This window comes from uncultured Streptococcus sp. (assembly GCF_963536705.1).
Taxonomy (GTDB): domain Bacteria; phylum Bacillota; class Bacilli; order Lactobacillales; family Streptococcaceae; genus Streptococcus.
The window spans coordinates 1-81,480 of the sequence record NZ_CAUTAP010000013.1; the positions used below are offsets into that span (position 1 = coordinate 1).

The 81,480-nt window shown below is 45.3% G+C and carries 78 protein-coding genes and 1 pseudogene; 9 read left to right on the forward strand and 70 right to left on the reverse strand.

The window, feature by feature from the left end:
• Positions 1–67: 67 nt before the first annotated feature.
• The 5 genes from rpsI to rlmB all read right to left on the reverse strand — a co-directional run bounded on the left by rpsI (position 68) and on the right by rlmB (position 3,208).
• Entirely contained in the window at positions 68–460 is a 393-nt protein-coding gene (gene rpsI / locus RWX26_RS08045; protein WP_314580692.1) for a 30S ribosomal protein S9, read from the reverse strand.
• A 19-nt stretch (positions 461–479) separates the two neighbouring features.
• Entirely contained in the window at positions 480–926 is a 447-nt protein-coding gene (gene rplM, locus RWX26_RS08050) for a 50S ribosomal protein L13 (RefSeq protein WP_002893769.1), read from the reverse strand.
• A gap of 182 nt (positions 927–1,108) precedes the next feature.
• On the reverse strand, positions 1,109–1,972 hold the full coding sequence (locus tag RWX26_RS08055) for a DegV family protein (RefSeq protein ID WP_002911680.1): 864 nt from the start codon (positions 1,970–1,972) through the stop codon (positions 1,109–1,111).
• Entirely contained in the window at positions 1,962–2,483 is a 522-nt protein-coding gene (locus tag RWX26_RS08060) for an NYN domain-containing protein (RefSeq protein ID WP_002902298.1), read from the reverse strand. The genes RWX26_RS08055 and RWX26_RS08060 overlap by 11 nt, the downstream gene beginning before the upstream one ends.
• The gene (rlmB, locus tag RWX26_RS08065) at positions 2,480–3,208 is read right to left on the reverse strand and encodes a 23S rRNA (guanosine(2251)-2'-O)-methyltransferase RlmB (protein WP_002911678.1); all 729 of its coding nucleotides are present in this window, start codon (positions 3,206–3,208) and stop codon (positions 2,480–2,482) included. The genes RWX26_RS08060 and rlmB overlap by 4 nt, the downstream gene beginning before the upstream one ends.
• Positions 3,209–3,360: 152 nt before the next feature.
• On the opposite strand from rlmB, the gene RWX26_RS08070 reads away from it, so the two are divergent.
• Positions 3,361–4,317, forward strand: coding sequence for an aromatic acid exporter family protein (locus tag RWX26_RS08070; protein WP_002911677.1), 957 nt, complete (start codon positions 3,361–3,363; stop codon positions 4,315–4,317).
• Positions 4,318–4,474: 157 nt separating this feature from the next.
• Here RWX26_RS08070 and RWX26_RS08075 read toward each other — a convergent pair whose 3' ends face one another.
• The 8 genes from RWX26_RS08075 to pnp all read right to left on the reverse strand — a co-directional run bounded on the left by RWX26_RS08075 (position 4,475) and on the right by pnp (position 11,287).
• Positions 4,475–4,945: a DUF6287 domain-containing protein gene (locus tag RWX26_RS08075; protein WP_002911675.1), complete on the reverse strand. Its 471-nt coding sequence runs from the start codon at positions 4,943–4,945 to the stop codon at positions 4,475–4,477.
• Positions 4,946–5,073: 128 nt separating this feature from the next.
• Entirely contained in the window at positions 5,074–5,466 is a 393-nt protein-coding gene (locus RWX26_RS08080; RefSeq protein WP_002911674.1) for a Mini-ribonuclease 3, read from the reverse strand.
• Positions 5,459–6,802, reverse strand: coding sequence for a cysteine--tRNA ligase (cysS, locus tag RWX26_RS08085; RefSeq protein WP_314580700.1), 1,344 nt, complete (start codon positions 6,800–6,802; stop codon positions 5,459–5,461). The genes RWX26_RS08080 and cysS overlap by 8 nt, the downstream gene beginning before the upstream one ends.
• A gap of 17 nt (positions 6,803–6,819) precedes the next feature.
• Positions 6,820–7,341: a dihydrofolate reductase family protein gene (locus RWX26_RS08090; protein WP_314580702.1), complete on the reverse strand. Its 522-nt coding sequence runs from the start codon at positions 7,339–7,341 to the stop codon at positions 6,820–6,822.
• A gap of 8 nt (positions 7,342–7,349) precedes the next feature.
• Entirely contained in the window at positions 7,350–8,114 is a 765-nt protein-coding gene (locus tag RWX26_RS08095) for a nucleoside phosphorylase (RefSeq protein WP_111675292.1), read from the reverse strand.
• A gap of 13 nt (positions 8,115–8,127) precedes the next feature.
• Entirely contained in the window at positions 8,128–8,346 is a 219-nt protein-coding gene (locus RWX26_RS08100) for a YdeI/OmpD-associated family protein (protein WP_111675291.1), read from the reverse strand.
• Between the two features lie 30 nt (positions 8,347–8,376).
• Positions 8,377–8,994, reverse strand: coding sequence for a serine O-acetyltransferase (gene cysE / locus RWX26_RS08105; protein ID WP_002899011.1), 618 nt, complete (start codon positions 8,992–8,994; stop codon positions 8,377–8,379).
• Between the two features lie 91 nt (positions 8,995–9,085).
• Entirely contained in the window at positions 9,086–11,287 is a 2,202-nt protein-coding gene (gene pnp, locus RWX26_RS08110) for a polyribonucleotide nucleotidyltransferase (protein WP_314580706.1), read from the reverse strand.
• A gap of 479 nt (positions 11,288–11,766) precedes the next feature.
• On the opposite strand from pnp, the gene RWX26_RS08115 reads away from it, so the two are divergent.
• Both RWX26_RS08115 and pepF read left to right on the forward strand, forming a co-directional pair.
• The gene (locus tag RWX26_RS08115; protein ID WP_314580707.1) at positions 11,767–13,128 is read left to right on the forward strand and encodes an MFS transporter; all 1,362 of its coding nucleotides are present in this window, start codon (positions 11,767–11,769) and stop codon (positions 13,126–13,128) included.
• A gap of 115 nt (positions 13,129–13,243) precedes the next feature.
• Positions 13,244–15,040 carry an oligoendopeptidase F gene (gene pepF, locus RWX26_RS08120; RefSeq protein WP_314580709.1) on the forward strand — a complete coding sequence of 599 codons (1,797 nt, stop codon included), beginning with the start codon at positions 13,244–13,246 and terminating at the stop codon, positions 15,038–15,040.
• A 50-nt stretch (positions 15,041–15,090) separates the two neighbouring features.
• Here the strand turns inward: pepF and RWX26_RS08125 are convergent, their stop codons facing one another.
• From RWX26_RS08125 to RWX26_RS08140, 4 genes are all read right to left on the reverse strand, one after another.
• Positions 15,091–15,408 (reverse strand): hypothetical protein, encoded by a 318-nt coding sequence (locus RWX26_RS08125; RefSeq protein ID WP_002911665.1) that lies wholly within the window; start codon positions 15,406–15,408, stop codon positions 15,091–15,093.
• 250 nt (positions 15,409–15,658) lie between these two features.
• A complete protein-coding gene (gene trxA, locus RWX26_RS08130) occupies positions 15,659–15,973 on the reverse strand; it encodes a thioredoxin (RefSeq protein WP_002905382.1) in 315 nt (104 codons plus the stop codon).
• A gap of 18 nt (positions 15,974–15,991) precedes the next feature.
• Positions 15,992–16,213, reverse strand: a complete 222-nt coding sequence (locus RWX26_RS08135) for a DUF4649 family protein (RefSeq protein ID WP_002899027.1) — start codon at positions 16,211–16,213, stop codon at positions 15,992–15,994.
• 188 nt (positions 16,214–16,401) lie between these two features.
• Positions 16,402–16,815, reverse strand: coding sequence for a YjdF family protein (locus tag RWX26_RS08140; RefSeq protein ID WP_032913356.1), 414 nt, complete (start codon positions 16,813–16,815; stop codon positions 16,402–16,404).
• Between the two features lie 287 nt (positions 16,816–17,102).
• Between RWX26_RS08140 and RWX26_RS08145 the strand changes: the two genes are divergently transcribed.
• Positions 17,103–18,029, forward strand: a complete 927-nt coding sequence (locus tag RWX26_RS08145; protein ID WP_002911664.1) for a S9 family peptidase — start codon at positions 17,103–17,105, stop codon at positions 18,027–18,029.
• A gap of 501 nt (positions 18,030–18,530) precedes the next feature.
• Here RWX26_RS08145 and rpsO read toward each other — a convergent pair.
• The 3 genes from rpsO to RWX26_RS08160 form a co-directional block, all read right to left on the reverse strand.
• Positions 18,531–18,800 (reverse strand): 30S ribosomal protein S15, encoded by a 270-nt coding sequence (gene rpsO, locus RWX26_RS08150; RefSeq protein ID WP_004193424.1) that lies wholly within the window; start codon positions 18,798–18,800, stop codon positions 18,531–18,533.
• 166 nt (positions 18,801–18,966) lie between these two features.
• Positions 18,967–19,695, reverse strand: coding sequence for a pseudouridine synthase (locus tag RWX26_RS08155; RefSeq protein ID WP_314580717.1), 729 nt, complete (start codon positions 19,693–19,695; stop codon positions 18,967–18,969).
• A gap of 11 nt (positions 19,696–19,706) precedes the next feature.
• Positions 19,707–20,876 carry an MFS transporter gene (locus RWX26_RS08160; RefSeq protein ID WP_314580719.1) on the reverse strand — a complete coding sequence of 390 codons (1,170 nt, stop codon included), beginning with the start codon at positions 20,874–20,876 and terminating at the stop codon, positions 19,707–19,709.
• A 193-nt stretch (positions 20,877–21,069) separates the two neighbouring features.
• On the opposite strand from RWX26_RS08160, the gene def reads away from it, so the two are divergent.
• The gene (gene def / locus RWX26_RS08165; protein ID WP_314580721.1) at positions 21,070–21,702 is read left to right on the forward strand and encodes a peptide deformylase; all 633 of its coding nucleotides are present in this window, start codon (positions 21,070–21,072) and stop codon (positions 21,700–21,702) included.
• 61 nt (positions 21,703–21,763) lie between these two features.
• On the opposite strand, the gene RWX26_RS08170 is transcribed toward def, so the two are convergent.
• From RWX26_RS08170 to RWX26_RS08185, 4 genes are all read right to left on the reverse strand, one after another.
• The gene (locus tag RWX26_RS08170; RefSeq protein ID WP_002893807.1) at positions 21,764–21,994 is read right to left on the reverse strand and encodes a GlsB/YeaQ/YmgE family stress response membrane protein; all 231 of its coding nucleotides are present in this window, start codon (positions 21,992–21,994) and stop codon (positions 21,764–21,766) included.
• Positions 21,995–22,088: 94 nt separating this feature from the next.
• Positions 22,089–23,330 (reverse strand): aminopeptidase, encoded by a 1,242-nt coding sequence (locus RWX26_RS08175; protein ID WP_011837526.1) that lies wholly within the window; start codon positions 23,328–23,330, stop codon positions 22,089–22,091.
• A gap of 193 nt (positions 23,331–23,523) precedes the next feature.
• Positions 23,524–24,210, reverse strand: coding sequence for a class I SAM-dependent methyltransferase (locus tag RWX26_RS08180; RefSeq protein WP_314580724.1), 687 nt, complete (start codon positions 24,208–24,210; stop codon positions 23,524–23,526).
• An 11-nt stretch (positions 24,211–24,221) separates the two neighbouring features.
• Positions 24,222–28,610 carry a PolC-type DNA polymerase III gene (locus RWX26_RS08185; RefSeq protein WP_314580726.1) on the reverse strand — a complete coding sequence of 1,463 codons (4,389 nt, stop codon included), beginning with the start codon at positions 28,608–28,610 and terminating at the stop codon, positions 24,222–24,224.
• A gap of 166 nt (positions 28,611–28,776) precedes the next feature.
• Between RWX26_RS08185 and RWX26_RS08190 the strand changes: the two genes are divergently transcribed.
• Positions 28,777–29,319, forward strand: coding sequence for a DUF1307 domain-containing protein (locus RWX26_RS08190; RefSeq protein WP_111675268.1), 543 nt, complete (start codon positions 28,777–28,779; stop codon positions 29,317–29,319).
• A 55-nt stretch (positions 29,320–29,374) separates the two neighbouring features.
• On the opposite strand, the gene RWX26_RS08195 is transcribed toward RWX26_RS08190, so the two are convergent.
• The 8 genes from RWX26_RS08195 to ulaG all read right to left on the reverse strand — a co-directional run bounded on the left by RWX26_RS08195 (position 29,375) and on the right by ulaG (position 38,943).
• Positions 29,375–29,755 carry a PH domain-containing protein gene (locus RWX26_RS08195; RefSeq protein ID WP_111676906.1) on the reverse strand — a complete coding sequence of 127 codons (381 nt, stop codon included), beginning with the start codon at positions 29,753–29,755 and terminating at the stop codon, positions 29,375–29,377.
• A 90-nt stretch (positions 29,756–29,845) separates the two neighbouring features.
• Positions 29,846–31,696, reverse strand: coding sequence for a proline--tRNA ligase (locus tag RWX26_RS08200; protein WP_314580730.1), 1,851 nt, complete (start codon positions 31,694–31,696; stop codon positions 29,846–29,848).
• A 65-nt stretch (positions 31,697–31,761) separates the two neighbouring features.
• Positions 31,762–33,018: an RIP metalloprotease RseP gene (gene rseP, locus RWX26_RS08205; protein WP_002905401.1), complete on the reverse strand. Its 1,257-nt coding sequence runs from the start codon at positions 33,016–33,018 to the stop codon at positions 31,762–31,764.
• Positions 33,019–33,244: 226 nt separating this feature from the next.
• Entirely contained in the window at positions 33,245–34,048 is an 804-nt protein-coding gene (locus RWX26_RS08210) for a phosphatidate cytidylyltransferase (RefSeq protein WP_111675265.1), read from the reverse strand.
• 18 nt (positions 34,049–34,066) lie between these two features.
• On the reverse strand, positions 34,067–34,816 hold the full coding sequence (locus RWX26_RS08215; protein WP_002902229.1) for an isoprenyl transferase: 750 nt from the start codon (positions 34,814–34,816) through the stop codon (positions 34,067–34,069).
• 241 nt (positions 34,817–35,057) lie between these two features.
• Positions 35,058–35,393: a preprotein translocase subunit YajC gene (yajC, locus tag RWX26_RS08220; RefSeq protein ID WP_002911642.1), complete on the reverse strand. Its 336-nt coding sequence runs from the start codon at positions 35,391–35,393 to the stop codon at positions 35,058–35,060.
• Positions 35,394–35,570: 177 nt separating this feature from the next.
• Positions 35,571–37,547, reverse strand: coding sequence for a transketolase (gene tkt / locus RWX26_RS08225; RefSeq protein ID WP_314580738.1), 1,977 nt, complete (start codon positions 37,545–37,547; stop codon positions 35,571–35,573).
• A gap of 304 nt (positions 37,548–37,851) precedes the next feature.
• Positions 37,852–38,943: an L-ascorbate 6-phosphate lactonase gene (ulaG, locus tag RWX26_RS08230; protein ID WP_223323617.1), complete on the reverse strand. Its 1,092-nt coding sequence runs from the start codon at positions 38,941–38,943 to the stop codon at positions 37,852–37,854.
• A gap of 308 nt (positions 38,944–39,251) precedes the next feature.
• Between ulaG and tnpA the strand changes: the two genes are divergently transcribed.
• Positions 39,252–39,716, forward strand: coding sequence for an IS200/IS605 family transposase (gene tnpA, locus RWX26_RS08235; protein ID WP_125407605.1), 465 nt, complete (start codon positions 39,252–39,254; stop codon positions 39,714–39,716).
• 98 nt (positions 39,717–39,814) lie between these two features.
• On the opposite strand, the gene RWX26_RS08240 is transcribed toward tnpA, so the two are convergent.
• Positions 39,815–40,162 carry a CPBP family intramembrane glutamic endopeptidase gene (locus tag RWX26_RS08240; protein WP_223323794.1) on the reverse strand — a complete coding sequence of 116 codons (348 nt, stop codon included), beginning with the start codon at positions 40,160–40,162 and terminating at the stop codon, positions 39,815–39,817.
• A 480-nt stretch (positions 40,163–40,642) separates the two neighbouring features.
• Complete coding sequence (locus RWX26_RS08245; RefSeq protein WP_223323619.1) at positions 40,643–42,304, reverse strand: transcription antiterminator; 1,662 nt, start codon at positions 42,302–42,304, stop codon at positions 40,643–40,645.
• Positions 42,305–42,445: 141 nt separating this feature from the next.
• Here RWX26_RS08245 and RWX26_RS08250 point away from each other — a divergent pair, with 141 nt between their 5' ends.
• The gene (locus tag RWX26_RS08250) at positions 42,446–43,036 is read left to right on the forward strand and encodes a sugar O-acetyltransferase (RefSeq protein ID WP_268689105.1); all 591 of its coding nucleotides are present in this window, start codon (positions 42,446–42,448) and stop codon (positions 43,034–43,036) included.
• A gap of 28 nt (positions 43,037–43,064) precedes the next feature.
• Here RWX26_RS08250 and RWX26_RS08255 read toward each other — a convergent pair whose 3' ends face one another.
• The 26 genes from RWX26_RS08255 to RWX26_RS08380 all read right to left on the reverse strand — a co-directional run bounded on the left by RWX26_RS08255 (position 43,065) and on the right by RWX26_RS08380 (position 70,680).
• The gene (locus RWX26_RS08255) at positions 43,065–43,808 is read right to left on the reverse strand and encodes a sugar phosphate isomerase/epimerase (protein WP_004193500.1); all 744 of its coding nucleotides are present in this window, start codon (positions 43,806–43,808) and stop codon (positions 43,065–43,067) included.
• Positions 43,809–43,817: 9 nt separating this feature from the next.
• On the reverse strand, positions 43,818–45,341 hold the full coding sequence (locus tag RWX26_RS08260) for an FGGY-family carbohydrate kinase (protein WP_125407594.1): 1,524 nt from the start codon (positions 45,339–45,341) through the stop codon (positions 43,818–43,820).
• A 75-nt stretch (positions 45,342–45,416) separates the two neighbouring features.
• A complete protein-coding gene (locus RWX26_RS08265; protein WP_268689106.1) occupies positions 45,417–46,406 on the reverse strand; it encodes an amidohydrolase family protein in 990 nt (329 codons plus the stop codon).
• 33 nt (positions 46,407–46,439) lie between these two features.
• Positions 46,440–47,891: a PTS galactitol transporter subunit IIC gene (locus RWX26_RS08270; RefSeq protein ID WP_011837544.1), complete on the reverse strand. Its 1,452-nt coding sequence runs from the start codon at positions 47,889–47,891 to the stop codon at positions 46,440–46,442.
• Positions 47,892–47,914: 23 nt separating this feature from the next.
• A complete protein-coding gene (locus RWX26_RS08275) occupies positions 47,915–48,871 on the reverse strand; it encodes a 2-hydroxyacid dehydrogenase family protein (RefSeq protein ID WP_314580753.1) in 957 nt (318 codons plus the stop codon).
• On the reverse strand, positions 48,864–49,895 hold the full coding sequence (locus RWX26_RS08280; RefSeq protein ID WP_011837545.1) for a hypothetical protein: 1,032 nt from the start codon (positions 49,893–49,895) through the stop codon (positions 48,864–48,866). The genes RWX26_RS08275 and RWX26_RS08280 overlap by 8 nt, the downstream gene beginning before the upstream one ends.
• Before the next feature lie 245 nt (positions 49,896–50,140).
• Positions 50,141–51,124 carry a LacI family DNA-binding transcriptional regulator gene (locus RWX26_RS08285; RefSeq protein ID WP_004193510.1) on the reverse strand — a complete coding sequence of 328 codons (984 nt, stop codon included), beginning with the start codon at positions 51,122–51,124 and terminating at the stop codon, positions 50,141–50,143.
• 108 nt (positions 51,125–51,232) lie between these two features.
• On the reverse strand, positions 51,233–51,943 hold the full coding sequence (locus tag RWX26_RS08290) for an L-ribulose-5-phosphate 4-epimerase (RefSeq protein ID WP_004193512.1): 711 nt from the start codon (positions 51,941–51,943) through the stop codon (positions 51,233–51,235).
• Positions 51,943–52,806: an L-ribulose-5-phosphate 3-epimerase gene (locus RWX26_RS08295; protein ID WP_004193514.1), complete on the reverse strand. Its 864-nt coding sequence runs from the start codon at positions 52,804–52,806 to the stop codon at positions 51,943–51,945. The genes RWX26_RS08290 and RWX26_RS08295 overlap by 1 nt, the downstream gene beginning before the upstream one ends.
• Before the next feature lie 3 nt (positions 52,807–52,809).
• Positions 52,810–53,475: a 3-keto-L-gulonate-6-phosphate decarboxylase UlaD gene (locus tag RWX26_RS08300; protein WP_002927959.1), complete on the reverse strand. Its 666-nt coding sequence runs from the start codon at positions 53,473–53,475 to the stop codon at positions 52,810–52,812.
• Between the two features lie 53 nt (positions 53,476–53,528).
• On the reverse strand, positions 53,529–54,014 hold the full coding sequence (locus RWX26_RS08305; RefSeq protein ID WP_032907732.1) for a PTS sugar transporter subunit IIA: 486 nt from the start codon (positions 54,012–54,014) through the stop codon (positions 53,529–53,531).
• A gap of 149 nt (positions 54,015–54,163) precedes the next feature.
• On the reverse strand, positions 54,164–54,442 hold the full coding sequence (locus RWX26_RS08310; protein ID WP_002899074.1) for a PTS sugar transporter subunit IIB: 279 nt from the start codon (positions 54,440–54,442) through the stop codon (positions 54,164–54,166).
• 40 nt (positions 54,443–54,482) lie between these two features.
• Positions 54,483–55,940 (reverse strand): PTS ascorbate transporter subunit IIC, encoded by a 1,458-nt coding sequence (locus RWX26_RS08315; protein ID WP_268699421.1) that lies wholly within the window; start codon positions 55,938–55,940, stop codon positions 54,483–54,485.
• A gap of 349 nt (positions 55,941–56,289) precedes the next feature.
• A complete protein-coding gene (locus tag RWX26_RS08320; protein WP_002893837.1) occupies positions 56,290–56,547 on the reverse strand; it encodes a hypothetical protein in 258 nt (85 codons plus the stop codon).
• 287 nt (positions 56,548–56,834) lie between these two features.
• Positions 56,835–57,305 (reverse strand): CPBP family intramembrane glutamic endopeptidase, encoded by a 471-nt coding sequence (locus tag RWX26_RS08325; RefSeq protein WP_268689189.1) that lies wholly within the window; start codon positions 57,303–57,305, stop codon positions 56,835–56,837.
• A 583-nt stretch (positions 57,306–57,888) separates the two neighbouring features.
• On the reverse strand, positions 57,889–60,027 hold the full coding sequence (locus RWX26_RS08330; RefSeq protein WP_314580768.1) for an ATP-dependent Clp protease ATP-binding subunit: 2,139 nt from the start codon (positions 60,025–60,027) through the stop codon (positions 57,889–57,891).
• 478 nt (positions 60,028–60,505) lie between these two features.
• Entirely contained in the window at positions 60,506–61,657 is a 1,152-nt protein-coding gene (locus tag RWX26_RS08335) for an iron-containing alcohol dehydrogenase (protein ID WP_125340330.1), read from the reverse strand.
• A 185-nt stretch (positions 61,658–61,842) separates the two neighbouring features.
• On the reverse strand, positions 61,843–62,271 hold the full coding sequence (locus RWX26_RS08340; protein ID WP_314580770.1) for an RbsD/FucU domain-containing protein: 429 nt from the start codon (positions 62,269–62,271) through the stop codon (positions 61,843–61,845).
• The gene (locus RWX26_RS08345) at positions 62,272–63,756 is read right to left on the reverse strand and encodes a rhamnulokinase family protein (RefSeq protein ID WP_314580773.1); all 1,485 of its coding nucleotides are present in this window, start codon (positions 63,754–63,756) and stop codon (positions 62,272–62,274) included.
• Positions 63,757–63,798: 42 nt separating this feature from the next.
• On the reverse strand, positions 63,799–64,881 hold the full coding sequence (locus RWX26_RS08350; protein ID WP_314580776.1) for an ABC transporter substrate-binding protein: 1,083 nt from the start codon (positions 64,879–64,881) through the stop codon (positions 63,799–63,801).
• Positions 64,882–64,937: 56 nt separating this feature from the next.
• Entirely contained in the window at positions 64,938–65,897 is a 960-nt protein-coding gene (locus RWX26_RS08355) for an ABC transporter permease (protein WP_235787851.1), read from the reverse strand.
• Between the two features lie 48 nt (positions 65,898–65,945).
• Complete coding sequence (locus tag RWX26_RS08360; RefSeq protein ID WP_314580781.1) at positions 65,946–67,442, reverse strand: sugar ABC transporter ATP-binding protein; 1,497 nt, start codon at positions 67,440–67,442, stop codon at positions 65,946–65,948.
• A 1-nt stretch (position 67,443) separates the two neighbouring features.
• Positions 67,444–67,806 (reverse strand): PTS lactose/cellobiose transporter subunit IIA, encoded by a 363-nt coding sequence (locus RWX26_RS08365; RefSeq protein ID WP_314580784.1) that lies wholly within the window; start codon positions 67,804–67,806, stop codon positions 67,444–67,446.
• A 4-nt stretch (positions 67,807–67,810) separates the two neighbouring features.
• Complete coding sequence (locus RWX26_RS08370; protein WP_314580786.1) at positions 67,811–68,107, reverse strand: PTS sugar transporter subunit IIB; 297 nt, start codon at positions 68,105–68,107, stop codon at positions 67,811–67,813.
• Positions 68,108–68,172: 65 nt separating this feature from the next.
• On the reverse strand, positions 68,173–69,939 hold the full coding sequence (locus RWX26_RS08375; protein ID WP_314580789.1) for an L-fucose isomerase: 1,767 nt from the start codon (positions 69,937–69,939) through the stop codon (positions 68,173–68,175).
• Between the two features lie 21 nt (positions 69,940–69,960).
• The gene (locus tag RWX26_RS08380) at positions 69,961–70,680 is read right to left on the reverse strand and encodes a class II aldolase/adducin family protein (protein ID WP_032906171.1); all 720 of its coding nucleotides are present in this window, start codon (positions 70,678–70,680) and stop codon (positions 69,961–69,963) included.
• Positions 70,681–70,892: 212 nt separating this feature from the next.
• On the opposite strand from RWX26_RS08380, the gene RWX26_RS08385 reads away from it, so the two are divergent.
• Entirely contained in the window at positions 70,893–71,645 is a 753-nt protein-coding gene (locus RWX26_RS08385) for a DeoR/GlpR family DNA-binding transcription regulator (RefSeq protein WP_004185304.1), read from the forward strand.
• 133 nt (positions 71,646–71,778) lie between these two features.
• On the opposite strand, the gene RWX26_RS08390 is transcribed toward RWX26_RS08385, so the two are convergent.
• The 10 genes and pseudogenes from RWX26_RS08390 to RWX26_RS08435 form a co-directional block, all read right to left on the reverse strand.
• Positions 71,779–72,543, reverse strand: a complete 765-nt coding sequence (locus RWX26_RS08390) for an amino acid ABC transporter ATP-binding protein (RefSeq protein WP_314580793.1) — start codon at positions 72,541–72,543, stop codon at positions 71,779–71,781.
• 12 nt (positions 72,544–72,555) lie between these two features.
• Entirely contained in the window at positions 72,556–73,242 is a 687-nt protein-coding gene (locus RWX26_RS08395) for an amino acid ABC transporter permease (protein ID WP_314580796.1), read from the reverse strand.
• Between the two features lie 3 nt (positions 73,243–73,245).
• Positions 73,246–73,938 (reverse strand): amino acid ABC transporter permease, encoded by a 693-nt coding sequence (locus tag RWX26_RS08400; RefSeq protein ID WP_002916549.1) that lies wholly within the window; start codon positions 73,936–73,938, stop codon positions 73,246–73,248.
• Positions 73,939–74,145: 207 nt separating this feature from the next.
• Positions 74,146–75,030 carry a transporter substrate-binding domain-containing protein gene (locus tag RWX26_RS08405; protein WP_002907936.1) on the reverse strand — a complete coding sequence of 295 codons (885 nt, stop codon included), beginning with the start codon at positions 75,028–75,030 and terminating at the stop codon, positions 74,146–74,148.
• A gap of 15 nt (positions 75,031–75,045) precedes the next feature.
• Complete coding sequence (locus RWX26_RS08410; RefSeq protein ID WP_314580799.1) at positions 75,046–76,047, reverse strand: uroporphyrinogen decarboxylase family protein; 1,002 nt, start codon at positions 76,045–76,047, stop codon at positions 75,046–75,048.
• 87 nt (positions 76,048–76,134) lie between these two features.
• On the reverse strand, positions 76,135–76,335 hold the full coding sequence (locus RWX26_RS08415; protein ID WP_002907934.1) for a hypothetical protein: 201 nt from the start codon (positions 76,333–76,335) through the stop codon (positions 76,135–76,137).
• A gap of 55 nt (positions 76,336–76,390) precedes the next feature.
• Positions 76,391–77,437 (reverse strand): uroporphyrinogen decarboxylase family protein, encoded by a 1,047-nt coding sequence (locus tag RWX26_RS08420; protein WP_314580801.1) that lies wholly within the window; start codon positions 77,435–77,437, stop codon positions 76,391–76,393.
• Between the two features lie 212 nt (positions 77,438–77,649).
• The gene (locus RWX26_RS08425) at positions 77,650–78,699 is read right to left on the reverse strand and encodes an LLM class flavin-dependent oxidoreductase (protein ID WP_314580804.1); all 1,050 of its coding nucleotides are present in this window, start codon (positions 78,697–78,699) and stop codon (positions 77,650–77,652) included.
• Between the two features lie 213 nt (positions 78,700–78,912).
• Positions 78,913–80,724, reverse strand: coding sequence for a glutamine--fructose-6-phosphate transaminase (isomerizing) (gene glmS / locus RWX26_RS08430; RefSeq protein ID WP_314580805.1), 1,812 nt, complete (start codon positions 80,722–80,724; stop codon positions 78,913–78,915).
• 355 nt (positions 80,725–81,079) lie between these two features.
• Positions 81,080–81,480 (reverse strand): annotated as a pseudogene (locus RWX26_RS08435) (type I glyceraldehyde-3-phosphate dehydrogenase); the annotation flags it as partial.

An 81,480-nucleotide genomic window follows, 5' to 3' on the forward strand; every position in this document is an offset into this window, starting at 1 on the left:
TTGAAACAAAAAAGACATCCAAGAAATAATTCTTGAATGTCTGTAAACGTTGATATAATCGTATTGATTAACGTTTTGAGAATTGTGATGCTTTACGAGCTTTCTTAAGACCTGGTTTCTTACGTTCAACTTTACGTGAGTCACGTGTAAGAAGTCCTGCGCGTTTCAATGAATCGCGGAAGTCTGGGTCTACTTGAAGAAGGGCACGAGCGATACCGTGACGGATAGCTCCTGCTTGACCAGCGTAACCACCACCGATAACGTTTACAAGAACGTCGTATTGACCAACAGTTGAAGTAACTGCAAATGGTTGGTTGATGACAAGGCGAAGGTCAGCGTGTGGGATGTACTCTTCAACATCTTTTTTGTTTACAGTGATTTTACCAGTTCCTGGAACAAGGCGAACGCGTGCAACAGCGTTTTTACGACGTCCAGTACCTGCATATTGTGCTTGTGACATAGCTTATTTGTTCCTTTCCTTAGATAAGTCCTGAAATATCAAGAACTTCTGGTTGTTGTGCAGCGTGAGTGTGCTCAGCGCCTACAAATACTTTCAGCTTCATACCTTGAGCGCGGCCAAGAGTATTGTGCGGAAGCATACCTTTAACTGATTTTTCGATCAAACGAACAGCGTTCTTAGAGCGAAGCTCACCTGCTGAGATTTGTTTCAATCCACCTGGGTACATAGAGTGAGTGTAGTAGATCTTATCAGTCGCTTTTTTACCAGTCAATTTTACTTTTTCAGCGTTGATAACGATTACGAAGTCACCTGTATCAGTGTGTGGTGTAAAGGTTGGTTTGTTTTTTCCGCGAAGTACGCTTGCTACAACAGCAGAAAGGCGTCCAAGAGGGACATCAGTAGCGTCCACTACATACCATTTGCGTTCAACTTCACCTGGCTTAGCCATGTATGTTGTTTTGTTCATGATTTCTCCTATATGAATATCGTTTTTGTTTACAGGGCGGATGTTCCGGTCCGCGGGTTATTTGAAAGGTTCCGGGGCCTTACAAATGGGGTAAACAATACCGCCTACTATCATATCAAAAATAGTAGGCAAAAGCAATAGATTTGAAGCAATTATTTATGAAATAGCGATTTCATGTTTTCTTAGTCTTGAATGTCTTGGGCAATACTAAAGAGTCCCAAAGTTCCAGGACCAGTATGGGTAGAAATGACAGGTCCCAGAGGCATGAGGAGAACTTCCTCTACTTGGTCGCTTTCCAGCAGCTGGGCTTTTAGACTCTCAGCAACTTCTTTGGCACCTGCATAGGCAATAACCACCCGCGGGTCAGCAACTCCCTCCAGAGTCATGCGGACAACTTCAGCCTGTGCCTTCTTCTTGCCGCGAACCTTAGCGACCGAGTCCAGAGTCCCATCTCCCTTGACAGCGATAATCGGCTTGATATTGACCAAGCTCCCCATAAGCGCAGCAGTTTTGGAAATCCGACCACCCCGCATGAGATGATTGAGGTCATCAACCAGAAAATATGTCTTGACCTTAGGCACCAAGCTCTCAATCAAGTCTGCTGTCTGCTCCAAGGTCTGGCCTGCCGCTCTAGCTTCTGCCGCTTTCATGACTAAAAGTCCTTCCCCCATAGAAGCCGCCTTGGTATCAATGATGCGAATCAGTGCACCTGGAAAATCTTCCAAGACTATCTCCCGTGCCATGACAGCACTCTGATAAGTACCTGACAGGGCTGAAGCAAAGGCTACATAGAGAACTGGTGTCTCTTCCTTGGCATAGCTACGAAAAACATCTTCAAACTGGCCGACATTGATCTGACTGGTAGTCGGCTTACTGCCGGACTCCATCTTATCCAGAAGTTCTTGGCTGGTCAGCTTGCCTGCGCCAACTGTCTCATAAGTTTGGCCATCTAGCTGAATGGTCAGGCCTAGGACCTGAACATCATTTTCCTGGGTCCAGTTTTCTGGCAGGTCTGCTGTTGAATCGGTTAAAATTTTAAAGGTCATCTTTTTTCTCCATCATTTTTTGTAAATCACGCAAAGATTGGCTGTCCATCGGTCGCAAGGGCGGTCTTTGCAGGTTGATTTGTCCGCTCAGTTTATTGAGGTCTGATTTGGTAACAGCCACTCGCTTCTCTAGCTCTCTAGCGGAAACTCTCAAAGCTCCTTGGGCGAAGACAGTCCACTGCTCATTGAGATCGCTAGTCGCAACTGACACCTGATTTTTGGGTGTATTGAGCTCAGCTGCCAAGCGCTCGATATAGTCATCCGCCGTTTCCTCCTCTTCAGTGAAAACGACCGTCACATTAAACTCCTCGTAGGTCTGCCGAACTCCCGGCATATACTGGGCATCAAAGACGCAGATAACTTCCAGTCCTTCAAAACTGGCATAATTACTGAGCTTCTGAAGCAGAATCGTTCGTGCGGCATCTAGTTCTCCGCGGTTAAAGTAAGGACGAGTCTCCCGCCAAAAGGCCGTCATATTGTAACCGTCCACCAGTAAGATTTTTCTTTTCATAGGCGATTGCGAAATACTTCATACATGAGAATAGCCGCTGCGACACTGGCATTGAGGCTCTGAACATGCCCATTCATGGGAATGGAAATCATCTCGTCCACTTGCTTTTTAATATTGCTTGAGATCCCCTTAGCTTCGTTGCCGATGATGAGGGCCAGCTTGCCTGCTGTATTCCACTTATGAGAAGGCGTCCCCTGCATATCTGTACCGAAAATCCAGAAACCAGCTTCCTTGAGCTTGTCCAGAGTCTGGCTGAGATTAGTCACACGGGCAATAGGAATATGCTCAATGGCACCCGTTGAAGTCTTGGCCACGACTGGTGTCACACCGACTGCCCGGTGCTTGGGAATGATGACTCCCGCTACATTGGTCGCGTCAGCCGTCCGTAAGATAGAGCCCAGATTATGCGGGTCAGTCAGCCCATCCAAAATCAGCAAGAGCGGATTGTCTTCCTGCTCTGCTTTTTTCAACAGCACCTCGAAGTCAGTATAGGCGAACTCCGCCACCCGCAGGACAAAGCCCTGGTGAACAGCTCCATCAGTCATCTCCTGCAAGGTTTTCTTAGGCGTCCATGAGATAGAAACCTTCTTTTCTGCTGCTAAATCTTTGATTTTGTCGACCTTTTTACCACGCAGGTCGTCTTGAATGTAGAGTTTATTTCCAGTGTTAGCTGCGAGAGCCTCTGTCACCGCATGCACACCGTAGACAATATCGTTTTTTTCCATAGGACTAGTATAACACAAAGGCGAAAAAATGGCGGCAGGATTTACTCGGGCGAGACAGAATTCTGCTCTGATAAAAAGCAATCAGCAGCCCCTAAGATTCCCCGTCTGTCATGCTATAATAGAAAGAAGTCTAAAAAAGGAAACTCTTACTCATGTCTCTCCTCCAACGCACCATCAAGCTGGTACTAGCTACCTGTCTAGCTGCTTGGCTGGCTGACTTTTTAGGTCTGGCCTACTCAACTTCAGCTGGAATTATTGCTATCCTCAGCGTGACCGATACCCGCCGCAGCACTGCAAAGCTAGCTGGCAATCGCTTTTTATCTACCCTGCTGGCTCTGGCTATCGGAAGCCTGGCTTTTCACTTTCTAGGTTTTCATCTCGGAGCATTGGCCATCTATATCGTAGTCTATGTGCCTCTGGCCTTTCGCCTTGGCTGGGAAATCGGCATTACACCTAGTACCGTCCTCGTCACCCATCTGCTCTTAGAAAAATCCACCTCCTGGTCACTCCTTGGAAATGAACTAGCTCTATTTCTCATTGGAACTGGCTTTGCTCTCCTTGCCAATCTCTATATGCCCTCGCGCCAGCAAGAGATCGATAGCTACCATGGGCAAGTGGAGGAACAGCTGAAAAAGATTTTGCTGCGCTTTGAATATTTCTTAAAAGCTGGAGACGGCCGAAATGATGCAGCGCTGATCAAGGAGCTGGATAAGGTTCTGCAGCAGGCCTTGCAGCTGGTCTATCTGGATCACTCCAACCACCTCTTTCACCAGACCAACTACCATATCCACTATTTTGAAATGCGACAGGCCCAAAACCGCATCCTGCAAGACATGGCTAGCAATATCAACAACTGCCATCTAGCAGCCAGTGAAAGCTTGATTTTAGCCCGCCTCTTCTCTCAGACCGCTAAGCAACTGAGCCAAGAAAATCCCGCCCGAGACCTCTTGGACGAGATTGACAACTATTTGACCGTATTTCGCGAGCGGCCGCTCCCTAAGACCCGCCAGGAATTTGAAACCCGCGCCATGCTCCTGCAGCTCCTGCGAGACTTGGAAACCTTTATTAGAATTAAGGTAGAATTTTACGAAAATTATAAAGAAGACTAGCTGCCATGGAAAGCAGCTAGTCTTTTCAGTCTATTTTATAATAAAAGGAATTCGGATCTGTATTGGTTCCCAGTCCTTGACCAGCCCAAATCCGATCTCGATCATGATCTGATGCATCTTTATATGTTTCTCCTGCATTAGTGATAGTGTAGTCTTTTCATTTAGGTATAAAAGCTATTACATAACCACCTGCACCTTGCTTAGGGAGGACTCCAATACTAACAAAACCATACATATCTCTTGCACCATATTCGCTCAAATGTTGAGTTTCGCTCACCAAACCATTGGCATCAAACACCAATGTATTTCCAGTACCACTTTTCCAAGTTCCTACAATGCTAGAGTAGTCTCCATTTTTTATCTCTTCTTCATTCATGGAAGATTCAGAACTTTCTGCTGCTGGCTCACTTGTGTCTTCTGAACTGGACAGCTCTATGCTACTAGAAGAAGTTTCCTGAAGGCTGGCTTGCTCTGAATTCTGGCTACTGCTAGACGCCTTGGACGAAGTTGTGCTAGCACTATTGGTCTTTCCAGAAGAAGTCTCGATTTGTTTGTTATTTCTGTTGCTATACGCCCATAGCAGAAGTAAAACCAAGGCTATTACCGATATAACCAAATATTTTTTCACGATATTCTCCTTAACTAGTTTCTATTATTATAGCAAATACAGACACTAAAGAAAAGAGCTGCCGCAGCAACTCTGTTTTAGATATCTTCAATTTATCTAGCTTGTAAACGGAGCTAGAAAATCTTTCTTTATTTGCTTTCCTCCACCCGTTTGATACACCAGTCAATCAGTTCTTCCAGTCGCTCAATGGATTCGGTCATATGCAGGTAGCCCATGACAGCTTCAAAGCCGGTAGACATCCGATAGGTGACGATATCTGTATTCTTAGCCTTGGTGTGGCTGTTGGCATTGCGGCCGCGCTTGTAGATATCCTCTTCCTTATCCGTCAGAATCCCCTCTTCCAGCATGAGAGAGATGAGATTGGCCTGAGCCTTGGCAGAAACGTACTTGGTCGCTTCCCTGTGCAGCTGATTGGGCTTAGTGAGCCCCTGAAAAATCAGGTGACGCCGGATATACATGGAGTAGACAGCATCACCCTCAAAGGCGAGGGCAATGCCGTTAATCAGGTTGACATCAGTCACGGGTCCACCTCACTCCGTCCTTGGTATCTAAAAGCTTGATGCCCTGAGCGGCCAACTCATCCCGAATACGGTCTGCAGTCGCAAAGTCTCGATTACCCCGCGCCACTTGGCGTTCCTCAATCAAGCGCTCAATGTCCGCGTCCAAGACTTCTTCCACAAAGACGATACCAAAAACTTCTAAGAGCTCGGCAAAGGCTGCCTTAATATCAGCGGTGTAGTTGCCAGAGTTGATCCACTTGGCTAACTCGAAGACAACCGTGATACCATTGGCCGCATTGAAATCTTCGTCCATTGCAGCGGTGAACTTGTCTAGAAAGACCTGAAGCTGAGCAGAGTCTGCTTGACCAGTGAAAGGCTGCTCATAGGTATTCTTCAAATACTTAAGATTGGTCGCTGCATCATGAACTGCTTTTTCCGTGAAATTAATCGGCTTGCGGTAATGCTGGGTAGCAAAGAAGAAACGCAGCACCTGACCGTCAATGGTCTTGAGGGCATCGTGAACAGTGATAAAATTGCCTAGAGATTTGGACATCTTGACGTCATCAATGTTGACAAAGCCATTGTGCATCCAGTAGTTGGAAAAAGTCTGACCAGTCTTGGCCTCTGACTGGGCGATTTCATTGGTATGGTGAGGAAACTCTAGGTCTGCCCCACCACCGTGGATATCAATAGTATCACCCAAGATCTCCGTCGACATGACCGAACACTCGATGTGCCAGCCCGGACGACCTGCTCCCCAAGGACTTTCCCAGGAAATCTCGCCCGGCTTGGCCGCCTTCCAGAGAGCAAAGTCCACTGGATTTTCCTTACGAGCAGTCTCCTCATCTGTCCGACCAGAAGCACCTAACTCCAAGTCTGCCAAGGTTTTATTGGCTAATTTGGCATAATCACGAGACTTTTCGACGCGGAAGTAGACATCACCCTCTGACTCATAGGCGTAGCCCTTGTCCACCAAAGTCTGCACGAAGTCAATGATTGCCTCCATAAAGTCAATCACACGCGGATGCTGAGTAGCCGGCTTGACACCTAAGGCCGTCACATCCTCACGAAAAGCCGCGATATACTTGTCCGCCACTTCTTTTGGTGTGATGCCTTCTTCCTTGGCGCGATGGATAATCTTATCATCTACATCTGTAAAATTGGAAATATAATTGACCTCAAATCCCCGATACTCAAAATAGCGACGAACTGTGTCAAAAGCTACTGTTGAGCGGGCATTGCCGACATGGATATAGTTATAAACCGTCGGACCGCAGACATACATGCGAACCTTGCCCTCTTCAATGGGCACAAATTCACGTAGGCTGCGGGTCATGGTGTCGTAAATTTTAATCATGCGGTCCACTCCCTTCTCTATTTCTGACTTTTTCGGCTGAAAACCAGCTCTGCAAAAGGGCCAAATTGTCTGAAGCTATCCAGTTGGTAAAAGCGCTGCCCTTCCTCTTGGGTAAAGAGGGGAACCCCCTTTCCTAGGATAAGGGGTGCTATCTGAATAATGAGGTGGTCGAAAAGATCCGCATCCAAGAGCGGTCCTACCAAGGAATTACCACCAATCACAAAGACATTTTTGCCTTTGTCAATCTGGTGAACAAAGTCCACCACATCCCCAGCTACTGGCTGGTAATTGCTGACAGGCAGGTGCCTATCATGCGTAAAGACATAGTTTTCCGTAGCTTGATAAAAACTTTCTACATCTTGCAAATCTTGGATTTCCTCAAAAGTCCGCTTGCCCATGATGGTGATATCCATTTGCCTGTAAAAGTCATCATAGCCTGTATCCTCTACAGAACCAAGCTGATGCAGCCAGTCTATCCTGTGCTGGCTGTCTGCCAAGTAGCCATCCATGGTGATACAGCCGTAAAAATATACTGCCATTCTTGTAGTTACCTTTCTAGTTCCTTTGCTATTGTCAAAGCGATAGTGAAAAAAGTCATGGCATCAGCTGTCCGCTCTTCATGGCGGGCATCCCAGATTCGGTTATGATGATCCACATAGTCAGCTGTGTAGAAGAACTGATAGACCTTGGTCTTGCGAAATTGACTCCAAGCCATGATAGCCGAAGCTTCCATGTCCACCACTTGGGCACCGGCAGCCAAGCGACGCTTGACCTTATCAGGTGTTTCTCGATAAAAGGCATCAGTCGTCCAAGACTTGGTGCGGATATGCTCAATATCGTGCTTGTCAAAGATGGCTTCCAGCTCGATCAGCAGAGACTCGTCATAGGCGACTTCGTCACCCGGTGGGGCATAGTGATAGCTAGTCCCTTCATCTCGCAAAGCAGCAGCCGGCAAGATAATCTTATCCGCCTCAATTGAGCGATCCAAAACGCCACAGGAACCTAGAATGATGAAATTCTTGAAGCCTCTGGCCGCCAACTCCTCCAGCTGGCCGACTATCATGGGAGCCCCAATCGGAGCCAACATAACTGCTAGCTTGCTAGTTCCTTGGTCATAAATATACCATGGATGCTGTCCGTTGATGCTTTTCAAATAGCCTCCCGGATAGACTTCCTCTGACTCGACCAAACGTTTCAGAATTTCGCCATTAAAAGACAGGATGATGGTTTCGCATACCTCCCCCTTGTCAATAATCTGCCTATCTGTTGGCTCAATGACTGCTGCTACATCTTCAAATTCCTCTAATAGCATAAGTTCTCTTTCTTTAAGGCTTCAGCAAATACACCTTCATCTTTTCTATGCGGCGCAGTTTGGTCTCATCTTTTTTGGCTTCACCGATATAGCGAGCCCATTCACGCTGGTGGCTAGGCGGTAGTTTGGTAAAGGACTCCTTGGCAGGACCGTCCAAACCTTCTTTCAGTTCAAGGACTACCTGGTTCAAAATAGCATCTGATAAATCTGACATGTCGGTTCCTCCTGTCATATTTTGCTTCGATAGCTTTGCTAACCTTTTCTAAAGACTTGACGAATGGTGGCTAGCTTCACGGGCATGCTCTAGCTTGTCTAGATAGTATTCCCGTTTCTCCTCTACCTCATGAATGGTTGGCTCGTCTTTCTCACCATGAACACGGACAATCTTGGCTGGTACGCCAACCACTGTCACATCACTTGGAACATCTGCCACTACAACTGCACCGGCTCCAACCTTGGCTTTCTCGCCAATCTCAATTGGTCCGATGACTTGAGCATGAGCAGAGACCAAGGCACCTCGACGGACGGTCGGGTGGCGTTTGCCTGTATCCTTGCCCGTCCCGCCTAGGGTCACACCGTGGTAAAGCATGGCCCCCTTCTCCACAATGGCTGTCTCACCAATCACCAAACCACTACCATGGTCGATGAAGACACCTGACTCAATCTGAGCGCCGGGATGAATCTCAATCTGGGTCCAGAAACGCCAGAATTGACTGTGCATGCGCGCCAGCAGCTTGAAGCCGTGCCGCCACAAAAAATGCGAGAGGCGGTGGGCCGCCAAAGCTTTGATGCCTGGATAGGTTAGCAAGACTTCTAACGACGTTCGTGCTGCTGGGTCATTTTCCTTTACAATATCAATGGATTCCTTCCACCAACCCATGCTAGCCTCCTTCCTTCTCTAAACAAGGAGAGACGAGAACTAGGCTCGCCTCTGCCGATTTCTGATGAGGTCTACAGGGATAAGTGACCTCTTATTCTTCTGTTTTAGGGCTTTCTTGATGGTCTTTGTGACCTTTGTACTCCTTGTGCGGATGATGTCCCTTGTCATGGTGATGCTTTGGCTTATCAGACTTTGGTGGACGCGGCAGCAATACTTTCATGGAAGCATCTACTCGGCCTTTGGCATCAATCTTGATAACCTTGACATCCACTTCATCACCGATTTGTACGACATCTTCGACATTATTAGTCCGAGTCCAAGCCAGCTCTGAGATGTGAACGAGGGCATCCGTCTTGTCAAAGAGATTGACAAAGGCACCGAATTTCTCAATCCGAACAACCTTGGCATGGTAAACTTCGTCCACTTTTGCTTCGCGGACCAAGCCAGCAATGATTTCCTTAGCACGATTGATGGCGTCTTGGTCGCTAGAGTAGATGGATACATTTCCTTCTTCATCAATGTCAATCTTAACACCAGTCTCAGCGATGATCTTATCGATGGTTTCCCCGCCTTTACCGATGACAATTTTAATCTTGTCCACATCAATCTTGATGGTGTCGATTTTCGGAGCAGTTGGAGCCAACTCAGGACGCGGAGCCGGAATTGTCGCTTCAATCAAGTCCAGAATTTCAAAGCGGGCTTTCTTAGCCTGAGCCAGAGCTTCTGTCAGGATCTCCGCTGTAATTCCTTCAATCTTGATATCCATCTGCAGGGCGGTAATCCCTTCGCGAGTACCAGCTACCTTAAAGTCCATATCCCCAAAGTGGTCTTCCAAACCTTGAATGTCCGTCAGAACCGTGTAGTTGCTGCCATCTGAAATCAAGCCCATGGCAATTCCGGCAACCGGTGCCTTAATCGGCACACCACCGGCCATCAGAGCCAAAGTGCCCGCACAGATAGAGGCCTGTGAGGAAGAACCGTTTGACTCCAAGACTTCCGCTACCAGACGGATAGCGTAAGGAAACTCTTCCAAGCTAGGCAAGACTTGCTCCAGAGCACGCTCCCCAAGAGCACCATGTCCAATTTCACGACGGCCAGGAGCCCCATAACGGCCTGTCTCGCCGACAGAATATTGCGGAAAATTATAGTGGTGCATGAAGCGTTTCTTGTATTCCGGATCCAAGCCGTCCACGATTTGCGTTTCGCCCATTGGTGCCAGAGTCAGAACAGACAAGGCTTGGGTTTGCCCACGAGTAAAGAGACCAGAACCATGCACGCGCGGCAGGTAATCCACTTCCGCATCCAGCGGACGGATTTCATCAACCTTACGGCCGTCAGGACGGACCTTATCTTCGGTAATCAAACGACGCACTTCTGCATGCTCCATTTGCTCCAAGATTTCAGCCACATCACGCATGATACGGTCGAATTCTTCGTGGTCCGCGTATTTCTCTTCATAAACTGCTGTGACTTGGTCTTTGACAGCCTGAGTTGCGGCTTCACGCGCCAGCTTTTCTTCTACCTGAACAGCCTTTTGCAAGTCGCTGTTGTAGACTGCGACAATCTCTGCCTGCAACTCTTCATCAACATGCAGCAGTTCCACTTCCGCTTTTTCCTTGCCGACTGCTGCGACAATTTCTTCTTGGAAGGCAATTAATTCTTTGACCGCTTGGTGCCCTTTGAGAAGAGCTTCCAGCATGATATCTTCAGAAAGTTCCTTAGCTCCGGATTCTACCATGTTGATAGCCTCTTTGGTACCAGCCACTGTCAGTTCCAAAAGTGAAACTTCTTTTTGTTCCTTGCTAGGATTGATGATAAATTCACCGTCTACATAGCCGACTTGAACTCCTGCGATAGGGCCGTTAAAAGGAATATCTGAGATAGAAAGAGCCAGAGAGCTACCGAACATAGCAGCCATTTGAGGCGAAGCATCTTCGTCATAAGAAAGAACAGTATTGATAACCTGAACTTCATTGCGGAAACCTTCCGCAAACATAGGGCGAATCGGACGGTCAATCAAGCGGGCGGTCAAAGTCGCATCTGTTGACGGACGGCCTTCGCGCTTGTTAAAGCCACCAGGATATTTCCCAGCTGCATACATTTTTTCCTCATAGTTGACCTGCAATGGGAAAAAGTCCCCCGTAGCCATCTTTTTGGACATGGTTGCCGCGGTTAAAACGGTACTTTCTCCATATCGAACAACGGCGCTGCCATTTGCCTGCTTTGCAACCTGACCGGTTTCAACTACCAGCTCACGACCTGCAAAAACGGTTTTAAAAACTTGTTTTGTCATAAAGACTCCTTGCCGAGCATATGCTCAAATTTTTTCATACGCCTTGGCTACAAAGATCAAGATACTAAGACCGTTAAGCAACTCTAAGAAAAATAGGAAAGCAAACGACGGAGCGACTACTCCTAGATAGATTTATCTTTTTTTACAAAAAACCTAGGACGTGTTCAGTTAGCACTGTGACTTTAATATCATGGCCTTAGTAGCTTATTATATCCTCATCTTTGTATCAAGCACGTACAGACCTTATTTTACCACAATTTCAGGCAAAAGAAAAAGGCTGGAAATGGCTTTTTTCTATAAAAGTACTGAAAACCTATTTTTCTTTTCTATAGCTGATGATAGTTGGCTGTCAGAGTTCGTTTTTTCCCTTTCGATTCGTCAAATAGGATGGCGGTATAGCCACTATTCACTTTTCAAAGAGAACTTCTTGCTTTATAATAAATACAGTGACCCATTTCAAACATGTAAAGGAGACAATCGTGCCAGATCATCAAACAGTTGAAAAGAAAGATTTTTTCTCGCTCCTTGCGACAGCCTTAGTCAGCTTTGCAGGCATCTTATCTGAAACCAGTATGAATGTAACCTTCCCGCATCTAAGCAAGGTCTTTGGCTTAGGATTGGGAACGCTGCAATGGATTACGACAGGGTATTTATTAGCAGTGGCCATTACGATTACTTTAGGAGCGACCTTGGCCCACAATTGGAAAGAGCGAACCATCCTCTTTACTGCTTTGGCTAACTTTTGCTTGGGAACTCTGATTGCCATGTTGGCTCCAAGCTTTACCATCTTGATGGTAGGGAGAATCCTACAAGGAGGAGCTACTGGATTAGCCATTCCTTTGCTCTTTAACTTGATTGTTGAGCGTGTTCCTAAGCAAAAAATCGGAACCTACATGGGCTTATCTGGGATGGTGGTCAGCCTAGCACCAGCAATTGGGCCGACTTACGGTGGTTTTATGATTAGTCGTTTTGACTGGCATATGATTTATACCTTTATTCTTCCTGTCCCAATCATTTCCTTTATTCTTGGTTTTTTCTTTTTAAGAAATTCCGAACAGTCGAGGAAACGCGCCTTTGATCTTCTCTCATTTCTCCTCTTAGCAAGCTCACTCGTCTTTGCCATTGTAGCCATCTCCAGCTTAGAAGAAGGACATATCGATTGGCTCTATCTTATTCTCTGTCTACTACCACTAGCTTGCTTCATCTATCGGAGCTTAAAGATTGATCATCCATTCCTAGATATTCGGATTTTAAAGCAACCGACGGTCTTATTGGCTATTTTACCCTTCTTCATTTTTCAGTTTATCAACCTATCGGCTAATTTTCTGATTCCCAACTTCCTGGTCATAGAAAAAGACATTTCAACCGCTCAGGCAGGCTTTGCATTACTTCCAGGAACCATGCTTGGAGCCTTCCTCTCTCCTGTCTTTGGCAAACTCTATGATAGAAATGGTCCGAAACCAACCCTTTTTACAGGAAATTCACTTCTTTTCCTTGCTGTATTCTTGCTCCTTATCTTCACAAAAGAACTCACCTTAACAGCTGTTATTGCGATTTATATTTGCTTTACCTTGGGGAGAAACATGGCCTTCAATAACACACTAGCTCTAGCCACGACTCAAGTTGATAAAGGAAAGACTGCAGATACGACTGCGCTCTTTCAGCTGGCCCAGACCTTTGCGGGCGCAATAGGTACCGCAGTAACGGCTGTCATCGCCAATCAAGCTCCCAATATGACAAAAGGAACTCAAAACGTCTTCACCCTGCTATTAGGCCTGGTTATCTTCGTATTCTTGTCTTATCTACTGCTTTTTAAAAGGATTGCCGCAAAGAAACATTGACTTTTATCCTCGATCTGATAAACAGCTAAAAATTACTGACTTATCCTTCTCCCCCAAAGACATTTTGGGGGATTTTTTGCTATACTATTTCTATATACGACAAAAGGAGTAGACTATGGAACAAAAACATCGTTCTGAATTCCCGGAAAATGAACTCTGGGACCTAACAGCCCTTTACCAAGACCAAGAGGACTTCCTGCGAGCCATCGAAAAGGCCAGAGAGGACATCCAGAAATTCGTCCGTGATTATCAAGGCAAACTTAGCACTTTCGAAGATTTTGAACGGGCATTTGCTGAGTTAGAGCAGATTTATATCCAAATCAGCCACATCGGCAACTACGGTTTTATGCCACAGACCACTGACTATGGCGACGAGAGCTTTGCGCAGATTGCCCAAGCAGCCATGGAGTTTGAGACCGAGGCCAATGTCGCACTCAGCTTCTTTGACGACGCCCTGGTCGGTGCAGATGAAGCTGTCTTAGAAAGGCTAGGACAAGAACCCCATTTGACCTCAGCCATTCGCCAAGCGAAAATCAAAAAAGCCCACTATCTGGGAGCGGATGTCGAAAAAGCCTTGACCAACCTAGGTGAAGTCTTTTACAGTCCACAGGATATTTACACCAAGATGCGGGCTGGCGACTTTGCTATGGCTGACTTTGAAGTAGACGGCAAAGTTTACAAAAACAGCTTTGTCACCTATGAGAATTTCTATCAAAACCATGAAAATGCAGAAATCCGCGAAAAATCTTTCCGCTCTTTCTCAGAAGGGCTTCGTCAGCATCAAAACACTGCCGCAGCTGCTTATCTAGCTCAGGTCAAGTCTGAAAAATTGCTGGCTGACATGAAAGGCTATGACTCTGTCTTTGACTACTTACTAGCTGAGCAAGAAGTTGATCGCTCTATGTTTGACCGGCAGATTGACTTGATTATGAGCGAATTTGCCCCAGTAGCTCAAAAATACCTCAAGCATGTCGCCAAGGTAAACGGACTTGAAAAAATGACCTTTGCCGACTGGAAACTGGACTTGGACAGCGAGCTCAATCCCGAAGTCAGCATTGATGATGCCTATGACCTCGTCATGAAGTCAGTCGAGCCTCTCGGACAAGAGTATTGTCAAGAAGTTGCCCGCTATAAGGAAGAACGCTGGGTCGACTTTGCGGCCAATGCTGGAAAGGATTCTGGAGGCTATGCTGCTGATCCTTATCGGGTTCACCCTTATGTCCTCATGAGCTGGACTGGACGTATGAGTGATGTCTATACTCTGATTCACGAGATTGGCCACTCCGGTCAGTTTATCTTCTCTGACAATCACCAAAGCTATTTCAACGCTCACATGTCCACCTACTATGTCGAAGCACCGTCTACCTTTAATGAGCTCCTACTCAGTGATTATCTGGAACGCCAGTTTGATAACCCTCGCCAGAAACGCTTTGCCCTGGCTCACCGTTTGACGGATACTTACTTCCATAACTTCATTACTCACTTGCTGGAAGCTGCCTTCCAACGCAAGGTCTATACTTTGATTGAAGAAGGCGGAACCTTCGGTGCAAGCAAACTCAACGCTATCATGAAAGAAGTCTTTACGGACTTCTGGGGAGATGCCGTTGAAATTGACGACGATGCTACCTTAACTTGGATGCGCCAAGCCCACTACTACATGGGACTTTACAGCTACACTTACTCCGCAGGTCTGGTCATCTCTACTGCCGGTTACCTACACCTGAAAAATGACGAAAATGGTGCACGTGACTGGCTTGAGCTACTCAAATCTGGCGGCAGCAAGACTCCGCTTGAGTCAGCTATGATTATCGGAGCAGATATTTCCACAGACAAACCACTCCGCGACACCATCCAGTTCTTGTCAGACACAGTTGATCAGATTATTGCTTACAGCGAGGAGTTGGGGCAATAAAGAATAAACAAAATCAGCTTGAATTTCGTTCAAGCTGATTTTTAAATAGTTTAATAAAAATAAAGAGGCCCAAAAAAGCGGAGATAAAGTAAAATATAGGCACTAAAACAAGCGATAAATATAAGCCATCTTGTCCAGTACTGTGACTTAGTATAACTCTTCATTCGCAACAGCCCGATGAAAAACCAGATCAGACTCCAAAACACTAGGCCTAATATCTGAGGGGCGAAATACGAAATTAGAAGCAAAACAGGGATCAACAAAGCCAATACTAATAAGATTCTTTTTTGTGTTATCTGCTCTCTAGGAATCATCCAGCCTACAAAAAAACACAAAACCGCTGGAGCGATGAATGGTGTCAAAACCATGAAAGCAAAGAAAAAATTCGTTAATAATTGAATAATAACCTCTACCTCGTTCCCATTATGTTTTAAACAATGCGGCTCTATAGCGCGATCCCGTTGGAAAAAATTTACCTCTACTTATTATACCTTAAAATATGTATTTTCAAACAAAAATTTTAAATTGACTCATTATTGTTATAATCGAAATAAAAAAGACCGCTCCAAACAAGAACAGTCTCATTTTAAAACAGGCCAATATAACCGTAATCTTACCTTATCCCAACTCCGCCACAATGGCTTTAATCTGCTGGGCAGTATGAACACCCGCTAGCTGCTTGACGACTTGACCGTCTTTTTTAAAGAGCAAGGTCGGGATAGACATAATGCCAAAGTCGCGTGCTGTAGCTGGATTTTCATCCACATCCATCTTGACAATCTTGAGCTCCTCTTCGGAAACTTCCTCTGAGAGCCTGTCAAGGATTGGCCCCTGCATCCGACAAGGTCCGCACCAAGTGGCCCAAAAGTCAATGAGTACTAATCCATCTTTTGTTTCTTGCTCAAATGTTGCATCTGTAATTGCTTTTACCATTATTTTTCTCCTTTATTCTTAGTCAAACTTTGTCAAATCCTGCTTCATCAGGAAAAAGAAGACGTCGCCATAAGTACCCTGGTAGTTCAAATCATGACCTTTATAAGTCAGTTTTTTAACTGGGTAATAATCTGCCACTCCAATCAAGCAGGCCTGCTGGGACTGTTCAAACTCCTGATAAGACTCAAAGGTCATCTTGCGCTCCTGCTTGACAGCATCCAAATATGTGATTTCAATCATAACTTCTCCTTTTCAAAACTACTCTTGTAATTTTTATTTTATGATTACATTGTAATCTCTTTTGTTACATCTGTCAAATAAAACGACTTGGAGAAATCAATTCACTTTTTAAGCCACTCACTGATTGCCTGACAAACAAAAAAGCCTCCCACCGGAAGACCTTTCCATAGAAATAAGAAAAAACAGGTTCAATGCCCCTTGTGCTTTTCCAATCGTTTTTGCTGTTTGAGTTCGAATTTCCTTTGCTTAGCCAGTTCTTTCTGCTGCTTGCGCTTGACTTGAGCGATTTTCTTTTGCTCTTCAAATTGCAGCTTCAGCGCTTCCTGAGACTTTGAAGACCGTGAAGCCAGCTGCTCTTTTTTAGCCTGTCTCTGCAAGCGTTTAAGACTGACCGACTTAGTCTTCTCCTTCACCCTGATGCTAGGACTAAACTGCAACCGATGATAATAACGGTTTAGAAAATCCAACAATTCCTGCGTGCTAGGCTCTGCACCAAAGGTGACTCGGCAAACTCTATAAGATTGAGCATGTTCCTGCTCGAAAAGACCGTGCCAAAATCCCTCTTCAAAATAAACTGTCAGCGTCATTGAAATCTTATCCATGACAGCACCTCCTTTAAAAATCCCTAAGAATGGACAACCAAGGAGGAAGGTTACTGACAAAAAATCGATTTTTTGCGTCTGGACTACCAACCAGAACTGTGTTTTTATCTTAGTAGCTACAGTCTAGCAATATTTTCTAAAAAATTCAAGGCTATCTGAATCTCGCTTAGATAAATGAATTGGATTTTCTTGTATGAGATCCAGAAAAATCAAAAACAAGAAATCTCTCTTCTTGTAAAATACATTCATTTCCGCTATAATACTACAAATACTGAAAGGAGAGAACTATGAAGTATATTTGGGCTTTTTTAGCAGCCTTGAGCTTAGCTGGACTGGTTCTTTTCTTCTGGCACTCCCAAACCAAATCAAATCCTACTCCTCCTAAGCCAGAAACCACACAGACAGCTTCTAGCGAGAAAATGGACAATCAACCGACTCCGACAGAAGACATCGTGTCTGAAGAATACAGCGTTTCATACGATGACAAGCAGCTCTACGGAAAGATTACTGCTCCTTCTGACTACAAGAGTAAAAAATTGCCGACTATTGTTATCGCACATGGATTGAACAACACCCTTGAGCAATATGAAATGTACAGCCAGCTGTTGGCAAAGCAAGGTTATCTGGTTTACAGCTTGGATTTCTACGGCGGCAGCCGCCAATCGAAAAGCGGTGGACAGGATATGCTGAATATGTCAGTCAAGACCGAACTCACAGACTTGACTCAAGTCATGGAAAAGCTTCGTTCCGAGACCTTTGTAGATAAGAGCAGAATGAGCTTATTCGGTGCCAGCCAAGGCGGTGTCGTTGCCAGTCTCTATGCTGCTGCTTATCCGGACCGTGTGCACAAACTCCTGCTTATCTTTCCAGCTTTCGTTCTTTTCGATGATGCCAAAGAGACCTATCGTGAGCTAGGGAGTCCTGACTTCGACCAACTTCCTGATAGCCTGACACACCACAATACCACTCTGGGCAAGATTTATCTAATCGATGCCTTAGATATTGACATCCAAGCCGAACAGACCAAAATCACAGCTCCTACCCTCATTATCCACGGTACTGATGATGCAGTCGTGCCCTACCAGTATGCGGTCGAAGCGAGTCAGACCATTCCAAATGCAGAGTTGGTCACTGTAGAAGGCGGGGAGCATCGCATTGACGAAAGATTTGCTATCACTGCCGCTCCTGCGATCCAAAAATTCTTGAAAGAGTAAAGCTGCTAATCGAAAAAGTTCTTCTAAAATCATAGAAGACCTTTTTGTTTGGAGAAATTAGAAGAATTAGACTAGGAAATGATATTTGAAGAGCTTAAAATGAATTTAGGGGAAAGACGAATAATCGTACTCCAAAACCCTGAAAACTGATTTGAGATTAGGTTACAATCCTAGTGAAAAAGAAAAACTACTCTTTAGTGGAGTAGTTTCAACTTTGTGTATTCAATTGAACATGGCCTAAGCGAGTCAATAAAACAAAAAAAGCCCCCTGAAGTCAGAGAGCCATTTTGAGCTCGGGCTAAAATCCTAGCAAAAAAGATGAAACTCCTTGTGTTCATCGAACACGGTGTCGTTTCCTTATTTTCATACGGATTTTTGACGCCCTTAGCATCATGATTCTTGCTAGATAAAACGTTTATAAACTAGGCGACGAGGCGAAGATTGTACTAATGGTACATCGAGGCGAAGTCAACGAAGTATAGAAACGTTTTAGACGCAAGATTAGCGACGAAGTCCAAGAGAGTTGATCAACTCACGGTAACGGTTAACGTCGTTCTTACGAAGGTAAGCCAAGAGGTTACGACGGCGACCGATTTTCTTCATCAAACCACGGTAAGTAGCGTGGTCTTTTTTGTGTTGTTTGATGTGGTCGTTGAGGTGGTTGATTTCCCAAGTAAGGACAGCAACTTGTACCTCTACTGAACCAGTGTCACCTTCGTGACGTGCGTATTGTGCAATGATTTCATTTTTTTTCTCTTTTGAGATTGCCATGATAAGCTCCTTTTCTTTACGCTTCATCCGAGTGACAGGTTTGGCATGGCCTGCAACCAAGAAGAAGTTATTTGTCTTTACGACATACTTATTCTACCAAGAAGGACTACCTTTGTCAAATGATTCTGTTTCAACTCTTTTGTATGAGGAATTCAGGCTTTTTCATTTACAATTCAACCCCAAAGATTTCTAAAGAAAGTATTTCTGCCTCGGTCAGCCTCCGCCATTCTCCAGGAGCTAGTGCGGGATCCAACTGTAGGGGTCCCATCGTGAGGCGCTGAAGATTTGTAACTTCTTTTCCGCAGGCAGCTACCATGCGCTTGACCTGGTGGAACTTGCCTTCAGCTAGGGTAATTTCTACGAGAGAAGTCTCTTTTGCCTCGTCCAGCTCTAAAATCTTGAGATGAGCTGGCTGACAGGTGAAATCTTTCAGTTCTATTCCTGCAGCAAAGCGCTCTACATCTGCTTGGTTCATCAGGCCTGCCACTTGAGCTCGGTAGATTTTTTCTATGTGCTTTTTAGGTGACAGCATGGCATGGGCTAGCTTGCCATTATTGGTCAGAAGGAGCAGGCCGTGGGTATCAATATCCAAGCGACCGACAGGGAAGACTTCTTTCTGGCGGGCAGTCTCATCCAGCAAGTCCAGAACTGTCTGATGACGGTCATCTTCTGTCGCCGAAATGACTCCCTGCGGCTTGTTCAGAAGGTAGTAGACGAATTTCTCATAGGTCAGCCTTTGGCCAGAAACAATAATCTCATCTGCTGTCTCATCAATCTGAGTCTTAGGTGATTTCTCTGCTCTGCCATTGACCAAAACCAGCCCTTTCTTTAGGAGCTGCTTAACCTGGGCGCGGGAGCCCAGACCATTTTCTGCTAAAAATTTATCCAGACGCATGGTATAACCTCCTAGATTCTCGGAGCTAGTCCGCTCTTTTCTTTGCTAAATCTTAGAACAAAGAGCGAGGTCAGAATCATAGTCAGACCCAAAACGCTGAAGATAAAGGATGGAGCGTTAGAGAATCTCCCAATGAAACTGAGGACAAATGTAGTGGCCGTTGCTCCGATACTGCAGCCTAAAATCACGATAGAAGTGGCTTGATTGAGGAGGTGGGAGGAAATGCGCTCGGACAGGGTGTAAAAAATGGTCGTCAGACCGACACTATAGACAAAACCGGCGCTAATAGTAGCCATGCTGAGTGACAAAAGATCAGGTGAGAAGCCAATGATAATCTGAGTCAAACCAAAAATCAGACCGGAAAGGCTGAGCAGTTTGTCTCTAAAAACACGTGTCAAACTGGCAAAGCTGACCCCCGCTGCAATCCCAATCAACTGCATCAAAGAAAGTATCACACCTGCAGTCTGGGCCGTCCCCATGCCAGACTTCTCTACAATTCCCGGCACGCGTACATTGATAGCAATATAAGTCAGTACAATAACCCCCGCCACAAAGGCAAAAGCTAGACTTAACTGCCAATCATGACTGCTTAGCTTAGGAGTCAATTCAGACTGTTCTTGCTGCTTTTCAGAGACCTTGTCATAAGGGACAAAAAGCAGATAAAGCGCCAAAACCACCAGTCCAAAGGTGTAGACGAGAAAGGCAGCCTGCCAGCCGAGAGGAAGAAGCCGACTGACGCCAAAAGTCAAGAGGGCTGTCCCGACTACTTCTGCCGACCCCCTCAGTCCTAAAAGCCGAACGCGTTCCTGTCCCTCGTAGCGCTCGCTCACAATCGAAATAGCCTTGGCATTGAGCAGACCGATTCCCATCCCAAAGACAAGCCGAGAGGCAAACATAAGCCAGTAAGACTGATTAAGAAGAGGAAGAAGCCCGCAGAGCGAAAAGATTAGAAGCCCGCTCACAATCATCTGACGCTCTGTCAGGTATTTTTCAATGACTCTGTTAAACAGCAACATCAGCATAATCCCAGCCGAAGGCAAAGAAACCAGAAGTTCTACCCAACTTTCTGGAATCCCCTTATAAAAAGCAAACATAGCCGACTGGGCACTGGAAATCGAAAAAGCCGTAGTCAGAATCAAAGAAAGCGAGAGGATACTCACCTTTTCCATCAATTTTTTCATTCTATTTTCCTTTAAAATTCACACTACCTCTATCATACAGTTTTTTGGGTCAAGACGCAATTTCTTTGTCAGGAATATTATGGGTCGCTGTGGCTCCATTCAAAATCCGGCACCGCCAGACAGTCAAAACCGCTCCCGCCTTTATTTCTTACAGCTTTTATGTTATGATGAAGGATAGAAAAAGGAGAGAATCATGTCTGTGAGTGAAAAAACATCTGTTATTGAACGATTAACCAAACCAGCCCATTTAATTGATATGGAGGACATTATCCGCGAGGGCAATCCGACCCTGCGCGCTATCGCTGAGGAAATCAGCTTCCCTCTGTCAGACCAGGAAATCATTCTGGGCGAAAAAATGATGCAATTTCTCAAGAATTCCCAGGATCCAGTCATGGCAGAAAAAATGGGGCTGCGCGGTGGTGTTGGTCTAGCTGCTCCCCAGCTGGATATTTCCAAACGGCTCATCGCCGTTTTAGTTCCCAACCCTGACGACGAAGAGGGCAATCCACCTAAGGAAGCTTATAGCCTGCAAACACTGATGTACAATCCTAAGATTGTAGCCCACTCCGTTCAGGATGCAGCTTTAGCTGATGGTGAAGGCTGTCTGTCAGTTGATCGAGAAGTACCGGGCTACGTAGTTCGGCATGCGCGAGTGACCGTGGATTACTTTGATAAGGACGGTCAAAAGCATCGTATCAAGCTCAAGGGCTATAACGCCATTGTCGTTCAGCATGAAATCGACCATATCAACGGCATTATGTTCTATGACCGCATCAATGAAAAAGACCCATTTGCAGTCAAAGACGGCATGTTGGTGATTGAGTAAACAACTTGTATATCATTATCAAAAATACCTAGATAGTTTCTATCTAGGTATTTTTTCTATTCTAACTATCCCGTCTCCAGAAAATAGCCAAGAGGATAACTGCTCCTAGCACTGATGGAACAATAGCTGTATCAGCAAGCATTGGTCCCCAATGACCAAAAAGAAATTGACCTATCAAGGAACCAAACCAACCCAAGAGGATTTTTCCGATACAGCCCATGCGCTCCCCACGGCTGGTAATAGCCCCGGCGATAAGGCCGATAATAAAACCGACAAACATACTACCAATCATATATTCCCCTTCTTTCTATATTTCTAGCAAGGCTTCTAAAGAAGCAAGTGGAAGCTATCATTATGGAATGCGCCATTTAAGGCAACTCGAAATCTTAGATTGCCCAGTCTCCATTGCGGAAGATGGCTACGCGACTGCCGTCTTCGCGGATACCGTCAATATCCATCTGATCAGAGCCAATCATAAAGTCCACATGGACATCCGAGCGGTTGAGACCCGCTGCTTCCAGCTCTTCTTCAGAGAAATTCTCTCCACCGACCACACTAGTCGCATAGGCTGCACCGATAGCCAAGTGGTTAGAAGCATTTTCATCAAAGAGAGTATTGAAGAAAGTAATGCCTGACTGAGAAATCGGACTTGGATCTGGTACCAAGGCACACTCACCTAAAGCACGCGCACCAGCATTTTCAAAGACAAGATCTTTCATAACCTGGTCTCCCTTTTCAGCAGTAATATCCACAATCTGGCCATCCTTGAAGGTCACCTTGATGCCTTCGATGATGTTGCCATTGTAGCTGAGAGGCTTGGTGCTAGTCACATAACCTTCTGCCCGGCGAAAGTCCGGTGCTGTAAAGACCTCTTCTGTCGGCATGTTGGCAATGAAATACTCGCCCTGAGCATTTAGACTGCCAGCTGACTCCCAGTGATGGTTCTTGGGCAAGCCCAATGTCAAGTCAGTTCCAGGAGCTGTGTAGTGCAGAGCTGTGAATTGCTCCTCGTTTAAAACCTTAGCTTTTGAGCTGAGTTTTTCTTCATGCGCCTGCCAAGCGGCTACTGGATCATTCTCATAGACACGGCAGGTTTTGAAAATCTGATCCCAAAGCAAGTCTACCGCTTCCTCATCACTGGCTGCGTTTGGAAAGACCTTCTTAGCCCACTCTGTACCGGCTGCTGCAGCGACTGTCCAGCTGACTTTATTGGATTGGGTTGCAATCCGCATCGGCTTCATGGCTATCCCCATAGCCTTAGCAGAAGCCGATAATTTCTCGGCATCCACGCCATTTAAAGCTCCTGGGTCAGATGAACGAACGCCCAAGCGGCTGGCTTTCTTTTCGAGGAGATAGTTCATCTCAGCCACCTTATAGTCTGGAACATTGTCCAAGCGCTCCATCGGTGCATGGAGGAATTTCTCCCGCGTAGTCAAATCATCCGCCCACTGGACGATGACCTCGTGAGCACCCAGAGCATAGGCTTCCTTGACAATCAAGTGAGCCAGCTCACGCTGCTCCACATCAATATTGAGCGCCACCGTGTGACCCGGCTGCACATTAATACCATTGGCAACCAATAGTTTAGCGTATTTTTCTAAGTTTTCTTTAAAATTTGGCAGAACCATGCTGCTTCTCCTTTTCTTTTGTTATTTCTCTTTAAACAGGGACAGCAGGCTAACCGCTGCCACAGTGCCGCAAATCAAGGCAGTCATTTTCAAAATCGTATCTGGGTCAAGATCCAGCTAGTAATCAAACACCTTTTGCGCAGGCTTATCTTCGGCATTTATTCTAAGTTTCATGAGAGAGTCCTTTCCTTTGTTAACCATCTATTGGTTTATGATGCCAGATGACTTTCATATTCCAACCATCCTGAATTAATTTACAGCCTGGCAGCAACTTCCCATAAATCTCTTCATATCCTTTTTTAGAAAGGTAGCGATCTGTTGCTAAATGATTGAGCCAAGATTTGGAGGTGCTATGTTTGAAGATTCTTCTGGCATTTTTCAAGCCGAATCTTTTCCAGTGTCGAGGAAAATCTAAATAAGCGCCTACAACATAGGTCCAAGTTGAAGGAGTGGGCTTTTCTGATACATTGTCCATAACAAACAGGATGCCACCTGGCTTTAGTAATTTCTTACATTTTTCCAAAGCTTCAGGGATGTCCAAATGATGAAATGTCGTTCGACTGAAAATAAAATCAAATTGTTTCTCAAAAACAGCGGTTAAAAAATCATCCTGCAGTAATTCTACATTCTGTAAATCTTCTTTTTCTACTTTATCTTTTGCTATCTGCAGAAAATCTGCAGATAGATCTATTCCTGTCACATGTTGAAAATATGAAGACAGAAAAATGCAGGTATTCCCTCCGCCACAACCAATATCCAAAGCGGAAACTCTACTGTCAGGCAAATTATTCAGTAGATAATCAGGCTTGCCTTCCAAAAGAGTGGTTACCCAATCATATTCTAAAGCAACCGCATTAAATTGTTCCGTAATATTTTCCATGAACCTCCTTCTTAAAACAAATCATCAAACAAACTCAACTGGTTATCTTCAGGCATATTGCCCAGGATTCCCATGTCGTCCATTTTTTCAACTAGGGTGCTAGAGAGGCCGCCGCGTTTGCGGAGCTCTGTCTTAGAGAGGAATTCGCCTTGTTCGCGGGCTCTGACCACTTGGCGGGCAACGTTGTCACCCAGACCGTCCATAGCAGAGAATGGTGGGATAAGGGTATCCTCTTCGATGAGAAACTCAGTCGCATGGCTCTTATAGAGATCCAGCTTTCCGAATTTGAAGCCCCGCTCCAGCATTTCATTGACGATTTCCAGGGTCGTATAAAGGTCAATTTCTACATTGGAGGCTTCGTTGTTCTTACGCTTCTCAGCGATTTCGTTCATCCGGCGCTTGACGGCATCAAGACCACCACTCATGGTCTTGATATCAAAGGCCTTGGCTCGGATGGAGAAATAAGCACAGTAGTAATAAATCGGATGATGCACCTTGAAATAGGCCACCCGCAGGGCCATCATAACGTAGGCTGCCGCATGGGCCTTGGGGAACATGTACTTGATCTTTCCACAGGACTCGATGTACCACTCTGGCACATTGTTTTCCTTCATGGCTGCGATATAGCCATTGCGCTCTTCTTCAGAAATTTTCAGCCAAAGGCCCTTCCGCACGCGCTCCATAATCGTAAAGGCCATCTTAGGATCCAAGCCCTTGTGCATGAGGTAAACCATGATATCATCCCGACAGCCGATAACGGTGGACAGGTCAGCAATCCCTTGCTTGATCAAGTCTTGAGCATTGCCCAGCCAAACGTCCGTACCATGAGAGAGACCAGATAGCTGTAAGAGCTCGGCAAATGTCGTCGGATGGGTCTCATCAACCATACCCCGTACAAAATTGGTCCCAAACTCCGGAATTCCCAGCATACCAGTCGGCGTGCCGATCTGCTCCTGAGTCACACCCAGAATGTCCGTCCCAGAAAAGAGGGCCATGACACCAGGATCATCCATAGGAATATCAGTAGGATCAATGCCAGACAAGTCCTGAAGCTTCCGAATCATGGTCGGATCATCGTGTCCCAGAACGTCTAGCTTGAGGACATTTTCATCAATATCATGGAAGTTAAAGTGGGTGGTCTGCCACTCGGCCGTCACATCGTCAGCTGGATATTGGACCGGTGTAAAGTCATAAACATCCATGTAGTTAGGGATAACAACGATTCCGCCCGGGTGTTGTCCAGTCGTCCGCTTGACTCCGGCAGCTCCCTGCGCCAGACGCTCAACTTCTGCGTCTCGGTAAAACTTCCCGTAGTCGCGCTCATAGCCCTTGACAAATCCATAGGCCGTCTTAGCCGCAACGGTACCAACAGTCCCAGCCCGAAAGGCGTATTCTGAACCAAAGATATCCCGCACGTCCAAATGGGCGCTTGGCTGATCTTCTCCGGAGAAGTTCAAGTCAATATCAGGTACCTTGTCTCCGTCAAATCCAAGGAAGGTCTCAAAAGGAATATCCTGACCGTTCTTGCTCAGCTTGTGGCCGCACTCTGGGCAGTCCTTATCCGGCATATCGAAGCCAGAACCATAGGAGCCGTCCGTGATGAACTCGCTGTATTGACATTTGCTACAGACATAGTGGGGTGACAAAGGATTAACCTCAGTAATCCCAATCATGGTCGCAACAAAGCTGGAACCGACTGACCCCCGTGAACCTACCAGATAGCCCCGGTCATTTGAGCGTTGCACCAGCATCTGCGAAGCCAAGTAAATCACGGCAAAGCCATTCCCCAAGATGGAGGTCAACTCTTTTTCGATCCGCAAGTCCACGATATCTGGCAGCGGATTGCCATAAATTTCAAAGGCCTTTTGATAGGTCAGCTCGGCAACTGTCTCCTCGGCCTTGTCAATGAAAGGTGTATAGAGGTCGCCCTTTACCACCTCGACTGGCTCAAAGGTCTCCGCCAGCTGATTCGGATTGGTGATGACTAGCTTCTTAGCTAAGTCCTCGCCCAAGAAGGCAAATTCATCCAGCATCTCATTGGTGGTCCGGAAGTGAGCCTTAGGAAGCGGAGCCGGCTGGGCATTTTCACCGTGACCAATGGTTCGGTTAATCATAGCTCCCTGACCAAGACTCCGGACGATAATCTCACGATAGATTTCTTCTTCCGGCTCAATATAGTGGACGTTCCCCGTCGCAAGGATAGGCTTGCCCAAGCGATCGCCGACCTCAATCAGATTGCGAATAATGGTCTGCAGTTCTGCCTGGTCCTTGATCTGCTCCTTGGCAATCAGTGGCTCATAGATAGCTGGTGGCATGACCTCGATAAAGTCATAATACTTGGCTACCTCGACAGCTGCATCCACCCCCTGAGAGACAACAGCATCATAGACTTCGCCTTCTGAGCAGGCTGAGCCCAGAATCAGGCCTTCACGATGGGCATCCAGCACGGTCCGAGGAATTCGCGGGACACCTTCGAAATACTTGGTATTGGACAGACTGACTAACTTGAAAATATTCTTGAGTCCCGTCTGATTTTTCACATAAATGGTCGCATGCTTGACCCGAGCTTTCTTGTAGGAATTCTCATCGACCAGATCTGTATTCAAATCCTTGAGATTGGTCACACCATGCTTTTCAGCCACATCCTTGATAAATATAAAGAGGAGGCGGCCCGTCGCTTCCGCGTCATAGTTGGCCATGTGATGATGCTCCAGAGCAATCTGGAAACGCTTGGTCAAAGGCCCCAAACCATGCCGCTTGTACTCTGGATAGAGGTTGCGGGCAAATTCCAGCGTGTCAATAACTGGCTGAGTAATTTTTGGCAGGCCATGACGCTCATAATTGACATTCATAAAGCCCACGTCAAAGGTAGCATTATGGGCAACGAGGACACTGTCCTGGCAAAATTCCTGAAATTCTTTCAGCACCTGCTCTAGCGGTTTGGCATTGCGGACATGCTCATCTGTAATCCCAGTCAGATCCGTCGTAAAGGCCGAAAGAGGATGCCCAGGATTGATAAACTCATCAAACTCTGCGATGATATTGCCCTTATGCATCTTGCTGGCTGCGACCTGAATCAAGTCATTATAAACCGCCGAAAGTCCTGTTGTTTCCACGTCAAAGACCACATAGGTCGCATCGCTCAGCTCCATGTCCACTTCATTGTAGACGATAGGCACCCTGTCTTCTACAATATTGGCCTCCATGCCGTAAATCAGCTGGATACCAGCCTTCTTGGCAGCTTTGTAGCCATGAGGAAAGCTCTGCACATTGCCATGGTCAGTAATGGCGACAGCCTTGTGGCCCCACTTGGCTGCTATTGCAACGATTTCCTCGACCTCAGGCAGGGCGTCCATCGTAGACATATTGGTATGGGCGTGAAATTCAACCCGCTTCTGACCCTCAGGCATCAGATCCTTGCGCTCATAGTGGGTAACGACTTGCACATCCTGCACATTCATGGTCAGGTCGCGAGTGAAGTTGTTCATCTCCACATTTCCGCGCACGCGCAGCCAGGCGCCTTTCTTAATCATGTCAAACTTCTTGGCTTCTTCTTCGTTTTTCATCCATTTCTGCAAGGAGAAGCTGGACGTGTAGTCTGTCATCTTGAAATTAAGCAAGACCCGACCGGTCCGAGTGACCTTCTGCTCCAGATCAAAAACCATTCCCTCAAAGACCAGACGATTTTCCTCAGTCTGAACTTCAATCATAGGGGTAATCTCTGCTTTATCCAGCTTTGGTTTAGCCGCAGCCTTGCGAGCTTGGAAGTCATAGGCTGGCTTTTCTTCTGGCGGTGGTGCCATCTGCTGCAGGGATTCCATGGCTTTTAGCGCTTCTTCATTGGCCGCCTGAACAATCTTGTCATTCTCCACCTGGAAATTCTCCGCTTGCTGCTGAGTCAGCTCATCGCTGTGCTGAACCTGACAGGTCAACTGAGGAAAGCCGTACTTGACCAGCTGCTGACTGAGATTGGGCAGGTGATTCTTGCGAAAATGCTCCGTATCAATGGTCGAAGCCCCCTCAATCAACAGCTTGTCCCCATCCAAATGAACCCGCAGATCCTGATACAGACTCTTGAAGCCATGGCTGGCACATGGACCCTCCTCAAAGGATAGCTGGTAATAAGCCTGCAAGAGCTCATCCGACACCTGGGGAGCCTGACAGTGAATTTCAAAAACAGCTTGATTGCCCGTCTTAGAAAACTCTTGAGCTAAGCGCTTCTGCAATTCCCGAAAAATCTCAATGGGCAGAATATTCGCAAAAGAAAAATGAAACTCCCAGACCCGACTGACCTTGTGGACCAGAACCTTCTCAATTTCAGCATTCAAAAAGGCCTCTGAATTTCTCATTTCCAGTGGCATATCCAGCTGATGCATTAAAATTTCAAACTTGTTTGACATGACATTTCCTCGTACAGTAGTGACCCTATTTTACCATAAATCAGCTCTTTTTTCGACAGAAAAAGAGTAGGGCAAAGCGCGACTCCTACACAATTGTCAATGCATTCTTCTTGACACTAAGTTATGATATAATAGAACAGAACATTTATCAAAAGGAGTCTTAATTGTGAAGAAAATTCTATTAGCCAGCGCTTGTCTGCTGACCCTGACTGCCTGCAGTATGCCTAATCAGCATAAGCAAGAAAACAAACCCAAGCAAAATCAGAATCAAAGCAAAACCAAAGAAGAAAAGACAAAGACGAAAACTTTTTCTAATAAAATCGATGAGTATTATACTAATTCAGTTAAACTTTTCTATACTAAAGACAAGATCCTATCTTTCCAGCTTATTTCCAGCCAGGCCATCCCTGAAGAAAATCAAAAAATGAGCGTCGAAGAACTAACAAAAATCTATAGAGAAGATCTTAAGAAAAGTCCCATGATTGAAGATCAAGAAAAGCTAAAAGGGCTTGAAATTCACGTTGAGATTTCCGAAGACAAGAAAAAAGCTATAGCCATTTTTGACTTTGACCTCAGCAAAATAGATCAAGAACAACTGATTCAGTCAGCAGGTGACTCTGAAAGCAGTCAAACTTTCTTCAAAAAACTCCAAGATAAACCAGATGTTGTCTTTGATTTTTTGAAGGGGCAAGGACTTAAAGAAGAATAAAAAAGCCTTCTGAGTGATTTAACTTTACAGTTAATGCTCAGAAGGCTTTTTTTGTCTATCTTAACACTGCTTCTGCCAAGGCTTTTTGGATGGCGATGACGCTGCGATCGCTGGTAAATTGCAGGACTTCTGCTGGCTCTTGAGCGCTGGAAACCCAGATTTTCAGCTCAGCATCTAAGTCAAAATGGCCGGCTGTTTCCACTGAGAAGCGACTGATAGAGCGATATGGAAAGGACTTATAAGAAGTCTTTTTGCCAGTCATTCCCTGCTTGTCGACCAAGATTAAACGCTTATCTGTAAAGACAATCAAGTCGCGAATGAGGCTAAAAGCCAGTTCCACATTCTCTTTTGTTGTCAGAATATCCTCTAATTGTCTTTCTGTTTTTTCAATATCTTTCTGAGAGGCATTGCCTAATAAACCGCTGAATAATCCCATCATTCGGTCCTCCAATCTATTTTTTCCTACTATAGCATTTTCACCTCCAATAAGCAAAAGAAAACTGCCAGATAAAACTGGCAGTTGCTTTTATTTTGTCAAAATAGACAAGGTTTCTAGCAAATTATCAGCGTGGACTTCAATGGTATCGCCAGTAGCTTTAATCTTGACTTCGACAATGCCTTCTGCAGCTTTCTTACCAACTGTCACACGGATTGGAAGGCCAATCAAATCGCTGTCGCTGAACTTAACACCAGCGCGCTCATTGCGATCATCCACCAAGACCTCATAACCGGCACTCAGCAAGTTAGCCTCGATTTGGTCAGTTAGAGTCAGGGCTTCCTCGTCCTTGACATTGACCGGAATCAGGTGCACATCAAATGGTGCCAGCTCTTTCGGGAAGTTAATGCCCCAAGCATAGCGGAATTCACCCTTAGGAGTTTTATTGACAAAGAGACGGGCATGCTGCTCCATAACAGCGGACAGGAGACGGCTGACGCCTATACCGTAACAACCCATAATCATCGGTACTGCTCGGCCATTTTCGTCCAAGACATTGGCGTTCATGCTGTCAGAGTAACGAGTTCCCAACTTGAAGATGTGTCCAATCTCAATCCCACGAGCAAACTTGAGGACACCTTGGCCGTCCGGTGAAATTTCACCTTCACGAACCTCACGGATATCTACATATTCAGCGGTAAAATCACGGCCTGGATTGACACCAGTCAAGTGATAACCATCTTCGTTAGCACCCACTACAGCGTTAGCCAGGTCTTGCACCTTGCGGTCAGCGATGATTCTCACGCCTTCTGGCAGATTGACTGGCCCTAGTGAGCCAAATCCTGCTCCTAGGAGCTGACGGACTTCATCTTCACTAGCTACGTCAAAGAAATCCGCTGCCAAATGATTTTTCAGCTTGACTTCATTAAGCTGGTCATTGCCGACCAGAAGTGCTACGACAGGAGACTCGTCAGCCATGTAAACCAAGGTCTTAATTGTCTGGCTTTCATCCAGTCCAAGGAAGGCAGCAACTTCGTCAATTGTCTTGCAGTCAGGCGTGGAAACGCGGGCAACTTCTTCCTCAGTCACGACACGTCCTGCAGGCTTGTATTCATCCGTCGCCATTTCAAGGTTGGCAGCATAGCTGGACTCACTGGAGTAAGCGATGGTATCCTCACCAGATACCATCCAGCTGGTCAATTCTGTCCGAATAGCTTCCTGAACATCTTCAGGAATTTCATCAAAGCTGGCTACAGACTTGTCCAAAACCACCCAGCGATTCAAATCCGTCCGGTCTGGCGTAATGGCCATGAATTCCTGACTGTCCTTGCCCCCCATAGCACCACCATCACCGATAATGGCTTTGAAATCCAGCTCGCTGCGGGTAAAGATTTTCTCATAGGCAGACTTGTATTCATCATAAGCTACATCCAAGCTGTCATAGTTAGCGTGGAAACTGTAGGCATCTTTCATGATAAACTCACGCGTCCGCAAGAGTCCGTTACGGGGACGTTTTTCATCGCGGTATTTAGGCTGAATCTGATAGAGATTGAGCGGCAGCTGTTTGTAGGATTTAACCGAATCACGGACGATAGCCGTAAAAGTTTCCTCATGGGTTGGCCCCAAGATAAAGTCGGATTTCTCACGATTTTTCAGTTTGTAGAGGTCTTCACCATAGGTCTCATAACGGCCAGACTCGCGCCAAAGGTCTGCACTGAGCAGGGCAGGCGCCAGCATCTCCACTGCACCAATCTTGTCAAACTCTTCCCGCATGATTTTTTTTGTTTTTTCAATCACACGATTAGCCAGCGGCAGATAAGAATAGACCCCAGCTGAAACCTGACGGACATAGCCAGCCCGCAGCATCAGAGCGTGACTGATAACTTGAGCATCGCTAGGCATCTCACGCAGGGTTGGAATTAACATTTTACTTTGTTTCATAAAAACAAAACTCCTTGACTTTCATTGAATAATTTCTTTTTCATAGTTCTAAGAACTTTAGTTTCTTAGAAGAATAATTTCATGATATCGTTCCAGGTAACGGCAATCATCAGGATGACCATAATAGCCACTCCAGACAGAGTGATATAGGTCTCAGTTTCTCTTTTCAGTGGTTTTCTGCGGATAGCCTCCAGAATATTGAGGACGATTTTTCCGCCGTCTAAGGCTGGAATGGGAATCAGGTTGAAAATACCGATATTGAGCGACAGCATGGCCAAAAGGCTAAGGACTGCTGGTAATCCTTGCTCTGCAGCCTGACTGCTGAAATTGTAAATAGCGACCGGACCGCCCAGCTTATTGATATTGAAGTTGAAGACGATATCTTTCAGAGCTGACAAAATGCGAACCGTAGTAGACCAAGCTGCAGTAAAGCCGCCAATCACCTTGTCCCAGAAGCCAGTCTTGATCGTTGGGGAAACCCCTAGCAGATAACGATTGCCGTCTTTTTTAGGCTGTACGGTAATTTCTTTCGTTTCACTGCCGTGTTTGTAGGTAACAGACAAGGTCGGCGCTTCCTTACTCTTGGCTGTGATTTTCGCCAGAGCGCTGGTTAGATCCGCCCAGTTGCTAATTTCATAGTCATTAATCTTAAGGATTTGGTCGTTATTTTGAACCCCAGCAGCTGCTATAGCACTACCATCCATGACTTGAAAATGATTGCTGTTTTCATCGCGAACGCCGCCCTGAACAAAGGCCAGCAGCATAAATACCAGCACGCTCAGGATGAAATTATTCATAGGGCCAGCAAAGTTGGTGATGAGGCGGCCCCAGATACTAGCATTCTGATACTGAACATCCAGCGGTGCAATCCGCACCTCAGTGCCGTCTTCTTCAACAATCGTTGCATCATGATCTACTGCATAAGTCTTGAGCTCGTCAAGGACCAGACCTGTGATTTCCAGCTTTTCCTCAAAGTCAAAGCCGGTCACATTCATGGGCAGAGCTGTCTGGTCAACCTTTTTGCCAGAGAGATTGATGCGAACCACCTTGCCCTCTGCATCCAAGGTCAGACTAGCCGGTGTCCCCACCTTAATGTCGGTGGAATCTTCCCCCCAGCCGGCCATACGCACATAGCCTCCTAAGGGTAAAATCCGAATCGTGTAGGCCGTCCCATCCTTACCAATATGGGAGAAAATCTTGGGTCCCATACCGATAGCGAACTCTCTGACCAAAATGCCGGACTTCTTCGCAAAGTAGAAGTGTCCGAACTCATGGACCACCACAATGATCCCAAAAATAATAATAAAGGTTATAAACTGCATGGACTTCTATATTTTACCTTTCCTAGAAATCTTGTTTTTTCTTTAAATCAAAGAAGGAGCAGAAAACGGCCAAATACCGAGCTTCCCGCCCCTGCATAGCTGACACTCTTGAAAATAGGGTAGAAGCTCCTCTCAAAATTTTGAGCTCCAAATCCCAGTTCCTTCTCAGATTGTGCGGTCGTTAGACAAGCTTGCCATCCCTTGCTTTCAGCTACGCTCGACTGTCTTAGAACAAGCCGAAGAAATGCATCAGCGGAAAGACGAAGAGAAGGCTGTCAAAACGGTCCAAAACACCGCCGTGGCCAGGAATGAATTTACCAGAATCCTTGACCCCGAAATGACGCTTGACTGAGCTTTCGACCAAATCACCTAGCTGGCCTGCAATACTAAAGAGCACTGCCAGAATTAAAAAGACAAAGGCATTGTAAGGTGCGTACACTTGCGGTCGAACCAACATGAAGATTCCAGTCACTAGAACGGCTGATAGAATGCCGCCCAGGCTTCCTTCAATAGTCTTATTAGGAGAAACTCTCGGCGCCAGCTTTCTTTTCCCAAAACGCACCCCGACCAGATAAGCTCCGCTGTCAGTAGCCCAGACGATAAAGAGAGCTAGCAGGACCTTGTCAATATTCATCAAGCGGGCATCAATCAAGGCATTAAAACCAAGACCGACATAAAAACTAGCTGCAATCGGATAAGCCGCATCTTCAAAGGTGTAATTGGAACCTAGGACAGTCGAAATCAATAGAAGAAAGACGACCAAGCCATAGGCCACGACATTGCCATCCACCGGCAGAAACTTCAGATAGTTCTCCAGGGGCAGGGTTAGGACAAAGGCTGCCAGCATGGCTAAGACACCTTCGATTGTGGCTGTCGGAAGACCTTTCATTTGGAGAAATTCATGCACCGCCAGCATAGCCAGCAGCCCTACAAAAATCTGAAAAATGACTCCTCCTGTCAATACCAGAGGAATAAAAATAGCAAGAGCGATTCCTCCAAAGATTAGACGTTTTTGTAAATTTTTACTCATACTCTTTTACTTTCTCCCTTAAACACCGCCAAAGCGTCGATTCCGACGGCTGTATTCTGCAATTGCAGCCTTCAAAGCCTTCTCATCAAAGTCAGGCCAGAGAATATCCGTAAAATACAGCTCACTGTAGGCTGACTGCCAAGGCAGAAAATTACTGAGGCGCAACTCTCCACTGGTCCGAATCACCAGATCCGGATCGCGTAGCATCTTAGGCAAGTTGCTGGTATAGAGGTAGTTGCCAATGACTTCCTCAGTAATGTCACCGGGGCTGAGTTTGGCATCCAGAACATCCTGAGCAATTAGTTTAACCGCCTGATTGATCTCATATCGACCACCGTAGTTTAGGGCAAAATTGAGAATCAAGCCTGTATTGAGCTTGGTCAAGCTTTCAGCCTTTTCCAGAGCTTCAAATGTCGCCTTAGGAAGCTTAGCCGTATCACCAATCATCTGGATTTTTACATTGTTCTTGTGCAGCTCCGGCACATAGCGGTCGTAAAATTCAACCGGCAGATTCATGATAAAGGAAACTTCCTTTTCCGGCCGAGACCAATTTTCCGTTGAAAAAGCATAGACAGTCAAGACCTGAACACCCATTTCCTTGGCAGCAATCGTCACCTTTTGTAGGGTTTCCATACCAGCCTTATGACCGAACACGCGCGGCTGCATCCTTTTTTTGGCCCAGCGGCCGTTGCCGTCCATAATGACAGCAATGTGTTTGGGAACATTCAGCGGTGCGTTCAGCTTTTCTTTTTTCTTAAAACTAAACATACTTTTTATCCTATTTAAAGTTTTATCAGTTCATTATATCATAAATCCTTGGAATGTGGGCAATTCATCCGCTTTTTCAAGCCTGAGGTCATAAAATAAGGACAGAATGTCAACCAGAGAATCCAAACTCAGTTAAAACTCACCCAGCCTGTCTAAACCGCGAGGCCAATAAGCTTGAAACCAGACACCTCCTAAACGTATGAGTCAAAACAAAAAAACAGCCCGCAAGCTGTTTATTTCTTTACTCTTCAATCGCTGATTCTTCCTCAGGAACATCAACGCTTCCTTCACCACCAGCAACAGCAGGAGTGCCCTCAGTCAATGGCAGTACAGTTTTAATAGCTGTCAGTTCAAAGGTCAGGTAAACACCGTCCACATCCAGAACAACTGTTTTCTTGTCTGTGTCCACTTCATCTACTGTTCCGTATAAACCGCCGATGGTAATGACTTCATAACCCTTTTGCAGCTTGTTAAGACTTTCCATACGCTGCTGAGCCTGTTTCTTTTGAGTACGCATTTGGAAATAGGTCATCCCTACCAGTACAACCGCAAATACAATAAGCATAGTTGGATTCATATATTTTCTCCTTCGAATGTCATATATGAACTACTATAGCAGATTTCCCTTATTTTTACAAGACGATTCTGACTTTTCAAGTAAAGTCCGTCTCAAGTCGGATGAAGCATGACTGGCCTAACCACATTTTTTAAAAAGCAAAAATCAGGATGACTAACACCCTGATTTTATGTCTTTTTATTTAAGATTTTTAACAACTTCTGCTACGTGTTCAACTGTAAAGCCGTATTCTTCCAGAACCTTGCCTGCCGGAGCAGATGCACCAAACTGGTCGATTCCGATAACTGCACCGTCCAGACCGACATACTTGTACCAAGGCTGGCTAGCTGCCATCTCGATTGCTACGCGGCGACGAACTGCATTTGGAAGAATTTCTTCTTTGTAGGCTGCATCTTGAGCATCAAAAAGCTCTGTTGATGGCACGCTGACCACACGAATTTTAGCGCCTTCTGCTGCAAGTGCTTTAGCAGCTGCAACAGCCAAATTAACCTCAGAACCAGAAGCCAGCAAGATGGTATCGAAATCTGCTCCTGTTTCGTAAACCACATAAGCTCCTTTAGCTACCTTGTCAAAGTTTGTGCCTTCTTCTACTGTCAGATTTTGACGGGTCAAGACCAGAGCAGTCGGTGTGGATTGACTCTTAAGGGCCAGGTACCAAGCTGCCTGAGTTTCACACGCATCTGCTGGGCGGAAAACAGTCAGATTTGGAATAGCACGCAGACCAGCCAAGTGCTCAATCGGCTCATGAGTTGGGCCGTCTTCACCAACTGCAATAGAATCGTGTGTGAAGACATAAGTCACTGGCAAGCCTTGAAGGGCAGACAAACGGACAGCTGCCTTGACATAGTCTGAGAAGACGAAGAAGGTACCACCGTAAACGCGAAGACCACCATGAAGCGCCATACCGTTAAGAATTGTTCCCATAGCAAACTCGCGCACACCAAATTGGATGTTGCGGTTGAGACGGTGGACGTCGTCCTGCAGGCCATCTTCCTTGATATAGGTCATATTGGAATGAGCCAAGTCAGCAGAACCGCCGAGGAAAGTCGGAAGGACCTTAGCTGCCGCATTGAGGGCATCCTGACTAGAATTACGGGTCGCTTGAGAGAAGCCATTTTCAAGTACTGGGAAGTCTTCTGGTTTGATTTCTACTGGATCCTGACCAGCAATGATAGCTGTTACTTCAGCTGCTAATTCTGGATGGGCTTGCTTGTAGTCCTCTACTAGCTGCTTCCATGCATTATAAGCTGCTGCACCGCGCTCCGCTACATTTGTACGGTAGTCTGCATAGACTTCCTCAGGAATCTCAAATGGCGCATACTCCCAACCCAAGGCTTTACGAGTAGCTGCCGCTTCTTCTGCTCCCAGAGGCGCACCGTGCACTGCATTCGTTCCTTGCTTGTTTGGAGAACCGTAACCGATAACCGTCTTGACTTCAATCAAAGATGGTTTGCCGGAAGCTTTAGCTTCATTGATGGCTGCATCAATCGCTGCAAGGTCTGTTCCATCTTCTACCAAGGCAGTATGCCAACCATATGCTTCATAGCGGGCACGAACATCTTCTGTAAAGGAATCCTTAGTCTCTCCATCTAGGTTGATATCATTTGAATCATAGAGAACAACCAGCTTGTCCAGCTTTTGCAGCCCAGCATAAGAAGCAGCTTCAGCTGAAACCCCCTCCATCAAATCACCATCACCACAGATGACATAAGTGTAATGGTCGAAAATTGGATAGCCTTCACGATTATACTTAGCAGCTAAGAAACGTTCTGCCTGAGCAAATCCAGTAGCTGTAGAAATACCCTGTCCCAGTGGACCAGTAGTGGCATCGACACCAGCTGTGTGGCCAAACTCTGGGTGACCTGGTGTCTTAGAACCCCATTGGCGGAAGTTTTTGATTTCCTCCATGCTGACATCTTTAAAGCCAGACAGATGAAGCAAGGCATAAAGCAGCATAGAGCCATGTCCTGCAGATAGGACGAAGCGATCGCGGTTAATCCAGTTTGGCTCTTCTGGATTGATACGCAATTGTTTAGTAAACAAGTCATAAGCCATCGGTGCAGCACCCATGACTACGCCAGGGTGACCTGACTTAGACTTTTCAATCGCGTCAATCCCTAAAAAGCGAATGGCATTAACTGATAATTGTGACATTGGATTCTCCTTATTTTTACTAAAATCTGTCCTGACATCAGAACAGGATAAACAATGGTCGTAGAAACGATAAAAATTGTCTCATATCTATTATAAGAAAATTATCCCTATATCGCAAGATAGGGATAATCTCATCGGATACTTTCTGAAGCCTTTATCCATTTGAACTTTTGCTTCATCAAGTAGAAAAACATTTTATAATCAATGAAAATCTAAGGGTAAGGGCAAACTTGAAAGCTAGCCAAGGACTGAATTTGAAAACAGCATGGCAGGGCTGACAAGGTTTAAAGATTTTCAAAGAATATTAAAGGAGGGCTTTAAATTGAATATTGGACTCTTGCTCGAAACAGTCATCAAAGCCACGAGGATGGTGGTATTCGATTCTATCTTTGTCCAGAGGATAGGTATACTTGCCGCCCACTTCCCAGATGAATGGATGGAACTGATATTGAAGGCGCTCTTTGCGCATCTTCCACAAGGCTAAAATCTCATCCGTTGAAGCCATAAAGTTGGACCAGATATCATAGTGAACTGGGATGATGACCTTGGCCTGCAGGTTTTCAGCCATACGCAGTAAGTCGATAGACGTCATCTTGTCCTGAATACCGACAGGATTGTCACCATAGTTATTGATAGCTACATCAATCTGGAAGTCCTTACCGTGCTTGGCAAAGTAGTTAGAGAAGTGAGAGTCTGCACCGTGATAGATGGTTCCGCCTGGTGTTTCAAAGACATAGTTAACTGCCTTGCGTGCCATTTCTTCATCGGTCACAGCCAGTCCCGCCAGTTCCCCATCTTGAGCTTCAGCACCTTCGACTGGCAGAGTCACCAGACAGGTACGGTCAAATGATTCAACAGCTGTCACCTTGATGTCCTTAAACTCAAAGCTTTCACCTGGCTTGATTACCATGATGCGTTCTTCAGGCACACCCCATTTTTTCCAAATTTCGCCACACTCATAAGGTCCGACAAACTTAACATGGTCCAAGTTAGGATTGTTGACAATAGCCGCTGCGGTATTGATGTCAATGTGATCGCTATGGAAATGAGAAACTAAATAATAATCTAGTTCATTGATAGCAAAAGGATCGATAACCATCGGCTGCACGCGCAGATTGGGCTGCAGCTTGCGGACACCAGCCATATTGGCCATCTGATGGCCTCTGACCATATCTTTAACCTTCTTGGTTGATTTTCCTCGGTTAGACCACAGATCCATGACGACATTGGCACCGCCCGGCGTCTTAATCCAGACACCGCAGTTGCCCAGCCACCACATGGCAAAATTGCCTTCTGGCACTACTTCTTCTTCAATTTCTTCATTGAGCCAAGTGCCCCATTCTGGAAAAGTTGACAAAATCCAAGATTCTCTGGTAATGTCTTTCACGTTTGGCATAGTCCATTCCTCCTCAAAAATTGATTGATTTCTATGCTTCTAGTATAGTCCGCCTCAAGGGATAAAAAAAGACCAAATAAAACACAGGTCTGTGTTCAAGATTGGACTTTATTTTTTGATAAAAACACCCGCGAGTTTGGACTTGCGGGTGTGGTTTAATTTGTGACTTTCAGTCTGTCTCGCTCCGCTAGGTGCGAGACAAATAAACCACCCGCTATGCGGGTGCGCCTCGAAGGTTATACCAAAAAAACTCCAAACGCGATACAATAAAGGTGTTCAAGCCCATTGTGAAGCGAAAGGAGAAAAATATGGTGCAAAAGGCACATAGTTTATCACACACAAAGTGGATGTGTAAATATCACATTGTGTTTACACCTAAGTATAGACGAAAAGTCATCTATAATCAATATCGAAACAGTTTGGGTGAAATATTCCACCGATTATGTAGTTATAAAGGTGTTGAAATTATCGAGGGTCACTTAATGCCAGATCATGTACATATGTTGGTAAGTATTCCACCGAGGATAAGTGTTTCTAGTTTTATGGGGTATTTAAAAGGTAAAAGTGCTCTCATGATGTTTGATAAGCACGCCAATCTAAAATATAAGTTTGGGAACCGACATTTTTGGGCGGAAGGCTATTACGTGAGTACAGTAGGACTTAATGAAGCCACAATTAAGAAATATATCCAAGAGCAGGAAAAGCATGATATAGCGTTGGATAAATTGAGTGTAAAAGAATATGAGGATCCCTTTAGGGATAGTGGTAAGTAATGCAAACACCTCTTTGAGAGGTTTGTGACAAGTCAAGAGCAATGAGGCTTGAACAAAGTGAAAGCCAGCGTCTTTAGGCGCTGGCTGGTGATGTGGGCTTATAGCCCTAGGACAAACCACCCGTTAGACGGGTGGTTATGATTGAGAATATTCAAATAGATGAAACTCCAAATCTCACTCCAATGATTAGCTGTATTCCAAAAAATATGGAAAGTCAAAGGGTAGTAAATGGACTTGGTGTAGCGAAAAATAAAATCTATCACAGCACCAGCCATTGCATAAAAGAAAAAATCAATCCAAGACCAAGGAAAGCCTATAATGTGAAAAATACCAAAGGCTGCTGCCGAAACAAGAACATCCAAGAAATATTGGGAATTCCTGAAATAACTGGTCATAATAGCTCCACGAAAAACCAACTCCTCACGAACAGGGCTCAAAATAGACATCACGAACAAGTGACTGCCTCATACAAATGTGCTAGGATGCGCATATCTAATATCATCTAAGCCTTGTTGATTTGTCGTAACGTAATTAGGAAACCATTGCCAATACTGCTCGTTAAAATACTGAAGGAAATAATAAAGTCCCACTGTTACTAGAATATAAGACAGTTTTATTTTAGAAAATTTAAAGATAGATTTATCACCCCAGCGCCAAATAGCAAAAATTGAACAGACAATCGTAATTAGCAAAGCAGACAAATAAATCGTCATTTCCAAATCGCTGTAGACTTTTACTTTCCTACCGTTTAAAAAAACTTCAACCCACACGGTTGTTAACATTTTTACTAGAAAAAGTAAAATAATTGGATAGATATATTGGATGATTTTTCTTTTCATATGCAAAATAAAATAACAGATTTTTCAGAAAATTAAAACACAAGTCCTCGAAATGTACATTTTTGTCCTTGAACTGGTAAAATCAGGCTAATTTCCAGTCAAAATCTGCTTTTCGACCAGGTTTTCGATTTGGTACTGGAGTTCCTTGGCTTCTTCGCTATTGGCAAGATAATGCGCCAAGAGCCGCTCTAGCTCACTTCTGAAATCGCTGTGCTGACTGGCTGTCAGGCGATACTTGATAAAGCGGTTGAGCTTGACCACGTCTTCATAGTCAAAAATAGGATTGACCTGCACCAGCGGAAATCTACTGCTAAGCCCGTCGCTGGTCACAATCAGCAAATCCACTTCCAACAGGTCTTCCACGCTCTTAAATTGCTCACTGGTAAAGACCGCGCGGATATAGTCATGCGGAAAATAATACTGGCACTGCTTGAGCAAGAGGCGCTGGACTGCCACCCCCTCATCGCAGACAATATAAATCTGCTTGACCTCCTTGGGCCTCGTCGCCTGCGGCTTCAAAGCACCACCTAGGTGCATAGCCAAGTAGGCAATCTCGTCTCGCGTCAGCGAAATGAGCCAGGCCTCCTCCAAAATCCCCACGCTCTGCTCGGTATAGTGATAAAGCTCAGGATACTTTTGCAGAATGTGCCGCGTCAGCGGATTTTTGGACAAAATGCCGTAAGTCTTGCGGAACAAAAGCGCCTTACAGTGGGTCATGAGATTGCGAATCAGGTCGTCACGATTTTCCAGCTCATAGGGAGAATGCGCTTCAAAATCCCAGATGAAATTGTCAATGGCCAGCTGCAAATCCGCGAAATCTTCACTAGTTGCATGTAAATCCTGGTCTTTTCGATAAGAAAGCAACAAAACCGCAATCCAAGACAGCTCAATCTCATCCAAATGCAAGCCCAATTTTTCGTCCAGCAAAGTCTGAAGCTTCTTAGCCGTGCTGTATTCCACGCGCTTACGAATAAGAGAAAACTCGCGGTACAAATCGTCCCTCTCCTGCTCGCTCAAGGTCATATTACGGTAGGACAGCAGCAGATAAGGCAGAACCTTGAGCATAAACTCGATTTCATAGCGATTGATTTTCTTGCCCAAGTCCTGCTCGATAAAATGCACCTGCTGGTTGAGAAAAATTTGTAATTCCTCGGACAGCAGCACATCTTCCTGCACAAACTGCTTGATTTTACTTCCCAAAATCCGCATAAAACCGCTATTGCCCTCAGAAAAAATCGTGGTCAACAGAGCGTGAACGTACTGGACTTTATTGAGCGGGTGGCATTTGAGAACATAGCCCTGCGACTTGGTTGTAATGAGACTAACCTGATACTGCTCGACCGTCAGCTGGCTACGAATGGTGTTGAGGTCGTTGAGCACTGTATTACGCGACACCTCGGTCAAATCCATGAGCTTTTCAATCGTCACGCGCTCTTTCAAGACGCAGATAAAGAGAATCATCAGCTGCATGCGCTCTTCCATACTCATGACATAGCTGTGAGCATCCACGCTTTCAAGCAAGGCTTCACAAGCCTCTCGTTGTTCCGCTGTCAAAACCAGTCCGACCCGCGGCTGGCTGACAATCTTGTCCACTCCTTGAGGCAAAGCGTCGTTTATTTTTTCTAAATGATAATAAATTTTGCGGCGCGATTGCCCTGTGGCACGAGAAATCGCCATAATTGTTTCAGGCTCTGTCAACTGCAAAAGATAGTTGAGCAAGACAGAGCTGCTTTTATCTAAATAAATCATTTGCTTTTCTTTCCTTTAAACTTCCTTTCTAGTATATCAGAACCGCTTACAAAATTGAAAGATGAAGGATTTTTCAGCTACTTGGAAAGTCTTGTTTCCCACTCCCTTGCATGTTATAATAAAAGAAAAAAGGAGCTCTCCATGAATCTTGAAGAACAACAGCAGCATATTCTTTCGGGTGCCATGTACAATGACTTGACTCCCGAGTTGGTCGAAGCACGCGAAAAAACGGTCTTTCTGACCAACCGCTACAATGCCAGTTTTGGACAGCCTGCTAGCGAGCGGCAGGCTATTTTAAAAGAAGTGCTTAAATCCGTCGGAAAAAATGCCCATTTTGAGCCGACTTTTCGTTGTGAGTTCGGCTACAATATCAGCATCGGGGACAATTTTTATGCAAATTTTGACTGTGTTATGCTGGACGGCGGCGGTATTGAGATTGGTGACAATGTCCTTTTTGGACCGCGCGTCGGACTCTACACGTCCAATCATGCTCTGGATGCTTGGGAGCGTAGTCAGGGGGCTTGCTATGCCAAGCCGATTAAGATTGGCGACAATGTCTGGCTAGGTGCTGGCGTTCATGTCAATCAAGGTGTGACGATTGGAGACAATAGTGTCATTGGCTCAGGGAGCGTCGTGACCAAGGACATCCCAGCTAATGTTGTGGCGGCTGGCGTTCCTTGCCGCGTCATTCGACCAATCACTGACCAAGACAAAAGCAATTATCAACCATAAAACTGAGGTAGGTGAACCTACCTCAGTTTTATTTTTCCAGCAGCCGCGCGATGTCTGCTTCTAAGTTTTCCAAGGAAGTCGGATATTCTAGGGCAAGATAGCGCACATGGCTAAAGCGCTTCATGAGGCTAGGAGCATCTAACTCACCCTCAAATAAACTAGCAATCTCCACTTGACCATTTACATGACGGTAATTTTTGCAGTGGAGGTAATCGGTAACTTCTGCCAAGCTAGCAAAAGCCTGCTCTATATCTTCTCCCAGCCAAGCCCAGTTGCCAAGGTCAAAGACGAAAGCAATAGGCAGGTCTGCTGCGCTGACCTTGTTCATCATCAAACGGCAATTCTTGATACTGGCATAAAGAGAGTCTTGGTTATTTTCCAGCTTAAGTCCGACAGATGATTGAAAACTAGGCGCCAACTCTGCCAAAGAAGCCACCGAAATCTGACCGGCATCGCCCGTGTTTAATTTGACAAAGGGAGCGCCCAAGAGCTCCGCTTCCTGCCGCAAAGTCTTAAGTTTCGGATTGACCCTATCTCCTATGACAAAATCCTCATTGACACTGTAAAAGAGCGACAGCCCTAGCTGGTCGGCTTTTTTTCTGATGTTTTTTAACTCTACATCAATATCCCCTAAAAACTCTCGCCGAATTTCAACCCTTGAAAGTCCTAGCTCTTTGACGCTTTCTAGCAAATCTTCTTGCTTGACTCCCCTGTCTAATTCTTCCTTAAAAGCAATCGTGTTGATAATCAATTCTTCTCGCTTTATTTTCATCCTAACCCTCTATTCTAATGTCGTCCGTAGCTGACAAAGCTCTGCCCAAGCAGGCTCCATGGCTGCAAGCAAACTTTGGTAAACGCGATATTTCCTTTGGTAAAGCTCATGTTCCTTAGCCTGAGGCTCAAAGCGCTCCTTGACCCGAACCATTTTTTCGACAGCTTCTTCTAGGCTCAAATCATCCACCGCTTGCAAGCAAGCAATGGCGCCGCCCAGACCCCCCAATTCTGGCGCTTCAACCGTCTCTACTGGGATATTTAAAATATCAGCGAACATCTGCATCCAAGCTGGCGAATTTGTCGCACCGCCTGACAAGCGCAAAGCGCGCGGTCTTTGCTCAACCGTCGCTAGCAAATCATCGATATGCTGCTTGTGCGCATAGACAATCCCCTCATAAACCGCCCGAATCATCTCTGACTTGCTGGACTGGGTTGTCAGACCAAAGAAACAAGCCTCAGCAGCTCTGCCGATATTGTTGCCATAAAGAAAAGGGAAAAAGAGAATCTTGCTGTAAGAAGCGTCCGTCTCCTGCAAAAACACTTCCAGTACATCGTAAATAGAGGAATTTGAAGCCTTGAGATGTTGGATTTCCTCCATCATCAGCATTTTTATCATAGCATCCAAATTGCCCGCCGAAGTTGGGCTGCCTGCCTCTATCAAAAAATCGCGATTGGGAAAATAAGAGTGCATCAAGCCGCTATCTTGGCTGACTGCCGTCTTGCTGGGATAAGTATTGATATTCCAAGTGCCTGAAATCACGCTAAAAGTGCTGGCGTCTAAGACGCCAGAGCCGATTGCGCAAGCATCAATATCAAAGAGCCCACCAACCACAGGCGTTCCTGCAAGAAGTCCCGTTGCTGCGGCAGCTTCTTGGGTCAAGCCACCAACAAGCTCTGCATAGTCCACTTGGGGTGCCAAAAGCTCGTACATTTCTTCAATACCAAAGAAAGCCGTAATTCTTTTGTCGTAAGTGCCCGTCTGGAAGTTAATCCAGTGATTGCCCGAAGCATCTCCTATCTCTTGCTGAATACGCCCAGTCAGCTTGAAGCGGACATAGTCCTTGGCCGACAGAATTGCCCCAATATTCTGGTAAATCTCTGGTTCATACTCTTTGAACCAGCGAAGCAAAACGGGATTTTGCACGGCAGCAACATGCTGGTGCGTCAAGTCCCAGATTTCGTCTAGCCGTTCCTCAAATTCTTGAGCCAGCTCGACCGCTCGCTCATCTGTAGACAAGATACCGCGCGTAAATTCCTGACCGTTTTTGTCCAGCAGATAGAGGCCTTTCCCATGACCAATACAGGCAAGAGCGCTGATGTCTTCTGCCTTAAGCTGGGCATTTTTGACAGCTTGCCTCATAGCCTGACGAATCCCCTGCCAGGTCTCTTTCAAATCCACTTCGCGATAGCCTGCTTTTTCCTCAATCTTCTTGGTACTAAAAGCAGACTGCCCTAATTGTCGCCCTTCTTCATCAAATACGATTGCCTTGGTATTGGTGCCCCCATAATCGATACTTAAAAAATATTTCATTTTTCTCCTCCGATTTCAAGTATAAAAGAAGCTGAGATTGCCTCACAGCTTCTTTATGAACAAGCACATGCGGCTTTAGTACAAGCCTAATTCCTTAGTCGCTGCATCAACCGCTTCACGGTTTGCTTGAACAGCCGACGGCTTAAAGTAAACGCGCTCTGCATTATTGTAGAGGACATCTTCTAGCTCTTCTGGCGTGAAAATATCCACGTGCTCCAGCCAAGTTGCCAACTCTTCATAAGTGTTAAAAGTAGCTGACCAAGGCGAATCTGTGCCCCAGATGATGCGCTTCGCTCCCAGCACTTCCTTAGCAATCCGAACATTCTTTTCAGATTTAGGGAATGGGAAAGTATCTGGACGGTCAATATCTTGGATAGCAGAAATATCTGTGTAGATGTTTGGTAAATCTTTCCACATGTTGAGTTCCGCCCGCAGACGATTTGGTGTATCTGCATGCGGGAATGACAAATGGCAGACAACAAAGTCAAGGCTTGGGTGCAAACGAGCAAGATTGGCAATAGCATCCGGCTGGTGGCTGATTTGGTCAAAGTTGCCATAGTCCACAGTGATAACGAAGCCTGGATAATCCAGCAAGTAGCTCAAAATCAAGCTGACATGCGGGTCGCTGTCCAAGCGGAAAGGCGTCTTTTGTCCACGATAGCCGTGGATACCACCACCTTGGCTGATTTCAAATTTGAGTGCTCTAAAGCCCAGCTCTTCTACATGACGGCGAACAATCTGCATAGCATTTTCAGCAAATGGATCCACCGAAAATGCGCCTGTAAAGCGGTCTGGGTAGCGCTTAATCGCCAGATGAGTATAGTAGTTTTGATAGCCATTCAAGTGTCCTTGCAAAATCACCGCTTTCTCAATATCATTGGCATCCATGTACTTCAAGAAAGCCTCTGCTGTAAAGTCCTTGTCGCCATAGCCGTCTGGAATGAGCTTAATCAATTCGCCGTCGTCCCAAATGGCATAGCCATTGCCCAGAGCATTCAGTCTGCCCTTGCCGTTAAAACCAGCAATGGTATTTAAAATATGTGCATGTCCGTCAATTTTCTTCATGATACAGTCCTCCAAATTCAAATCTGTCATTCATTAGTCTTCGCTAATCATAATCTTTTCTTTACTTCCTTCAAAGCCACTATTTTTATCTGCCATTTTCCGCAAATAAGCGTAGATAGACTCGCGTTTTGTCCGTAGGAAGAAAAGAGACACTAGGTAAACAGCAATCGTCACGCCAATCCAAAGCGGATTGCCCGAAATCCAAGCAAAGAAGACGAGAGCCGTCAAAGGGTGAGCCAAAAGATTGAAACTCATAATCAAGACCACTCCTGCTGGCAAGACCGCTCCATATTGCTGCACAGCTTCCGTATAAATTGGACCGAGGGCGCTGGCCGCATAAAGTCCCAGTGAAAACCAAACGATTCCGTTTAGGATCGCCTTGAGGATATTTCCTTTTGATACGGCAATCATGGCTTCAATCATAAAGGGAATAGCAATCAAGTCAACGACTGGAAGCGCGCGGTTGCCCGGCAAAATCAAGGAAATCAAGACCATGATTGGCACCAGAATGAGCCCCGCAATGATAGTGGCAGGTTCACCAAAACCAACTCCGTCATCCACTGCGATAAACCAGCGTTTCTTGTCTGCCAGTCCGTCTTCTTCTTCGCTTTCTTTTTTCTTGTTCTTTTCGACCGCTTCAGCCAGAGGTCCGAAAGCGCTTGCAAAGACGCCTGTAATCAAGGGGAAAATGGTCATAACGGCTGCAAGTGACATGGCAAAACCTAGAATGCCACCCCAGACTTCCAAACTCGCCAGATTTTTCAAGCTACCGAGAATCCCGATAATCATCCCCAGCAAGAAACCGAGAGTCATGGGTTCTCCGAAAATTCCCAGCTTGGTTTTCAGCGATTCTGGATTGAGTTTGACCTTGTTAATACCGATAAGGTTCCACAGCGGATCCAATACTAAGGCTGGAATCAAGGTTTCGATATTGTGAATAGAGTTGATTGTTGCATTTTTGACTCCGTAGTATTCTGACCAGCGCTCTGCTACCACTTCTGACATAATCAGTGAGTAAAGAAGGACAAAGACCATGAAAGCAAAGGAGAGGATAAAGTTTCCTGTTGCCGCATAAGCCATGGTTCCCCAAATCATGTAACCGAAGTTATTCCAGAGATTGGACGGTACAAAGACCCGCGTAATCCCAAAAAGGAAAAGAAGCAACTCAATCAGCAGACCAAAAACGAAGAAGGACAGACCAATTGAAGAAGAGAAGGCAGTCAGAGAACCCGTTTGCCAACCGATGTCAACGATAGGCAAATTGAGCCCTGCCGTGTCAACCATTTGCTGGATGTACTTGGTTACCAGCGGTGTAAAAGCAGAGATGACCCAGCCAAATCCTGTCAAACCAACCCCCGCGCGCAGGGCACTGAAAAAAGCGCGCTTGGGACTGACTTTCAAGAACAGACTAACAATAAAAATCATTACTGGTACAACGATTGTTGCACCAAAAACATCGAAAAATTTTTGTAAGGCTTCTAGCATAGTTTTACCCTTTTTCCTTTATTTTATTTGTTTACGACATTGACAGGGTTCCCTTCGAAGAAGGAAAGAATATTCGCTGCGGCTTCTGCTGCCAAGGTACGGCGACCTTCAATCGTTCCCGTTCCTGCATGCGGCGCCATGATAACATTGTCCAAAGCGCGAAGCTCTTCAGAAACTTCTGGCTCAAACTCAAAGACATCCAAACCAGCTCCCGCTATCTCTCCAGTTTTAAGCGCTTCAATCAAGTCTTCTTCAGACACAATCGGACCACGCGCTGCATTGATTAGATAGCTTCTGTTCTTCATTTTCTTGAACACTTCTTTGTTAAATTTGTGGTGAGTGGACGGTAGAGACGGAGCATGAATGGTAATGACATCAGCCTTCTCAACCAAATCATCAAATTCCACATAGCTAACGCCCAATTCTTTTTCCCTCTCCTCTGGCAATCGATAGAGGTCGTGATAGAGCACTTTCATCCCAAAAGCCTTGGCGAAGCCAGCCACAGTTGAACCAATACGCCCCATACCGTAGATACCAAGCGTTGCGCCCTCAAGTGTCAGCCCTTGATAGCGTCTTTCGCTCGGGTCAATCCAGTTTCCTGTACGGACAATCTTGTCATAGAAGGCTAAACGTTTGGTAGCGGCTAAGAGAAGGGCAAAAGTCATTTCAGCTGTCGGTACCCGCACAGCTTGCGGCGAATTGGAGACCACAATCCCTTTTTGTTTGGCGTATTCGATGTCCACATGGTCAAAACCAACCGCATTAAGAGAGATGATTTGCAAGTTTTTCCCCGCATCGATCATTTCCTTGTCCCCTTTTTGCCCCATTAAGAGCCAAGCGTCGTACTCAGGCAAGTGTTCCAGCACATAGTCGCGTGAAAACGACTCCCCGTCTGAGTAGGTCACATCGTACTTTTCCATTAGCTTGACCAAGCCTTCCTTAGGCACAATTCCCGTCACAAGAACTTTCTTCTTAGGCATTCTTTTCCTCCTTTTGTAGTTCGTAAAGAGCAACTGTATTTTTCCCATTATTCGCCGAAAAGATATAGGATTTTCCAGCTTTTTCAAAAGCCAAACAGTTGCTAGAAGCAACTTCTGGAGCAATCATGTGTTCCAGAAAACGTCCATTTTCATAGGTAAAAGCAAGCAAGTGCTTCTTCCCTGAGCGCCAGCCAAAGACAAAGGTTGGCTGACCGAGTAAAGTCCCCGACCAGATAGCGTGCCCAAAAGGCGTCGCTTCTGGATAGGCAAATAATTCCTCCTTAAAATCTTCTGACAAAATTCGCAAGCTATCGCCATGGAAAGCCTGGATAATCATATTTTCCAGACGACCGTCACCGTCCATGTCCAACTGCACAATATCGCTCGTTTCTTCATCAAAGAGCTGGGTCAAAGTCCAGTCAGACGCACCCTGCGGATAGTCCAAACGATAAATCCCTTCCACCGCTGTGATAAGCGAGTAATGCTCCGCGTGAACAGGATAGTAACCGTGATTTTTCTTGAGCCGAAGTGGCAATTCTTCTACATTTGTCAGCTGCCTTACCTGTTTATCAAAATGACCGACAAAAATTTTCCCGTCATCCGACCAGTCCTCGACAAACTGCTTGGAATTGGCAATCGTACAACCGATAAAAAGAATAGCTCCACGCTCATTGTCAACTAAATCAAAGCGATGCAGATAAGGAAAAGCCCCCACTTCCGTGATTGTCCACTTGCCCTCGCCCTCGAACTGTCCGTGAACAATCCAGCAATCCTTAGCATCAAAACCGGGATAAAAGCGCTGGGTTGCCAAGAAATCCAGCGTCCCTGGCACTTGGATAATGGACATGGTGCCACCAACCTCGCTCCAAACCACCGTCCTTGCGAAATCGCGATTGACATCATAGGCCAAGCAGGCATTTTCGGTCTCCGAAGCCACCAAAAGATAGTCGTTAGCGCTATCGGTCAACCTTGCAACGGCATAGCAGGCATCCAAGGGGTCGCTTAATATTGTTTTACTATTCACTAGGTCTCCTTTCTAGACGAGCAATCAACCTTTCACTGCGAAATTATTTTCAAACTCTGGGCGAAGCGGTTAACTTATTTTCAAAAAATAAAAGTGAACTACGTTTCCCTTATAAAATAATGCTTTAATTTATGGTTAACCGTTTCACTTTTCTACTGTTATAGTATACACTATTCTCTTTAGAGTTGCAAGCGGTTTCAAAAAATATTTTAAAAAAAGTATCCACTCGCGCGAATACTTCATTTCTAAAAAGAGCTTCTAAGAACTGTAAAGCTAGGAACTACAAGGAGTTGAGCAGGTTCCGCCGCTAGCTCTCCTCTTAATTTTTTGATTAGATGTTCTGCTGCCACTTGACCAATTTTATAAGAATCTTGGCGAATACAGGACACATTCGGATTTAAAACCTCCATCCATTCCAAATCCTCGTAGGAACCCAGACCAAAATCACGGGGATAGCTGTAGTCGGTCTTGTTCAAGATTTTCATAAAATCAAGCAGGGCTGGGCCGTTCATGGTGAAAAAAGCGATTTTTTCTTGCCTTTGCTCAATCAACTGAAGAATTTTTTGAGCTGTCCCGTCTTGTCCCAAAACCAAAAGTTTCTCTGGGTCAGCCGAAACCTCTTCTTTAAAGCCCTGATAACGCATTTCCCGCGTCGAAATCCCCTCAATCGGAAAGGTGACAAAGTAAATGTCTTCATAGCCTGCCTTCTTCATTTCTGCCAGAAAAGCCTTGGTCGAGTTACGATTATTAGATACAACCGTGTCCAGCGTCACTTCTCTCGATTGCCTGTCCACTAGAACCGTCCGCTTCTTACTCAGCTTTTGAATCAGGAGCGAATTGGCATCCACCGTATCGAGAATAATCCCTGAGACATTCTGCTGCTGAAGCCGCTCGATATTTTCCTGCTCAATCAGCTGGTCATTGTCCGAATTGGTAAAGTTAACCGTGTAGCCGTATTTCTTGCAAGTGTCATGAATCCCTTTGATAACTGAGGAAATGAAGGGGTTGGTGATATCCGCAATCACAACGCCAATCGTCTTGGTGTCTCTGGTCACCAAACTCTGCGCCATTTTGTTGGGTTGATAGCCCGTTTCTTCAATGGCCAGCCGGATTTTCTCCCTCGTCTCCAAAGACATTTTCCGCATATTTCCATTTAAGTAATAGGAAATCGTCGCCTTGGACACCCCAACCAAGCTAGCAATATCATTGATTGTTACTTTTTTTGTCATTTTGTTCTTTCTAACTCATCAAATTGCATTTATTATACCACTTTAAAAATCAAGATGCCACTTAAAACCAACACAAAAAAGCAATCCCTGGGACTGCTCTTTGTTTTTTTAATGACTAGCGCCTTTTTGCCCATAGTAAGCGTTCGGTCCGTGTTTGCGGAGGTAGTGCTTGTCCATGAGGTATTTTGGTGCTTCTTTGACATCGGGTTTGATTTGCTCGGTGAAGCGCGCCATTTTGGCAACTTCTTCCAAGACAACGCTGTGGTAAACCGCAGCTTCTGGCGTCTTGCCCCAAGTAAAGGGACCGTGGTTGCGCACAGTGACACCTGGCACTGCCATGGGGTCAATGTCGCGCTCGCGGAAGGTTTCAATAATCACGGTGCCTGTTTCTTTTTCGTAGGCCGTGTTGATTTCGCTTTCTGTCAATGAACGTGCCGCTGGAATGGGACCGTAGAAATAATCCGCATGCGTCGTTCCGTAAAATGGAATATCGCGCCCAGCCTGTGCCCAGCCAACCGCTTCCGTTGAGTGCGTGTGAACAACGCCACCGACTTTTGGGAAAGCCTTGTAGAGCTCCACGTGGGTAGCCAAGTCAGATGACGGATTGAGGTCGCCTTCAACGATATTGCCATCCAAGTCGACCACAACCATATTTTCCGGACTGAGCTTATCGTAGTCCACACCGCTCGGTTTGATGACAATCAAGCCCGCTTCGCGGTCCACCGCAGAGACATTTCCCCAAGTAAACTTAACCAAGCCATGTTTTGGTAGGTCACAATTAGCCTTGTAAACGCGCTCTCTTAATTCTGGTAACAGCATTAGTTTAACCCCGCTTTCTCAATGAGTGGATAAAGGAAATCTTGGGCTTCTTTGATAGCCGCCTTGGTTTCCTCTACCGTTGGACAATTTTCAGACCACATTTCAATCAAAAATGGCCCTTGATAATTGGTTTCTTTTAAAATTCTGAAAGTATCTTCCCAGTTGACACAACCTTGACCAAAAGGCACATCGCGGAATTGCCCCTTGGACTGCTCGGTCACGGCATAGGTATCTTTCAAATGCAGGGCTGCAATGGCTTGATGGCCCAGCAGAAACTCGCTGTAAAGGTCATTGTGCCAAGCAGAGACATTGCCCGTATCCGGATAGACAAAGAGATAAGGCGAATTGATTTCTTTCGCGACAGCCAGATATTTCTCAATGCTGTTGATAAAAGGATCATCCATAATCTCAATCGCCAGCATGACCTGAGCCTGCTCCGCCCAATCACAAGCTTGACGGAGGTTTTTCAGGAAGCGAGCACGAGTTGCAGGAGATTTCTCCTCATAATAAACATCGTAGCCTGCTAGCTGAATGACCCGTACTCCCAAGTCCTGAGCCAACTCGATACATTGCTTCATGGTTTCCAGCGACTTGGCTTCGAGGGCTGGATCGTTTGATCCTAGTGGATAGCGGCGGTGCCCAGAAAAGCAGATAGTCGGAATGCGGACACCCGTTTCATAAACGGCCTTGACCACTTCAAAGCGTTCTTCCTTACTCCATTCCAAGCGCGCTAAGCGAGCATCGCTTTCATCCACCGACATTTCAACAAAGTCAAAGCCTAGTTCTTTGGCAAAAGCTAAACGCTCGCTCCAAGAAAAATGCTTGGGTGTTGCCTTTTCATAAATTCCAATTGGACGTGCCATGGCCTACCCCCAAATTCGCTTGATTTCATCTTTAAAGGCCCGCGCAGCAGCAGCTGGATCTTCAGCTTCAGTAATACCGCGTCCAGCAATGAAGGTGAAGACATCAACTCCTTCAAAGAGTTTGAGCGTATCAATATTCAGACCGCCTGTCACTGATACGCGGAAGCCCATCTCAATCAGTTTCTTGACTTTATTAAGATCCTTTTCTCCCCAAGTTTCCCCAGCCAAAAGAGCATCGCGGGATTGATGGTAAATGGCCTGCGAAATACCGGCATCCAGCCAAGTCTGAGCTTGTTCATAAGTCCAGTCTCCGTAGAGTTCGACCTGAATTTCCCCACGTTGGCCGCGCTCTTCCTGAATAGCTTTCAAGGCTGCCTTCATGGTTGGAATGGTTGCTGAGCAGATACAGGTCATCCAGTCTGCGCCGCGTACCGCATTGTTCTTAGCTACCGTTCCGCCGGCATCCGCACACTTGGTGTCAGCTACGATGACTTTCTCTGGAAAAAGACTGCGGAGCACTTCGACGAGCTCGCTTCCCACTTGCAGGAGACAAACCGTTCCTGCCTCAATCACATCCACTTCATGACCGACAGAGACAGCAGCCTTGATAGCTCCCTGCAAATCTGAATGGTCCAACGCCACCTGTAAATTTGGAATCTGTTTTGACATCTTTTTACCTCATTTCTTAGTTTCAGTTGCAATCAATTATCTCTAAGCATGCATTAGGAATCTAAATCCAGACCCTGCAAGTAAGGGCTGTCCTTGGATTCCTCTATCAGAGCCAGCACTTCTTCTTCTGATTGGCAAGCCTTGAGGCGCTCAATGGAATTTTCCAACTCAAACAGAGCAATAATCTGCGGAATGGCCACGCTGGTATGAATCTTGGAACTGGTAGCCGCCAAAGAAAGCAGAATACTAACCTCCTTGCCATCTGAAAAAGTGACTGGTTCTGTCAGTGTAATCAGGGAGAAGGCGTCGCGATTAACCCCTGCTTCTGGTCTGGCATGAGGCATAGCCATGCCTGGCATGAGAATGTAATAAGGTCCATATTCTTCTGTCGACTCGACGATGGCATCGTAGTACTGAGGCTGAACAGCTCCGCTCTCAATCAAGGGCTCTACTGATAGCTTGACTGCTTCCTGCCAAGTCTCGGCTGAAAGACCTAAACGAATGGATTTGTTGTCTGTCAATGCTTGTTTTAAATTCATTTCTCTTCCTTTCATTAGATACAAGGGGCATCTTCAATACTTTCCAGAATTTTAGCCCCTGCGCAATCTCACAATAGACAATAATAGGAAGGTGGGGCAGCCTAACCACCCTACCCTAACTGAGAACCCATCTTCATAGATAGAAATTCTTACAATACCTGACTTAATTTTTCAGTGATTTCCTTATCATCCATCAGGTTGTCCAAGCCGATTAATTTCCCATTGGTGCGGCCTTCCAATTCATTGATTAAATGCAGAGAAGCAATCACGATATCGTAGCCTGAAGCTAAACTTTTAGCCTCCCCGACACTGCAGGAGTTGACTGTGAAGTCTGTCTGTCCCAAATTACGCAGCGCATTTTCCACTTTCATTTTAATCACCATAGATGATCCCATGCCGTTTCCGCATGCTGTTAATACTTTAACCATTTTAGTTTCCTCCGAAATCTTATTTTATAATCATAGAAGTTTAGTCTTCTGCCTGTACCTGACCTTGATAGTAGGCTTCCTTATCCTTAGCTCTAGCGAATTGCAGCTGAGGAATGAGCAAGAAGAAGAAGCAAACCAGAGCATAACCGATAATACCCAGATATTTGAAGATGTAGCCAAAGCCTAACCACGGAATTTCAAAGTCGATATTACCGTGATATCCGCCATAAGAAGCCAAGCCTAGCAGAGCCACACAGAGAGCACCAAGGGCTACCTGCAGCACACCTGAAATAAATGATAGGACAAGGGCTGCTTTCCAGCCACCACGTTTATCGGCATAGACTGCAATCGCTGCATTGTCAAAGAAGACAGGAACGAAACCAGTGATAATCAGGATTGGATTTTTGAAAACAATCAATAGTACAATGGTAATCAGCTGGCCAACCAAACCAAAGGCAAAGCCAGAAAGAACGGCATTTGGTGAGCCAAATCCATAAGACGCTGCCACATCCACCGCAGGGAAGGAACCTGGCAAGAGCTTGCTTGAAATACCTTGAAAGGCATTAGTCAGTTCTGATACGAACATGCGCACCCCTTGCATGAGGATGAAGAGATAGACAGAGAAAGTAAAGGCTGTCTGCATGATATACATATAGAAGTCTTGCTTAGCAGGGTCAAATGGTGTACCAGTCGTGATAACTTCTTTGTTGGCCATAACATCTGGTCCCAAGACTAAGAGAATAGCACCGAAGAAAACTAGCATCAAAGTTGCAGAAGCAACGACTGTATCATGGAAGATAGACAGGAACTTAGGCAGCTTCAGATTGTCCAGATTTTCTTCTTTTTTACCAAAGAAAGGCGCAACCTTATCAACGAACCAGATGGCAAATTGCTGCTGGTGACCGATGGCGAAACCACCACCGCCAGTCAAGCGCTGAGTCGCTTCGACAGTCATATTGGAACTGACAGCCCAGTAGAGACCACAGATGAGGCCGATAGCCAAGGTTCCCCAGCTATTGCGCAGCTGCGGTACCAGCAAGAGCACCATCAATGATACAGTAGCAGCCTGCTGAACCATGATGTGACCAGTGATGAAGAGAGTCCGAATCTTAGTGACCTTACGGAAAGCTACTAGTAGGATGTTGAAGCCAAAGCCAATCAAGAGCGCTGTTGTAGCTGTTCCGACAAAGTTTGGAAACTCTTCCGCAATCTTTGTATTCGCCGCTGTCAATCCAAAGTAAGGATCAATGACCGCCGCCCCGATTTTGAACTTAAAGTTCAGGGCTGCCAGAATTGGCCGGAAAGTATTCACCAGACCGGCTGCTCCGGCATTAAGAATCAAATAGCCGACTGTTGCTTTAATGAAGCCAGCGAACACATCGTGGGCTGGTTTCTTAAGCAGTGCATAACCGATTAGCACCAAAAGGCCGACGAAGAAAGCTGGATTTTGCAGAATGTTCTGCGAGAACCAATTTAGAATATTAAGAAGGATATTCATGGTAACTCCCCTTTATTTTTCTTATTCTTATAGATTTATTATAAATCTTGAAAACGGTAACAAAAAGACCAAGAATTACACAAGTGACTGTTCACTCTTGGACTGTCAAAAAAATCTGCCCATAAGGACAGAAAAAAGTAAGAAAGTGAGCATTGCTGCTCTTAAGTTCAATTGAGCTTCAAACTTGTTCCATTAAGTTTTAGCGGAACCTAGACTTCGCTTGCGCTCAGTCTGCATCAATGCCTCTAAATTCGACTGCGCCCACGGCTTGTCTCATTAAGAGGCATAGAAAAACCCAGCTATCCAAATGGTTAGCTGGGTTAGGGTTGAGCTACATCATAGTTTTAGACTATCCTGCGGCCTTTTGATGAATAGTGATGCCATATTTTTCATGGTTTTCTTCATACCAATTAATTAAGGCCATCGCAGTTTGATAAGTAATGTTCTTAATTTTGCTGGTTCCTTTAGTTAAGGTCAGGATACTCATCTTGCTGATGTTTGCATCCGTCGCAATTCGATAACTAGTTAAGGTTCCATTAACTAACAACTGAACAACAGCCTCGACTTTCCTATAGTCGGGCATGGTTGTAATATCCAACTTTTTCATAATTAAATCCTCTCCTAAAATTTAATTTACTAATCCATTATACACTTTTTTCTGACATTTACATATATAAAAACTTGAAAATGTACAAAAAAATTAGAACACAAGTCATTAAAATGTCAACTTTTCCCACTTTTATAGACTTATGAGAGCCTTTTACCTCTATTAAGGTAGAAAAAAGAATTAACATTATCGTCTTTTATTACTCTGTTAGCTCGCCTTTCTATACTCCTGTTTTTTTCTCCATTTCCGTATAGCTAGGCCGACGAGTAGATAAAGAATAGTCGGAATCATCCCCACTGATAGCGAGAAGAGGAAAGCTTGATTTTTTCCACAGTGACAAATCCTAGTAATAGTAAAGGATTTATAACCGCATCCTCCATAGTGTGCATAATTACTAGCGGCCATACTGACTTAGTAATTCTAAAAATCTCTGTATACATAACCGTCCAGCATGCAACAGTTATCATCCCGATAAGGAAGAATGTAAGCCTCCCAACTGGTAAGGTATTTTGGATTTCTCTCTCAGACAGAAGCTTCATAATGTAAGGCAGATGCCAAATCCACCAGATAAAACCAACAAGTAGATATAGTTTTAAGTCAGATAATTTTAATTTGATTAATTGATTGGTAAGATATGCCCTCCAAACGGATTCTTCAAAAATATTTTTTATGAATTGAGTCCCTATCTGTGTGAGCAAGATTCCAAGATAGGCCATGAACTCAACCTTCACATCTGTCACTCTGATGCCTTGTGTCATCAGTCCCAAGAGTATCACTATCATCATAACAAGAGGGTAGACTAAAAAATTAACAAGGTATAATTTTTTGTTATTTTTAAAATGAATGGAAAACCCTGCCTATTTCCAGCCGTCTCTGCCAAAGCTTCGAAGAAAGATGGTACAGGTTAACGTAGTTACCAGCCAAATCAGCATCCCTAAAGAGCCACTTCCTATCTCTGTTTCTATATTTTCGTAATGAGCCTGACCGGTTAATTTATCAACAACATAACCAACCCAGCCGCTTAGAGTGCTGAGAGTAGCAAAGATAATGACATTGTGTTTAAGTGTAGTTATGGACTGTTTCATAGCAATCTGCTTTCGTCAAAAATTATTCATCTCTCTTGTTTTAAATCCTTCTGCATAAAGCTGATCCCCCTGATAGGCTAATATACTGGCTTTATAAAGTTGCTTGCTTTTAGGTTCTATTAAGGAGAGTCAAGTTGAGATGTTGGGATAGATACTAATTTATTCACAGAAAGTAATTTGTAATTCCTACTTAACAAAAAAGACCTGCCTTCATCTAAGAAGGAGGTCTTTGAAAAGTTAGTTGACTTAGTAAGCTTTATTCTGCCTGCTTGTCTTCTTCAGATGCGGCAGCACCCTTTTCCTTGATAACCAAGACACCATCTTCCAAATCGGCCGTCAAGTGCTTAGCATCTAGATTATCCAAGTGGAAGTCAGTCACCTTGTCACGAATTTGCTGCTCGATGACACGACGGAGCGGACGAACACCCATGACTTGGTCATAACCAGCATCGCGCAGGAATTCTTTTGCTGAATCGGATACAGCCAGATCAATTTCTTTCTTGCTCAAGGTTTGATTTACTTCGATCAGCATGAGGTTAACAATCTCCATCAAATCTTCTTTCTTGAGATGAGAGAACTCAATAACTGCGTTGAAACGATTGAGGAATTCTGGACGGAAATAAGCTTTGAGTCGGTCCATCAGATCAGGCTTTTCTGCATCCTCTTCCAAGCCTGCTTCGTAGCCAAATCCGGCATTGGAAGTCGCAATAATAACCGTATTCTTGAAGTTGACTGTATTCCCTTGACCATCTGTCAAACGACCGTCATCCAGAACTTGAAGGAGAAGGGTAATCACTTGTGGATCCGCCTTTTCAATCTCATCCAAGAGAATGATAGAGTAAGGATTGCGGCGCACGCGCTCAGTCAAGGTATTGCTGTTATCATCATAGCCGACATAGCCCGCAGTGGTACCAATCAGCTTGGAAACGGCAGTCCGGTCGGAGTATTCTGACATATCCAGACGGATAATCGCTTCCTTGGTACCGAACATATCCAGAGCCAGTTGCTTAGCCAGCTCAGTCTTGCCGACACCTGTCGGACCAACAAAGAGGAAGCTTCCGATTGGACGGTTGCCTTCATCAAAGCCTGCACGGTTTCGGCGGATAGCCCTAGCCACAGCTTCTACAGCCTTGGCTTGACCAATAACCTTGGCTTTGAGACGGTCATTCATGCCCTTGAGGCGCTCAATGTCGCTGGCTCCCATTTGAGATACCGGCACTCCCGTCATCCGCTCAACAGACTCTGCTACATCATTGACCGTAGCCGTCACCTTCATATCCTCGGTGTGGTTTTGAATTTTCTTTTCAAGCTCTTCAATGCGAGTCTTGGCATTCAGAGCTGCTTCATAATCTTCTTTTTCAACAGCTGCTTCCTGCTTGTCTTTTTGCTCAGCAATCTCATGTTCAACCGCATGAACATCGGTAACTGGATGCTGGGCTGCCAGGTGGGCAGCAGTCACGTCGACCAGGTCAATCGCCTTGTCTGGCAGGCTCCGTTGTGGAATATACTGAACAGAGTAGTCCACAGCCGCTTTCAGCACTTCATCCGGCAGGATGACATTGTGGTGCTTTTCATACAAATCCCGAATGCCTCGAAGGATCTGATAGGTATCTTCGGCAGACGGAGCATTGACTTTGACTTCATTGAAACGACGAGCCAGAGCTGCATTTTTGAGAATGGTGTTACGGTACTCGTCCTGTGTAGTAGCCCCGATGACGGTCAGCTCACCCCGAGAAAGTGCTGGTTTGAGAATATCAGCCATGCCCTTAGAGCCGCTGTCTCCACCGATAGATCCTGCTCCTAGGATTTGATGGATTTCATCAAAGAAGAGGATAATGTTGCCGGCTTCCTTGACTTCATTGACTAAGTTTTGGATATTTTCTTCAAAGCTACCACGATATTGAGTACCAGCTTCCAGACCAGAAATATCAACAGAAATAATTTCCTTGTTCTTGATGGCTGCTGGCACATCACCATTGACGATAGCCTGAGCCAATCCTTCTACGACAGCTGTCTTACCAACTCCGGCATCTCCGACTAATACAGGATTATTCTTAGTCCGGCGGGAAAGGATTTCAGCAGTTTCTTGGATTTCCTTATTGCGCCCAATGACTGGATCTAACTTACCATCACGAGCTTCCTGAGTCAGATTGCGACCTAGCTTAGCCAGCATACCATCCTGCTTAGGTCCTTGAGCAGCAGTCTGGCTAGTCTGCTCACCTGCTCCTTGACCAGGGAGCTTGCCAGTAGCCCGGTACTGAGCAAACTCTTCCGGTGTGACCTCTCTACCATTAATCAAGTAGCGCCGGTGTTCGCTGTTGTAGCCACCCATGCGCCCCATGAGTTGGTTGAAAAGGTCGTCCATATTGTTAAAATTGTTGTAGTTGTTGTTCATAGCATTGCCTCACTTTTCTTCATTTTTCGCTTTACATAATTTTTATTTTTACCAAATTTCAGATAAGAAATCTCTTCCTTATCTACTATAAATATTCATTTGGGAGATTTTCTCCTATCTATTATTTTACATAACTTATTCGATTTCCAAAAATTAAAACTGAGTCAGTCTCTACTTTTATGAGTGAATCAAATCTCTTTCAGACGAAGATAATTTTACATAATTTATAATCCTCCCAAAAATAATTGCCTTCTGGCTGTATTCATACCTTCTGATTAAATTTACGTAAACTTTTTTGTTTACAGTTGTAATTTTATCATGACAGAATTTATTTGTCAATAGATTTTACATAATTTTTTAAAATAAATTTACAAATGTAATCAAAATTTTGGTTTAGGCTCTTTTCATTCCTATAAAACAAGCCCTGCAAGCTAGAGTCATGCAGAGCTTTGTTTGTTTCAGCAGAATTTTTTCGTTCTTAGAAGAGTTCTTTATAAAAAGCAATCGTTTCTTCTAGAGTCGGCATGAATGGATTGCCTGGCGCACAAGCATCAATCAAAGCGTTTTTAGATAGGTAGTCAAAGTCAAAGTCCTTTTCTTCGATACCAAGTTCAGTAAGTTTCTTCGGAATACCAACCGTTTCAGACAGTTTTTCGATTTCAGAAATGGCATAAGCTGCACATTCTTCGTCAGTCTTGCCTTCGATTTGCAGACCAAGGGCTTTGGCAACATTGCGGAAAGCTTCTGGTACCCGTTTCGCATTTTCACGCTCTACAACTGGCAGGAGCATGGCACAGCAGACACCATGCGGCAGATTATAAACTGCCCCTAGCTGGTGAGCCATAGAGTGAACATAACCTAGACCAGCATTGTTAAAGGACATACCGCCAAGGAAGATGGCATTCACCATGCCTTCACGCGCTTCAATATCATGGCCATTTGCAACCGCACGAGGTAGGTATTCCTTGATAAGTTCAATGGCTCCGATAGATAATTTCTTGGTTACACCGTAAGCTCCTGGTGTGACGAGAGCTTCGACCGCGTGAGTCAAAGCATCCATCCCTGTTGCTGCTGTGAGGGCGGCTGGTTTGGATACCATGAGTTCAGGGTCATTGACTGAGATCAGAGCCAAGCTATTCTTGTCCACCATAACCATCTTAACCTTGCGTTCTTCATCTGTGATGACATAGTTAATGGTAATTTCAGCTGAAGTTCCCGCTGTGGTATTGATTGCCACTACCGGCAGACCTTTCTTAGCAGACTTGTGCAAACCTTCGTAGTCTTGTGGTTTGCCACCATTTGTCGCAATTACTGAAATACAGCTAGCCGCATCCTGCGGTGAACCGCCGCCGACACTGATGATGAAGTCACAGTTGTGTTCCTTGAGAGCAGCTACACCATCCATGACATTCTTACAAGTCGGGTTTGGCTCAACATCGCTGAAGACCACATACTGGATGCCTTCTGCATCTAGTGGTGCTAGGATTTGTGGCAGGATATCGCTGCCTTCGATAAATTTATCCGTCACCAGCAAGGCCTTGCTGTAACCCAGCTCCTTAACATAAGGACCAACTTCCTTGACAACCCCCTTGCCAATAAGATTGACAGCGGGTACGTAAAATGTAGACATATATTTTCTCCTTTTAATTTATATTGTCAATATAATGATATTGCAAAAATCTGCTTTTTGCAAGATTTTTGTGATTTTTTTAACAAGTTATTTGATAAAAAAAGCAAAGAAAGCTCCAGATAAAGATGAGGAACAAGGACACTCTTTTTAGAAGCAGCCTTGTCCACCTCTTACCTGTTTTTTCATTAGCTGGTAATGACACCTTTTTTCAAAATGATGTTGCCGTACAGAGCTCCTTCGCCCGTTTGGATGACCAAATAAGCTTTTTCCGCCTGCTCATAGAAAGCAAAGCGTTCAAATTCTTTGATGGCTGTACCTGGATAGTGCTTTTCTAACAAAGCCTTGTAGTCATCCCAGATGACTGGTACGGTCGGATCGCCCGGCACTACCTGCATAAGACCTGCTTGGTAGTCGCTATAAGTATCCAAGGGCAGCACAGTCAAGATAGCATCTAGCAGTGCTGGAACTCCGTGGCCGTCACAGCGAATAACCCGCTGACCAATCCGATGGGCAGGGAAGTTTGCATCAGCAATGACCACTTCATCTCCGTGGCCCATCTCCATCAGATACTTGACCAATTCTGGACTTAAAATAGTTGGAACATGCTTTAACATCTAGCTTCCTACTTTCATACTTGCTTGAAATTCTTGATAGGACTGAGCCAAGTCTGAGCCTTCTTGAGGCTGGTATTGCTTGGTCTTTTCTGAATCCTTGATGAGCTTTTGGGCAGTCTGCCGATCTTGAATCTCACCCAAGGTCAAAAGCTGTGCCAAGATATTTCCCAAAGCGCTGGCTTCAATCGGCCCTGTTAGGACTGGTTTCTGGCTTACATCAGCTGTCAGCTGGCAGAGCAGTTCATTTTGGATACCGCCGCCGACCATGTGAATCTGCTCGATTTTCTGACCGGTCAGCCTCTCAATTTGCTCCACGGTTTGACGGTAGGCAAAAGCGAGACTTTCCAAGACCACTCGGACAACCTCTCCTTTGCTTTGCGGAACAGGCTGGTTGGTCATATGGCAACTCTCCTTGATCTTAGCCTCCATGTCTCCCGGAGCTGCAAAAATAGCATCATTGGGGTTAATCCAAGAGCGATTATTCGTGACGTTTCTTGCCAGTGTCACCATTTCAGCAAAGCTGATGTCCTCTCCTTGCAAACGCCAGTCCCGCTGCAGTTCTTGGATAATCCAGAGCCCTGTCGTATTCTTCAACATCCGATAGTGTCCGTCAAAGCAGCCTTCATTGGTCAGATTGGCCGCCAAAGCTGCCTGACTGGTCACAGGATTCGGAGATTCTAGACCAACCAGAGACCAAGTACCGCAAGAGATAAAGGCTGTTGGCTGCTCACTGGCATAAGGAATAGCCAGAACAGCTGCCGCTGTATCATGACCAGCACCAGCAATGACATCAAAAGTCTCAATTTTCAGCTCTTGGGTAATCCGTGGCGACAGGCTTCTCAGGACTCTTCCTCCCTGTATCACCTCACCAAACCACTTTTTAGGAATCTCCAGAGTCTCGAAAACACTGTCAGACCATGTCTGAGAATTGATATTGAGCAAACCGCTGCTGCTGGCAATGGTATACTCACTGGATAAAACACCTGACAAAAGATAGTTAATCAAATCCGGCATGAAGAGCACGCGCTCTGCAACTCTTGCCAAATGGGGCTTTTCCTGCAAATCAGCGAATATTTGCAGGACAGTATTAATGCAGGCAGGCTGTACGCCTGTCTCCTCAAAAAGCGCCTCTTTGCTTATTTTCTTATAAAAAGTTTCTTCGTATTGGCCCATACGATTGTCGCGATAACAATGCGGCTGGTAGAGCAAATCTCCGTTTTGGTCTAGGTAGGCATAATCCACTCCCCATGTATCAACGGATATGGATCGAATAGGAATCCCATCTGCCGAAGCTTTCTTGATCCCAATCTTGATTTCTCCAAACAGATGTAGGATATTCCAATAAAGACCGTCATTCACGTTCATCGGCTCGTTTTTGAACCGATGAACTTCTGATAGCTGGATACTATGGCCATTGTAAATTGCTTGCATGACACGACCTGAACTAGCACCTAGGTCAATGGCCAGTAATTTCATCAATGTCATTCTCATCTCCTCCAATACACCAATCTTTACAAACAATTTTGATTATTGGTAAAGCAATGGTTTGATTTCATCAGAGTCGATGTTCTTGGCATCATACCATTTTGATCCTGTGTCTACATCTTTGACTTCTTTTCCTTGAGCCGCTTCAATAGCTAATTTTACAGATTGATAGCCGATTTGAATTGGATCTTGCGTAACAGAGCCTACAAAGAGACCGTTGCGAATCGCATCTTGCTGCAAGGCACCTGAGTCAAAACCGACAGCCAAAATCTTGTCTGCACCGAGCTTAGATTCCTTGAAACTGCCATTTGCGTTGATAATAGCTTTAGCTGCAAATTCATTTGAACCATAAATAGCGACTGTATCTGATTTTTCAAGTACAGTGGAAGCTTCTGTCTTACCTGCTGCATCGTCTACTTGAGCTGGTACACGAACTTCAATGATAGCTTTGGCATCTGATTCAGAGACATTATTTTTGAATTTATCATGACCAACAACAGCCGTTTTGATGCCTTTCTTTTCTAGCAACTCAACCATCTTGTCAATGAAACCGGAAGTCCGTTGTGTGATAGAGAGTGAGTTTGCTTCTTGGGAAACCACTCCGATACGAACCGGCTTATCGCCCAATTTCTTTTCTAGCATCGGGAATAAGTGTTCTGCTGCATTGGCACCAGCAGCATGGTTGTCAGTAGAGGCTGTTGCTTTGATTGCTCCGTCTGGTGCACCTGGAACCCCTGAGTCAAAACCAATCAGCGGGATATTCTTCGCTTGGGCTTGTTTAATAGCGTCTAGCTCTGATTCGGTATCAAGTGCTGCTAAGGCAATCGCATCTGGATTTTTGTTAATGGCATTGTTCAACTGTTCCAATTGTTCTGCGATAGCGGTTTCATTTTGAGGGCCGACAAAAGTAATCTTAGCGCCAAATTCATCTGCCGCTTGTTCAGCACCCTTATTAACGGCTTTCCAGAAGTCATGTTGGAAACCTTTGGCAATTACTTCTACCCGATAGTCTCCACCCTTGCTGTTTGTAGCTTTATTGTTGTCTTTCTTAGAAGAACAAGCAACTAGTCCAATCGCAGCAGCAGCAAGAAGTGCCGCAGTAGCAAATTTAAATGATTTTCTCATGATAAAAGCTCCTATTATGTTTTATACACTCATTTATATGATAGCGAGGGCTGTACTTATTTCTTCTTATTCTTGCGAATGAAAATATCAAAGTAAACAGCGATGATAACAACGAAACCAGTAATAAAGAGTTGATAGTGGGGCTGTAGGTCGATATAAGGCAAACCAATTTTCAGGACTGACATGATGAAGACCCCGATAATGGTACCAATAACAGATCCGACACCACCAGCTAGAGAAGTTCCCCCTACTACGACACCGGCAATCGCATCCAGCTCCATACCGTTACCAGTCCCTGGCAGAATCGTAGAGTAGGTGGCCGCATAAGCAACAGCAGCAAGTCCTGCTGACAAACCGCCTATGACATAGGCCATGCCTTCCCATTTGACGACATTGACCCCTGACAGACGAGTGGCTTCTTTATTGGAGCCAATCGCGAAGATATAGCGACCAATTTTTGTCTTGTTCAATACTACCGCAGCAAGGACAGCTACAAGCACCAGCACGATCAAGCCTGTCGGGAAATTATCCTGAGTTCGGAATAAATCTTTGTACCAACCTTCACCTGTTCCACGAAGAGGGAAGGTCACACTTTGCACATTTGAGACAATAGAGCTCAAACCGCGGGAAATCATCATCGTACCCAGTGTCGCGATAAAAGGCGGCAAACCGAATTTTGCGACCATGATTCCATTCAGCAGGCCGAATAATCCTCCAATGACTAGAATGGCCAGCAAAGACAGCCAGAGCGGCCAGCCCATCTTGGTATGAAGGACGCCCCCGATAATAGCCGAGCACATCATCACCGTACCAATAGAGAGATCAATACCACCTGTAATGATGACAAATGTGACCCCAATGGCAAGGAAACCAATGTAATATGACGCATCTAAGATACTGACTACCGTATCAAACGAACGAAATGATTCGCTGGAGATGGCAAAGAAGGCAAAGATTACCACCAAGGCAATCAAGGCAATCAGCTTTTGTAAACCAACTGTTTTTTCTAATTTCATCCATAAGGATTGTTTCTCTTCCATACGTAAACACCTCTGTTTTCACTTTTAACGGTCAGTCGCTAGCGCCAAGATTCTCTCTTGTGTTGCTTGGCTAATATCCAGCTCACCCGTTTTTCTACCTTCACACATGACTACGATTCGATCGCTCATCCGTAAGATTTCTGTCAGTTCTGACGAAATCATAATAATGGATTTGCCTTGAGCAACCAGATCATTCATCAGTGTGTATATTTCACTTTTTGCTCCGACATCAATCCCTCGTGTCGGCTCATCAAAGATTAAAATATCACTATTTTGTTCCAGCCATTTGGCAATGACTACTTTCTGCTGGTTTCCTCCCGAAAGATTGCGGACCAGCTGTTTGGATGACGGTGTCTTGGTATGTAAAGATTGAACAAACTGATCACTTGCCTTGACAATAGCACCATCATCAATCAAGCCAGCCTTGATATACTTATCAAGATTGGTTATAACCGTATTGTTGGCAATGGTCATGTCCACGATACAGCCAAAGCGCTTGCGGTCTTCAGATAAGTAACCAATCCCTTCCTGAATGGCATCTTGGGGAGAATTGATGCTTACTTCTTTCCCATTTATAACAATGGAACCGCTTTCTTTTTTGTCCGCACCAAACAGCAAACGGGCAACTTCTGTCCGACCGGCTCCCATCAATCCTGAGAAGCCTAGAATTTCACCCTTATGGAGTTTGAAACTCACATCTTTAACGGCCGTTCCAGCACAGAGGTTTTTCACCTCCAGCACCACAGGAGCATCTTCTGCTACTGTTGACGCAGCCTTAGGATCTTCATAAATCGTCCGTCCAACCATCATAGAGATGATTTCATCCTTGGTGGTATCTTTGGTATTGACCGTGCCTACATACTCACCGTCCCGCATAACAGTCACGCGGTCTGTGATTCGGGCAATCTCATCCATCCGGTGAGAAATGTAGATAATACCAACACCTTTTGCACGCAGGTCGTCGATGATAACAAAGAGCTCATTGATTTCCGATTCAGTCAGAGCTGCTGTCGGCTCGTCAAAGACAATCACCTTGGCATCCATTGAGAGGGCCTTGGCAATTTCGACCATTTGTTGTTTCCCAACCGTCAGATTTCCTACTTTTTCAGTTGGGTTGATGTCTAGTTTTAAGAGACTAAAGAGTTCTTTTGCTTTCTTAATACTGGATGCATCGTTAATAAAGAAGCTACCTTGAACTTCTTCCCGTCCAATAAAGATATTTTGAGCCACTGTTAGATGGTTCATCATATTCAATTCTTGGTGAACGATAACGATCCCTGCATCCATTGCTTCCTTGGGCTTGGAATATACCACCTCTTCTTGATTGTAATGAATGGTACCCTCATTTGCTCCATAGATACCAGTCAAGACCTTCATCAAAGTGGATTTACCAGCCCCATTTTCACCCATTAAAGCATGCACTTCACCAGCCCGCAAGTCAAAATTGACCCCTTTTAAGGCTCGGACTGGACCGAAGCTTTTAACAATGCCCTTCATTTCTAATATGACAGGATGATCCATGCTACTCACCTACCTGTTCCAGTTTTGCAATTCTTGCTTTTAAATCTTCAATTTCTTCTATTTGATTGAGAAATACGGCGGCTAATTCGAGTAATAAATGGCTATTCATAAAATGGTCCTGAGCATGGACCGCCAGCAGACTTGGAGGATTGGCTTGACCACTCAGTTCAGACTGGATAAGGCTGGTCTGTAAGTTGTGAGCTTCCACGCTAAGTTTTCTCGCTTGTTCCAACTCAGCATTTGCTTCTTCCTTCTGACCTGACTGAGCCAACTCCAAACTCTGCATGACTTGCGCAGTCACTTTACTACTCGTGATAATCAGTCGCATCAGCTCTTGGCTTGAGCCTTTGTCTTGTCCTGCCATAGGCCTAGTCCATCAATACTTCAGCCTGACGAAGCACTTCTTCGCCTCTCATCAACTCGAAATCTTCATCACTAATGACTGCGACTGGCACCTGCAGGCTTGCTTTAGCCTTTTCTTCTAAATAGGCTAATTGTGGGCTGAGCAATAAGACATCGATATTCTTCAAGTTATTCATACCCATAATCCCAATGGAATAAAAGGAATAATCCAATTGGTCACGATGAATAACTTCATTGATTCGCTCTACCAACATGCTGGTTGTTAAGCCACCTACACAGGCTAGAATAATTGTCTTGGTCATCTAAGCTACTCTCTTTCTATTGGGTAGGCTGCGTGCCTAGAAAGAGGCACGCCCACCCAAAATCTTTATTTATGAATTGGCCCTAATAATTGGCAAGCGCGATAGTCGGCAGATTCTAGATCTTCTGTACCAAACAGTGACCAGTTCTTGGGACGGAAGATGTCTTCCTCTGGCACATTGTGCATATTAACTGGGATACGCAGCATGGAAGCCAGCGTAATCAAATCCGCTCCAATATGGCCATAGGTGATGGCACCGTGGTTTGCTCCCCAGTTGTTCATAACATCATAGACAGACTTAAAGGCACCTTTTCCTGTCAAACGCGGTGCAAACCAAGTGGTTGGCCAGCCTGGATCTGTCCGATTATCCAAGGTATGATGCACTTCCTCTGGCAATTCTAAGGTATAGCCTTCAGCGATTTGCAAGACCGGACCTACGCCTTTGAGGATGTTCAAGCGCACCATGGTCACAGGCATATGACCCTTGGTCAAGAAGCGAGTAGAGAAACCGCCCCCACGGAAGTATTCGCGATTGGCTGGTGGGAAGTCTGTGTTTTCAAGCATCGCATCCACTTCACTCTGCTCCAATTCCCAGAATGGCTTGATGACTGGCTTGCCGTCTCGACTGGCTTGACCTGTTCCATCCAGGGTACAAGAACCAGAGTTAATCAAGTGCAGGAAGCCATCAGCTGCATCCCCATCTAACTTGTGTCCTGTCACACGTTCTACCGCATCTGGACTCCAATAAGTCCGGACATCTGCGAATATTTGCGGTGTATTTGTCAAGAGATAGTTAAAGAGCATAGACACACCGTTTAGCGAGTCATTTTCTGTCGCAAAGACATAAGGCTTACGAATGCCATTCCAGTCAAACTGAGTATTGAGGAAGGTTTCCATGAAGTCCCCGTTCGGGAAGTGGTCGGTCCATTGACGCTGACCTTGGAAGCCAGCAACCAAGGCATGATGCCCAACAGCTTCTTCCTCAAAGCCAAGCTCAGCCAAGCGAGGATTGCCTTGCATGAGGTCTCGGCCAATCATGAACATCTTGACTACAAATTCCCATTGTTTTGCTTTTTCTTCTGGAGAAAGAACCAAGTCTTCGCGGTTGCAATCCACACCCTCTTTGATGTGCTCTTTGACCCAAACCATGGCCCGTTCAAATTCTTCGTGGTCATAAATGCCTCGGTCAATCCGACGAGTAAACTCCGTCATATCAACTGATTCATTGCGCATACCCAGGTATTCTTGGAAGAAATCTGGATTGACAATGGAGCCGCCGATTCCCATAGAGACGCTGCCCATGGACAAGTAAGCTGTGTCACGCATCAGTCCTGTTGCCAAAGCAGCCCGACTATAACGGAGAATTTTTTCTTTTACATCTTCTGGAATTTCAGTGTCGCTAGCTTCCTGGACATCTCTGCCATAAATACCAAAAGCTGGAATACCTTTTTGAGCATGTGAAGCCAGTACTGCAGCGAGATAAACAGCTCCTGGCCGTTCAGTGCCATTGAAGCCCCAGATTGCATGCGGAATATCTGGTGACATATCCATGGTTTCACTACCATAGCACCAGCATGGTGTCACTGTGATAGTCGCACAGACATTTGATTTTTTGAATAATTCATGTGATGCGGCTGCCTCAGGCACACGACCGATGGTAGATGGCGAAATAACACATTCAACAGGCTGACCGTCAGGATATTTCAAGGTTGAGCTAATCAAGTCAGCCACACTTTTAGCCATATTCATGGTTTGTACTTCTAGTGATTCCCGAACACCTTGGCGACGTCCGTCAATGGTTGGACGAATTCCAATACGTGGATGTTGAGTCATAATCATTTCCTCCGATGTTTCTTATTCTTTGATGCTTCCGTCACCATTGTATTTACGATAACCAGGGTGACGGCCTGTGACTTTATAATTGGCCCGCATTGCAAATAAGCGTTCCAAGGTTGGACGAGAAATTTCTTCCTCCTCAACTCCCTTAGTAGAAAGCAACATGCGTCCGTGGAAGGTGGTCTTAGCAACCAGCTCCAAGGTTTCCATCCGATAGTAAGCTGTGATTACATCGCTTCCCACAGTCAAGGCACCATGATTTTCAAGTAACATGACATCATGTTCTGGCAAGTATGGGGTGATGGCATCTGGCACTTCCATGGTAGATGGCACACCAAATGGAGTGATTGGAATGGCTCCTACTACAATGGCACTCTCGATCAAGGAATAGGTATCAAGCGGAATATGAGCCAGTGCAAAGCCAGTCGCAATTGGCGGATGCGCGTGGACGACAGCATTCACATCCTCCCGTTCTTCATAGCAGCGAATGTGCATCTTGATTTCACTGGAAGGACGATAGCCGTCCTGAGCCTCAATAATCTCCCCTTTTAGATTGAGCTTGACGAGTTTTTCAGGCGTGATAAAGCTCTTACTGATACCTGTTGGCGTTGCAATAATGGTATCTTGGTCTAGACGGACTGAGACATTGCCGTCATTAGCGGCTACCCAGCCTAATTGCCACATCTTGTGGCATACATCACATATTTGTTCGCGGATTATTTCTTCTTGATGATCCATAATCTCACTCCTTTCTGAATTCATCATAGTATTTTTTGTAAGCGCATTCAATACCTATACCTCTAATTGATAAATAACCAACTTTTATATAATAATATAGTCAAAACTGTTCATAATCGTTCAATTTAACGGTTACTATATTGATTTTTTTTCGTTTATTGTGTTATAATGTGACCATAAATGTTCAGCTTTGTTCATCGGTGGAGGTCACTATGGTTTCTTTGGAACGAATGAGTCGAATAATAGACATTCTCAGCAAGCGAAAGATTATTGCAACCGCCCAACTTGAAGAACTTTTGTACTGTTCTACATCAACACTTCGACGGGACTTGATTGAGCTAGAAAAAGAGGGGAAAATCATCCGCTCTCATGGTGAGGTCATGCTGATTACGGCCAACAATGTAGAATATGTGTATTCTGCTCGCGCCCGTGAAGAAGAAAAAAGCAAGCAGCAAATTGCTGAAATTGCTTCAACTTTTATCACTCATAACCAGTCTATCTTCATTGACAGCTCTACGACTGCAGCCATGCTCATTCCGCATTTGGCACCATTCCAGAACCTACGTGTCATAACCAATGGTATTGAAGCAGCCCGCCAGCTAAATAACTTTGAAAACGTTACCCTCTTCTTATCAGGCGGACATATTGGCTGCGGGACCAATTCCGCGCTGGGCGATTTTGCTGCCAACTTCATCAACAATTTCCATGCAGACTTACTCTTCTTTAGCTGCCGCGGATTGGATCGCTACGCTGCTTACGAAGCCAACCACAATCAGGCACACATCAAAAGAGAAATGATTGCTAATAGTGATAAAGCCATTTTACTAGCCGACCATTCTAAGTTTAACACTAGTCATTATTTCAAACTTTCCAACTACTCTAGCCTGGATTGCATTATCACCGACCAGCCACCGGTCGAATCCTTCCAAAATGCTGTCGGCAGCCAGTGCGAAATCCTCTGGTAAGCAACTTTCTTGAAACGCAAACTAGACCGAGATACGCCTATCTCGGTCTAGTTTTTTGTCTATCTTTTTCATTATCAAGTCAAAGGATAACAGCTATCTATCAAAAATAAAAATCTGGACACAATCCAGATTTTTAAATCATATACTCTACGCTATAGCTGGCGTCCGACAGAATGCGGGACAGAAACTGTTTGGTCCGCTCTTCCTTCGGACTAGAGAAGAATTCCTGAGGAGGATTTTCTTCGACGATGTGACCGCCGTCCATAAAGATGACATGGTTGGCCACATCGCGGGCAAAGCTCATCTCGTGGGTCACAACGACCATGGTCACTCCCTCCTGAGCCAGCTGTTTCATGACACTGAGAACTTCACCGACCAGTTCCGGATCTAGAGCCGAAGTTGGTTCATCCAGCAGGATGACATCTGGCTTGACAGCAATGGCACGCGCAATCCCAATCCGCTGCTGCTGACCGCCTGATAGCTGAGAAGGATAGTAGTCCTTGTAGGCCAAAAGGCCCACGCGCTTCAAGGACTCTTCCGCAATCTCAATCGCTTCTTCCCTTGGTATCTTACGAGCGATCACTAAGCCCTCCAAGATATTTTCAAGGGCTGTTTTATTGGCAAAGAGATTATAATGCTGGAAGACAAAGGCCGTCTTTCTACGGATTTCCAAAATCTCCTTTTTGCTGAGTTTAGCCAAATCATAGTCCTTACCAGACAAAGTCAGCTGGCCGCCATCCGCTTTTTCTAAGTGATTCAGACAGCGTAGAAATGTTGTTTTCCCAGAGCCTGAGGGGCCCAGAATAACTACAACGTCACCTTGGTTGACCTTGAGACTGACATCTGCCAGCACCTGGTGCTCTCCAAATCGTTTGGAGATATGTTTTACTTCTAACATAATCTTTCCTTCCTAAGCAAGAGCGGAGCGCTTTTCCAAGTCCCTAAAAATCCACTGAATCAAGCCACAAATAATGAGATAAATAACAAAAATCACCAGGTAAGACTCTGAATACTGGTAAGAATGGGAGGCCTCTATCTTAGCCAATGCTGTGATATCCTTGACCGTCATGACAAACACCAGCGAGGTTCCCTTGACTAGATTGATAACCAGATTGGCCAGATTGGGCAGGGCAGAGCGCAATGCCTGAGGAAAAACAATCCTCCGATAAGCTTGAAAATTCGTTAAACCAATCGCTTGAGCCGCCTCCAACTGCCCTTTATCCACTGTCAAAATGGCAGAGCGCAGTATTTCCGACAAACTACCTGTCGTCATCAGGCTATAGATGATGAAAGCATAGTAAAGCGGATTGAACTTAAAGACGTCTACCTGACTACCCAGACTTTTGAATATTTGATTCAGCAAGCTAGGAAAAAGACTGTAGAAAAAGAGAATAAGCAAAATAGGAGGCGTCGCTCGAATAAAGGCCAGATAAACCACCGAAAAGGTCCGCACACCTCGAACTTTATAAATCTGTCCCAGAGCTAGAAACAGAGCCGGAATAAAGCTGAGCAGAATAGCCACCACCATAATGATTAAGGTTACCGGTATGCCTTTCAGAGTAACTAGAAAGGTATTTACAATATAATTAAAATCCATTCTTTACCTCTCCTTGACTGTCAGACTTTTTTCCAGAAGCTGGGAAGCCAGCGAAACCACTAGGGCAATCCCCCAGTAAATCAAGGCCACCGCTGTATAGGTTTCGAGGGAATAATTTCCCAGATTCCGGCTGATGAGATTTTGTCCTGCTCCCATGACATCAACTGCCCCAATCGTATAAGCCAGAGCAGCATCCCGCATGAGATTAAGAAGGGCAGTCGTGAGATTGGGCAGGGCGATGCGAAAAGCCTGTGGCAGGACGATGCGCAGAAAAGTCTGTACCGGTGTCAAGCCAATACTGAGACCTGCCTCAGTCTGTCCCTTGGGAACAGCAAGATAAGCTGCCTTGAAGACTTCCGCAATCATAGCCGCAAAAAGCAGAATCATGGTGATGATGACAAACACAGTCCTCGACCAATTGTTGATATCCAGCCCCAGCCACCATTCTAAAAACTCTGGAATGCCATAAAAAACCAAGAAAAGTAAGACAATAGGCGGTGTACATCTAAGAATAAATATATATCCTCTAGCCAGACCAGCAAAAGACTGCTCCTCAGCAATCTGAGCCCAAGCCAACAGACCACCCAGCAAGGAGCCAATCAATGCTGTCACAAACATAATCCATAAAGTGGTCGGCAGAGCCTGCAGCAGACTAGGCAGCAGGCCAAAGACACGGGATAAGTCATACGAGACCATAATTTTCTTCTCCTTCGACAGTGATTAGATAGAATAAGCTTTTCTTGGACGGGCACTTTCAAATTGGAGCAGCCTTGCTCTCGCCTAGTTATCCTCTTTGAAAATTCCTTCAAACAGCATCAAGGTCAGCTTAGAAGCCACCAGCTCTGTATTCAGCTAGCTTCTCAGTCAGCCTTTTGATTTTCCGTGATCAGCAGACAGCAGCCACTAATCCTTGTCCACATAAGAGAAGACATCTTCTCCGAAATACTTTTCAGATAGTTTAGCCAGGGTTCCGTCTTTTTCCAGTTCCTTAATTGCCTTCTCATATGCCTTGGCAAATTCTTCATTTTTTTCGTTTTTATGAAGCAGTGGATAGGTCGGAATCCCCTTGTAAGGGAACCAAGTCAGTTGATCCGCATACTGATGGTAAGAACCGTCCTTGTCCGTCACTGCTTTTTCAAACGACAGCTTGATGTCAAAGAAAGCATCGTAGCGCCCTTCCAGAACCCAAGCATAAGCATCAGCAACCTTGAAGGACTCTGCTGCAGTCAAATCAATAGGAGCACCACTATGCTTCTGGTTATACTCTTCGATAACGGCCCATTGAGCATTCTGCGGAGAAATCGGTACCAACTTGCCCTTTCCCTTGGCAAAATCATCAATGGTCTTGTATTTTTCAGCGTCTTCCTTGCGGATAGTGAAACCGATAATACTAGCGCCGATTGGGCTTTCTGGAATGATGAACTTCTTCGCCCGCTCTTCAGTGTACCATGCTCCCTTGGTTCCAATATCATATTTCCCAGATTCCAAACCGACTAAAAGATCTTCATCACTGGTACCAGTATATTCAAACTGATAGTCTGGCAGCTTTTCATCAATGGCCTTGAGAACAGCAACTTCATAGCCATCTGACTCGCCTTTTTCGTCCACAAAGTCATAAGGAACATAGTTCTGTGTATGTGCCACTTTCAATGTCGTGACCTTGCCACTGCCTGATGCAGAGCTGCTTGTCTTGCTAGATGAAACACCTGTCAAGGTCCGCCCCAAATAAGTCGCAGCTACAATAGCAATCACTGCTGCTCCACCAATAATCCATTTTTTCTTGCTCATTTTCTCGTCTCCTTCTTATGCTAAGCTTGCTGCTTGGCGAACCCACTGAATCCGCTCTGTCTTAATATCGCTTGGAATAGTACAGTCAGCCCCGATAATCAAAGCGTCCTTGCCAGCCTCTGCTATCAGCCGCTTGGTCTCATCTTGAATAGCCGCTTGACTGCCCGTGTAGAGCAGGCCGTCCTTGCCATTTTCAAAGCCACCCAGGACAGTCCGACCGCCAAATAATTTTCGTCCCTCCGCTAGGCTGATACCTTCTGGCCCCACTGCCCAGTTGATGACCTGAGCTGGATAATCTGTGAAAAGATGAACATCATTTCGCGCGCCTTCGTAACCGCAAATGTGCAGGATATTCACTCCGCCAGCCGCGTTGGCTGCTTCCAGCACCGCCAATTCACTAGGTGCAATAAAAGCCTTATAGTCTTCAGGCGACACCCGTGCATCCTGAATGCTCTGAACGCTGAGGTAGATTCCATCCGCACCAGCTTCCTTGATAATCCGCTCCGTCAGAGCTGCAATATCTTGAGCAATCACATCCAGCACCCGCTTCGTGAGCACTGCATTCTCTGCCAGGAAATCTGCAATGATATCATCCCCTCCGGCAACCTTGCCGACCAACCATTTGAAGTAGGTCACTGGCGCAAAAATATTGTAAATAGCGACCAAGTCCTCTGTAAAGCCAGCTCTAATCTTCTGAACCAGCTCCACCTGCTCACTAATCCAAGGATGGTCAGCACCTAGCGGCTCAATATCTTCCAAGTCTTTGATAGATTGGACTTTTTTCAAGCGTTCATTAGGATAGGCAAAATAACCATCACTCATCAGCTTGATAAAGTCTGGCTCGACTTCTGCCAGAAAAGCTTGATGACCAGCCAGATTTTTATCAATAATGACTTGGTTCCCAAAACCTGCCAGCCATTCATCATCACTGGTAAAATGATGCCAGAAACCAACCGGCACTCGATCAACAGGCTCTCCTCTGAAAGCTTTCAGTACTAATTCTCTTTTTGAAGTCATCTTCTCTCCTTTTTTATTATCCTTATCTAGCCAATGGGTTGTTTTTTAGCTTGCCCATTGAGCTAAGTCAACCTTTTAGTAAAAATTCTAATCCGATAAGAGCAGAGCAGCGATATCATTGGGCTGCATCAAGCCAGTTGACTGCTCTGGCAGTTTCTTGAGCACCTGCAAATCATCTTCTTTTTTGCCTGAAGACTGATGAGCGTAGATCTGACTGATACTCAGAAATGCTCCTACTATCAAGAATATCAGAGCAAGAGCAGCAAGCCTTTTTTGATACCGATTCATCTATCTTCCTCCTTGAAAGAGTTGAAAATCACTCTCTAGGACTTTGGCAAGTCCGTCAGAACTGATTAGCTGCCTGACGGATCCAGTCCAATCTTTCTATTTCAAAATCATCTGGTACAGTACAGTCAGCCCCTAGAATCACTCCCTGACTTCCAGCTGCAGCCAGCAACCGCTTGGTCTCAGCCTCTAATTCTGCACGACTGCCCGTATTTAGAAGAGCTGCTCTGCCATTTTCAAAGCCGCCCAGAACAGTCTGACCGCCAAAGAGCTTGCGCCCTTCCGCTAAGCTGACCCCCTCATGGTGAGTTGCCCAGTTAAAGACTTGAGCCGGATAGTCTTTGAACAGTTCCAAATCATTGCTGGCCCCTTCAAAGCCGCAGATGTGGAGAATATTCTGACCGCCAGCCGCATTGGCCGCTTCCAGAACCTTAATTGTACTAGGCTCAATATAACGACGATAACTAGCCGCATCTACCCGGCCGTCTTGGATTTGCTGTGTACTGAGATAAATCCCCTCAGTGCCCGCTTCCTCAATGATACGTCTAGTCAAAATAGCAATATCACCAGCAATGACATCTAAAACATGTCCTGTCAGCTCAGGATCCTCTGCCAGAAAATCTGCAATTTCTCTATCTCCTCGCGACCCTTCCCTGCGGAACCAGCGCTTGAGATAGGAGACCGGCGCAAAAATATTGTAGAAGGAAGCGAGGTCCTCCGTATAGCTTGCCTTCACAGCCTTCACCATCTCAATCTGCTGCTCAATCCAAGGATGATGCTCACCGATAGACTGGATGGCTGCCAAGTCCCGAATGGACTCAATATGATCCGAATAAAGCTCGCTAGGATACTTAAAGAAGCCATCGCTCATAATCTTGACAAAGTCTGGCCGTGCAGCTCGAACATAAGCAGTATGCCCCTCAACACTTTTATTGAAAATCACTGGATTGTCCAGGCCTAGCATCTTTTCCTCTTGGCTTACAAAGTGAAACCAGAATCCAACAGGCACTCGGTCAACTTCTTCACCCCGAAAAGCTCTCAGCACTAATTCTTTCTTGCTGACCATTACTTCCTCCTTCTTTGAATTTGTAATATATCTTACCATCCTCTCCTTCTCCTGGGAAATATATTTTCCCTATCAGCCTGATTAAAAATATTTATCAAAGCAAAATAAAAAAGCTAGACTAAGCTAGCTTTTTCAAGGCTTTTCAGACTCTGCTGAATAACCTTATTTTTCGTACCCTTTTTAGATAAGGACCATATATATTTTCTATGGATGAGATAAGTAATTTTTATCAAAAAACTGCTACTCAGATCTTACTTACCCTTAGCTGCAAAATACTCCCGCACGAGCGGTGCAACCTTGGTGCCAAAGAGTTCGATAGACTGGAGTACCTGCTCATGCGGAAGCGATCCCAACGGCAGATGCAGCATGAAGCGGTCCAGTCCCAGCTCCTCTATCATCTTGATCAATTTCTGAGCGACATTTTCAGGGCTACCGACAAACATGGCCCCCTCTGGTCCTACCTGATCTAGGTATTGCTCATAGGTCATCTCCTTCCAGTGAGGGCGGTCCTTAGAGATAGCGTCCACTACCTGCTTGGTCGGATGGAAGTAAGTCCGGACCGCCTCCTCATTATCCTCCATGACCCAGCCCCAAGAGTGGGCAGCAATCTTCAACTTTTCATCTGAGTGGCCACTTTCCTGCCCAATCCGGCGATACGCATCCAGCAGGGGCTTGAAGCGCTTAGGCTGTCCACCGGTAATAGCATACGCAATTGGCAGGCCCTTCTGGGCAACCTTAATGGTCGATTCGACATTGCCCCCCGTCGCTACCCAAACTGGCAATGTTTCTTGCACAGCCCGTGGGTAGACTTCCCGATTGTCAATAGTCTGCGTCAGCTTGCCCTTCCAATTTAGCCGAGTCTCGGCACTGGCATAGAGGAGCAGGTCCAGCTTTTCATCAAAAAGCTCTTCATAATCCTTCAAGTCATAGCCAAAGAGTGGAAAGGACTCGATAAAAGAGCCACGGCCAGCCATGACCTCTGCTCTGCCATTTGACAATGCATCAATCGTCGCATACTGCTGGTAGACTCGAATAGGATCCAAGCTCGACAGGACGCTAACAGCACTGGTCAGGCGAATCTTCTCCGTCTTGACCGCACCAGCCGCCAGCACAATCTCCGGCGCAGAGACCGCAAAGTCCTCCCTGTGATGCTCTCCAATGCCATACACGTCCAGCCCCACCTTGTCTGCCAGTTCAATCTCTGCTACCAGCTGCCGAATCCGCTCATCATGTGTATAGGTCTGCCCTGTCCCCTCCAGCGGCGTTGTCTCTCCAAAAGTAGAAATACCTAATTCCACCATGCTTTTGTCCTCCTGATATTTAAGATAAAAATATTTTATCACTAATTAGTGATAAATACAGAAATGATGCTCAATCCATTGTCTATCTGCATAGAATAACATGGTTTTATCATGATAGAAAGAGACTTCCAAAGAGCACTATCACCAAATACCATACCAAAAGCCCCAGAAAAATCTGAGGCTTAGTATTATTATCAAGATTCGTTAGAAAGCTTATTCTACAGTGACAGACTTAGCCAGATTACGAGGCTTATCTACATCCAGACCACGGTGCAAGGTTGCAAAGTAAGCAATGAGCTGTGTCGGTACCACCATAGAGATTGGTGACAGGTATGGATGAACTTGGCTCAGGACAATATCGTCTCCATCCTTAGCCACATTTTCCTCAGCAATAGTCAAAACTTTGGCTCCACGAGCTACGACTTCTGAAATATTGCCCCGAGTATGGCTAGCCAAGACTTCATCAGAAAGCAGGGCCAAAACTGGTGTCCCGTCTTCAATCAGAGAGATTGTACCGTGTTTGAGCTCACCAGCAGCAAAACCTTCACACTGGATATAAGAAATTTCTTTGAGTTTCAGGCTGGCTTCCATCGCCACATAGTAGTCTTGACCACGGCCGATATAGAAAGCATTGCGAGTTGTTTCCAGAAGGCCACGGACCTTATTGTCAATCAACTCCTTTTCTGACAAAGTGGACTCAATAGACTGCGCAACTAAGGACAGCTCGTGAACCAAATCAAAGGCTGCCGCTTTTTCAGAAGCATTGGCATCGCCAACAGCTTTAGCCAAGAAAGCCAAGGTTGCGATTTGAGCTGTATAGGCCTTAGTAGAAGCAACCGCAATCTCAGGACCTGCATGCAGCAGCATGGTATGATTGGCTTCCCGAGAAAGCGTAGAACCCGGAACATTGGTCACGGTCAAACTTGGAATGCCCATCTGATTCGCCTTGACTAAGACCTGACGGCTGTCAGCTGTTTCGCCAGATTGGCTGATAAAGATAAAGAGAGGCTTCTTGCTAAGGAGCGGCATAGCATAACCCCACTCAGAGGCAATGCCCAGCTCAACAGGTGTATCCGTCAGCTCTTCCAGCATACGCTTAGAAGCATAGCCAGCATGGTAAGAAGTTCCAGCCGCAAGGATATAGAGACGGTCAGCTTCCTGAACAGCCTTGACAATATCTGCATCAACTGATACTTGCCCCTTATCATCTGTATAAGCGCTGATTAGCTTACGCATCACAGTTGGCTGCTCGTCGATTTCTTTGAGCATATAGTATGGATAAGTCCCCTTACCGATATCGGACAGATCTAGCTCAGCAGTATAGCTTTCACGCTCTAGAGTATGCCCATCATAATCCTGCACTTCCACACTGTCTTTACGGACAATAACCAGCTCTTGGTCATGAATTTCCATAAACTGATTCGTCTCACGAATCATGGCCATAGCATCTGAACAGACCATATTGTAGCCTTCACCCAGTCCGACTAGAAGAGGAGATTTATTTTTAGCAACATAGATAACATCTGCATCTTGTGAGTCTACCAAAGCAAAGGCATAAGAACCACGGATAATATGGAGAGCTTTTTTAAAGGCTTCTAAAACAGACAAGCCTTCTTCTTCAGCGAATTTGCCAATCAAGTGCACTGCAATCTCTGTATCTGTCTGCCCCTTGAAGTCATGACCAGCTAGATAATTATTCTTAATATCAAGGTAGTTCTCAATCACACCGTTGTGAACCAAGACAAAACGGCCAGTCTGTGAAGTATGAGGATGGGCATTGTTTTCACTTGGTTTTCCATGAGTAGCCCAACGAGTATGTCCGATACCAGTAGTCCCAGCAACATCAATGCCAATTTTAGCATGCAGGTCAGCGATACGACCGACCGACTTGATCAGACTAGAAGTTTTTCCTGTTGTTACAAAAATTCCAGCCGAGTCATAACCTCGGTATTCCAGCTTTTCCAAGCCCTGCATCAAGATATCAGTTGCGTTGCGATTTCCGACAACTCCGACAATTCCACACATAATGTTACTTCTGATTTCCTATATTTTAGAAACCAGCCCTTCTTATTAAAAATTGGTATAGTTTACTTGAAGTTAAATAACTTCAACAAAGATAGTATACACACTGTTTTTTGGTTTGTCAAGTATAAAATTGGTATAGTTTTCTTTAAGAAAACTATGCTTAGCTTCTCATACCGCAAAATAGCTCCTTGAAGCATTTGGAAAAATGGACAGATGTATCAGAACTGACTTTCTATATGACTAATAAAGAATAGGAGATAGATCTGTACATTCCAATAGCCATGTCTCTGATAATTCTCGTAAAACAGTGCACAGAAAAAGAGACTCAATTGAGCCTCTTTCTTCTACTATTGAATTATTTAGCGATTTTCGCGAAGTATTCAAGAGTACGTACAAGTTGTGCAGTGTATGACATTTCGTTGTCGTACCATGATACAACTTTAACCAATTGTTTACCGTCAACGTCAAGAACTTTAGTTTGAGTTGCGTCAAACAATGAACCGTAAGACATACCTACGATATCTGAAGATACGATTGGATCTTCTGTGTAACCGTATGATTCGTTAGCTGCTGCTTTCATAGCTGCATTTACTTCATCAACAGTAACGTTCTTTTCAAGAACAGCAACCAATTCAGTAACTGATCCAGTTGGAGTTGGAACGCGTTGTGCAGATCCGTCCAATTTACCGTTCAATTCTGGGATTACAAGACCGATAGCTTTAGCAGCACCAGTTGAGTTAGGAACGATGTTTGCAG

Excerpts from the sequence above, each read along its gene's own strand:
- rseP (WP_002905401.1), bottom strand. The coding sequence starts at position 33,018 with ATGCAGTTTATAACCTTTATTATTATTTTTGGGATCATTGTGGTGGTC.
- def (WP_314580721.1), top strand. The coding sequence starts at position 21,070 with ATGTCTGTGAGTGAAAAAACATCTGTTATTGAACGATTAACCAAACCA.
- RWX26_RS08400 (WP_002916549.1), bottom strand. The coding sequence starts at position 73,938 with ATGGTCTCGTATGACTTATCCCGTGTCTTTGGCCTGCTGCCTAGTCTG.
- RWX26_RS08390 (WP_314580793.1), bottom strand. The coding sequence starts at position 72,543 with ATGTTAGAAGTAAAACATATCTCCAAACGATTTGGAGAGCACCAGGTG.
- glmS (WP_314580805.1), bottom strand. The coding sequence starts at position 80,724 with ATGTGTGGAATTGTCGGAGTTGTCGGAAATCGCAACGCAACTGATATC.
- RWX26_RS08155 (WP_314580717.1), bottom strand. The coding sequence starts at position 19,695 with ATGCGTCTGGATAAATTTTTAGCAGAAAATGGTCTGGGCTCCCGCGCC.
- RWX26_RS08360 (WP_314580781.1), bottom strand. The coding sequence starts at position 67,442 with ATGGATCATCCTGTCATATTAGAAATGAAGGGCATTGTTAAAAGCTTC.
- RWX26_RS08200 (WP_314580730.1), bottom strand. The coding sequence starts at position 31,696 with ATGAAACAAAGTAAAATGTTAATTCCAACCCTGCGTGAGATGCCTAGC.
- RWX26_RS08215 (WP_002902229.1), bottom strand. The coding sequence starts at position 34,816 with ATGTTTAGTTTTAAGAAAAAAGAAAAGCTGAACGCACCGCTGAATGTT.
- tnpA (WP_125407605.1), top strand. The coding sequence starts at position 39,252 with ATGGTGCAAAAGGCACATAGTTTATCACACACAAAGTGGATGTGTAAA.
- RWX26_RS08170 (WP_002893807.1), bottom strand. The coding sequence starts at position 21,994 with ATGATTGGTAGTATGTTTGTCGGTTTTATTATCGGCCTTATCGCCGGG.
- trxA (WP_002905382.1), bottom strand. The coding sequence starts at position 15,973 with ATGGTAAAAGCAATTACAGATGCAACATTTGAGCAAGAAACAAAAGAT.
- RWX26_RS08250 (WP_268689105.1), top strand. The coding sequence starts at position 42,446 with ATGAATCTTGAAGAACAACAGCAGCATATTCTTTCGGGTGCCATGTAC.
- cysE (WP_002899011.1), bottom strand. The coding sequence starts at position 8,994 with ATGGGTTGGTGGAAGGAATCCATTGATATTGTAAAGGAAAATGACCCA.
- RWX26_RS08195 (WP_111676906.1), bottom strand. The coding sequence starts at position 29,755 with ATGGGATTATTCAGCGGTTTATTAGGCAATGCCTCTCAGAAAGATATT.
- RWX26_RS08060 (WP_002902298.1), bottom strand. The coding sequence starts at position 2,483 with ATGAAAAGAAAAATCTTACTGGTGGACGGTTACAATATGACGGCCTTT.
- RWX26_RS08055 (WP_002911680.1), bottom strand. The coding sequence starts at position 1,972 with ATGACCTTTAAAATTTTAACCGATTCAACAGCAGACCTGCCAGAAAAC.
- tkt (WP_314580738.1), bottom strand. The coding sequence starts at position 37,547 with ATGTCACAATTATCAGTTAATGCCATTCGCTTTTTAGGGATTGACGCG.
- RWX26_RS08090 (WP_314580702.1), bottom strand. The coding sequence starts at position 7,341 with ATGGCAGTATATTTTTACGGCTGTATCACCATGGATGGCTACTTGGCA.
- RWX26_RS08315 (WP_268699421.1), bottom strand. The coding sequence starts at position 55,940 with ATGAATATCCTTCTTAATATTCTAAATTGGTTCTCGCAGAACATTCTG.
- RWX26_RS08375 (WP_314580789.1), bottom strand. The coding sequence starts at position 69,939 with ATGACTCAACATCCACGTATTGGAATTCGTCCAACCATTGACGGACGT.
- RWX26_RS08185 (WP_314580726.1), bottom strand. The coding sequence starts at position 28,610 with ATGTCAAACAAGTTTGAAATTTTAATGCATCAGCTGGATATGCCACTG.
- rplM (WP_002893769.1), bottom strand. The coding sequence starts at position 926 with ATGAACAAAACAACATACATGGCTAAGCCAGGTGAAGTTGAACGCAAA.
- RWX26_RS08325 (WP_268689189.1), bottom strand. The coding sequence starts at position 57,305 with ATGACACAAGGCATCAGAGTGACAGATGTGAAGGTTGAGTTCATGGCC.
- yajC (WP_002911642.1), bottom strand. The coding sequence starts at position 35,393 with ATGAATCCAACTATGCTTATTGTATTTGCGGTTGTACTGGTAGGGATG.
- RWX26_RS08255 (WP_004193500.1), bottom strand. The coding sequence starts at position 43,808 with ATGAAAATAAAGCGAGAAGAATTGATTATCAACACGATTGCTTTTAAG.
- RWX26_RS08410 (WP_314580799.1), bottom strand. The coding sequence starts at position 76,047 with ATGACTTCAAAAAGAGAATTAGTACTGAAAGCTTTCAGAGGAGAGCCT.
- RWX26_RS08295 (WP_004193514.1), bottom strand. The coding sequence starts at position 52,806 with ATGGCACGTCCAATTGGAATTTATGAAAAGGCAACACCCAAGCATTTT.
- RWX26_RS08420 (WP_314580801.1), bottom strand. The coding sequence starts at position 77,437 with ATGGTAAGATATATTACAAATTCAAAGAAGGAGGAAGTAATGGTCAGC.
- rpsO (WP_004193424.1), bottom strand. The coding sequence starts at position 18,800 with ATGGCAATCTCAAAAGAGAAAAAAAATGAAATCATTGCACAATACGCA.
- RWX26_RS08145 (WP_002911664.1), top strand. The coding sequence starts at position 17,103 with ATGAAGTATATTTGGGCTTTTTTAGCAGCCTTGAGCTTAGCTGGACTG.
- RWX26_RS08345 (WP_314580773.1), bottom strand. The coding sequence starts at position 63,756 with ATGACATTGATGAAATTACTGGCCATTGACCTAGGTGCTAGTTCAGGT.
- RWX26_RS08330 (WP_314580768.1), bottom strand. The coding sequence starts at position 60,027 with ATGAACAACAACTACAACAATTTTAACAATATGGACGACCTTTTCAAC.
- RWX26_RS08140 (WP_032913356.1), bottom strand. The coding sequence starts at position 16,815 with ATGGATAAGATTTCAATGACGCTGACAGTTTATTTTGAAGAGGGATTT.
- RWX26_RS08320 (WP_002893837.1), bottom strand. The coding sequence starts at position 56,547 with ATGAAAAAGTTGGATATTACAACCATGCCCGACTATAGGAAAGTCGAG.
- RWX26_RS08245 (WP_223323619.1), bottom strand. The coding sequence starts at position 42,304 with ATGATTTATTTAGATAAAAGCAGCTCTGTCTTGCTCAACTATCTTTTG.
- RWX26_RS08135 (WP_002899027.1), bottom strand. The coding sequence starts at position 16,213 with ATGATTGAAATCACATATTTGGATGCTGTCAAGCAGGAGCGCAAGATG.
- RWX26_RS08160 (WP_314580719.1), bottom strand. The coding sequence starts at position 20,876 with ATGAAAAAATTGATGGAAAAGGTGAGTATCCTCTCGCTTTCTTTGATT.
- RWX26_RS08380 (WP_032906171.1), bottom strand. The coding sequence starts at position 70,680 with ATGGATCATCAAGAAGAAATAATCCGCGAACAAATATGTGATGTATGC.
- RWX26_RS08395 (WP_314580796.1), bottom strand. The coding sequence starts at position 73,242 with ATGGATTTTAATTATATTGTAAATACCTTTCTAGTTACTCTGAAAGGC.
- RWX26_RS08340 (WP_314580770.1), bottom strand. The coding sequence starts at position 62,271 with ATGTTAAAGCATGTTCCAACTATTTTAAGTCCAGAATTGGTCAAGTAT.
- RWX26_RS08265 (WP_268689106.1), bottom strand. The coding sequence starts at position 46,406 with ATGAAGAAAATTGACGGACATGCACATATTTTAAATACCATTGCTGGT.
- RWX26_RS08070 (WP_002911677.1), top strand. The coding sequence starts at position 3,361 with ATGTCTCTCCTCCAACGCACCATCAAGCTGGTACTAGCTACCTGTCTA.
- pnp (WP_314580706.1), bottom strand. The coding sequence starts at position 11,287 with ATGACAAAACAAGTTTTTAAAACCGTTTTTGCAGGTCGTGAGCTGGTA.
- RWX26_RS08260 (WP_125407594.1), bottom strand. The coding sequence starts at position 45,341 with ATGAAATATTTTTTAAGTATCGATTATGGGGGCACCAATACCAAGGCA.
- RWX26_RS08405 (WP_002907936.1), bottom strand. The coding sequence starts at position 75,030 with ATGAGCAAGAAAAAATGGATTATTGGTGGAGCAGCAGTGATTGCTATT.
- RWX26_RS08240 (WP_223323794.1), bottom strand. The coding sequence starts at position 40,162 with ATGTCTATTTTGAGCCCTGTTCGTGAGGAGTTGGTTTTTCGTGGAGCT.
- RWX26_RS08425 (WP_314580804.1), bottom strand. The coding sequence starts at position 78,699 with ATGGTGGAATTAGGTATTTCTACTTTTGGAGAGACAACGCCGCTGGAG.
- RWX26_RS08300 (WP_002927959.1), bottom strand. The coding sequence starts at position 53,475 with ATGTCAAAACAGATTCCAAATTTACAGGTGGCGTTGGACCATTCAGAT.
- RWX26_RS08180 (WP_314580724.1), bottom strand. The coding sequence starts at position 24,210 with ATGGAAAATATTACGGAACAATTTAATGCGGTTGCTTTAGAATATGAT.
- RWX26_RS08275 (WP_314580753.1), bottom strand. The coding sequence starts at position 48,871 with ATGCCTAAGAAGAAAGTTCTTGTGACGGGAATTGTGCCTAAGGAAGGC.
- rlmB (WP_002911678.1), bottom strand. The coding sequence starts at position 3,208 with ATGGAAAAAAACGATATTGTCTACGGTGTGCATGCGGTGACAGAGGCT.
- rpsI (WP_314580692.1), bottom strand. The coding sequence starts at position 460 with ATGTCACAAGCACAATATGCAGGTACTGGACGTCGTAAAAACGCTGTT.
- RWX26_RS08095 (WP_111675292.1), bottom strand. The coding sequence starts at position 8,114 with ATGCTATTAGAGGAATTTGAAGATGTAGCAGCAGTCATTGAGCCAACA.
- RWX26_RS08355 (WP_235787851.1), bottom strand. The coding sequence starts at position 65,897 with ATGAAATTAGAAAAAACAGTTGGTTTACAAAAGCTGATTGCCTTGATT.
- cysS (WP_314580700.1), bottom strand. The coding sequence starts at position 6,802 with ATGATTAAAATTTACGACACCATGACCCGCAGCCTACGTGAATTTGTG.
- RWX26_RS08365 (WP_314580784.1), bottom strand. The coding sequence starts at position 67,806 with ATGGCAGGACAAGACAAAGGCTCAAGCCAAGAGCTGATGCGACTGATT.
- RWX26_RS08305 (WP_032907732.1), bottom strand. The coding sequence starts at position 54,014 with ATGAATTTAAAACAAGCATTGACAGACAACAAATCCATTCGTTTAGGT.
- RWX26_RS08210 (WP_111675265.1), bottom strand. The coding sequence starts at position 34,048 with ATGAGTAAAAATTTACAAAAACGTCTAATCTTTGGAGGAATCGCTCTT.
- RWX26_RS08370 (WP_314580786.1), bottom strand. The coding sequence starts at position 68,107 with ATGACCAAGACAATTATTCTAGCCTGTGTAGGTGGCTTAACAACCAGC.
- RWX26_RS08100 (WP_111675291.1), bottom strand. The coding sequence starts at position 8,346 with ATGACAGGAGGAACCGACATGTCAGATTTATCAGATGCTATTTTGAAC.
- RWX26_RS08335 (WP_125340330.1), bottom strand. The coding sequence starts at position 61,657 with ATGTCTACATTTTACGTACCCGCTGTCAATCTTATTGGCAAGGGGGTT.
- RWX26_RS08290 (WP_004193512.1), bottom strand. The coding sequence starts at position 51,943 with ATGCTGTTACCAGAATTAAGAGAGCGCGTTTACAAGGCTAATTGTGAC.
- RWX26_RS08310 (WP_002899074.1), bottom strand. The coding sequence starts at position 54,442 with ATGGTTAAAGTATTAACAGCATGCGGAAACGGCATGGGATCATCTATG.
- ulaG (WP_223323617.1), bottom strand. The coding sequence starts at position 38,943 with ATGCCAAACGTGAAAGACATTACCAGAGAATCTTGGATTTTGTCAACT.
- pepF (WP_314580709.1), top strand. The coding sequence starts at position 13,244 with ATGGAACAAAAACATCGTTCTGAATTCCCGGAAAATGAACTCTGGGAC.
- RWX26_RS08385 (WP_004185304.1), top strand. The coding sequence starts at position 70,893 with ATGGTTTCTTTGGAACGAATGAGTCGAATAATAGACATTCTCAGCAAG.
- RWX26_RS08270 (WP_011837544.1), bottom strand. The coding sequence starts at position 47,891 with ATGCTAGAAGCCTTACAAAAATTTTTCGATGTTTTTGGTGCAACAATC.
- RWX26_RS08125 (WP_002911665.1), bottom strand. The coding sequence starts at position 15,408 with ATGGTTTTGACACCATTCATCGCTCCAGCGGTTTTGTGTTTTTTTGTA.
- RWX26_RS08175 (WP_011837526.1), bottom strand. The coding sequence starts at position 23,330 with ATGGTTCTGCCAAATTTTAAAGAAAACTTAGAAAAATACGCTAAACTA.
- RWX26_RS08415 (WP_002907934.1), bottom strand. The coding sequence starts at position 76,335 with ATGAATCGGTATCAAAAAAGGCTTGCTGCTCTTGCTCTGATATTCTTG.
- RWX26_RS08350 (WP_314580776.1), bottom strand. The coding sequence starts at position 64,881 with ATGAGAAAATCATTTAAATTTGCTACTGCGGCACTTCTTGCTGCTGCT.
- RWX26_RS08285 (WP_004193510.1), bottom strand. The coding sequence starts at position 51,124 with ATGACAAAAAAAGTAACAATCAATGATATTGCTAGCTTGGTTGGGGTG.